The 113,924-nt window shown below is 66.3% G+C and carries 102 protein-coding genes, 3 rRNA genes and 1 pseudogene (2 of these 106 cut by a window edge); 60 read left to right on the top strand and 46 right to left on the bottom strand.

The window, feature by feature from the left end:
• From C3E79_RS11035 to C3E79_RS11015, 5 genes are all read left to right on the top strand, one after another.
• On the top strand, positions 1-512 hold the 3' portion of the coding sequence (locus C3E79_RS11035; RefSeq protein ID WP_108404945.1) for a hypothetical protein. Its footprint begins 199 nt before the window's first position; only the last 512 of its 711 coding nucleotides appear in the window; its start codon lies beyond the left edge, outside the window; the stop codon is at positions 510-512.
• A gap of 61 nt (positions 513-573) precedes the next feature.
• Entirely contained in the window at positions 574-2,010 is a 1,437-nt protein-coding gene (locus C3E79_RS11030; protein WP_108405187.1) for a DUF5129 domain-containing protein, read from the top strand.
• A 442-nt stretch (positions 2,011-2,452) separates the two neighbouring features.
• Positions 2,453-3,565, top strand: a complete 1,113-nt coding sequence (locus C3E79_RS11025) for an MFS transporter (RefSeq protein WP_108404944.1) — start codon at positions 2,453-2,455, stop codon at positions 3,563-3,565.
• A gap of 118 nt (positions 3,566-3,683) precedes the next feature.
• Complete coding sequence (locus C3E79_RS11020; protein WP_108404943.1) at positions 3,684-4,859, top strand: acetyl-CoA C-acyltransferase; 1,176 nt, start codon at positions 3,684-3,686, stop codon at positions 4,857-4,859.
• 883 nt (positions 4,860-5,742) lie between these two features.
• Positions 5,743-6,921: an acyl-CoA dehydrogenase family protein gene (locus C3E79_RS11015; RefSeq protein ID WP_235840663.1), complete on the top strand. Its 1,179-nt coding sequence runs from the start codon at positions 5,743-5,745 to the stop codon at positions 6,919-6,921.
• 6 nt (positions 6,922-6,927) lie between these two features.
• Here the strand turns inward: C3E79_RS11015 and C3E79_RS11495 are convergent, their stop codons facing one another.
• Positions 6,928-7,821 (bottom strand): hypothetical protein, encoded by an 894-nt coding sequence (locus C3E79_RS11495; RefSeq protein WP_179948291.1) that lies wholly within the window; start codon positions 7,819-7,821, stop codon positions 6,928-6,930.
• A gap of 620 nt (positions 7,822-8,441) precedes the next feature.
• Here C3E79_RS11495 and C3E79_RS11005 point away from each other — a divergent pair.
• The 8 genes from C3E79_RS11005 to C3E79_RS10965 all read left to right on the top strand — a co-directional run bounded on the left by C3E79_RS11005 (position 8,442) and on the right by C3E79_RS10965 (position 16,696).
• Positions 8,442-9,203 carry a CPBP family glutamic-type intramembrane protease gene (locus tag C3E79_RS11005; protein WP_146183398.1) on the top strand — a complete coding sequence of 254 codons (762 nt, stop codon included), beginning with the start codon at positions 8,442-8,444 and terminating at the stop codon, positions 9,201-9,203.
• Entirely contained in the window at positions 9,196-9,531 is a 336-nt protein-coding gene (locus C3E79_RS11000) for a hypothetical protein (RefSeq protein ID WP_108404940.1), read from the top strand. Before C3E79_RS11005 ends, C3E79_RS11000 begins: the two co-directional genes overlap by 8 nt.
• Positions 9,532-9,665: 134 nt before the next feature.
• Positions 9,666-11,072 (top strand): amino acid permease, encoded by a 1,407-nt coding sequence (locus C3E79_RS10995; RefSeq protein WP_179948290.1) that lies wholly within the window; start codon positions 9,666-9,668, stop codon positions 11,070-11,072.
• A 65-nt stretch (positions 11,073-11,137) separates the two neighbouring features.
• Positions 11,138-13,957 (top strand): leucine--tRNA ligase, encoded by a 2,820-nt coding sequence (gene leuS / locus C3E79_RS10985; RefSeq protein ID WP_108404938.1) that lies wholly within the window; start codon positions 11,138-11,140, stop codon positions 13,955-13,957.
• Positions 13,958-14,040: 83 nt separating this feature from the next.
• Positions 14,041-15,081 carry a hypothetical protein gene (locus tag C3E79_RS10980; RefSeq protein WP_108404937.1) on the top strand — a complete coding sequence of 347 codons (1,041 nt, stop codon included), beginning with the start codon at positions 14,041-14,043 and terminating at the stop codon, positions 15,079-15,081.
• A gap of 378 nt (positions 15,082-15,459) precedes the next feature.
• The gene (locus tag C3E79_RS10975) at positions 15,460-15,936 is read left to right on the top strand and encodes a VanZ family protein (RefSeq protein ID WP_159078265.1); all 477 of its coding nucleotides are present in this window, start codon (positions 15,460-15,462) and stop codon (positions 15,934-15,936) included.
• 56 nt (positions 15,937-15,992) lie between these two features.
• Positions 15,993-16,358: a YidH family protein gene (locus C3E79_RS10970; RefSeq protein ID WP_108404935.1), complete on the top strand. Its 366-nt coding sequence runs from the start codon at positions 15,993-15,995 to the stop codon at positions 16,356-16,358.
• Positions 16,359-16,366: 8 nt separating this feature from the next.
• Positions 16,367-16,696, top strand: a complete 330-nt coding sequence (locus tag C3E79_RS10965; RefSeq protein WP_235840664.1) for a DUF202 domain-containing protein — start codon at positions 16,367-16,369, stop codon at positions 16,694-16,696.
• Here C3E79_RS10965 and C3E79_RS10960 read toward each other — a convergent pair.
• Positions 16,682-18,019: an IS1096 element passenger TnpR family protein gene (locus C3E79_RS10960; protein WP_108404934.1), complete on the bottom strand. Its 1,338-nt coding sequence runs from the start codon at positions 18,017-18,019 to the stop codon at positions 16,682-16,684. The genes C3E79_RS10965 and C3E79_RS10960 overlap by 15 nt on opposite strands.
• Before the next feature lie 226 nt (positions 18,020-18,245).
• Here C3E79_RS10960 and C3E79_RS10955 point away from each other — a divergent pair, with 226 nt between their 5' ends.
• Positions 18,246-20,402: a LamG-like jellyroll fold domain-containing protein gene (locus tag C3E79_RS10955; protein ID WP_108404933.1), complete on the top strand. Its 2,157-nt coding sequence runs from the start codon at positions 18,246-18,248 to the stop codon at positions 20,400-20,402.
• A gap of 23 nt (positions 20,403-20,425) precedes the next feature.
• Here C3E79_RS10955 and C3E79_RS10950 read toward each other — a convergent pair whose 3' ends face one another.
• The 5 genes from C3E79_RS10950 to C3E79_RS10930 all read right to left on the bottom strand — a co-directional run bounded on the left by C3E79_RS10950 (position 20,426) and on the right by C3E79_RS10930 (position 24,723).
• Complete coding sequence (locus C3E79_RS10950) at positions 20,426-21,358, bottom strand: ribokinase (protein WP_108404932.1); 933 nt, start codon at positions 21,356-21,358, stop codon at positions 20,426-20,428.
• A 9-nt stretch (positions 21,359-21,367) separates the two neighbouring features.
• Positions 21,368-21,967 (bottom strand): response regulator, encoded by a 600-nt coding sequence (locus C3E79_RS10945; protein ID WP_108404931.1) that lies wholly within the window; start codon positions 21,965-21,967, stop codon positions 21,368-21,370.
• A gap of 10 nt (positions 21,968-21,977) precedes the next feature.
• Complete coding sequence (locus C3E79_RS10940) at positions 21,978-23,081, bottom strand: sensor histidine kinase (protein WP_235840665.1); 1,104 nt, start codon at positions 23,079-23,081, stop codon at positions 21,978-21,980.
• 126 nt (positions 23,082-23,207) lie between these two features.
• A complete protein-coding gene (locus C3E79_RS10935) occupies positions 23,208-24,299 on the bottom strand; it encodes a Fic family protein (RefSeq protein WP_108404929.1) in 1,092 nt (363 codons plus the stop codon).
• Positions 24,300-24,378: 79 nt separating this feature from the next.
• On the bottom strand, positions 24,379-24,723 hold the full coding sequence (locus C3E79_RS10930; protein WP_108404928.1) for a hypothetical protein: 345 nt from the start codon (positions 24,721-24,723) through the stop codon (positions 24,379-24,381).
• Positions 24,724-24,830: 107 nt separating this feature from the next.
• Between C3E79_RS10930 and C3E79_RS10925 the strand changes: the two genes are divergently transcribed.
• Positions 24,831-25,811, top strand: a complete 981-nt coding sequence (locus tag C3E79_RS10925) for an FtsX-like permease family protein (RefSeq protein WP_108405185.1) — start codon at positions 24,831-24,833, stop codon at positions 25,809-25,811.
• Positions 25,812-26,462, top strand: a complete 651-nt coding sequence (locus C3E79_RS10920; RefSeq protein ID WP_108404927.1) for an ABC transporter ATP-binding protein — start codon at positions 25,812-25,814, stop codon at positions 26,460-26,462.
• A 2-nt stretch (positions 26,463-26,464) separates the two neighbouring features.
• Here C3E79_RS10920 and C3E79_RS10915 read toward each other — a convergent pair whose 3' ends face one another.
• The 5 genes from C3E79_RS10915 to C3E79_RS10895 form a co-directional block, all read right to left on the bottom strand.
• Positions 26,465-27,439: an ABC transporter substrate-binding protein gene (locus C3E79_RS10915; protein ID WP_108404926.1), complete on the bottom strand. Its 975-nt coding sequence runs from the start codon at positions 27,437-27,439 to the stop codon at positions 26,465-26,467.
• A 36-nt stretch (positions 27,440-27,475) separates the two neighbouring features.
• Entirely contained in the window at positions 27,476-28,240 is a 765-nt protein-coding gene (locus C3E79_RS10910; RefSeq protein ID WP_108404925.1) for an ABC transporter ATP-binding protein, read from the bottom strand.
• Positions 28,241-28,251: 11 nt separating this feature from the next.
• On the bottom strand, positions 28,252-29,052 hold the full coding sequence (locus C3E79_RS10905; protein WP_108404924.1) for an ABC transporter permease: 801 nt from the start codon (positions 29,050-29,052) through the stop codon (positions 28,252-28,254).
• Positions 29,053-29,086: 34 nt separating this feature from the next.
• Positions 29,087-30,262 (bottom strand): LLM class flavin-dependent oxidoreductase, encoded by a 1,176-nt coding sequence (locus C3E79_RS10900; protein ID WP_108404923.1) that lies wholly within the window; start codon positions 30,260-30,262, stop codon positions 29,087-29,089.
• Between the two features lie 120 nt (positions 30,263-30,382).
• Positions 30,383-31,501, bottom strand: a complete 1,119-nt coding sequence (locus C3E79_RS10895; protein WP_108405184.1) for an MFS transporter — start codon at positions 31,499-31,501, stop codon at positions 30,383-30,385.
• Positions 31,502-31,724: 223 nt separating this feature from the next.
• Between C3E79_RS10895 and C3E79_RS10890 the strand changes: the two genes are divergently transcribed.
• Positions 31,725-32,672, top strand: a complete 948-nt coding sequence (locus tag C3E79_RS10890; RefSeq protein WP_108404922.1) for an Ldh family oxidoreductase — start codon at positions 31,725-31,727, stop codon at positions 32,670-32,672.
• On the opposite strand, the gene C3E79_RS10885 is transcribed toward C3E79_RS10890, so the two are convergent.
• Positions 32,669-34,135 carry a bifunctional ADP-dependent NAD(P)H-hydrate dehydratase/NAD(P)H-hydrate epimerase gene (locus C3E79_RS10885; RefSeq protein WP_108404921.1) on the bottom strand — a complete coding sequence of 489 codons (1,467 nt, stop codon included), beginning with the start codon at positions 34,133-34,135 and terminating at the stop codon, positions 32,669-32,671. The genes C3E79_RS10890 and C3E79_RS10885 overlap by 4 nt on opposite strands.
• Positions 34,136-34,188: 53 nt before the next feature.
• Here C3E79_RS10885 and C3E79_RS11715 point away from each other — a divergent pair, with 53 nt between their 5' ends.
• Positions 34,189-34,311 carry a hypothetical protein gene (locus tag C3E79_RS11715; protein WP_268876071.1) on the top strand — a complete coding sequence of 41 codons (123 nt, stop codon included), beginning with the start codon at positions 34,189-34,191 and terminating at the stop codon, positions 34,309-34,311.
• 50 nt (positions 34,312-34,361) lie between these two features.
• Here the strand turns inward: C3E79_RS11715 and C3E79_RS10880 are convergent, their stop codons facing one another.
• The 3 genes from C3E79_RS10880 to aceA form a co-directional block, all read right to left on the bottom strand.
• The gene (locus tag C3E79_RS10880) at positions 34,362-35,156 is read right to left on the bottom strand and encodes an Fpg/Nei family DNA glycosylase (protein WP_108404920.1); all 795 of its coding nucleotides are present in this window, start codon (positions 35,154-35,156) and stop codon (positions 34,362-34,364) included.
• 10 nt (positions 35,157-35,166) lie between these two features.
• Complete coding sequence (rraA, locus tag C3E79_RS10875) at positions 35,167-35,661, bottom strand: ribonuclease E activity regulator RraA (RefSeq protein WP_108404919.1); 495 nt, start codon at positions 35,659-35,661, stop codon at positions 35,167-35,169.
• A 107-nt stretch (positions 35,662-35,768) separates the two neighbouring features.
• Positions 35,769-37,064: an isocitrate lyase gene (gene aceA, locus C3E79_RS10870; protein WP_108404918.1), complete on the bottom strand. Its 1,296-nt coding sequence runs from the start codon at positions 37,062-37,064 to the stop codon at positions 35,769-35,771.
• 425 nt (positions 37,065-37,489) lie between these two features.
• Between aceA and C3E79_RS10865 the strand changes: the two genes are divergently transcribed.
• The 4 genes from C3E79_RS10865 (at position 37,490) to trhO (ending at position 43,187) form a co-directional block, all read left to right on the top strand.
• Positions 37,490-39,697: a malate synthase G gene (locus tag C3E79_RS10865; RefSeq protein WP_108404917.1), complete on the top strand. Its 2,208-nt coding sequence runs from the start codon at positions 37,490-37,492 to the stop codon at positions 39,695-39,697.
• Between the two features lie 113 nt (positions 39,698-39,810).
• Positions 39,811-41,304, top strand: a complete 1,494-nt coding sequence (locus C3E79_RS10860; protein WP_108404916.1) for a DUF1846 domain-containing protein — start codon at positions 39,811-39,813, stop codon at positions 41,302-41,304.
• Positions 41,305-41,382: 78 nt separating this feature from the next.
• On the top strand, positions 41,383-42,261 hold the full coding sequence (locus C3E79_RS10855) for a 3-hydroxyacyl-CoA dehydrogenase (protein WP_108404915.1): 879 nt from the start codon (positions 41,383-41,385) through the stop codon (positions 42,259-42,261).
• Between the two features lie 23 nt (positions 42,262-42,284).
• Positions 42,285-43,187: an oxygen-dependent tRNA uridine(34) hydroxylase TrhO gene (gene trhO / locus C3E79_RS10850; protein WP_108404914.1), complete on the top strand. Its 903-nt coding sequence runs from the start codon at positions 42,285-42,287 to the stop codon at positions 43,185-43,187.
• On the opposite strand, the gene C3E79_RS10845 is transcribed toward trhO, so the two are convergent.
• Genes C3E79_RS10845 through C3E79_RS10835 form a run of 3 tightly spaced genes read right to left on the bottom strand, consistent with a single transcriptional unit; the run spans position 43,184 to position 45,151 of the window.
• Positions 43,184-43,660, bottom strand: a complete 477-nt coding sequence (locus tag C3E79_RS10845; RefSeq protein WP_108404913.1) for a hypothetical protein — start codon at positions 43,658-43,660, stop codon at positions 43,184-43,186. The two genes, trhO and C3E79_RS10845, sit on opposite strands and share 4 nt — an antisense overlap.
• Before the next feature lie 11 nt (positions 43,661-43,671).
• Positions 43,672-44,610, bottom strand: coding sequence for a universal stress protein (locus tag C3E79_RS10840; RefSeq protein ID WP_108404912.1), 939 nt, complete (start codon positions 44,608-44,610; stop codon positions 43,672-43,674).
• 46 nt (positions 44,611-44,656) lie between these two features.
• The gene (locus C3E79_RS10835; RefSeq protein WP_108404911.1) at positions 44,657-45,151 is read right to left on the bottom strand and encodes a MarR family winged helix-turn-helix transcriptional regulator; all 495 of its coding nucleotides are present in this window, start codon (positions 45,149-45,151) and stop codon (positions 44,657-44,659) included.
• Positions 45,152-45,286: 135 nt separating this feature from the next.
• Between C3E79_RS10835 and C3E79_RS10830 the strand changes: the two genes are divergently transcribed.
• The 7 genes from C3E79_RS10830 to rplI all read left to right on the top strand — a co-directional run bounded on the left by C3E79_RS10830 (position 45,287) and on the right by rplI (position 51,321).
• On the top strand, positions 45,287-45,649 hold the full coding sequence (locus tag C3E79_RS10830) for a DUF5318 family protein (protein ID WP_108405183.1): 363 nt from the start codon (positions 45,287-45,289) through the stop codon (positions 45,647-45,649).
• A 194-nt stretch (positions 45,650-45,843) separates the two neighbouring features.
• Entirely contained in the window at positions 45,844-48,036 is a 2,193-nt protein-coding gene (locus tag C3E79_RS10825) for a transglycosylase domain-containing protein (protein WP_108404910.1), read from the top strand.
• Between the two features lie 145 nt (positions 48,037-48,181).
• Positions 48,182-49,534 carry a glycosyltransferase family 87 protein gene (locus tag C3E79_RS10820; RefSeq protein ID WP_108405182.1) on the top strand — a complete coding sequence of 451 codons (1,353 nt, stop codon included), beginning with the start codon at positions 48,182-48,184 and terminating at the stop codon, positions 49,532-49,534.
• Positions 49,531-49,728, top strand: coding sequence for a hypothetical protein (locus C3E79_RS10815; protein ID WP_108404909.1), 198 nt, complete (start codon positions 49,531-49,533; stop codon positions 49,726-49,728). The genes C3E79_RS10820 and C3E79_RS10815 overlap by 4 nt, the downstream gene beginning before the upstream one ends.
• A gap of 139 nt (positions 49,729-49,867) precedes the next feature.
• On the top strand, positions 49,868-50,155 hold the full coding sequence (rpsF, locus tag C3E79_RS10810) for a 30S ribosomal protein S6 (RefSeq protein ID WP_179948287.1): 288 nt from the start codon (positions 49,868-49,870) through the stop codon (positions 50,153-50,155).
• A gap of 54 nt (positions 50,156-50,209) precedes the next feature.
• Complete coding sequence (locus C3E79_RS10805) at positions 50,210-50,791, top strand: single-stranded DNA-binding protein (RefSeq protein ID WP_108404907.1); 582 nt, start codon at positions 50,210-50,212, stop codon at positions 50,789-50,791.
• Between the two features lie 77 nt (positions 50,792-50,868).
• Entirely contained in the window at positions 50,869-51,321 is a 453-nt protein-coding gene (rplI, locus tag C3E79_RS10800) for a 50S ribosomal protein L9 (RefSeq protein ID WP_108404906.1), read from the top strand.
• A 218-nt stretch (positions 51,322-51,539) separates the two neighbouring features.
• Here the strand turns inward: rplI and C3E79_RS10795 are convergent, their stop codons facing one another.
• Complete coding sequence (locus C3E79_RS10795; RefSeq protein ID WP_108404905.1) at positions 51,540-52,244, bottom strand: AAA family ATPase; 705 nt, start codon at positions 52,242-52,244, stop codon at positions 51,540-51,542.
• Positions 52,244-52,951 (bottom strand): AAA family ATPase, encoded by a 708-nt coding sequence (locus tag C3E79_RS10790; RefSeq protein ID WP_179948347.1) that lies wholly within the window; start codon positions 52,949-52,951, stop codon positions 52,244-52,246. Before C3E79_RS10790 ends, C3E79_RS10795 begins: the two co-directional genes overlap by 1 nt.
• Positions 52,952-53,388: 437 nt before the next feature.
• Here C3E79_RS10790 and dnaB point away from each other — a divergent pair, with 437 nt between their 5' ends.
• Positions 53,389-54,855: a replicative DNA helicase gene (gene dnaB / locus C3E79_RS10785; protein ID WP_108404904.1), complete on the top strand. Its 1,467-nt coding sequence runs from the start codon at positions 53,389-53,391 to the stop codon at positions 54,853-54,855.
• Here the strand turns inward: dnaB and C3E79_RS10780 are convergent.
• From C3E79_RS10780 to C3E79_RS10770, 3 genes are all read right to left on the bottom strand, one after another.
• On the bottom strand, positions 54,852-56,111 hold the full coding sequence (locus tag C3E79_RS10780) for an MFS transporter (protein ID WP_235840669.1): 1,260 nt from the start codon (positions 56,109-56,111) through the stop codon (positions 54,852-54,854). The two genes, dnaB and C3E79_RS10780, sit on opposite strands and share 4 nt — an antisense overlap.
• Positions 56,112-56,268: 157 nt before the next feature.
• On the bottom strand, positions 56,269-58,488 hold the full coding sequence (locus tag C3E79_RS10775; protein ID WP_108404902.1) for a heavy metal translocating P-type ATPase: 2,220 nt from the start codon (positions 58,486-58,488) through the stop codon (positions 56,269-56,271).
• Between the two features lie 36 nt (positions 58,489-58,524).
• Positions 58,525-58,725: a heavy-metal-associated domain-containing protein gene (locus C3E79_RS10770; RefSeq protein ID WP_108404901.1), complete on the bottom strand. Its 201-nt coding sequence runs from the start codon at positions 58,723-58,725 to the stop codon at positions 58,525-58,527.
• A gap of 236 nt (positions 58,726-58,961) precedes the next feature.
• Between C3E79_RS10770 and trxA the strand changes: the two genes are divergently transcribed.
• Together trxA and C3E79_RS10760 are read left to right on the top strand one after the other, a co-directional pair.
• A complete protein-coding gene (trxA, locus tag C3E79_RS10765) occupies positions 58,962-59,339 on the top strand; it encodes a thioredoxin (protein WP_108404900.1) in 378 nt (125 codons plus the stop codon).
• 131 nt (positions 59,340-59,470) lie between these two features.
• On the top strand, positions 59,471-60,268 hold the full coding sequence (locus C3E79_RS10760) for a PspA/IM30 family protein (protein WP_108404899.1): 798 nt from the start codon (positions 59,471-59,473) through the stop codon (positions 60,266-60,268).
• Between the two features lie 19 nt (positions 60,269-60,287).
• On the opposite strand, the gene C3E79_RS10755 is transcribed toward C3E79_RS10760, so the two are convergent.
• On the bottom strand, positions 60,288-61,556 hold the full coding sequence (locus C3E79_RS10755) for an NYN domain-containing protein (protein WP_108404898.1): 1,269 nt from the start codon (positions 61,554-61,556) through the stop codon (positions 60,288-60,290).
• A 220-nt stretch (positions 61,557-61,776) separates the two neighbouring features.
• Between C3E79_RS10755 and C3E79_RS10750 the strand changes: the two genes are divergently transcribed.
• The 6 genes from C3E79_RS10750 (at position 61,777) to rrf (ending at position 69,713) form a co-directional block, all read left to right on the top strand.
• Positions 61,777-62,151, top strand: coding sequence for a GntR family transcriptional regulator (locus C3E79_RS10750; protein WP_108404897.1), 375 nt, complete (start codon positions 61,777-61,779; stop codon positions 62,149-62,151).
• Complete coding sequence (locus tag C3E79_RS10745; RefSeq protein WP_108404896.1) at positions 62,148-62,981, top strand: ATP-binding cassette domain-containing protein; 834 nt, start codon at positions 62,148-62,150, stop codon at positions 62,979-62,981. The genes C3E79_RS10750 and C3E79_RS10745 overlap by 4 nt, the downstream gene beginning before the upstream one ends.
• 1 nt (position 62,982) lies before the next feature.
• On the top strand, positions 62,983-64,065 hold the full coding sequence (locus tag C3E79_RS10740; protein WP_108404895.1) for a hypothetical protein: 1,083 nt from the start codon (positions 62,983-62,985) through the stop codon (positions 64,063-64,065).
• Positions 64,066-64,575: 510 nt separating this feature from the next.
• Positions 64,576-66,095: ribosomal RNA gene (locus C3E79_RS10735) — 16S ribosomal RNA — on the top strand.
• A gap of 335 nt (positions 66,096-66,430) precedes the next feature.
• A 23S ribosomal RNA gene (locus C3E79_RS10730) occupies positions 66,431-69,510 on the top strand.
• A gap of 85 nt (positions 69,511-69,595) precedes the next feature.
• Positions 69,596-69,713, top strand: a 5S ribosomal RNA gene (rrf, locus tag C3E79_RS10725).
• Together the 16S, 23S and 5S rRNA genes form the textbook arrangement of a ribosomal RNA operon.
• Positions 69,714-69,764: 51 nt before the next feature.
• Here rrf and C3E79_RS10720 read toward each other — a convergent pair.
• Positions 69,765-70,736 carry a pseudouridine synthase gene (locus C3E79_RS10720; protein WP_108404894.1) on the bottom strand — a complete coding sequence of 324 codons (972 nt, stop codon included), beginning with the start codon at positions 70,734-70,736 and terminating at the stop codon, positions 69,765-69,767.
• A 21-nt stretch (positions 70,737-70,757) separates the two neighbouring features.
• Here C3E79_RS10720 and C3E79_RS11490 point away from each other — a divergent pair, with 21 nt between their 5' ends.
• The 4 genes from C3E79_RS11490 (at position 70,758) to C3E79_RS10705 (ending at position 73,125) form a co-directional block, all read left to right on the top strand.
• Entirely contained in the window at positions 70,758-70,904 is a 147-nt protein-coding gene (locus tag C3E79_RS11490) for a hypothetical protein (protein WP_179948286.1), read from the top strand.
• A 137-nt stretch (positions 70,905-71,041) separates the two neighbouring features.
• Complete coding sequence (locus C3E79_RS10715; protein ID WP_108404893.1) at positions 71,042-71,965, top strand: universal stress protein; 924 nt, start codon at positions 71,042-71,044, stop codon at positions 71,963-71,965.
• Positions 71,966-72,080: 115 nt separating this feature from the next.
• Positions 72,081-72,341 (top strand): GlsB/YeaQ/YmgE family stress response membrane protein, encoded by a 261-nt coding sequence (locus C3E79_RS10710; protein WP_108404892.1) that lies wholly within the window; start codon positions 72,081-72,083, stop codon positions 72,339-72,341.
• 151 nt (positions 72,342-72,492) lie between these two features.
• Positions 72,493-73,125: a TetR/AcrR family transcriptional regulator gene (locus C3E79_RS10705; protein ID WP_108404891.1), complete on the top strand. Its 633-nt coding sequence runs from the start codon at positions 72,493-72,495 to the stop codon at positions 73,123-73,125.
• Here C3E79_RS10705 and yidC read toward each other — a convergent pair.
• Positions 73,122-74,306, bottom strand: a complete 1,185-nt coding sequence (gene yidC / locus C3E79_RS10700; RefSeq protein WP_108404890.1) for a membrane protein insertase YidC — start codon at positions 74,304-74,306, stop codon at positions 73,122-73,124. The two genes, C3E79_RS10705 and yidC, sit on opposite strands and share 4 nt — an antisense overlap.
• Before the next feature lie 53 nt (positions 74,307-74,359).
• Here yidC and C3E79_RS10695 point away from each other — a divergent pair, with 53 nt between their 5' ends.
• Together C3E79_RS10695 and C3E79_RS11485 are read left to right on the top strand one after the other, a co-directional pair.
• The gene (locus C3E79_RS10695) at positions 74,360-75,160 is read left to right on the top strand and encodes a class E sortase (protein ID WP_108404889.1); all 801 of its coding nucleotides are present in this window, start codon (positions 74,360-74,362) and stop codon (positions 75,158-75,160) included.
• Positions 75,161-75,313: a hypothetical protein gene (locus C3E79_RS11485; protein WP_179948285.1), complete on the top strand. Its 153-nt coding sequence runs from the start codon at positions 75,161-75,163 to the stop codon at positions 75,311-75,313.
• Positions 75,314-75,344: 31 nt separating this feature from the next.
• Here C3E79_RS11485 and C3E79_RS10690 read toward each other — a convergent pair whose 3' ends face one another.
• Genes C3E79_RS10690 through C3E79_RS10680 form a run of 3 tightly spaced genes read right to left on the bottom strand, consistent with a single transcriptional unit; the run spans position 75,345 to position 77,892 of the window.
• Positions 75,345-76,319, bottom strand: a complete 975-nt coding sequence (locus tag C3E79_RS10690) for an SGNH/GDSL hydrolase family protein (protein WP_108404888.1) — start codon at positions 76,317-76,319, stop codon at positions 75,345-75,347.
• Positions 76,319-77,299: a TIGR00730 family Rossman fold protein gene (locus tag C3E79_RS11660; protein WP_108404887.1), complete on the bottom strand. Its 981-nt coding sequence runs from the start codon at positions 77,297-77,299 to the stop codon at positions 76,319-76,321. Before C3E79_RS11660 ends, C3E79_RS10690 begins: the two co-directional genes overlap by 1 nt.
• Positions 77,296-77,892, bottom strand: coding sequence for a DUF2020 domain-containing protein (locus tag C3E79_RS10680; protein WP_235840684.1), 597 nt, complete (start codon positions 77,890-77,892; stop codon positions 77,296-77,298). Before C3E79_RS10680 ends, C3E79_RS11660 begins: the two co-directional genes overlap by 4 nt.
• On the opposite strand from C3E79_RS10680, the gene C3E79_RS10675 reads away from it, so the two are divergent.
• Both C3E79_RS10675 and C3E79_RS10670 read left to right on the top strand, forming a co-directional pair.
• On the top strand, positions 77,891-79,150 hold the full coding sequence (locus C3E79_RS10675) for a sensor histidine kinase (protein ID WP_108404885.1): 1,260 nt from the start codon (positions 77,891-77,893) through the stop codon (positions 79,148-79,150). The genes C3E79_RS10680 and C3E79_RS10675 overlap by 2 nt on opposite strands.
• Positions 79,147-79,785, top strand: a complete 639-nt coding sequence (locus C3E79_RS10670) for a response regulator (protein ID WP_108404884.1) — start codon at positions 79,147-79,149, stop codon at positions 79,783-79,785. The genes C3E79_RS10675 and C3E79_RS10670 overlap by 4 nt, the downstream gene beginning before the upstream one ends.
• An 18-nt stretch (positions 79,786-79,803) precedes the next feature.
• Here the strand turns inward: C3E79_RS10670 and C3E79_RS10665 are convergent, their stop codons facing one another.
• Complete coding sequence (locus C3E79_RS10665) at positions 79,804-80,457, bottom strand: DUF6474 family protein (RefSeq protein ID WP_108404883.1); 654 nt, start codon at positions 80,455-80,457, stop codon at positions 79,804-79,806.
• Positions 80,458-80,514: 57 nt separating this feature from the next.
• On the opposite strand from C3E79_RS10665, the gene C3E79_RS10660 reads away from it, so the two are divergent.
• A complete protein-coding gene (locus tag C3E79_RS10660; RefSeq protein ID WP_108405180.1) occupies positions 80,515-82,011 on the top strand; it encodes a TM0106 family RecB-like putative nuclease in 1,497 nt (498 codons plus the stop codon).
• 4 nt (positions 82,012-82,015) lie between these two features.
• Here C3E79_RS10660 and C3E79_RS10655 read toward each other — a convergent pair whose 3' ends face one another.
• Positions 82,016-82,618, bottom strand: a complete 603-nt coding sequence (locus tag C3E79_RS10655) for a superoxide dismutase (protein WP_108404882.1) — start codon at positions 82,616-82,618, stop codon at positions 82,016-82,018.
• Positions 82,619-82,729: 111 nt separating this feature from the next.
• Between C3E79_RS10655 and msrA the strand changes: the two genes are divergently transcribed.
• Positions 82,730-83,371, top strand: a complete 642-nt coding sequence (msrA, locus tag C3E79_RS10650) for a peptide-methionine (S)-S-oxide reductase MsrA (protein WP_108404881.1) — start codon at positions 82,730-82,732, stop codon at positions 83,369-83,371.
• Here msrA and C3E79_RS10645 read toward each other — a convergent pair.
• Together C3E79_RS10645 and C3E79_RS10640 are read right to left on the bottom strand one after the other, a co-directional pair.
• Positions 83,368-83,685, bottom strand: a pseudogene (locus tag C3E79_RS10645) (alanine:cation symporter family protein); the annotation flags it as partial. The gene msrA and the pseudogene C3E79_RS10645 sit on opposite strands and share 4 nt — an antisense overlap.
• Before the next feature lie 178 nt (positions 83,686-83,863).
• Positions 83,864-85,798 (bottom strand): alpha/beta-hydrolase family protein, encoded by a 1,935-nt coding sequence (locus C3E79_RS10640; RefSeq protein ID WP_235840683.1) that lies wholly within the window; start codon positions 85,796-85,798, stop codon positions 83,864-83,866.
• Between the two features lie 101 nt (positions 85,799-85,899).
• Here C3E79_RS10640 and C3E79_RS10635 point away from each other — a divergent pair, with 101 nt between their 5' ends.
• Together C3E79_RS10635 and C3E79_RS10630 are read left to right on the top strand one after the other, a co-directional pair.
• Positions 85,900-86,685 (top strand): glycerophosphodiester phosphodiesterase family protein, encoded by a 786-nt coding sequence (locus C3E79_RS10635; protein ID WP_108404879.1) that lies wholly within the window; start codon positions 85,900-85,902, stop codon positions 86,683-86,685.
• 11 nt (positions 86,686-86,696) lie between these two features.
• On the top strand, positions 86,697-87,617 hold the full coding sequence (locus tag C3E79_RS10630; RefSeq protein WP_108404878.1) for a DUF5926 family protein: 921 nt from the start codon (positions 86,697-86,699) through the stop codon (positions 87,615-87,617).
• Positions 87,618-87,929: 312 nt separating this feature from the next.
• Here the strand turns inward: C3E79_RS10630 and hutI are convergent, their stop codons facing one another.
• From hutI to C3E79_RS10610, 4 genes are all read right to left on the bottom strand, one after another.
• Positions 87,930-89,114 carry an imidazolonepropionase gene (hutI, locus tag C3E79_RS10625; protein WP_108404877.1) on the bottom strand — a complete coding sequence of 395 codons (1,185 nt, stop codon included), beginning with the start codon at positions 89,112-89,114 and terminating at the stop codon, positions 87,930-87,932.
• Positions 89,115-89,124: 10 nt separating this feature from the next.
• Entirely contained in the window at positions 89,125-90,819 is a 1,695-nt protein-coding gene (locus tag C3E79_RS10620) for a urocanate hydratase (RefSeq protein WP_108404876.1), read from the bottom strand.
• A gap of 175 nt (positions 90,820-90,994) precedes the next feature.
• A complete protein-coding gene (gene hutH / locus C3E79_RS10615) occupies positions 90,995-92,548 on the bottom strand; it encodes a histidine ammonia-lyase (RefSeq protein WP_108404875.1) in 1,554 nt (517 codons plus the stop codon).
• A gap of 498 nt (positions 92,549-93,046) precedes the next feature.
• Positions 93,047-93,811: an IclR family transcriptional regulator gene (locus C3E79_RS10610; protein ID WP_108404874.1), complete on the bottom strand. Its 765-nt coding sequence runs from the start codon at positions 93,809-93,811 to the stop codon at positions 93,047-93,049.
• 79 nt (positions 93,812-93,890) lie between these two features.
• Here C3E79_RS10610 and C3E79_RS10605 point away from each other — a divergent pair, with 79 nt between their 5' ends.
• Together C3E79_RS10605 and hutG are read left to right on the top strand one after the other, a co-directional pair.
• Positions 93,891-95,315, top strand: coding sequence for an amino acid permease (locus C3E79_RS10605; protein ID WP_108404873.1), 1,425 nt, complete (start codon positions 93,891-93,893; stop codon positions 95,313-95,315).
• A gap of 10 nt (positions 95,316-95,325) precedes the next feature.
• Complete coding sequence (gene hutG / locus C3E79_RS10600; protein ID WP_108404872.1) at positions 95,326-96,267, top strand: formimidoylglutamase; 942 nt, start codon at positions 95,326-95,328, stop codon at positions 96,265-96,267.
• On the opposite strand, the gene C3E79_RS10595 is transcribed toward hutG, so the two are convergent.
• Positions 96,264-97,580 (bottom strand): YjiH family protein, encoded by a 1,317-nt coding sequence (locus tag C3E79_RS10595; RefSeq protein ID WP_108404871.1) that lies wholly within the window; start codon positions 97,578-97,580, stop codon positions 96,264-96,266. The genes hutG and C3E79_RS10595 overlap by 4 nt on opposite strands.
• A 273-nt stretch (positions 97,581-97,853) precedes the next feature.
• Here C3E79_RS10595 and C3E79_RS10590 point away from each other — a divergent pair, with 273 nt between their 5' ends.
• Positions 97,854-99,428: an alanine/glycine:cation symporter family protein gene (locus tag C3E79_RS10590; protein ID WP_108404870.1), complete on the top strand. Its 1,575-nt coding sequence runs from the start codon at positions 97,854-97,856 to the stop codon at positions 99,426-99,428.
• Between the two features lie 97 nt (positions 99,429-99,525).
• Here C3E79_RS10590 and C3E79_RS10585 read toward each other — a convergent pair whose 3' ends face one another.
• Entirely contained in the window at positions 99,526-100,797 is a 1,272-nt protein-coding gene (locus tag C3E79_RS10585; protein ID WP_108404869.1) for an LCP family protein, read from the bottom strand.
• Positions 100,798-100,807: 10 nt separating this feature from the next.
• Positions 100,808-101,527, bottom strand: coding sequence for a CPBP family intramembrane glutamic endopeptidase (locus tag C3E79_RS10580; RefSeq protein WP_108404868.1), 720 nt, complete (start codon positions 101,525-101,527; stop codon positions 100,808-100,810).
• 16 nt (positions 101,528-101,543) lie between these two features.
• On the opposite strand from C3E79_RS10580, the gene pheA reads away from it, so the two are divergent.
• A complete protein-coding gene (gene pheA / locus C3E79_RS10575) occupies positions 101,544-102,449 on the top strand; it encodes a prephenate dehydratase (RefSeq protein ID WP_108404867.1) in 906 nt (301 codons plus the stop codon).
• Complete coding sequence (locus C3E79_RS10570) at positions 102,450-103,049, top strand: histidine phosphatase family protein (protein WP_108404866.1); 600 nt, start codon at positions 102,450-102,452, stop codon at positions 103,047-103,049. It abuts the gene before it with no gap.
• Positions 103,050-103,064: 15 nt separating this feature from the next.
• Here the strand turns inward: C3E79_RS10570 and C3E79_RS10565 are convergent, their stop codons facing one another.
• Genes C3E79_RS10565 through C3E79_RS10555 form a run of 3 tightly spaced genes read right to left on the bottom strand, consistent with a single transcriptional unit; the run spans position 103,065 to position 105,224 of the window.
• Positions 103,065-103,409, bottom strand: a complete 345-nt coding sequence (locus C3E79_RS10565; RefSeq protein WP_108404865.1) for a metallopeptidase family protein — start codon at positions 103,407-103,409, stop codon at positions 103,065-103,067.
• 3 nt (positions 103,410-103,412) lie between these two features.
• Positions 103,413-104,477: a septum formation family protein gene (locus C3E79_RS10560; protein ID WP_235840682.1), complete on the bottom strand. Its 1,065-nt coding sequence runs from the start codon at positions 104,475-104,477 to the stop codon at positions 103,413-103,415.
• 15 nt (positions 104,478-104,492) lie between these two features.
• Positions 104,493-105,224, bottom strand: a complete 732-nt coding sequence (locus tag C3E79_RS10555; protein WP_108404864.1) for a GntR family transcriptional regulator — start codon at positions 105,222-105,224, stop codon at positions 104,493-104,495.
• 66 nt (positions 105,225-105,290) lie between these two features.
• Here C3E79_RS10555 and serS point away from each other — a divergent pair, with 66 nt between their 5' ends.
• The 3 genes from serS to C3E79_RS10540 are packed head-to-tail and all read left to right on the top strand — an operon-like array spanning position 105,291 to position 108,209.
• A complete protein-coding gene (gene serS / locus C3E79_RS10550) occupies positions 105,291-106,544 on the top strand; it encodes a serine--tRNA ligase (RefSeq protein WP_108404863.1) in 1,254 nt (417 codons plus the stop codon).
• Positions 106,545-106,547: 3 nt separating this feature from the next.
• Positions 106,548-107,381 (top strand): lysophospholipid acyltransferase family protein, encoded by an 834-nt coding sequence (locus C3E79_RS10545; RefSeq protein ID WP_108404862.1) that lies wholly within the window; start codon positions 106,548-106,550, stop codon positions 107,379-107,381.
• Between the two features lie 3 nt (positions 107,382-107,384).
• Positions 107,385-108,209, top strand: a complete 825-nt coding sequence (locus C3E79_RS10540) for an HAD family hydrolase (RefSeq protein ID WP_108404861.1) — start codon at positions 107,385-107,387, stop codon at positions 108,207-108,209.
• A gap of 6 nt (positions 108,210-108,215) precedes the next feature.
• Here C3E79_RS10540 and C3E79_RS10535 read toward each other — a convergent pair whose 3' ends face one another.
• The gene (locus C3E79_RS10535) at positions 108,216-108,923 is read right to left on the bottom strand and encodes a hypothetical protein (protein ID WP_146183411.1); all 708 of its coding nucleotides are present in this window, start codon (positions 108,921-108,923) and stop codon (positions 108,216-108,218) included.
• A gap of 361 nt (positions 108,924-109,284) precedes the next feature.
• Between C3E79_RS10535 and glpK the strand changes: the two genes are divergently transcribed.
• Positions 109,285-110,763, top strand: coding sequence for a glycerol kinase GlpK (glpK, locus tag C3E79_RS10530; RefSeq protein ID WP_108404859.1), 1,479 nt, complete (start codon positions 109,285-109,287; stop codon positions 110,761-110,763).
• A 4-nt stretch (positions 110,764-110,767) separates the two neighbouring features.
• Here glpK and C3E79_RS10525 read toward each other — a convergent pair whose 3' ends face one another.
• Positions 110,768-112,600, bottom strand: a complete 1,833-nt coding sequence (locus C3E79_RS10525) for an N-acetylmuramoyl-L-alanine amidase (protein WP_235840681.1) — start codon at positions 112,598-112,600, stop codon at positions 110,768-110,770.
• Between the two features lie 147 nt (positions 112,601-112,747).
• Between C3E79_RS10525 and glf the strand changes: the two genes are divergently transcribed.
• Positions 112,748-113,924 carry the 5' portion of a UDP-galactopyranose mutase gene (glf, locus tag C3E79_RS10520; RefSeq protein WP_108405178.1) on the top strand. The gene runs 2 nt beyond the window's last position, so 1,177 of the gene's 1,179 nt are visible here — the first part of the coding sequence; its start codon is at positions 112,748-112,750; its stop codon straddles the right edge of the window (only 1 of its three bases is visible, at position 113,924).

The following is a 113,924-nucleotide window of genomic DNA, read 5'->3' as shown; positions in this document are numbered from 1 at the left end:
AATCCATGGCGCTCTACGAGCTCAACGCGCTCGTCGACTTTGCCGGCCTCGACCGCGACGAGCGCATCGAGACGTTTTTCATGGACGATCCCTTCGTCACCCCGCGCTTCCCCTCGACGCTCGGCGGGCTCACCGACCTCGCGCTGCGCGACAGCGTTGGCCCGGACCCCCTCCGCCTCGTCACCGTCGCCTACCTGGGCACAGAGGCGGCGATCCCCCACGTGCACTCGCTTTTCGACGCCCTCTTGGCCCGCTCCCACGTCGTCGCCTACCAACCGGAGCTCGCTCTCCTGGAGGGCACCGAGCACGCCTCCCTCGTCGGCCCGCTATGGGTGCGCGACGCCACCTTGAACCTCATCGGCACCGGGGACCGGGTCTTCTCCCCCGGCAAGGAGGCCTGGGCAGGATGGTTCCTCACCGCCGATCCTCTCGAGGACGTGGAGGCACGGCTGCCGGAAATCATCGAGCCGGGCACCGTCGTTATTGGGCGGGCCGTGGCCGAGGCGTTTTAGTGCAACAATGTCACTACGTTCGTTCGTACCGTGCGCGCGCCCTATGCAGTATGTTGAGTACATGCCAACCTCGAAGCAGATAGGCGCAATCGCCATCCTCACTGCTGTTCTCGGCCTTGGCGGCGGTGCACTTGGAGCATCGTTCATCGACGTCCCCGCGCCTGAGTCCGTCGCTATCGAGACCGCCGGGGTACCCAACATTGTCGTAGACGACCCTCATGATCTGCTTGCGCCCGAAGACGAAGCGCGCATGATGCGCGATGCCGCGATGCTAGAGGCACCCGATACCGTCGAAGTGTTGCACTGGATGGTGTTCAACCAGTCGCACGAAAACCTGAACGACACCGTCGAGGAATACATGCGGGATCACTACCCCGATGACATTGGCCCCGATAAGTACGCGGACGGAGTGCTCATCGTCGCCGCCGGAACGCAACAGCGCAAGGTCGGGGTCTATGCCGGCGAGGATGTCGCGCATCAATTGAAGCTCCACGAAGACGAGAGGGCACCGTCTGTCGCCGAAGAGATGAAACGCGGAATGCGAGACAGCAACATTCCTGCGGCCATGTTTGCAGGGGCCCGCGCCGCGATGGATATAGATCTCGTTCGTGCCTACGTAGTCGACGATGCGGAGAGCGAACGTTTCGGGGCTGGAGTGGGTGCGGGGGTAGCGGCTGGGGGAGCTGCTGCGTTGGGCAGCTCGCTTGCCTTGGGGGCGCGAAATAGGCGTCGACAAGCGATCACGCGCGCGCGGCGAGACCACGAGCTGGTCACGCGCGAGTACGCCGCGTTGGGGCAGCGTCTCGGGGAGATCGACATTCGGGCAAACTCACTGACCAGCGCGTTTGCCGATGCCGAGATGCGCAAGCAGTGGGCCGAGGTCCGCGATCGTTTCCTCGCGCTTCATGACAAAGTCTCAGGCGCAGGTGGGATTGGCGCAATCGATGTTGGCGACGACAAGCAGGTCTGGGAGCGCCGCCTTGAGATTGATAACGCGGCAGAGGTTGTCCGCCACACCTCGAACGCGGAGGACAACATCAATCGCCTGTTCAAGATTGAAAACGGGGACCCCGCCGCCAGGCGCTCCGACCTCACCGCCTTACGCGAGGACATCATCAAGGCTCGGCTCGGAGTCAACGATGACGGGCTGAAGGACGAGCTCGAAGAGTTGGAAGCAAAAATCAACGAGCTCGACCACAACCCCTCTGCCCCTGGCTTCCTCGATGACTTTGTGCGCCTCCTTGGGGATTACCGCCTTGTTCTGGAGGCGGTGAAGGACAAGGAGTTCAGTGACGTCAAGGAGCACAACGCACTGACGCGACCGGCGCTCTACGACCGCGACTTCTTCTACTCCAACTATGTCCCGTTCGTCGTGCTCAACAGCTGGCACACCTCTAACGTGGAGGCGGCGCAGGCCGCGCAGTCCTCGTCTTCGTCGGGATTTAACTCCTCCTACAGTTCCGGGTTTTCCGGCGCGGGAGGGTCGAGTAGCTACTAGGAAGCGGTAATCGCAGGCGAGCGCTCGCTGACGCGGAAAGATCTGCACCGAGAGCCATCAGCAGTGGGTGCTTACAGGAGCGAGGATGCTGGATCTTGCGATTGGTATGCTGAAGGTGCACAGCTACCTCGCCGCACTAGCGAACCAGCTTCGACCGATGGCGCTCCGGCCGAGAGAGCCCGAGTGGTTCCCAAGTGGTCCCCCAAGTGGTCAAGGCGGCGCCGGATTCTGACCAAGAGGAGAGCGAATGCGCCTTCGCGAATCTTCATGAGCGCGAAGGACGCATTGGAAAAATCCAGTGAGATGACGTGTCCTTCACTGACCAGCTCTGATTACGTTTCGGTCCCGGTCCGTGATGCGGATTCAGATATAGCCCGTCTCGATGGTTGGTCGCCTACACCCCCGTCGAGCGCGGGCGAAAGCGCGGGATTATGGTCTCACTATGCTCCCTTCTCCCCCGCATCGGCTGCGCTACCTTTGCATTCTTGTCGGTGGGTTCCTTGGTCCCTTCGCCGGGCAGTCTCTGGCGGTTGTCCTTCCGGAGTTCGCCGCGGACTTCGGCATTACGTTGACACAGGCATCGTTGACAATGACGGCCTATACGTTCCCCTTCGCGGCAATGCTGCTGTTCTCAAGCTCCCTCACCCGGAATCTTTCTCCGGTGCTTGTTGCACGGGTCGCATTTGTGATCATCGCCGTGTGCGCTGTCATTCTCATCCTCTCACCGACGTGGTGGGTGTTCCTCGCCGCATACATCCTTGCCGCCCTGTGTAACGCTTTCACGCTGCCGTCCCTCCAGCTCATCTTGACACGTATCACCCCCGCTGAACGGCTCGGCGCAGCTCTGGGCAGTTACGCGGCCATGCAATCGTTCGGTCTGCTCTCGGCTCCGTTGTTTGCGGGCGCAGTCGTCTCCGTCGCCTCGTGGCGATGGATCTACCTCATTCTCGTGGCGGTTCCGCTCTTCATTGTTCTCATTGGCCTGCCGGATGCTCCCCCTTCGCGCACGCCGCGCGGTTCGTTCGCGGTGAGCTGGTCGTTCGTCAGGGGTTGCTTCACCCTGCTGGTCGTTGGACTGTGCACTATGGGCATGGGATTTGTACTGGCTCTCCACGTGGGCGAGCTTTTCGCCGCTTCTCCCCTTGCCCGGGGGTTCATCGTCATGGTCGGTGGGCTCTCTTCCTTTCTGTTCTCCAGCCGGGTGGGCGGGCTGGCCGACACGCGTGGCCCTCGTCCGCTGATTGTGGTGGCCCTTCTCATCGCGGCGTGCGGGCTGCTGGGAATCGGGTTGGCGTCCTCGATGGTGCTTGTCGCTGTTTTGTGGGGCATTGTCGTTACCGCGGGGCAGGGTGTTCAGGTCGGGGTGAACCTTGTGACTCTGCGGTCTTCTTCGGGTGCGCAGATCCTCTCGAGCGTCCAGGCGTTCCGGTTCTTCGGTAGCGCTCTCACGCCGGTGCTTATCCTCCCGCTGTATAGCGCTCACCACACACTTGGCTTCGGTGTCGCGGCGGGTGCGCTCGTGATGGCAGCGGGCCTAAACTGCCGGCCGCGTTGAGGTTGGGCAGCGATGTTTCACGTGAAACATTGGCCATTCGTTCATTCCCGCGAGTCGGACTCTGGAATAATGCGCATTCAGAAGCATCCCGTAGTCACCGACAGGAGTGAAGCCAGCAATGGACACCGCCTATATCCTCTCATCCGCGCGCACGGCAATCGGCTCGTTTATGGGCTCGCTTTCGGCTCATACGCCCACTGAGCTGGGAATCGCCACGGCCGAGGCGGCCATTGAGCGCGCAGGCGTTGACCCCGAGGTGATCGACACTGCCGTATACGGCAACGTCATCAACACCGAGACTAACGACGCCTACCTCGCCCGGGCCATCGCACTCGGCGCGGGGATGGGCGAGAGCTCTACGGCGAATAACATCAACCGGCTCTGCGGCTCGGGCGTCCAGTCCATTATCAGCGGAGCGCACATGATCCGCGAGGGCGATGCCGCCGTGGCGCTGGTCGGCGGCGCTGAGGTGATGAGCCGGGCGCCCTACTCGCTGCCCCGCATGCGCGCCGGTCAGAAGATGGGTGATGGACGCGTGGTCGACTGGCTCGGTATCCTTTCCGACCCATTCGGCAACGGCCACATGGGCAACACCGCGGAAGAAATCGCTCGACGGCAAGGTTACACCCGCGAGCAGGTTGACGAATACGCACTCGACTCCCACACCAAGGCGCTCGCGGCGATAAAAGCCGGTGCCTTCGATGAGCAAATCGTGCCTGTCGAGGTGCGTCGAGGCAAGGAGACGGTAAAATTTTGCGTCGACGAGCACCCGCGCGAGACCACCCTCGAGAAGCTCGGTTCGCTGCGCCCGGCCTTTCAAGAAGGGGGGTTGGTCACCGCGGGTAATGCCTCCGGCATTAACGACGGAGCGGCGTCCCTCGTCCTGGCCGGCGAAGGCGCCGTCGACGAACACGATCTATCCCCCGTCGCCCGCATCTTAGGCTGGGGAATTTCTGGCTGCGACCCGAGCGTGATGGGCCTTGGCCCGGTGGCCGCGGTGCCTAAGGCACTGGCGAAGGCCGGGGTCGATATTTCGGATATCGATCTCATCGAGTCGAACGAGGCGTTTGCGGCCCAGGCCATGGCGGTCTCCGACCAGCTCGGTTTCGACCCGGCCAAGACCAACATCCACGGCGGCGCGGTCGCGCTCGGTCACCCGGTGGGTGCGACAGGCGCGATCTTGACCACGAAGCTCCTCCACCAGCTGCACGACAATGACGTGCGCTACGGATTGGTCACTTTGTGTATCGGCGGAGGCCAGGGCATCGCACTAGTCATCGAGTCGCTTCGATAGCCCTACGCGTGGCGGCGTGCGCAACTCCACGATCATCGGCGGAGGCCAGTCCCGGATCCCCACCGTCCATCATCTGCGCAAGGCTGGCGCAAGCTCTGTAACATACGAGGAGCAGTTGACGTACGGTGGGCCGCGCGCAGTCCGCTTTATCGCTCCGCTCACGGGAATCGCTGCGTGGAGGGATGTTCCTGTGGGCCGTCAGGGGATGCGTTGACCACGTCGCGTACAACGGCGCGGTCTTCCGTGTGCACGCAGGGCTGCGGGGAGTAGAGCGCTTGCGACATAGTGATGGCAACCGGCACTCGGTCGACGCTCGGTGCGCTCCCGCGCACCGAGCCATTCTGGGTGTGAGCGTGTGGCGGTAGGCAGAGGTGCGAACTCGGGGCATTAGTCGCTGCCGAGCTCTAGGTGCTTGGTAAGGTCGCTCGGTTCGCCGGCCCGCCCGCACGTTCCACGACATCGATGGCTGGGTGCCCGAGCACCGTCACTGGCAGCGTGCGATGGCCGTATGGCACGGAGAGTCCGATCTGGGTGAGGATTCGAACCTCGGCGGAGTTCTTGTCCTGCCCCAGCAGCGATCTCGTCAGGGAAGTACGTGGGGTTACGTCCTTGCGTGTTATGGCGGTGTCGTGGGCTAGGGCACAGCGATGGTTACCGGGATGGACCTTAGCACTTAGCGAGCCGCGGGGGCGTTCTGTCGGCGGCCTTGAGTGTTTGTCACGAGCAGCGTAATGCCGGGCGCTGGGGTCCGAAGGTCAGCCGGACTGCACGGGCAACTTCGGAGACAGGTTAGATACCCCGTGCTACGGTGACCTTAGATTTCTTTGGAAGGGGTAGAGATTTGCCAACTCACACATCAGACTTGATCAACTTCGATAGCTTATTGAGCGATGATGAACTGCAATGGCGAGAGACGATCGGCGCTTTCGTCGTCGAGGAGGTCAAACCCTACGTCGGCCAGTGGTTCGAAGACCAGCACGTCCCCGTCGAGCTCATCCCTCGCTTCGGCGAGATGGGCATGATCGGCGCCCACCTCAAAGGCTACGGGTGTCCCGGCCGCTCCGCGGTGGACTACGGCCTGGCCATGATGGAGGTCGAGGCGGCCGATTCCGGCCTGCGGACCATCTTCTTCGTGCTTGGCTCGCTCGCCATGACTTCCATCCACGCCCACGGCACCGAGGAGCAGAAGAACCGCTACCTACCGAAGATGGCCGCCGGCGAGATCATGGGCGCGTTCGGCCTGACGGAGCCGACCGCGGGATCCGACCCGGCGTCGATGATCACGCGCGCGACCTACCGCAAGGGCCAGGGTTGGGAACTCAACGGCGAGAAGCGCTGGATCGGTCTGGCGCACCTGGCTGATGTCACCATCGTGTGGGCCAAGGTCTCCACCGAGGACCTCATCGCCGCGGGGTACGGAGATAACGTGCGCAAGGACCGGGAGGAAACGGTCGCCGGCTTTATCGTTCCGCGGGAGACCGAAGGCTTCGATCCGGTGCCGATCGATCACAAGCTCTCCATGCGTGTGTCCACGCAATCGCACATCACCATCACCAACGCGCTGGTGCCCGAGGACAGCATCCTCCCGGCCCGCTTCGGGCTCTCCGCCCCCCTGATGTGCCTGAACGAGGCGCGCTACGGCATCGGCTGGGGCGTGCTCGGCGCCGCGCGCGACAGCCTCGAGCAGGCCATCGCCTACGCAGGCGAGCGCACTCAGTTTGGCAAGCCGATCGCGTCTTTCCAGCTCACCCAGAAGAAGCTCGTCGACATGGCGGTCGCGCTCAACCAGGGGCAACTTCTCGCCCTGCACGTGGGCCGCGCCAAGGATGCAGGGACGCTCGACATCCCCATGATCTCGGTGGCGAAGCTGGCTAACTGCCGTACCGCTATCGACATCTGCCGCGAGGCGCGCACCGTGCTGGGCGGCAACGGCATCCGCCACGACTACTCCCCCATCCGCCACGCCGCTAACCTCGAGGGCGTGCGCACCTACGAGGGCACGGACGAGATGCACACCCTCATCCTTGGCCAGAAGATCACGGGGATCGGGGCGTTTAGCTAGGCAGGGTTAGAACCCCGCCCGCAGCGCGATGCCGTGGGCCTGGGCGGCCGCGGCATCAATCCCCGAGTGCGCCTGTGCTGCGGCCCCGGCCGCGGACTCACTGGAGCCGGGCACGCCGCCCCACGCACCGGCTGCGTTATCGACAGCGCTGTGCGCGCCCGATGCCGCCGCGTCAATAGCCTGGTGGATCGGGCTCGGCGCTGCCTGAGCGGGGCCCGGGAAAGCCGCGATCACGTCCGCGGTGAGCTGGGAGGCCGGCCCGAAGGTGTGGGCCGCGACGCTGAAATCGGTGCCGAAGGATGCGCTTGCGTGGAGCGAGGCGCGGTCGTCCGACCAGCCCCACTTAGTCCCGATTACGCCGGGCAAGACCGCGGTGCCGTAGTCCTGCCGGTAGCCATCAGCCGCGACGGGAGAGGCGCTGGCGAGCGCGGATAGGATCGGGTCGCCCAGGCCGTGGTCGCGCTTCCTCGCCTCCAAAAACGCCACGGCGTCGTAGGTTGAAGTCGTGCTGTTGCCCCAATGGTCGGCCGCGTGGGTATCCCCCAGCCCGTATTTCCGCGCCGTGAGCGCGATGGAATCGGGGTAGGCGGCGTAGAGCGAGGCGGCGATTGCATCGTCGGACGTTTGCAGCATCGTATATGCGCGCGCCTGGTCGGCGGGGGTGCCGTGGTCGAAGACGTAGTCGGCGATGTAGAGCTTGACCAGCGAGAGCCCGGGCCGAGACTCGTGTTCGTTGGCCGTGCCCACCCGGAAGCCGGTTGGGCTGTGCGCAAACGACATGCTCGTGCGCGGCGGCGTGGCGCCGATTGCCGTCGGCTCTGGGGCGGCACCCGCCGCGGGGGCGCACAGCGATAGAGCTGCGGCGGCGCAGGCCGGCGTGATGGCGGAAAGGAATCTCACAGGCGTCAACAATAGTGCGCGGCGGGCGAAAAATCTAAGCCGCACTTAGTAAAAGGCTCTGATACGAGGACATCTGACAGATAGGTCCACGATGAAGTGCGCGCGTGTCTTCGCGTATATGTGCCTTGAACTTTGGAAATGGCGGTGTGGCGGCGCCCCGTCGCACACATGGATGCACTTGCTGTGAGCCGCGAGAATTCCCCCACCCACGAAAGGAAGTGCCGTGGCTGACGTCAAAAACGCCTTTCAGATCGCCGACGAGGGCGTCGCGTCAATGAGGTCTACGAAGCAAGGACGTCTGGGGCAAGGTGGGCGCCGCGACCGGTAGCCCGAACGGCCTCTTGCAGGTCATGGATATCATTGCTATTTGCCCACGTTCTACGTCATCGGCTTCACGAAGGCCGAGGAAGAGGGCGCGGCGCAGTGGCAGAAGGGCTTCAACAAGCTGCTCAAGGAAGAGTAGTTGGATAATGGCAGCTTCGGTGCCGATTCCGGCGTCGGGTTCTTCGACTACTCTGACAAGTAAACCACACCCCGTAAGGTGGCACCTTTAGCGTGAAGGTGCCACCTTTGTGCTAGCCTCATCCTCACTGAACGACGCGACCGGAGGAGCGCCAGGCGTGACGCCGCTGAGCAGACTGAAACCAACCAGGGTCATGGGGTGGTGGGACCTCGCCGCGCTGACCGCTATTTTCTTCGGCCCGGCGATGGGGGCGTCGCTACGCAGCACGTGCGAGGTGGACAACGTAGTTGCGCCCACCGTGCCCGAGTTTTCCGCCGCCGCTAACTGGGGTGCCCTCCTCCACCAAGCACTCCTGGCCGCCGTCGCTGCCGCCTACCTGTGCGGGCGCCGCATCACGCTCACGCCCTGGAGCCTGCGCCCGAGCTGGAGGGGCGCTGCGCTCGGCATCGGCCTTTACGCCTTTATAGGGCTCGTCTTCGACCTCTCCTACTCGCTCTACGGCGGGCTTGTTGGTTTTCCAGAGGGCGCCGAGGACGCGGCCGAGCAGCCGGGCCCTGACGCCTCGCTGCTGGCCTATTCGGCGCTCAATAGCGTCTACGAGGAGGTTTTCTTCCTCGTCGTGTGCCTCTCCCTTCCAGGGCGCTGGCGCGCCCAGGCGGTGGCGTATTCGTTGGCGGTGCGCTTTGCCATCCACACCTACCAGGGGCTGCTCAACGCCGCGCTCATTGGGCTTGTCTCCGGCTCGCTTTTCCTCGCATTCACGCGGCTCGCGAGTTCCAAGACGGGCTTCGTCGGCCAGTGGATCTTCCCCGCCGTTGTCGCGCACGCGCTTGCCGACGTCTTCGGAGCCGGGCTGCTCAGCCTGCTCTTCCCCGCGGCACAACCCGCGGCCGAGAACTACCCTGGCGCCCATGAGTAGGCCCTACGAAATCGACCGGCAATGGCTAGAGGCAGTGGCATCGGATGAGGACGCGCGGGCGCGCGTGCGCCTGACCGCCACCGGCGCGCACGCGCGCGACGCCGTCATGCAGTGGCTCGAAGATCAACCTGTCGACGCCCTCGGGGTGCGCGGGCGCGGCGCCTGGATCGTCCAGGAGGTCTCCGCAGGGCAGGGCGAGGCGGTGGTGGACATCACCGCCGGCGGCGACGACCTCGCCGGCTCGCTCTCGGAGGCCACCGAGGAGGCCTACGCAGTGCTCAGCGCCCTCGGCTGCGAGCTCACGTGGGAGGAGCTCGGCCGGGAATAGGGCAGCACCGCCCGCAGCGCGGGTAGGCGGTGCGGTGCCCCGGCGAGGTGATTGGTAAAACTAAACTAATCGCGTCAGCTCGCCCTCGGGCATCAGCGAGAGCACCCGCCACCGGGTGCGGAAATGAGGAAACCATGGCCTCCGCGCGCCACCACACCCCTGTTCCCCGCGGCTCGAGCCCGCACGAGGCGGCGCCGCTACCTGCGCTCCACAGCGCGGAGCACTTAAGGCAGTCGCGCGAGGAATTCCACCTGGATAACCTCACGCCCGCGGATGTTGACCACATCCGGCTCAACCGTAGGGGCTCGGCGCCCAACGGCACTTTTTTGTCGTGGGTGATCACGCTGTTCGGCACCGCGGTCGGCGCGGGCATTCTCTTCCTCCCGCTCAACGCCGGCAGCTTCGGGTTCTGGCCGCTCGTCATCGCGACCGCCCTTATCGGACCGCTGGTGTTTTTCTCCCACCGCATGTACGCGCGCATCGTCAGCGCCTCGCCGGTGAAGGGCCTCGACGTGCTTCAGGTGGTCACCGCATTGTCGGGGCGCAAGCGGGGCGTGGTCACCGCGGTGATGTACTGGCTGGCCATCTACCCCACGGTGCTGATCTACGCGATCTCGATGACCAACACGATGGAGAGCTTCCTGGTCAACCAAATCGGCCTGGCCCAGGTCAACCGGGTTCTTTTGGCCATCGCGTGCGTGGGGTTGCTCACCGGCGCATTCGCCCTGGGCAAGAAGGCCACCTTGTGGTTTGCCAACATTCTCGTCTACCCGCTCATTGTGGCGCTGGCAGGCGTGTCGTTCTACCTCGTCCCCCGGTGGGACCTGGCAAGCTTCCGCTCCTATGAGTCGGCGACCCCGCTGTGGCAGTCCCTGCTATTGATTCTGCCGGTGCTCGTGTTCTCCTTCAGCCACATGGCGGCGGTCTCGCAATTCGCCCTCGACGTGCAAAAAGCGAAGAAGGGTGACGTCGCCGCCACCGAGAGGCAGGTCTCCCGCATCGAACTGATCACCACCGCGCTGCTCGTGGCGTTTACGATGTTCTTCGTCTGGTCCTGCACGCTCGCGCTCGGCGCGAAGGGGTTGGAGGAGGCCGCCGCCCAGAACCTGCCGGTGCTCAGCTACTTCGCCAACGTCACTAACACCCCGTTCATGGCGGTGATCACCCCGGTCGTCGCCATCTGCGCGATCGCCTCGTCCTTCTTCGGCCACCTCCTGGGCACGGAGGAGGGCACGACCTACCTGGTCCGCGTGATCGCCCCGAGGGCGACGCAGGGGGTCAGCGACCGCGTCTTGCGCTACGGGGTCATCGCGTTCGTCTTCGTCACCGGCGTTCTGGTTGCGGTGCTCAACCCGTCGATCCTCGATCTCATCTCCGTTATCGGCGGCATCTTTATGACGTTCCTGGTCTACCTGGTTCCGTTCCTGCTCTTCCGCAAGGCCAAGGCGTTCGCGCACTACGCTCACCGCCCCGACGCGCTCTTCGTCGGCTTCATGGGCGCGGTGATCATGGCTGTGTCGGTGTGGGAGATGTTCCGGTAGGACGCGCCCGCGGCCCGTCAAGCCCCGGGTACCGCCGAGGCACCCACCCACTACACTGTGTAGCCATGACTACTGAGGGACCCGCGCACCGCTACACCGCCGCCCTGGCGAACGAGATCGAGGCCAAGTGGCAGAGCTACTGGCGCGACAACGGCACCTTCAACGCGCCGAACCCGGTGGGTGACCTCGCTACGGGCGGGGAGCTGCCGGAAGATAAGCTCAACGTCCAGGACATGTTCCCCTACCCCTCCGGCGCAGGCCTGCACGTGGGCCACCCGCTGGGCTACATCGCCACGGACGTCTTCGCCCGCTACAACCGCATGCTGGGCAAGAACGTTTTGCATACGCTCGGCTACGACGCGTTCGGCCTGCCCGCCGAGCAGTACGCGATTCAGACCGGTACCCACCCGCGGACCACGACAGAGGCGAACATCGCCAACATGACCCGCCAGCTCGACTCACTCGGCCTGGGGCACGACCGCCGCCGCGCCGTGGCCACCACCGATCCGGAGTTCTACCGCTGGACGCAATGGATCTTCCTGCAGATTTACAACGCCTGGTTCGATGAGGAGCAGCAGAAGGCCCGCCCGATCGAGGACCTCGTGCGCGATTTGATCACGGGCGCGCGCACCACCAAGGACGGCCGCAACTTCCGGGACCTGACCACCGCGGAAAAGCACGCTGCGATCGATGAGTTCCGCCTCGTCTACCTCTCCGACTCCATGGTCAACTGGTGCCCGGGTCTGGGCACTGTGCTGGCCAACGAGGAGGTCACCGCTGAGGGCCGCTCGGAGCGGGGCAACTACCCGGTCTTCCGCAAGCGGTTGCGCCAGTGGATGATGCGGATCACCGCCTACTCCGATCGCCTGCTCGACGACCTCGACCTGCTCGATTGGCCCGAGAAGGTCAAGTCCATGCAGCGCAACTGGATCGGCCGCTCCCGCGGTGCCCAGGTGAAGTTCGCCTCCGACGCCGGCGACATCGAGGTCTTCACCACCCGCCCCGACACCCTTTTCGGCGCGAGCTACGTCGTGCTTGCACCCGAGCACGAGCTTGTCGACGCCCTGACAGCCCCCGCCTACACAGAAGACGTCAACCCCGCCTGGACCAACGGCCAGGACACCCCGGCCGAGGCGGTGGCCGCCTACAAGCGGACGATCGCCGCGAAGTCGGACGTGGAGCGCCAGGAAAACAAGGAAAAGACCGGCGTCTTCCTCGGTTCCTTCGCCGTAAACCCCGTCAACGGCGAGAAGGTCCCGGTCTTCATCGCCGACTACGTGCTCACCGGCTACGGCACCGGCGCGATCATGGCCGTGCCGGCTCACGACGAGCGCGACTACGAGTTCGCCAGCGTGTTCAACCTTCCCATCGTGCCCGTGCTCGACTCCGACGTGAGCGAGGCGGCGTTTACGGGCGACGCCCCGCACGTCAACTCCGCCAACGACGCCGGGCTGGACCTCGACGGTAAGGGCAAGGAGGAGGCTATCGAGGCGTCGATAAGCTGGCTCGTCGCCCACGGCTACGGCGAGGAAAAAATCCAGTACAAGCTGCGCGATTGGCTGTTTGCGCGCCAGCGCTACTGGGGCGAGCCCTTCCCCATCGTCTACGACGAGAACGGTCAGGCGCACTCCCTGCCCGAGGACATGCTGCCCGTGGAGCTGCCGCAGGTGGAGGACTACAACCCGGTCTCCTTCAACCCCGACGACGCCGACTCCGAGCCCGCTCCCCCGCTGGCGAAGGCGAGAGACTGGGTGGAGGTCACCCTTGACCTCGGGGAGGGCGAGAAGACCTACTACCGCGACACCAACGTGATGCCGCAGTGGGCCGGTTCCTCCTGGTACCAGCTGCGCTACATCGACCCGACGAACTCGCAGGAGTTCTGCGCGCTGGACAACGAGCGCTACTGGACGGGCCCGCGCGGCGAGAACGACCCGGGCGGGGTGGATCTCTACGTCGGCGGCGTCGAGCACGCCGTGCTCCACCTGCTCTACGCGCGATTCTGGCACAAGGTGCTCTTCGACCTCGGCTTTGTCACCTCCCGCGAGCCCTACCGGCGCCTGTTTAACCAGGGCTACATCCAGGCCTACGCGTATACCGATTCCCGCGGCGTCTACGTCCCGGCCGCCGAGGTGGAAGAGCGCGACGGAAAGTTCCTCTACCAGGGACAAGAGGTCAACCGCGAGTACGGCAAGATGGGCAAGTCGCTCAAGAACGCCGTTGCCCCGGATGAGATCTGCCGTGACTTCGGCGCCGACACCCTGCGCGTCTACGAGATGTCGATGGGCCCGCTGGACACCTCGCGCCCCTGGGCGACCAAGGACGTCGTCGGCGCCCACCGCTTCCTGCAGCGCCTGTGGCGCCTCGTGGTCGACGAGGCCACCGGCGCGCTGCGCGTCGAGGACGCCGAGCTGACCGCCGAGGATGCCAAGGCCCTGCATCGCACCATTGCCGGCGTGCGCGAGGACTACGACAACCTGCGCGATAACACCGTGGTGGCCAAGCTCATCGAGTACGTCAACTACCTGACCAAGACCTACGACGGCCCGGTGCCGCGCGCCGCCGTCGTCCCGCTGGTCCAGATGGTCTCCCCGCTCGCCCCGCACATCGCTGAGGAGCTGTGGGAGCGGCTCGGAGGCGGCACCACGATCACGTTCGAGCCGTTCCCCACCTTCGACGAGGCGCTGCTTGTCGACGACACCGTCGAGGTCCCCGTCCAGATCAACGGCAAGGTCAAGGCCCGCATCGACGTTCCCACTGACGCCGACAAGGACGCCGTCGAGGCACTCGCCCTCGCCGATCCCAGGGTCGCCGAACTGATCGAGGGCAAAACCGTGGTCAAGACCATCGTCGTGCCGGGCCGTATGGTCAACCTGGTGGTGAAGTAGCCGCTGGTTCGGGACCGCGTGCCCGCCGGACCTCCCTGGTAGCCTCAGAAGAGAAAGGTCACTACTAGGAAAGGTTTCCACTAATGTCGACTCCCTATTCGGGCGGGCAGGATCCCCAAGGCGGCGCCGAAGGCTACCAACCTCACGAGCCGGGCGGCTACGGCACCCCGGCCGCCGGGTCGGCCTCGTATACCGGCTACAACGGCTACGGTGGCGACGGAGGCTACGGCGACTACAACGCCTACGATGTGAACTACGCGGCGGCCGGACACGGCGCCACTCAATATCACGGGACCTCCCTCGTTGATGGCACCTACGGCGACGGCTACGAGCCGCACCGGGTCAACGACCCGCAGGCCAACGGCTGGTACCATGCTAAGGGCACAGGAAAGATCGACGTGATGCAGGCATGGGCCTTCGGCTTTAAGCAGACCTTTGCCAATTGGAAGGTGTGGGTGCCTGTGGGACTCATCTTTGCCCTCCTGCCGGCGGCGCTAGGCCTCTTCGTTACCCCGCTTGCCGGGTTCGTGCAGTTTGCCTTTCTCTTCGCCTACCCTGTCGTTTATTCCTTGGCGCTTCTGCAGACGCTCAACCGCAACTGGAAGTTCGACGGGGTGAACTCCCCCACCTACGGCACCACGCTGGGGATGATCATTCTCGTCGGCCTGATCTACGGGTTTGCCATCCTGATCCCTATCTTCGGCTCCCTCCCGTTCTTCGCGGTGAACCTCGCGGACACCCTGCAGGGGCTCGACCCGGCGCAGATCGAATCTGACCCGACGGTGCTCATGCCTCTCGCCGGGGCCATCCTCGGGATCCTCGGCATCGCGCTCGTCGTGAGTTTCCTGCTCGCCCCGCTGTTTGTCTTCCAGGTATGGTACGCGGCCGATAACGCCGATACCTTCGGCGGATCGTTCTCCCAGGGCTTTAGGGCCGGTGCCCGCAACTACGGCCAGCTGCTGCTGTTCTACCTCCTCTACGGGGTGATGATGTTTGTCTCCCTGTTCACCCTCGGGATTGCCACGGTGATCCTCATGCCGGCCTATACGCTCGCGCTCGCGTTTGCCTACCGGCAGGCCTCCGGCGGCCCGGTGCCTGTGGAGCCCCAGGCCGTGGGCGCCTAGGCCTAGGACCGCCTATATCGCGGCGACGGAGAGCCCGGCAGTCTACCCCGCGGTGCCAAGGGCCGCGGCCGTGTGAGCGTCGAAGCGGGAGGGCACGGGGGGTGGCCTTGGAGGCGTCGATACCGGGGACTATGTCGGGTTCCCGCAGGATGCCGCTGCCTTCCATGGCCATGGCGTCTTCGTCATTGACCGACGAGTGGGTCACATCGATGAAGGTATCGCCCTCCCCTGCGTAGTCTTCGCGGGCGTCCACGAGCTCGGGGCCCGATTCCGTGACAAGTGCGTCTTATCCATATCCCCACCTTAGGTGGACGCTTCGCAGCCAAGGTCGATACGCTAGGCGCCATGCCTGCGACATCCCGAAGTCCCCTGCACGCAGTGCCGCCGCTACAGCGCGCGATTGCGTGGGCGCTCGTCATCGCGGTGATCGGTTACTTCACCCTGGGCAAGGCTCACTTCAGCGTCGAGGGGTTATGGGACGTCTCCGTCCACCAACGCCGTGTGCTACGGCTCGTGCCCCTCGACGAATTCCGCGCACCCTCAACCTGGTACGGCCCCTGGCTGAACTTCTTCGGCAACGTCGCGCTCTTTCTGCCCGTCGGTTTCCTGCTCGGCAGCGCGGAGCGGGGCGCGGTGATCGGCCTGATCCTCAGCGTGTGCATCGAGGCGGCGCAGTGGATCTTCGCCTCGGGCTACACGGATATTGACGACGTCATCTTCAACACCGCCGGCGCCGCCCTGGGCGGGTGGCTGGCCGCGGCGCTCTCCTCGCGCAACAACGCCCTGGGCGTGTGGGTCATCTCCGCCGGGGCGGCGGTGCTCAGCCTGATATTCCTCGCCTCCATCGTGCGCTAGCAACCGCCGCGCGCGCCGGGATCGTGGGGCGCGGAGGCGCTAGACTTAGGGGCATCATGAGCGCAGGACGCGGACGGTTCACGCGGGCGGTGTTCCCCGACGGGGAGGAACCCGACCCGCGCTTTACGCTGGCCAATGAGCGCACGTTTCTCGCCTGGACACGCACCGCGCTTGCGTTTTTCGCCGCCGGCGTCGCCCTCGAGGCGCTCAAGATCCCCGGTATCCCGCCGGGCCGGAGCACCGCTGCGGCAGCCGTGGTCATTGTCCTCGCGATGGCGATCTCGCTGGGCTCGGCCCTTCGCTGGGTGCGCGTCGAGCGGGCGCTTAGGCACGGCAGGCCCCTGCCCGCCCCGGCAATCGTCCCGGTTCTCGGGGTGGGCATCTTTATCGCCTGCGCGGTCGTGCTCATGGGTGTGCTGTGAAGGGTGCTGTGAAAGACGAGGCGATTACGGTCGTCGACCCCGGGCTGCAACCCGAGCGCACCGCGATGAGCTGGACGCGCACGGCGCTGGCCATGCAGGCCTGCGCCCTCGTGCTCGTGCGCTGGTCGGATACCCACCCGGGGATTGTCAAGGCGGCGATCTTCTTGCTCAGCGCCAGCGCCCTGTGGCTCATCGTGGGCAACCGGCAGGTCTACCGGAACCGGGCGGCTTGGATGGCCGCCGGGGCTAGGCCGGAGCCTGACGTCTGCGGCGTCGCGCTGACAACCGCGATGCTCCTGGTCCTCGGCGGCGCCGAGCTAGCGCTACTGCTGGCTTAGCTCGAGCGCCCGCTCGATGAACCGGAACCCTCCCGTGGTAAGCCGCAGCGCGCCCGTGTAGGCGAACGGGCCGAGCACCGCAAGAGCCGCGAGCAGGGCACACGCCGCGTCGAGGTCGTCGGGGACGCGCTGCGGGCCGGAGGCAATCATCCCGTTCTCCCGGGCGACCCAGCGCACCACCGTGTGCCACTCTTGGGCGCCGAGGGCGCGCTCCAGCCCGCGGTGCAGCGGCTCGTAGAGGTTGCCAAACGGGACGAGTCCGTAGACGGCCTGGTCACCGAGCTGGGTGAGGGCCACATGGTCGGCGCTGACGCGGATGAGGCCGGCGTGGGTGAGAAGCGTGCGGGTGGCCAAAACCTGCGGGTGGGACGCCTCGCGGGGGCGCTGGGCCGTGGTGTCGATGCCCAAGATCGCCCCGAGCTCCTTGACGGCCCGGGAGGGTAAGTACCCGCTGGCGGTGAGCTTGACGGGCTCTTGGAACAGCGACAAGGCGGCGAAGATGGTCTCTTCGACCGGATCGTGGCTGCCCGACGGGGCCCCGTCCGCGGGAGACTCGAGGGGCGGCTGCGGGGCGAGGTCGCCGAGCTTTTCTTCGAAAAACGCCGCCATGGCCGAGATGAGCGCGGGGTTGTGCTCGGGGTTGGGGTCGATCGCGATGATGTCCTGGAGGTCCGGGCGGGAGTCGAGGAAGTTCTCGAAATCCGCGGCGAACTCCGGGGCGAGGGGGTCTGCCTCCATCGTGGCTGCGGAGTCGATCATCAAATCCTCGGCCACGAAACTAATGCGCTCGGCCACGGTGACCTGGTCGGCCTGGGTGAGCCGCTGGAGGAGGCGCTCCGGGCTCATGACCGGCAAAAAGCTCAGCAAAAGCGGGGCGACCTCCATGTTCGGGTCCAGGCCGGCGGCGATGCGGCGGGCCTCGGTGTGGAACTTGGTCATCAGCGCCGGGCCGTTGCACGCTTCGACGACGTCGGGCCCGTGGGCGTCGATAAGCAGCGGCGTCGGGCCGTCGAGCCGTGACGTGCCGAGGACCTCGACGTGGATGTTCCAATTCGCCGACGGATCGTAGACGTAGGTCATGGGCTCCATCCGCGCCACGGTAATGTCCGCCTCGGAGAACTCATCGGCGCTCGGGTGGGTGGCGATGACGTGCGAACGCCCCTCCCCCGCCGCCATGTAGACGTGGCTCTCGCCGCCCGAGAAGCCGAACGCGGCATCGATGACGTGCGCGAGCATCCCAAGGTCCATCGAATCATCGACGTTGACCACGCGGGAGATGGCGGGCTCGGCCCCCTCGACGGCCATGAGCAGCGAAACAATCATGGTTCATAAGGATACTTCCTCGGCAGAAAAGCGCCCGGTGAGAAAGCGGCGAGGCTGTCCAATGAGGTGTACATCGCGCCGGGCGCATCGGGAAGGTAGACGAAAGTGGAGTCGCCGAGGCGTGGCCTGCTTTTCACGCAGTTTTTACCTCGCCGACACGTCCGCCTCCTAAGGTCACCGTCGGTACCGCCCACTCCCCCAACGCCCACAAGGAAGCACCCGTCCCATGCGAAAGACCCTCTCCGCCGCGATCATTGCGGCACTCATCGGCCCCCATCTCATCGCCTCTGCCCCGGCCCACGCCGAGGAGCTCGGCTCCCGGTTCACCCTGGGGGTGATGCCGGATACGCAGTTCTATTCCCGCTACGGCACCGCTGCCGCGGGCGATATATTTGGCAGCCGCTACGGGTCTAACCCGTTCGACGAGCAGGCACAGTTTCTTGTCGATTCCCGGGACGAGCTCAACACCGAGTTTGTCACCCACCTTGGAGACGTCGTGGACGAGGCGGATGACCGCGAGAGCTGGGAGATCGCATCAGCGGCGATGGAGAAGCTCGACCGGGCCGGGGTGGATTACTCCATCCTGCCGGGCAACCACGACTACCACGTCTTCGACGACGGCGCCTCAGCGTTTGCGACGTACTTCCCGGCCTCTCGCGCGGCGGCGCACGAGACCTTCGGCGGGCGCTTCCAGGCCCCGGGCGTCTACGAGGACGACGCGAACCAGCCGGTCGACTCCGAGTACCACATATTCGACGCAGAGGGCCAGAAATACCTGGTGCTCGCCCTAGGGTGGCGCGCCGGGGACGAGACGCTGGAGTGGGCGCAAGAGATTATCGACGCCCACCCCAACCTCCCGGTCATTCTCACCGCGCACGAGATCTCCAACATCGACGGCGAGGGAAAGGTCTTCTACAGCGAGGACTACGGAAGGCACCTTTTCGATTCGTTCATCCGCCGCAACGACCAGATCTTCCTCACCATCTCGGGCCACCACCACGGGGCCGGCTACCACCTGAGCACGAACGATGCGGGCCACCAGGTGATCAACATCCTGCAGGATTACCAGATGTCCTACCTCGGCGGCAACGGGCTGATGGGCATGCTGCAGTTCGACCTCAGCGGAAACACCCTCGACATGACGGCGTTTTCCCCGTGGGTGAAGGGGAAAGAACACTCGGCCCTCACCCACTTCGACAGCCTCCTGCCGGCGGGGCCTGGCGACTCCTATTCAGTGCCGATCAATTACGCCGAGCGCTTCGCGGGCTTCGATCCCGAGTGGAAACCCGGCGAGGAAGACGACCCCGACTACACGGCCCGGCTGACATCCACCCTCGAGCAGGGCTACGCACCGTTCGAGATCACCCCGGGCGAGCGCCCGACCTCCCCCACCGACTACCCCGCCGTCGAGGGCACCGCGGTGCACTGGCGCCCGGGCCAGGCGACGTTCAACGGCAGGCGCCTTGCCGACGGCGACGCGGTCCCGGCGGGTTCCATCGTCCCCGACGTTGCGGGCGGCCAGGACTTCACCCGGGCCCGGCTCAGGATCGGCACGCGCGAGGATTCCATCACCTATAGCACCGACCACCACGAGCTCTCTTCCGATGAGGGATCTCTGCGGTGGGACAAGCCGACCAGCAAGATCGCCGTGTCCTACTTCGAGACCGCCGCCGGGGCACCGATCAACTCCGAGACCTTCCCCAACGGCTACACCATCGAGGCCTTTGTGAAGCTCGATGAGAACTTCAACGGCGACGACAACGGCTGGTCAAACGCCCTGATCCGCAACGCCTCGGGCGAGGATCTCGGCACCGATGATGGCGACCCGATCCAGATGCTCGGAATCTCCAACCTGCGCGAGCTGCGCTGGTGGGCGCTGGGCAACAACAAGCAAGGCCATTCCAACTGGAGCCACGAAGTTCCCAAGGGCGAGTGGATGCACGTCGCCGTGGTCAACGACCCGGCCGACGCCTCGGTGACCATGTACGTCGATGGTGCCCCGATCCTGCGCGACGGATACGGCCCCGTGGGCCTCGCGGGCGAGGGCTTCACCTGGCTGCTGGGCACCTCCGCCTGGGAGGGGCACACGGTAGACGGCTGGTACGGCAACATCGGCGAGATCCGGATGGTCGACCACCCGATCGGACCCGATCAGTGGCTCACCGCGCGCAGCGGAGAAGGCGCTCCTACACCGGCCCCGGAGGCTGGCTCCTCCCAGGTGGGCAGCAGCCTCGCCGCCTTCGGTGGCGGCGTGCTCGTCGGCCTGCTCGCCGCGCTCGGTGCCGCAGCGGCCCTGGCGGCGCGCCTCGGCGGTGCGCTCGAAGCCGCGCTCGGCCCGGTGATCGACCACATCACCGGCCAGATCCGCGCGCTGCAGCGGTAGGGTCCCTGCCCGCCGGCCGCGAGCTACGACGGCAGCTCGTCGCGCAGCGAGGGGTAGGACACCTGCGCGCCGCGCCGGGTCGCGGCAAAGGCTCCCACCCGCGCGGCGAAGACGGCGGCGTCGACAAGCGCATCGCCCTCCGCGAGGCGAAAAACGAGCGCGCCGACGAACGCGTCGCCCGCCCCCGTGGAATCCACGGCCTCGACCACCGGCGTGGGAATGGCCTCGATGCGCCCCTGCGTGCCGATAACGCAGCCGCGCGCGCCGCGGGTGACCACCACGGAGGAGAACCCGGCCCTAAGCAGCGCCCGCGCGGCATTCTCCTCAGTATCGGGAGTATCGGGTGCCAGGCGCGCGCCGAGCTGGGCACCGAGCTGGGCACCGAGCTGGGCGAGGACGAGGCCCGCCTCGTGCTCGTTGACCACGAGCGGATCGGCGCGCAAGAGCATCTCCCGCGGGACCTCGACGACCGGGGCGAGGTTGACCACGACGCGGCCCGTTGCCGCCCGCACCGCGGCGGCGAAGCCCTCGGCGGGGATCTCGCCCTGCAGCAGCAGGATGTCAGCCCGCTCGATCGCCTCGCTATGTGCCGCGACGACGTCGGCGCCCACGCTCGCGTTCGCGCCGGGCACGACGATGATGGTGTTCTCCCCGTCCGCCGAGACCGTAATCACCGCCAGCCCGGTCGGGCCGGCGACCTCCTTGACCGCCGAGAGCTCGACGCCGGAGGTGCGCAGGTGCTCGAGCGCGGGCGCGGCGTAGGCGTCTGTGCCCACGGCGCCGATCAGGGTGACCTCTGCGCCGAGCTTCGCCGCGGCGACCGCCTGGTTCGCGCCCTTTCCCCCGGCTGATACCTCCCCACCAGCGCCGATGAGGGTCTCCCCCGGCGCTGGGTGCCGCGTGACGGTAACCGAGAGGTCTGCATTGATGGAACCAACGACGGTGATACAGGGCATGTCCCTAGCCTAGATAATCCGGCGCTGCCGGGCCGCCTCGACTGCCGCGGTGCGGTTATCCACCCCGAGCTTGGCGTAGATGTGGATGAGGTGCGTCTTCACGGTGGCCTCCGAAATGTAGGCGCGGCGCGCGATCTCGCGGTTCGATGCGCCCGTTTGTAGCGCTTTGAGGATCTCGATTTCGCGTGGTGAGAGCGCCTGTTCGGGGTTGGAGATGCGCTCTGCAAGCACGCCGGCGACCTGTGGCGAGAGAACCCTCTGCCCGGCGGCGGCGCTCAGTATCGCCGCGTGGAGCTCTGCCTCGGGGGCGTCTTTGAGCAGGTAGCCAAGCGCGCCCGCCTCCATCGCCGCGACGACGTCGGCCTGGGTGTCGTAGGTGGTCAAGATGAGCACGGGCGGCCCGCCCGCGGCGCGTAGGCGGCGGGTGACCTCGATGCCGCCAGCGCCCGGCATCTGAATGTCCGAGACCACAACGTCCACCCCCGCGGGAACCTCCGCGTTGCCGGTCGCTGCCTCCGCAATGACCTCGATGTCACCGAAGGAATCGAGCACGGCGCGCAGGCCGGCGCGGACGACGGGGTGGTCGTCTATGAGCATGACGTTGATCATTGAGAGCTCCTTATACGGGGATCGTCGCGGCGAGCACGTTGCCCTCCACGGTCAGTGCGCCACCGGCCTCCTCGACGCGGGCGCGCAGGCCTGTGAGGCCGAAGCCTTCGCGCGTGCCGATGCCCACCCCGTCGTCGTAGACGTCGATGGTGGCCTGGTCTCCGAGGACGTCCACGGTGATCACTGCCTCGGTGGCGTGGGCGTGGCGCACGATGTTGCTGAGGGCCTCGCGCACGACGCGCTCGGCGACGTCTGCCGCCGGGCCCGGGAGATCGGCGGCGTTGACGGTGACTCGGAGGGGTGTGCCGAGGGCGCGTTGGCGCTGCTCCGCGGAGCGGGCGAGGGCGTCGATACGCTGGGTGAGAGGCTCGTGCGCACCGCTGACCCCGGCGACGATGCGGCGGGCCTGCGTGAGGTTGTCGGCCGCCGTGTGCCGGATGATGTCGAGGGTCTCGCGCGCGTCCCCCGGCCGATCTAGCTGCTTGTCCAGCGCCCTGCCCAGCAAAACGATGGAGCTGAGCCCCTGTGCGATCGTGTCGTGGACCTCGCGCGAGAGCCGGGCTCGCTCGGCTGCCACCCCGGCGGCGCGCTCCGCGGCGGCGAGCTCCAGTTGGGCCGCCTCCAAATCGGCCGCGAGCTGCTTATAGTGCTCGGCCTCCCGGCGCAGGGCGGTATAGGAGTGGAAGATCAGCACCGCGATGCCGGTGCCGATGGTAGGCCCGACGAGACCGCCGACGCCGCTCGCGGGGCCGGTGATGCTCAGCGTGAAGCAGAGGATGAGCGCCGCTGCGAGGAGCGAGGCGGGCACGGGAAGGAGGTAACTGGCGAGGATAACCAGCGGGAACTCCAGCCACGCAAACGACGGGGAGGCCAGCGTCATGAATACCCATAGCGCGGTGATGCCGACTAGCCACGCGATGGCGTGCGCGGGCGAGTACCTGCCGCCCCGGTTGTGGTAGACGGTGCCAGCGAGGTAGAGCAGCGCGAAGGACGCGGCGAGGAGGAGGGCGACGATCTTGCCTCCGGCGTTGACCATGCCTACCGCCAGGAGCACAGCGACGAGGACGTGGAGGCTGATGCGGAGGAACCGCAGGATTCGGGTGGTGTTGCTCACGGGAGTCAAGGGTAGGTCGCCCGCCGGCCCCGCGCCCGGTGTGGGCGGGGACATGTACGGTGGATCGACACGTCCGGCCGATATGTCGATTTTCCGCGCCGAAATCGACACGTCCGGCGTGGCGCGTCAGCGTCGCGTCAATACGCCGAGCGCCGCGGTGTTGGCAAACACCTTGCTCCGCCCCACCTTGTACTCCGCCAGGATGCCGGCCCCGGCCAGCTGATTGAGCCAGGCCGACGCGGTCTGCCGCTGCGCCAATCCCGCGTCGACGACGTCCGCGATGCGCACGTACGGCTTGAGAAACAACAGGTGGGCGAGGTCGGCCCCCGCCGAGATTCCGAGGGCGCGGATCGCCTCGTTCGCCTCCTCCTGGAGGCGGCGCAGGTCATCGATGAGCTGCGTGGTCGACTCCGCAGACGACTGCACTCCGCGTACCATGAAGCGGACCCACGCTTCCCAATCCCCCCGCGCCGTGACCCCGCGCAGCAGCGCGTAGTACTCCGACTTGTTGTCCACGATATAGCCGGACAGGTAGAGCACCGGTAGCCGGAGCACGCCGAGCTGAATGAGCAGCAGGATGTTGAGGATGCGTCCCGTCCGCCCGTTGCCGTCGTAGAAGGGGTGGATCGCCTCGAATTGGTAGTGCGTCACGGCCATGAGGACGAGGGGATCGAGGCCGTGGGGCGAATAGATGAACCTCTCCCACGCGGAGAGGTGACGCTCGATGACCTGCTGTCCCTCGGGCGGCGTGTAGATGCGCTCTTTCGAGCGCGGGTCGCCGATGACTGTCCCAGTGGTTGAGCGGATCTGCGCTGACTGGCCGGATAGGATGCTGCACATCTGCACAGCGGTCTTCTCCGATACCGGCCGCGAGTCGAGCGAGCTTACCCCGGTGTAGAGGGCCGACTTGTATCTCAGCGCTTCTTTCGTTGCCGGCGAGGGGGTGGGATCGACCTCCCACTCCGCCTTGAACAACTCGTCGTTGGTGGTGACGATGTTCTCGATCTCTGTCGACGCCTGCGCCTCGCGCAGCGGGATCGTCGAGGTGATGATCTCAGGGTTCGGGATGAGGTCGCAGGCGGTGTTCAAGGCCGCCAGCGCGGCCCGCGCCTCGATGACATCCTTGAGCACCGCCGCAGTCTCCACGTCCACAGGCGGAGGTAGGGGCGGTAGATCGTTGTAGGGAGTGTCCGGAGCAAATCCCTCGGAGTTGTTCATGTCCACACGATAGACACGTCCGGCCGATGTGTCGATTTTCCGCGCCAAAATCGACACGTTCGGCGTGGGCGGAGGGCCATCACGGCATGTGCCGAACCGCGGCATGGGCCTTTCGCACCGCGGCCACGAGCGCAACCGCCGCCAGGGAAAGGGACGTCACGAAAATCCAGCCATATACGGACTCACCGGCAAAGAGGCATGCTATCGCGGCAACGAATAGTGGAACGCTCACCGCCTTGGTATAGCCCGACGCAGCGTAATGGCCTTCAACCCACTTCTGCTTGTCGAAGTACGACAGGCCGAGCGAGGCGGCACAAAAGGTGCCCGGCCGCAGGGTCCCTCGCTCCGCCCTGACCCCGGTCCACCACCAATACCAGGCTGCGGCGAAAAAACTCAGCGCGAGGATGACGTTCACAACTGTCATATCACCATATTCGCATGATGAAACCGGCGGATCCACCGATCGGTTGATGTGCGTTTCATCCGCCTAGCCGATGTGGAAACCTGCTGCTTAGGGCCATGCTTGAAGCCATGTTCGTAGCAATGAGAGAAATCAGAGGCGCCCGGGGCCGCTTCGGCCTGATCGCCGGCGTCGTCGCGCTGATCACGCTCCTCGTGGTCATGCTCACCGGGCTCACCGCCGGGCTGGGCAAGCAAAACACATCCGCGCTCGAGGCGCTTCGTCCCGCATCCGTCACGTTCGCCGATGGGGACGATCCGTCCTACGCCACCTCGCGCATTGCGCGTGGCGACGTCCCCGTGGGCGCAATCCCTCTGGGTACCGGCCAGACGATGCTCACCGCGGCCGACGGAACGGAGATCTCCACTGCCGTTCTCGGCCTACCCCGGGGCACGGCCCTGCCCACCGGCCACACCATGGGCGATACAGCGGTCGCCTCGCAAGGGCTCGGGGTCGCGGTGGGGGAGAGTGTCGAGGTCGGCGGGGCGTCGATACGCGTGGGCGAGATCGCAGACGACCTGTACTACTCGCACTCTCCGGTCCTCTGGGTGCCCACCGAGGTGTGGCAGGCGGCGATGCACACAGACGCGGCGGGCACCGTGCTACTTCGCGCGGACGATGCCGGCATTGCCCTGAAGAAGTCCTTCAACGCCCTGCCCGCCTACGGGTCCGAGCGGGGTTCGCTCCTGCTGATCCAAGGCTTCCTCTACGCCATTGCGGCGTTGGTCACGGTCGCCTTCCTCACGGTGTGGACGCTGCAGCGCACGCGTGATTTGTCGATCTTGCGGGCGCTGGGGGCGTCGACGCGCTACCTGCGTAAAGACGCCCTCGGGCAGGCCGCTCTCATCCTTTGCGCCGGGGTGCTCGCGGGTGCGGCGGCCGCGAGCCTGCTCGGTCTTGCGGCCGCCCAGGTCGCGCCGTTTTCGCTCGGCCCCGTCACCGTCTGGGGGCCGCCGCTGGTGTTGTGGCTGCTCGGCATGGTCGGCGCATGGCTGGCCACTCGCTCCATTACCACGATTGATCCGCAGCAAGCACTAGGAGGTATCGCGTAGATGCTCACCATGGAAAACGTCACTGTGACCTTCCCGGATGGGGAGCGGCGCCTCACCGCGCTCGACAACGTATCCATTCATGCCGAGCCGGGGCGCCTCACGTTCATCGTCGGGGAGTCTGGTTCAGGGAAGTCCACGCTGCTCTCTGCTGCGGCCGGCCTGATCGCTCCCGATGCGGGGGACGTGCGCGTCGGGGGAGAGCGCGTCTCGGATGAAGTAAGGCTCAATAAAATTGGGATGATTTTTCAGCAGGCCAACCTCATCAAGGCGCTCAACGTGCGCGATCAGCTTTTGGTCACCGACCACATGCGAGGCCGCGCACCGCGGAAGCAGCGCGCCGAAGAGCTCCTCGCCTCCGTCGGCCTCAACGGCCTGGGAGAGCGGAGGATGGAGCAGCTCTCGGGCGGGCAGCGCCAGCGCGTCGGCATCGCGCGAGCGCTCATGGGGGAGCCGTCGCTTTTGCTTGCCGACGAACCCACGGCCGCCCTCGATTCCACCCGCAGCCGGGAGATCATCACCCTGCTGCGCTCGCTGGTCGAAGGCAAGGACGTCGCCTGCGCGATTGTCACGCACGACCGCGGGCTGATCGGCCCGGGCGACCGCGTCGTGGAGGTGCGCGATGGCCGCGTTGGAACCGCGGCAAACCACTGAGACTACTTCTCGAAGCGGCGGTCCACGATAGTTGAGAAATCAAATGCTTTGATGAGGTTGTCGCTGGCAAAGGCGTCGATAAGCTCATTTTGCTTGCCATTGACGTCGTCGTCGAGGGCAATGGGCAGGCGCAAGGAACGGGTGTGGAGCTTCGCGGCTTGGGGGTCGAACCCAGAGGCCTGGGCGTAGGCCTGCGCCCATTCCTCCGGGTGCGCGGAACCCCATTCGTAGGCCTCGCTCACACGGGCGAGGAAGTCCGCCAGGGCGGCCTCTTTCTGCCGGTCCGCAAGGGCCTTGTCGCTGGCGACACCGAAGTTGTAGCTCCCCGTCACACCCGTTGCCCGCGCGACGGGCTTCGCCCCCTGGATCTCGGCGAGAGAAGAGAAGGGGTCCCATACAGCCCAGGCGTCGACCTGACCGTTTTCAAACGCCCCCTTCGCATCGGCGGGCTGCAGGAAGTTCAACTCCACGTCGCTCGTGCTAAGCCCCTCCTTTTTCAGCTGCATGAGAACGTGGCCGTGGGCGCTGGATCCGCGTGCTACGGCAATCTTTTTGCCCTTGAGGTCGGCAACGGAGGCCACGGGAGAGCCAGCAGGCACGAGGATCGCCTCGCCGACGCCGTTGTCTCCATAGGCGGAGACCACCTTCGTTTTCGTCGGCCCGCCGATGACCGGCGGGGTGTTTCCGGTGATGGCGAAGTCTATCTGCCCCGCGTTGAGGGCCTCGATCTGGGGCGGCCCGGAGGTAAAGGAGGACCATTCGATCGTGTACGGGGAATCCTCAAGCCTCCCGGCGGCGCGGAGAATTTCTTCGGTTCCGGCAACTTGGTCTCCCACCTTGAGGGTGACCTTTGACAGGTCGACCTCCTGCGGCGACGTGCCGCTGGCTGCCCCGTCCCCGGGGGCCGAGGAGCACGCGCCGAGGCCGAGCGCGAGGGCCGCAACGACGGCAGTGAGGATGGTTGTTGAACGTGACATGGCGGGATGCTTCTTTCTGTCAATAGCGGGGAGTGTTTATGCGGGGGAGGTAGCCTCGAGCCACTGAAGGAGCTGGGCGGTCAGCGCGCCGAAGCGGGGATCGTTGCGTCGATCCTCCTTGGGCCCGGGGATGTCGACTCCTAGCCGGTGGGTGATCTCCCCGCCGTCGAGGAGGATGACGGTATCGGCCAGCGCCACTGCTTCCGCGACGTCGTGGGTGACAATCAGGGCACCGAGGTTGCGGCGCTCCACGACGCGCAGCAGGAGGTTTTGGGCGGTGATCCTGGTCAGGGCGTCGAGGGCGCCGAAGGGTTCGTCGAGAAGCAACAAGTCCGGCTCGGAGACGAGGGCGCGGGCGAGCGAGACGCGCTGGGCCTGGCCGCCGCTGAGAGTGAGCGGCCAAGCCTCGTCTGCCTCACCCAGGTGCACCTCGCCCAGCAAGGTGCGCGCCCGGCTGCGAGCTTCGGACAAGGGCACTGCGCTGTGGTTGAGGCCGAGTGCGACGTTGTCCACCACGGTTTTCCACGGCAAGAGGCGCGGCTCTTGGAAGGCAACGGAGGTGCGCTCGGGCAGGTCGACCTCGCCGGCGTCGGGCGCGGTGAGCCCGGCGAGCACGCGCAGGATCGTCGACTTGCCGGAGCCGGAGCGGCCGATGAGGGCAACGACGCCGCCGCGCGGGATGTGGAGGGAGACAGAGCGGAGAACCTGCTTGGCTCCGTAGAACTTCTGTAGCCCTGAGACGCTGGCAACCGCGGTGAGATCGGGCCGGGCCGCAGGGGGAGCTGAAAGCGTTGAAGTCATGGTGGCGTCCTTTATCGGGTGAGGGTGTCGGGGCGGTAACGGAAGGTGTGGCTCTCCCAGGCGCGGATGAGCGCCTCGGAGATCAGGCCGAGCGCGGCGTAGACGATGAGGCCGAAGATGACGAGGTCGGTGCGGTAGAAATCGCGTGCGTTGTTGATCAAAAACCCAAGGCCTTGCCGCGCGTTGACCTGTTCGGCGACGATGAGGGAGAGCCAGGCCGAGGCGTTGGCCTGCCGCAGCCCCACGAAGAGCTGGGGGGCGGCGGAGGGGAAGACGATGTAGCGCAGGCGCTGGGGCAAGGTAAACCCCATGACCGCGCCGGCCTCGAGGAGCTTCGGGTCTACCTGGCGGAACCCGCTCGCGGTGTTGAGGTAGAGCGGGAAGACAACGCCGAGGGCGATGAGCAGGACCTTGGGCAGCTCGCCGATGCCGAACCAGATGATAAACAGAGGCACGAGCCCGAGGTGGGGCACCGCGCGGACCGCCTGGAGAAGCGGGTCGAGGACGGTATCGGCCACGCGCGAGGTGCCGGTGAGGAAGCCGAGGCTGATTCCTAGGAGCGCGCCGAGGAAGAACCCGGCGACCACGCGGCGGCCGGAGACCGCCAACGAGGTGGCGAGCTCGCCGTTGGTGAGGACTTCCCACCCGGCTGTGGCGACGTCGCTAGGCGGCGGCAGGATCTGCGGAGAGATGAGGCCGGACATGGAGCCGAGTTGCCACGCGAGGAGGACGGCGATGGGGGAGATGAGCCGGGCGGGCACGCGCACGGTGCGGCGGGTGCGGGTAGGCGGAGGGGAGATCACTGCGGTCATGGGGTGTGTTCCTTCTCTTGTCTGGGGGCACGCGCTAATCGACGGCCCGAAGCGGGCGTCCCGGAGTACTCGTCGCACGGGCAATTGGGGCGGGGCGGTTCGCCACCGCGACGCCGCGGCGCACAAGCTCGGGCACGACGCCCTCGCCGAAGTGGTAGGTCTCTTCGAGGTTGGGGTAGCCGGAGAGGATGAAGTGCTCCAGCCCGCACGCCGCGTATTCCTCGATGCGGTCGGCCACCTCGGCGTGCGAGCCGACCAGCGCCGTTCCGGCGCCGCCTCGCACCAGACCGATCCCGGCCCACAGGTTGGGGGAGACCTCGAAGTCGCGTGCCCGCGAGGACGATCCGAACGCCTTGCCGCGGTCGTGCAGCTGCGCCATGCGGCGCTGCCCTTCAGAGGCAGAGGTGGCCAAACCCGCCTGAGCCTTGGCCACCTGGTCGGGGGAGATGTTTTCGATGAGCTTCTCCGCCACGGACCATGCCTCCTCCGAGGTGTCGCGGCTGATCACGTGGAGGCGGATGCCGTGGGAGAGCTCGCGGCCGGCGCGGTGGGCGAGGGAGTTGATCCACGCGATCTTCTCGCTTACCTGGGCCGGCGGCTCCCCCCAGGTGAGGTAGGTGTCGGCGAACCGGGCCGCGACCTCGCCGGCGGCGGGGGAGGAGCCGCCGAAGAAGACCCGGGGGACGACCTCCGGGGGATTTGAGAGGCGGGCGTTGTTCACACGCAGGTAGGTCCCCTCGAACTCGACGGTCTCTCCCCGCCAGAGCGCGGTGACGATGTGGAGGAACTCGGCGGTGCGTGCGTAGCGCTGCTGCTTGGTCAGGTAGTCGCCGTAGGCGCGCTGCTCAGCGTCCTCGCCGCCGGTGACGATGTTGACGTTGAGGCGGTTGTTCGACAGGCGCTGGAAGGTTGCGGCCATCTGGGCGGAGAGCGTCGGGCCGATCTGGCCGGGACGGAACGCGATGAGGAACTTGAGCGTGGTGGTGGCGTCGATAAGCGAGGCGTCCGTGAGCCACGAGTCCTCGCACTCCGCGCCGGTCGGGGTGAGGACGGAGTCGAAGCCGTTTTCCTCGGCCGCGAGGGCGATTTGCGCGAGGTAGCTGCGCGTGATGGGGCGCGAGCTGCCCGATGTGGCCGCGCCGTGCCCGCCACCGACGATGGTACGGGCATCCCCGGCGGTCGGCAGGAACCAGTGGAATGTGAGTGCCATGGCGCCACTATGGCAGACAGAGCGGTACGGTCACAATCGTTTGTTTCACGGTGAATTTATTGAGCTCCGGCTACGGTGTGGCCTTTGTATAGACCGATCGGTCTGCGTGGGCGGGGTCTGCTAGCGCAGGATCGGGCGCGACCACAGCGCCATCACGAGCCCGGCCGCCGACGCTAAGAGCGCCGTTAACGCCAGCGTCCCCGCGAGCACCCCGCCGTCGACCGCGAGGGCACCGAGCGCGGAACCCGAGGCGATGCCCACCTGGAAGGTGACCACGTAGATCGCGGAGGCGCGGTCCTGGTTCGGCCCGCCCGCGAAGAGGAAGATGGTGGTGGCCACCGTGGGCAGGGCACCGGCGGCCAGGCCCAACACGGAGATCATCGCCACCGTCGACGCCGTGGCGGCGGGGCCGTGAATGCTCAGGGCGAAAAGCCCCAGCGAGGACGCGAGCACCATGAGGATCGTCGGCACGACGTTGAGACGGATCATGCGCCGGTCAACGCGGCGGCCCGCCCATAGCACGCCGGGGATGCCGATGAGCCCGTAGAGCGCCAGCCCGAAGGGCACCCAGGCCGGTCCCGACGTCGTATTCACGATGAGCCCTAAGTAGGTATACGTGGTAAACAGCGCCGTTACCGCTAGGCCGAGGAAGAGAATTAACGACGGGATCGCCGAGCGCGTCTGCTTGGCCGCGGCCTGCTCGGGAAGGATCGCCGGCATCGCGGGCAGCGTGGCCATGAGCACCAGGAATGAGACCACGACAAGCGCCCCGAGCGCCCACGTGGCGCCGCGCCACCCGATGAGCCCGCCGATGAAGGTCACCGCGGGCGAGCCGAGCACGAGCGCCATCGTCGAGCCGAGAGAGACCACCGCGACCGCCTGGCCTGTATGCCCCTCCCCGCCGAGGCGTGCCGCCATCGGGTTGACCAGCGACCAGAACAGCCCGTGTGTGAGCGCGGCGATGACGCGGGCGATAACGAGTACCGCGTAGGTGGGAGCGACGGCCTGCAGCACGACGCCTGCCAGCAGGAACACGAGAGTGGCCATGTAGAGCGGCTTGCGGTCGATGCGGCGGGTGTAGTGCATCGCCGGGATGGTGATGAGCGCGACGATGCCCGCGTAGACCGTCATGAGTAGCCCGATGCTGCCCTCGGTCACGCCTAAATCGCGTGCCATGGGGGCAATGAGCCCCACGGCGAAGACTTCGAAGGTGACATAGACGAACGCCGCGAACCCCATCGCGGCCAAGGGCACGATATTTCTCACCGGTTCACGGTAACTCACCTGCGGCGCGCCTGCTTGACGACGCCCCCTCGCCGCCCCAGCCAGGAGCGCTGCCACCGTCGCGGCTTGAACCTCGCGGGTGCCAAATCCCGTGTTGCGTGGTAGAGATGTGGCACTTTCCCCAGTTCGCTGAGCCGCCCCTCCCACAATCTGGCACTCACCACCTACGGTGGATGCCATGAAGCTCGACATAGACACAGTCCGCACCACCTTCCGCGATGCCTTCCTCGCCCACGGCATGAGTAGGGCCCAGGCAGAGTCCCCCGCCGGGGTGTTCCTCGACGCCGAGCTGGCGGGCAAGCCGAGCCACGGGGCCTACCATCTGCTCGGCTACTTAGACGCGCTCGACGAGGGGCGGATCAACGGCGACGCCGACCCGAAGGCGAAAGTGCGCGGCGCGGTGTTGTCGATCGACGCCGATGAAGGGCTCGCCCAGTATGCCCTGGAGCACCACCTCGACGCCTTGGTCGACCTCGCCCACGCCCAGGGCGTGGCGGTGGCCGCGGTGGGAAACACCTACACCACCGGCGAGCTCGGGTGGTACCCGCGGCTCTTCTCCCGCCACGGGCTCGTGAGCCTGACCGCGACAAACTCGCCCGCCCTGGTCGCGCTCTCCGCGACGGGCGAGCGCGTGGTGGGAACCAACCCGATGGCCTTCGGCGTGCCCGGGGCCATGGTGATCGACCAGGCGGTCACGCCCGAGGCGTTCCTCAAGGTGCGCCAGCGCGCCGAGCGCGGAGAGGCTATCCCCGAGGGCTGGGCCGTGGACGGCGAGGGGCGCCCCACCACCGACGCCGCCGTTGCGGTGGAGGAGGGCGCGATGCTCCCCAACGGGGGAAGGCGCGGCGGAAACCTGGCGCTCATCCTCGAGACTCTGGCGATGCTGGCAGGAGGGGAGTCCTCCCTCGCCGCCGCGGGCAAGGGGAAGGCATCTCCCTCTGTTGGCCTATTCTGCCTGGTGATGGACCCGTCGTTTTTCGGTGAAGGCAGCCTGGAGCGACTCGTCGGGCACCTGGAGCTGCTCCGCGAGCGATACGAGGTCTACATCCCCGGCCGCGGCCACGTGGAGCCGGGCGAACTCGACATTGATGATGGGACGTGGAGCGAGGTCCTCGCCGCGCTTTAGCTCAGCTTTGCCGTCGCCGCACGCACGTGCTTGGCGATCTCGCTCGCCGAGGTCTGGGCCTCGCCCCACGGAGTATCCGCGGCCAGCTTCGCCGCCATCGCGTGCACGCGTATCGACGCCCCAACTCCCGCCTCCCCGTCCCGCGCCACGCGGGCACCCATGATCCCGGCCAGCACGTCTCCCGAGCCCGGGGTGGCGGCCCAGGAGTTCCCGGCATCGACGATCTCTGTTGCGCCGGAAGGCTCGGCGACGATGGTGGCCCGGCCCTTGCGCACCACCGTGCACTTCAGGTGTGCGGCCATGGCGAGCGCCTCGGAGCAGCGATCGCTTTCCTTCAGGCCGAATGCGTCCCGCAGCCTCTGAAACTCCCCGTCGTGGGGGGTCACAATAGTAGGGTGCGTCCTTTTTACTAGGGAAGTCTGCAGGTCAACGTGGTGTTCGAGGAGGGTCAGCCCGTCGGCGTCGATAAGCACTGGCACGTCCTGGCCCAGCACCCACCCCAGCTCGCGGCGCGCTGCCTCGTCGGTGCCCGCGCCGGGCCCGAACACCCACGCCTGCACGCGGCCGGCCGTATCGATACTGTCCGTGGCCACGACCTCCGGATGCGCGCGGACGACCTCGAGGGCCTGCGGGCCCGCGTAGCGCACCATCGCCGGGGTAGCGGCGACGGCGCCCGCGACACAGAGAATCGCCGCGCCGGGGTAGGCCCCGCTGCCCGCCCGGATACCGACAACCCCGCCGGTGTACTTGTCGTCGTAGAAGCCCGGCTCGCTAGAACCCAGGCGCGGGGCGCCGAGCTGAGAGATCCCCGCGGGCCACTCGTGCTGGGGGCCGGTCGCCCGGGAGATGGACGTGCCGTCGTGCCTGGACAGCTCCGCGGCCAGGCTGCGGCCCCCGACGCCGATGTCCGCGAGTAATTGCACCCCGCACTCTGGCGCGAGCCCGTGCGCGAGGCGCCACCCGCCGAAGGTCACAGTGACGTTGGCTGTGATGTGGTTTTCGCCCCGCTCGCCTGTATCCGCGCTGATCCCGCTGGGAACGTCGACGGCGAGGACGGTGCAGCCCCGGCACGCGGCCTGGAACTCTGGCGGGAGGTCGCCTGACCCGCCGATGCCCAAGACGCCGTCGACGACCAGGCGATAGTCACCCTCGGGACGCTCGACGACGCGGCCCCCCGCGTTGGCGAACGCCTCCAAGGCGCGGGGGTGAGCCGCATCGAATACGGGCCACGCATCGACATCGCGCCCGGACATTGCCAACTCCGCACCCGCGTAGAGAGCATCACCGCCGTTGCCGCCCTTGCCCACCAGCAGCAGGATCCGGCCCTCCGGCGCGAGGTGGCCGGCCACATCGAAGACCGCGTGCGCTGCCTGTTGCATCAGCTCGTCCGGGTGCGACTGGGTCTCGAGCAGGGGGCGCTCCGCGGCGCGGATCTGGTCAGCGGTGTAGGCCAGGGTGTTCATAGGACCCACTGTAGGTCTGCGGACCACGAGGCGTTTGACTTATGGTCAAGGTCATGAGTGTTGGTATTACCGAAATCTTTCTGATTGCGGGCGGGATCGTCGGGGGATTGCTCGTCCCGGCGCTACTCGCGGTGATCGCGGTGCTGATGTACAAGATCTACAAGCAGGGGCGGTAGTGAGGTTTAGCTGCTAGGCCTCAACACCTCCGCCCGCCCCGGTCCCGCGCTCACCCCTGGCAACCCGGGCACCAGAACAGGTTGCGCCCCTCAACTTTGCGCACCGCGACCGGCGTGCCGCACACAAAGCAGGGCTCGCCGGCGCGGCGGTAGACGTAGACCTCGCCGCCGTGGTCGTCCTTGCGGGGCGGGCGCCCCATCGCCTCCGGGGTGTGCTGCTCACGCACGGTGTCGATGCGGCCGTGCTCGAACCCGTAGCGCATGAGAAGAACCAGGTCATCCCATAAAACGAAAAACTCCTCGCGCGAGAGCTCGCGGCCGGGCAGGAACGGGGAAACGCCCTGCCGGAAGAGCGCTTCGGCGCGGTAGATGTTGCCCACCCCGGCGAAGAGCTTCTGGTCCATCATGAGCGAGCCTATCGCGCGTGTCGACGCCTGGACGCGCGAAAACAGGGCGTCCGGCGAGGCGTCCTCCCGCAGCGGGTCCTCTCCCGTGCGATCGAGGATGCCTTGCATCTCGGCGGGGGAGACGTAGCGGCAAAATTGCGGGCCGCGCAGGTTGGCGGCCGTTTCGCCGGCGACGAGGCGCAGCCGGATCTGCCCCCAGACGTCCTCGGCTGGCTCGAAGCGCAGTGAACCGATAAGGCCCAGGTGGATGTAGACGATCTCGCCGCCCGAGAAGGTTAAGAACAAATGCTTGCCGTGGGCTTCGGCGAGGGCGAGGGAGGAGGCGTCGATAAGCGTGGCGTCGAAGCGGCCCTGCGGGGAGGAAATAGCCAGCGGCCCGCCGCGAAACCTCTCGTTGAGGTGCGCGGCGAGCCGGTGGATGACGTGGCCTTCGGGCATTCGCCCTACTTTACTGGTCTATGGGCTCGGCGGTGACGACGACGCCGTCCGCATCCGCGTAGAGAAAGTGCCCCGGGTGGAACACGACGCCTCCGAAGGAGACCTGGACGTTGACCTCGCCGGCGCCGTCCTTGTTGGACTTGCGGGGGTTGGTGCCAAGAGCCTTGCAGCCGAACGGCATCTTCGCCACCTCAGCGGAGTCACGGATCGCGCCGTTGATGACCACCCCGGCCCAGCCGTTGTCCACCCCGGCCTGGGCTATCATGTCGCCCATGAGCGCGGTGTGCAGGCCGCCGTGTCCGTCGACGACGAGGACGCGGCCGTTGCCGGGGGAGTTCAGCGTCTTTTTCACCAGGCCGTTGTCCTGGAAGCACTTGATGGTGACAATCTCGCCGCAGAACTCGGTGTGGCCACCGTAGTTGGTGAACTGGGTATCGCAGCTAGCCAGCTGTTCCTGGTCGCCGTAGAGGTCGGCGATGTCTGCTGTTGCCATGGGCGAAGTCATGACGGGGGTCTCCTTTTGCAGGGAAGGGGGGTATCGGGGGGACGCGTGAAGGGGAAGCCCTCGGCAGGCTTCCCCTTCACATGGTGGTGCGAACTAGCGCAGGACCCTTAGAACTGGGACTCCTCGGTGGAGCCCTTCAGGGCTGCGGTGGAGGTGTTCGGGTCAACCGTGGTGGCGATGTTGTCGAAGTAGCCGGCGCCGACCTCGCGCTGGTGCTTCACGGCGGTGAAGCCGCGCTCCTCGGCGGCCGCGAACTCGCGGTTCTGCAGGTCGACGAAGGCGGTCATGCCCTCGCGAGCGTAGCCGTGGGCCAGGTCGAACATGCCGTAGTTGAGGGCGTGGAAGCCGGCCAGGGTGATGAACTGGAAGGCGAAGCCCATTGCGCCGAGTTCCTTCTGGAACTTCGCGATCTCCTCCGGGGAGAGGTGCTTGGACCAGTTGAAGGACGGGGAGCAGTTGTAGGCCAGGAGCTGGTCCGGGAACTCGGACTTGACGCCCTCGGCGAACTTCTTGGCCAGCTCGAGGTCCGGGGTGCCGGTCTCCATCCAGATCAGGTCAGCGTAGGGAGCGTAAGACTTCGCACGTGCAATGCAGGGCTCGATGCCGTTCTTGACGTAGTAGTAGCCCTCGGCGGACTTCTCGCCGGTGAGGAACTGCTGGTCGCGCTCGTCGACGTCGGAGGTGATCAGGGTGGCGGCCTCGGCGTCGGTGCGGGCGATGATGACCGTCGGGGTGTTGGCAACGTCGGCAGCCAGGCGAGCCGAGGTCAGGGTGCGGATGTGCTGCTGGGTCGGGATGAGGACCTTGCCGCCGAGGTGGCCGCACTTCTTCTCGGAGGCCAGCTGGTCCTCCCAGTGCGTGCCGGCGGCGCCGGCGTTGATCATGGCCTTCTGCAGCTCGTAGACGTTGAGAGCGCCGCCGAAGCCGGCCTCGCCGTCGGCGACGATCGGGACGAGCCAGTTGTCGATGGAGTCGTCGCCCTCGACGCGGGCGATCTCGTCGGCGCGCAGCAGCGCGTTGTTGATGCGGCGGACAACGTTAGGAACGGAGTTGGCCGGGTAGAGGGACTGGTCCGGGTAGGTGTGGCCCGCCAGGTTGGCGTCGCCGGCGACCTGCCAGCCGGAGAGGTAGACGGCCTTGAGGCCACCGCGGACCTGCTGGACCGCCTGGTTACCGGTCAGGGCGCCGAGGGCGTGGATGTACTCGCCGTTGCCCTGGTTGACGCCCTCCCACAGGATCTCGGCGCCGCGGCGTGCAAGAGTGTGCTCCTCAACGACAGTGCCCTGCAGCTTCTCAACCTGCTCGGCGGTGTAGTCGCGCTGAACGTTAGCCCAGCGGGGGTTTTCGTCCCAGTCCTTCTGGATCTCTGCTGCGGTGCGTGCCTTGCCTGTGTTGGTGGTCATGCTATCCCCTTTCGATGGGAAATTGTGTGGCTCGTTGCTAATCACACCGGTTGTGAAGTGAGACACTTCAACGGGTGATGTTGCTTCCAGTATTGCCACGGGGGTGATCTGCGTCAACATCTTCGCCCTGTTAGGTTTCGTACGGGGGGACGGCCCAGTTTTGCGAAGTTTGCAAAGATATCCCCCGGCCTTGAGCGGCCGCCGCGGCGCTTTGTGCCAGTTAGGCGCGCATTTATGAGGGTGCGTGCGCGGAGCTCCGCGGGGGGTAGGAACCGGTGAAACATCCGCGTTTGCCGCGGCCAAGTCAAAAAGGTCGGGGGTAGTGCTCCCGCCCCACCGCTCCTGCCCCGTGACTTCCGTGACTCGTCTCACTAACCTCGGTGAGCAAGCCCGAAGTAACACACGCTGAAAGGAAGCGCCCTACTATGACTACTTCACAACCAGCAGGCCTGGAGGATCGAGCCGAGCGCGTTGCAGTCGCTGGCCTCCAGGTGGCCAAGCCCCTCTATAACTTCGTCGTCGAATCCCTCCTGCCCGAAATCGGCGTGGACGCCGAGACGTTCTGGGCCGAGGCGGCCAGCTTCTTCGCGGATCTCACGCCGAAGAACAAGGCCCTCCTGGGGCGCCGCGAGGACCTTCAGCGCAAGCTCGACGAGTACTACCGGGCCAACCCCGGCCGGCCCGAGCCCGCCGAGCACGAGTCCTTCCTGCGCCAGATCGGCTACCTCGTGGACCAGCCGCGCGAGACCGAGATCCGCACCACCAACGTCGATCCGGAGTTCGCCGAGGTCGCGGGGCCGCAGCTCGTCGTGCCGATTACGAACGCGCGCTTTGCCATCAACGCCGCCAACGCGCGCTTCGGCTCGCTTTACGACGCCCTCTACGGCACCGATGTCATCCCCACCGACGGCGGGGCCGAGCCCGGTAAGGGCTACAACCCCGTGCGCGGGGACAAGGTCATCGCCTGGGCGCGTACCTTCCTCGACCAGGCCGCGCCGCTTGATGGCGCGAGCCACGCGGACGTCGAGAAGTACTCTGTGGACTCCGGCTCCTTCCGTGCCACCGTGGGCGGTGCAGACTACGCACTCAAAGACCCCGAGCTCTATGTCGGCTACCAGGGTGAGATCGTGGACCCGACCGCGATCGTGCTGCGCCACAACGGGCTGCACATCCTCATTCAGATCGACCCGGAGCACCCCGTGGGCAAGGGCGACAAGGCCCACGTCAAGGACCTGCTCATCGAGTCCGCGGTGAGCTCGATCATGGACTTCGAAGACTCCGCCGCCGCCGTCGACGGCACGGACAAGGCTGCGGCGTACGCTACGTGGCTTGGGCTCAACAAGGGCGATATCTCCGAGACCGTGACCAAGGGCGAGAAGTCCTTCGAGCGCGTCCAGGCCGACGACCTGCTCTACACGGGCAAGGACGGCGGCGAGGTGCGCCTGCACGGCCGCGCCATGATGCTGTGCCGTAACGTGGGCCACCTCATGACCACCCCGGCGATCCTCGTCGACGGCGAAGAGGTCCCCGAGGGCCTGCTTGACGCGCTGATCACCGTCGCCGCCGCCATCCCGGGCCTGCGCGAGGACAACCCGCACCGCAACTCGCGCACCGGTTCGATGTACATCGTCAAACCGAAGCAGCACGGCCCGGATGAGGTCGCGTTCACCAACGAGATCTTCGACCGCGTGGAGAAGATCTTCGGTCTGCCGCAATACACCGTCAAGGTCGGCGTGATGGATGAGGAGCGCCGCACGACCGTCAACCTCGACGCCTGCATCGACGCAGCCGCGGACCGCCTCGTGTTCATCAACACCGGCTTCCTCGACCGCACCGGCGACGAGATTCACACATCCATGTACGCCGGGCCCTTCCTGCGCAAGGCGGACCTGCAGACCGCGGCGTGGAAGCAGGCCTACGAGAACAACAACGTCGACGCCGGCATCGAGCACGGGCTGCCCGGCCGCGCCCAGATTGGTAAGGGCATGTGGGCCGAGACCGAGCACATGGCCGCGATGGTGGAGAAGAAGGTTGGCCAGCCGAAGGAGGGCGCAAACACCGCGTGGGTGCCTTCCCCGACCGGCGCGACGCTCCACGCCGTGCACTACCACCAGGTCGATGTCGTGGCTACGCAGGACGAGCTGCGTGCGGCGGGTCGCCGCGATAGCCTCGCCGACATCCTCACGGTGCCTGTGGCCGAGGGGGATATCTGGTCGGAGGAGGAAAAGCGCGAGGAGGTTGACAACAACTGCCAGTCGATCTTGGGCTACGTCATCCGCTGGGTTGAGCAGGGCGTCGGCTGCTCCAAGGTGCCCGACATCCACGACGTCGACCTCATGGAGGACCGCGCCACCCTGCGCATCTCCTCGCAGATCCTCGCCAACTGGCTCGTCCACGGCATCGTCAGCGAGGAGCAGGTCGTGGAATCCCTCGAGCGCATGGCCAAGGTCGTGGACAAGCAGAACGAGGGCGACCCGGCGTACCGCCCGATGGCCGCGGACTACGAGGCGTCCATCGGCTTCCAGGCCGCCAAGGATCTCATCTTGAACGGCACGACCTCGCCGTCCGGCTACACCGAGCCGATCCTGCACGCTCGTCGCCGCGAGTTCAAGCAGGTCAACGGCCTGGCATAGCCCTGGCCGCGGCGCCCCACCCCGCCGGGGAAACCTCACCTCCGGGGAGGGGGCGCGTGCGCGCGCTAGAGTGGAGAAGCGTTATTTCTCGTTCGAGACAGAAGGGCTCCCGGGTGCCGTACACACGAGGCTTTGACCGCCAGAAGTACATCGAGATGCAGTCGGAGCACATCAGTGCGCGCCGCGCGGGCATCGGCGGCAAGCTCTACCTGGAGATGGGCGGCAAGCTTTTCGACGACCACCATGCCGCCCGGGTCCTCCCCGGCTTCACCCCCGACAACAAGATTGCCATGCTCGAGCGCATTAAAGATGAGGTCGAGATCATGGTGTGTGTCAGCGCCCAGGACATCCTGCGCCAGAAGATCCGCGCGGATCTCGGCATCACGTACGAAGACGACGTGCTTCGCCTTGTCGACGTCTTCCGTGAGCGCGGGTTTATGGTTGACCATGTCGTCGTCACGCAGCTCGAGCCTGGAAACGCCCCGGCGGAAGCGTTCGTCGAGCGCCTCGAACGCCTCGGCCTGAAGGTCTCGCGCCACCGCGTCATCCCCGGCTACCCCAACGAGACCGCGCGCATCGTCTCCGAGGAAGGGTTCGGCCTCAACGACTACGCCGAGACCACGCGCGACCTCATCGTCATGACGGCCCCGGGGCCCGGTTCCGGCAAGCTAGCCACCTGCCTGTCCCAGATCTACCACGAGCACAAGCGCGGCATCCCCGCAGGTTACGCGAAGTTCGAGACCTTCCCCATCTGGAACCTGCCGCTGTCACACCCGGTGAACCTCGCCTACGAGGCCGCCACCGCCGACCTCGACGACATCAACGTCATCGACCAGTACCACCTCGACGCCTACGGCGAGAAGGTCTCCAGCTACAACCGCGATGTCGAGGTCTTCCCGCTGCTGAAGTCTCTGCTCAAGGAGGTCACGGGCGAGGAGCCATACCAGTCGCCGACCGACATGGGGGTCAACATGGCCGGCTACTGCATCTCCGACGACGCGGCCTGCCGCCACGCCGCGCAGCAGGAGATCATCCGCCGCTACCTCAAGGAGCTCGTCGACGAGCGCCGCAGCGACCGCGACTCCACCTTCTCCGACCGCATCTCCAACGTCATGCGCAAGGCGGACCTCACCGTCTCCATGCGCAGCGTCCTCGCCCCGGCCCTGGAGGTCGAGGCGGCCACGGGCCAGCCGGGCGCCGCGCTTGAGCTGCCGGACGGGCGCATTGTCACGGGTAAGACCTCCGACCTGTTGGGGCCCTCGGCTGCCGTGCTGCTCAACGCGCTCAAGGCGCTGGCGCGCATTCCTGACGACGTCCACCTGCTCCTGCCGAGCTCCATCGAGCCTATCCAGTCCCTCAAGACCACCTACCTCGGGTCGGCCAACCCCCGCCTGCACACCGATGAGGTGCTCATCGCGTTGTCGTCCTCGGCGGCGAACAACCCCATCGCGGCGCGCGCCCTCGAGCAGCTGCCCGCACTGCGCGGCTGTGACGCGCACACGACGACGATCCTCGGCAATGTAGACGAGACCATCTTCCGCAACCTCGGTGTGCTGGTGACCTCGGAGCCGAAGTACTGGAAGAAGTCGCTCTACCACAAGAAGTAGGCCGGGCCCCGGCCGCACGTCAGTTTTTAGCGGCAGTTTTGGCCGCGCGCGAGCGCACGCGAACGTATGCTATCTGGCATGGAGATCAACAAGGTAGCCGTGCTTGGCGCGGGCGTGTTGGGTTCGCAGATCGCACTGGTGACTGCGATCCGGGGGTTCGAGGTGGTGTCCTGGGACATCAGCGAGGAGGCTGTCGAGGCCGCCTCGCAACGCTATGACAAGTTCGGCCACCGGATTGCGGCCGAGGTAGACGATATTGATGAGCGCGCGGTGGCCGAGGGCCGCAGCCGCCTATCGTTGACCACGGATCTCGCCGCGGCTGTCCGCGACGCCGACCTGGTGATCGAGGCCGTGCCGGAGAACCTCGCCATCAAGCGGGAGGTATGGGCCAAGGTCGGCGCGGCGGCCCCAGCACGCGCGATCTTTGCGACGAATACCTCGACCCTCCTGCCGAGCGATTTCGCCGAGGCGACCGGGCGAGCGGAGCAGTTCTTGGCGCTGCACTTTGCCAACCTCATCTGGAAGAACAACACCGCTGAGGTTATGCCGCATAAGGGCACGGATCCGGCCTATGTCGATATCCTCGGCGAGTTCGCGGAGCGCATCGGGATGGTTCCCATCAAGCTGAAGAAGGAACAGCCAGGCTACGTTCTCAACACACTCCTCGTGCCTTTCCTTGAGGCGGGCATGTACCTCGTCGGCAGCGATATAGCAGAGCCCGCGGACGTCGACCTCGACTGGCGCAACTCCACCGGATCACCGATGGGGCCGTTCGAGACGATCGACATGATCGGCCTGCGCACCGTCAAGGCCGTCCGCGAGACCCGCCCGAATGATGCCGAGTGGTATAAGAACTTCGGCGCTCTCGTCGACAGCATGATCGAGAAGGGTCACGTTGGTCAAGAGGCCGGCCAGGGCTTCTTCACCTACGACGATGACGGGAACATCGTCGGCTAGGCCGTGAACTACAATCACGGGGCATGACCAGCAAGATCCTGCTCTACTACAAGTTCCAGCCCATCGCTGAGCCAGAGGCGGTCCGCCTCTGGCAGCGGGACTTGTGCGAGGGCCTGGGCCTACGCGGGCGCATTATCGTCTCCCCCGACGGCATCAACGGCACCGTCGGGGGAGCGCTTGCATCCTGCAAAACCTACGTGCGCAAGACTCGCGAGTACTTCCGCGGCATGGAGTTTAAGTGGTCCGAGGGCTCGGCGGAGGACTTTCCCAAGCTGAGCGTGAAAGCCCGCGACGAAATCGTCTCCTTCGGCGTGCCGGGCGAGCTGAAGGTCGATGAGCACGGTGTCGTCGGCGGTGGGGTGCACCTCAGCCCCGAGGGTGTGCACGAGCTCGTGCGCGATCGCGGAGAAGACGTCGTCTTCTTCGACGGGCGCAACGCCCGCGAGGCGGAAATCGGGCGGTTTAGGCATGCTGTCGTTCCCGAGGTGGAGACCACCCACGATTTCGTCGCCGAGCTGGACTCCGGCAAGTACGACTGGATGAAAGACAAGCCCGTGGTGTCCTACTGCACGGGCGGGATCCGTTGCGAGGTGCTCACCAGCCTGATGCGCAACCGGGGTTTCACCGAGGTCTACCAAATAGACGGGGGGATCGTGCGCTACGGGGAGAAGTACGGCAACTCCGGGCTGTGGGAAGGATCCCTCTACGTCTTCGACGGGCGCATGCACACAGAGTTCGGCGCCCCAAACGACCCCAATTTCGTGCAGCTTGGGCACTGCGTGCACTGTGGGGGCGCGACCAACGACTTCTACAACTGCGCCAACGAGCCCCAGTGCCGCGCCCAGTACCTCAGCTGCGCGGCGTGCCGGGAGGGCAACCCCTACTGCGGGCGGTGCACGGAGGCCCGGGCGCCCGGCGCGAGCTAGGAGGCGCCGTCGAGCGCGATGATGCCGATGGTCACGGTGAGCCACCACATCGTAAAAGGCACGATGGGCAGCCAGAACACGCCCATCCACGGGACCCAACGCTCGTAGCGGTTGAGCTTGCGCACCATAATGACCGCGCACCCTAACAGGCCGGCGATGGGAGGAAGCGATGCGAGTGCCGCCCACCACGTCCGCGCGCCGGGCGTGCACAGCCAGGTGGCCTCCCCGGCGTCGCAAAGCGGACCACCCCGCAGCCGGAACAACAGGCCGAGGGCGAACCCGACGAGCAGGGTAGAGGCCACCGTGGCCGCGGCGTATGTGATCGCCTGCCGCGTCGAGGCGGCGTTGCGCCGCTGGAGCTCCACGGGGTCGGGCCCGGCCGCGAGGTCGTCGAGCGTTTCCGGCTGCGGGGGCAGGCGGTTGTAGCGGTCCACGGAGGCGTGGGGGAGGTTCTCCGGGTGGCTGGTGCTCATACCGCCCGATCCTAGGCCGTCGGCAGCGGCACGATCAGCGTCGGCGCGGGGCAGTAGCGGAGGAACTCAGAGGTAAGGGGGCCGCTAAAGACGCGCTTGAGTTGGTTTTTCGGACGAAACGCGAGGCATGCGAGATCGCCCTTTTTCCACTTCACGGAGTTCACGGCGTGCTTCCAACCGCGGCCCGAGGCGACATCGAGCTCGACGTCGAGGTCCTCGGCGGTCCCGGCCGAAGCCTCGAACACGAGGTCACGCGCGAGGTCAAGCTGGCCGAGGGCTTCTTCGAACCATGCGGCGGTGTCCTTCGGGTTGTTGATGTTGGCGTCGAAGTCCGACCCCGTCAGGCACTCCGGCAGCACGGCCAGCAGACGCAGCGGCACCCCGATCCTGGCCGCGAGGCGCCCGGCCTCGGCGAGCCCGGTGGCGTGCGCGAAGCCGTCGCGGTCTAAGAAGACATAGGTCACGCGGGTGACGCCCTTCTTGGAGAGCTTGGGGCCGCGCGGGGCGATCACAAGGGGCCGCGCCGTGGCGTCGATAAGCATGCCCTTGGATTTATAGGCCTCGTGGTCGACGAAGATCATGCCCGCGTCGAAATCGTCGACGGCCTCAACGAGCGAGTGGGCGCCGCTTAACGACGCCACAATGCGCGCCCCGGTGCCCGCCACCTGGGCACCGGGGAGATATCCCTGCAGTGAGTCCTCGGCCTGTGCGATAAGCGCCTCCGCTTCCCGCCGGAGCTTCTTCGCCTTTTTGCCCCCGCCCGAGGCGGCGGATTTCCACGCCGACGGGGCGGCCGCGACCGCCTGGACGGTGACGGGGAGGGATTTCCCCAGCCACCCGGCGACCTCACAGGCGGCGTCGCTGTGCTCTTTCCAGATGGCGATGGCCCTCAGTGGGCTGTCGCCGTCGACAGCCCACGCCAAGTCCGGAGAGTAGTGCGAAAGTGACATGCGGGTTACCTGTGGTTGAAGTAAAGGTAACCCTCATCATAGGGGCTTAGTGAGCGGAATCCGAATTCCGGTCGTTGACGTAGTGGTCGGCCAACGTGTTGATGATGTCGGCCGCCTCGTCGAAGCGGCGCAGCTCTTCCTCCGGCAGCGTGCCGAGCATCTCGGCGAGGTACTTCGTGCGCTCCTCGCCCACGCGCAGCAGCTCGGCCTCGCCCTGCGTGGTGAGCTGCACGCTCACCCCGCGCCGGTCGGCGTCGTCGCGCACGCGGGTGACAAGCCCGCGCTTCTCCAGCTGGTTGACGGTGTTCGAGGCGGTGGGCATGCGCACCCCCTCGGCCTCGGCGAGGCGGTTGATGCGGCACGGCCCGTCGTGTTTCAGGCGGGTCATGATGGAGAGCTGCGGGCCGGTGAGATCGGATTGGTGCGCCGTGCGGAAGTACATTACGTACAGGCTCGTCGCGGCCGGACGAATGCGCTGCGCGATAGCGTAAGGGTCGGGGGCGGGTGGCGCGGCGGGATCAGTGGGCTCGTTATGGTCCATTCGTTCCTCAGGGTTCTTGCGTCGTTGTGTGCTCCGACTTTACGGAGTGAAAACTAACTCTCACGAAGTCTAGCACCAGCGCGACCGGCCGCGGACCCTGTTTGCGCCGGGGGTGAACCGGGTAGCATGTCGCCCGTGTTCGACTACAGCCACGAGATATCCCACGAGTGGCAGCGCCGCACCACCCTGAAGCGATTCCGCGCCGGCCTCGTGCGCCGCGAGGCCATCTGCGACGCGGACTTCCTCCTGTGCGCCGCGGCGCGCTACCACGGCACGGACGCGGCGCGCCCGTGCCCCGTGTGCGAAGAAACCATGCGCAATGTCTTGTGGATCTACGGCGAAGACCTCGGCCGGAGGTCGGGGACGGCGCGCAGCGAGGCCGAGATCGACGATATCGTCCACGAGGTCGGCCCGGTGAGCGTCCACACGGTGGAGGTGTGCCTGAATTGCCGGTGGAACTACCTCCTCAAGGAAGTCACAGCAGCACCAGTAGTGTGATTTGGTGGCCGAGGAAGTATCCTGTCCCCTAGCAAATTGTCCAGTTTGTACGATCCTTGGCCCCGCCTGAGCAGTGGGCGGGGCCAAGGTTCGGTGGCGTAACGATGGCGTAGGGAAAGCACGTGTCAAAAACAGTTGATGTCGCAGGCGGATCGGGAGCCTCCAAGCCCAACAGGACCGCAGGGAGCAGCCAGGTGGCGCGAGGCGCCCGGAAAAGCTCCCGCGTGCGGCAGTGGATCTTGGCCATCGTGTTGTTTATCGCCCTCCTTGCGGCGATCCCCGCGGCGTGGTTCGTCTGGCAGTACACGCGGGCGGAGATTCCGCAGCCGGGAGAGATCCAGACCGCGCAAATCTCCAACATCTACTTCTCCGACGGTGCCACCGAGCTGGCCCGCACGGTGCCCGCCGAGGGTAACCGCGTGCAAATCCCGCTCGAGGACGTGCCCGAGGGTGCCCAAAACGCCGTGATCGCCGCGGAGGACAGAGACTTCTGGACCAACTCCGGCTTCTCTTTCACTGGCTTCGCACGCGCCGCGATCGGCCAGCTCACCGGCAACCCATCGGCCGGCGGCGGCTCGACGATTACCCAGCAATACGTCAAGAACGCGTTGGTGGGCAACGAGCACTCCTACGAGCGCAAGGCCAAGGAGCTGGTCTATTCCATCAAGATGACCAATCAGTGGAAGAAGGAGGATATCCTCTCCGCCTACCTCAACACGGTCTACTTCGGGCGTAACGCCTACGGCATCGAGGCCGCCTCCCACGCCTTCTTCGACAAACCGGCCTCTCAGCTCACCGTGGAGGAGGCCGGCGTGCTTGCCGCTTCGATTCAGCTGCCAAGCCAGCTCGATCCGTGGAACAACCGGGAGGGCGCCGAAGCGCGCTGGAATTACGTCATGGACGGCCTCGTGGAGATGGGGGAGATGGCGCCGCAGGAGCGCGCCGGGCTGATCTACCCCGAGACCCGTGACCCCGCGACCTATTCGGCCTACACCGAGGCGACCGGCGCCAACGGCCTGATCAAAAACAAGGTCATGGAGGAGCTCCAGACCATCGGCATCACCGAAGATGACGTGACCAACCGCGGCCTGCAGATCACCACCACCATCGATCCCGCCCTCCAGGCGGAGGCGGAGGAGGTCTCGCGCAACCGGCTCGCCAGCCTGCAAGAGGACGCGCGCGCGGCCGTTGTTTCCATCGAGCCGGGCACGGGCGCGGTGCGCGCCTACTACGGCGGAGACGACCCGAGCGGCTGGGACTACGCCGGGGCGGGCCTGCAGACGGGCTCGACGTTTAAGATTTTCGCGCTCGCCGCTGCGCTCCAGCAGGGTATCCCGCTTACCGCGACGTTCGATTCCTCCCCGGTGACCCTGCCCGGCGGGATCACGGTGACGAACTGGGACGGTGGCGGCGGCGGAATGCTCACCATGCAGGACGCGACGCGCACCTCGTCCAACACAGCCTTCATGCGCATCCAGGACGAGCTGGACAACACCACCCAGGACACCGCCGACATGGCGCACGCGCTGGGCGTCGCCCGGTCCATCCCGGGCATCCCGGTGACCCTGCGCGAAAACGGCGGGCAGCCCTACGAGGGCATCGTCTTGGGCCAATACCAATCCCGCGTGCTCGACATGGCCACCGCTGTGGCGACGCTGGCCAACCGGGGCTCGCACCACCCCACCTACTTCGTCGAGCGGGTCGTAGATGCGCGCGGCGAGGTGCTCTTCCAAATGGACAACACCTATGCCGAGCGCGCCGTCTCCCAGCAGGTCGCGGATAACGTCTTGCAGGCCATGCAGACGGTCGTGGGCTATTCGAACGCTTACCTCGCCGGGGGCCGGCCCGCCGCAGCCAAGACCGGCACCGCCCAGCTGGGCGATACCGGCAACAACAAGGACGCGTGGATGGTCGGGGCAACCCCGCAGCTCTCGACCGCCGTATGGGTAGGCACCGCTGACAACACGACGGCGATCTTCAACGAGTGGGGCGGGAATATGTACGGCTCCAACACCCCGGCGCGGATTTGGAAGGACGTGATGGACTTCGGCCACGAGGGCAAGGAGGTCGAGCCCTTCCCCGAAGCGACGCCGGTCTACTGGGGCATTAACCCCTATGGTGGGGGAACCAGCCTGGGCGGCTCCCAGTACTCCGGCAGCTACTCCGGTTACTCGAACGGCTACGGCACGGGCACTGGGAACGGCACCGGCACCGGGAACGGCACCGGCACCGGGGAGGGCACCGGCACGCAGGGCGCAAACCCGCAGCCCGCCCCCGCGCCTGGCCCCGCTCAGGCTCCCGCCCCCGCGCCGGCGCCCGCTCCGGCTCCGGCCCCGCCGCCGGTTCCGGATCCGGTGCAGGACTTCCTCAACGGCATCCTCGGGTAGGCAGTCGGACGTGTCGCACGGAGTGGAGAGCCCGGCCCGGCCGATCGTGGGCTCGCGCGGGGTGTGGCCGGCGGCGCGTGGGCGCGTCCAGCCTGGGAAGACGGAGCCGCTGGCGCGCGGGTTCGTGGAATTCCTCGGCGGCCCGATGGGGCGCTTCGCCCCGCTCGGTCGGGCGGCGTGGTGGTCGCCCCTGCGGGCCCTGCTTGCAGTCTCGTGGGTCTTTCTGGGCTTCGCGGCGCTGGCGAAGGCGAACTGCGCGCTAGGTCGCCCCGATGACTCCGGCGTGCTGCGCCTGAACTGGGATGGCAACCGGCAGTACACCTCCTTTTGCTACAACGACATCGTCCCGCTCTACGGCGGCCGCGGGCTCGACCGCCCCGGCTTCGTCTACGACTTCTCGTGGGTCGAGGGCGATCTCACCCGGTACATGGAATACCCGGTGCTCGCCGGGATTTTCCAGAACATCATGGGTGCCATCGCGCGCAATACCTACGCCGTGGCCGATCGCATCCTTCCCGATGTCGGGTGGTATTTCTTCCTCACCGCTCTCGTTATGTCCGTGCTGTGGGTGGCCACGATTCGGATGGTTGCAGAGCTGGCGGGAAACCGCGTGTGGGACACCGTGCTCGTGGCGGCCTCCCCGCTGGTTATCATGCACGCGTTTACCAACTGGGACATCCCCTCGATCTTCCTTGCCGTCTCGGCTCTGCTCGCCGCCCGAAACCGGCGGTTCTGGTTGGCCGGGGCCCTCATCGGGTTAGGCACCGCGTTTAAGCTGTGGCCGTTGTTCGCCCTGGGCGCCTACCTCACGCTCGCGATCCGCACGCGCCGCTTCGCGCCCTTTGCCCGGATGGCTGCCGCCGCGGCGGCGACATGGGTGGTGGTCAACGCGCCGGTCTACCTGCGCAACCCCGATGCGTGGGGGGAGTTCCAGCGGCTCAACACGGAGCGCACGTGGGAGTGGACCACCATCTACGCCGTCGCATCGCGGGCGTTCGGCTGGTCCGGCTTCGACGCCGCCGGGGCCACGCCGACGATCCTCAACACGGTGACCCTTCTGCTCTTCGCCGCCGGGTGCGTGACCACCGCCGCGATCGGCTTAGCCGCCCCGCGGCAGCCCCGGGTCGCCGAGATCTTCTTCCTCACCGTCGGGTTTTTCCTGCTGTTCAACAAGGTCTGGAGCCCGCAGTACTCCCTCTGGCTCGTCATCCCCGCGGTGCTGGCGCTGCCGCGGTGGAGGCTTCTCGCCGCGTGGATGAGCGTGGACGCGCTCGTCTGGCCGATCCTCATGTGGCACATGCTCGGGGTGGACAACAAGGGGCTGCCCGGGGAGTTCCTCAACCTGGTCGTGATCGCGCGCGACGCGCTCATCGTCGCCATGATGGTGCTCGTCGTGCGGCAGATGCTCGGGCGCGAGAGGGACAAGGTGCGCGAGGCCCACGCCGGGTGCGACCCGCTGCTCACCCGCCCTGAGGATTGGGAGGTGGCCGCCAGGTGAGCGGGGCAACCGTGTGGGCGATCGCCTCGATCGTGGTGGGTTTCGCCCTGATCGCGGCGAGTTTTCTCGCGGCGAGCGCGGCGCGCCGCCCGAGGCTCGCGCTGGGCTTCGGCATCGCCGCCTTCCTCTTCGTCACCGTCATCCCCACCGTCCTCGCGGTCTTCGTCGCTGCGCCGAACCCGGCCGCGGGGTAGGGGAGGCGTCGTTACGCATTTTGCCCTGTCACCAGCGTGTTGTAGGCTAGCGGGGTTGCTTGACGCAACGACCCTCCTGCCATCGCCAACCCCGGCGGTGGCCGAAACCATAGACAGACCATAGGAGGTGATGAGGTCCGTGCGTCACTACGAAGTCATGATCATTCTCGATCCGCAGCAGGAAGAACGCACCGTTGCCCCGTCCCTGGATAAGTTCCTGGAAATCGTCCGCAAGGACAACGGCACGGTGGAGAAGGTTGACGTGTGGGGTAAGCGCCGTCTTGCCTACCCGATCAACAAGAAGGAAGAGGGCATCTACGCCGTCATCGATCTCGATTGCGCCGCAGACACGGTCGCCGAGCTCGATCGCGTGCTCAACCTCAACGAGGGTGTCTTGCGCACCAAGGTTCTGCGCACCGACAAGTAAGAGCGGATAGGCTCGTTACCAGCTAACGGTCACATCTCGAAAGGTCCAAGGAACATGGCACAGGGAGACACCACCATCACCGTCGTCGGCAACCTCGTTGCCGACCCCGAACTGCGTTTTACCCCCAACGGCGCCGCCGTGGCGAACTTCCGCGTCGCCTCAACGCCGCGCACCTTCAACCGCGAGACCAACCAGTTCGAAGACGGCGATGCGCTGTTTTTGACCTGCAACGTCTGGCGGCAGGCGGCGGAGAACGTCGCGGAATCCCTGACCAAGGGCATGCGCGTGATTGTCACCGGCCGCCTGAAGCAGCGTTCCTACCAAACCCGCGAGGGGGAAAACCGCACCGTTTTCGAGGTGGAGGTCGACGAGGTCGGCCCCTCCCTGCGGTATGCCACCGCGAACGTCACCCGCACGCCGCGTGAGGGTGGCTCCGGCGGTTACGGCGGCGGCAACCAGGGCCAGGGTGCAGCGCCCAGTAACCGGGGCGGCTTTGGCGGCGGAAACTCTGGCGGTTTCCCCGGCGCCAACTCGGGCCAGCAGGGCCAGGGCGGCCAGCAGCCGCAGAACGATCCCTGGAATTCCGCGCCCCCGGCAGGCGGGTTCGGCGGGATGGACGACGAGCCACCGTTCTAAAGACTCCCAAGGCGCTATCCCTAGCGCTCCCCCCCACTACGTCCAACTTCAGTTCAACACTAGGAAGGTTAGGATTCATGAAGCTGATCCTCACCGCTGCCGTTGACAACCTTGGCGAGCCCGGCGACATCGTCGAAGTCAAGGATGGCTACGGCCGCAACCTCCTGCTCCCGCGCGGGCTCGCCATCGTGGCCACCCGCGGCGCAGAGAAGCAGATCGAAAACATCAAGCGTGCCCAGGCCGAGCGCCAGGTCCGCGACCTCGACCACGCCCGCGAGCTGCGCGACCAGCTTGACCAGCTCACTGGCGTCGAGGTGAAGGTCCGCACCGCATCCAACGGCAAGCTCTTCGGCTCCGTGCAGGCGGGCGACATCGCCGACGCGGTCAAGGCCGCCGGCGGCCCGACCCTGGACAAGCGCCGCATCAATGTGCCGAAGGGTCTCGTGACCAAGACCGGTGGCTACCAGGTCAAGGTGAACCTCCACGACGCCGTGGAGGGCAAGGTGAACTTCAAGGTCGTCGGCGCGTAACTCGCCGCTTGACGACGACCGCGTGAACAGCCGCGGTCCAGCGACAACAGCATCCCGGTGATGGGCCCCACTTGTGAGGAGTGGGGCCCATCACCTTTTCCTGCGGCGGCCCCGGCGCTGTGCAAAGGTTGCGCCATGGCCTCGAACTTCAACAACACTCCCGCCGCGTCCTTCATCTCCGGTGCGTGGCTGGTCTCGCGCGGCACTGCCACAAACCGCTAGGGGCGGGTGACGTCGATCATGAACTCGGCGACCGCTACCGGGTCGTCGAGGAAATCGCGCATGGCCCGAAAGGCCGTCGTCTCCTCCAGGCCCATCCCGCAGGTCATGGCCTCACGCGTGATCTCAATGATGTGGGCCTCCGGCAGGCCCAGGAGGATTGGCGAGTGGGTTGCCATGATGATTTGCGCGCCGTCGCGGGCGAGCCGGTGCAGGATCGCCATCAGCGCCATTTGGCTTACGGCGGAGAGCCCGGATTCGGGTTCGTCGAGGATGTAGAGCCCGTCGGAGACGAAGGTGTCGACGATGGCGAGGACGGATTCGCCATGGGAGCGGTGGTGGAGGTTTCCCGCGAGCAGCTCGTGGGCGCCGAGGCTGGTTGCCTGGGCAAAGTGGGCGTCGGCACGCAAGAAGTAGCCCTGCTTCGCGCGCGGCGTTTCGGCGACGAAGGCAGCCTCGTATAGCGCGTCGGGGGCTCCGGCCCTAGACACGCCCCACGTGCCACCGGCGGTGCTAAAGCCGTAGCCTCTGGCGATTGCCTCAATCAGCGTTGATTTCCCAACCCCGTTGTCCCCGGTGAAGATGGTGGCCGGGTGGGAAAGGTCGATCTCCCCGCGCTCGAGTAGGTGGGAGACGGCCGCGACGTCGAAAACCCACGGTTCCGCCCGGGGGTTCTCCTGCGCGCGCAGCGCCCTGATATACATCACGGCGCGGTAAGGTACCGGACCGTGCCGGCGGGATCGGAGATGAACTCGGAAAAGCCCTCCACCGGGTCGCAGTCCGCGAAGGCGACCGGGCGGATCCCGTCGTCGTCGACGTGGAGCAGCTGGGCCCCGGGGATGCCGGCCAGAATCGGCGAGTGGGTTGCCATGATCACCTGTGCGCCGGCGTCGGCGAGGTGCCAGAGCGTGCCCAGGAGCTCGAGCTGCGCGAAGGAGGACAGGCCGTCCTCGGGCTCGTCGAGGAAGAGCAAGCAGGCGGGGGAAAAGCGGCGCCCGATGAGGCGACGGAGGCCTTCGCCGTGGCTGAGCTGGTGGAGCGAGCCGAGCTGGGGATCGGTGATGCTCTCGTAGTAGTCGGCCAGCGCAGCGTAGGTCTCCCCGCGGAGAAAGAACACGTCTCGCGGGTTGTGCGAGCGGGTGAGGGTGAGGCTGCGCCACAGCGAGGAGACCGACAGTGGTGCGGTTTCGAACCGCGCGTTGCGCGAGCCCCCTTCGGGGTTGGCGTGGCTGGCCACGGCGAGGGCCTCGACGAGCGTGGACTTGCCGGCGCCGTTGCCGCCAGTAAAGATCGTCACCGGCGCGGTAAGGCGCAGCGGGCTGCGGGCGAGCGAGCGCACGGCAGGCAGGTCGGCGAGGTAGCCGGTTGGCTCCTCGGCGAGGCGGGCCTGGTCAATAAACACGGCCCACATGCTACCCCGCGGTGCGTTGAGGGGGGATAAGGTTTTCATCACCTGTGGGAACGGTTGTGGATAAGCCCTTGCTTGGCGACGTCTCCCCCGCGCCGCAGCGGCTTTACTAGCGCCCGCGGGGGCCGGAGTCAAACCGGCTGGTAGCCGATTTATTCACCGCCCCTGCGCCCGGGCCGACCGTGAATATAACAGCGTCTAGCTGGGTGTATGTGCTGACCGCGCGGGCCGCGCAGGGGGGTTATCCACACGTTGTCCACAGCACGGGCGGGTGCGGTGGGTACAACGCGTCGCGCTTTGACAGGGTTGTCCACAGCCCCTGTGGATAGCCTTTCGGCCGATGCCTCCACGGCGGGGCCGCGGGGCTAGAATCGTCAGCGCAACGCCGGCCGGAGGAGGCCGGGCAGCGCCCAGTGCGGGCAGAGACGGGAGGGTGTGCGATGGCAGGTGGAAACGAGGCCGCGAGCTTCGACGACGCGGAAGACTACCCCCTGCCGCCGGAACCCCTCGATGACTTCGGGGGTGGCCGCGGCGCAGGGGGGAGCACGCGGTCGAACGTCAACGGCGCGCGGGGAGACCTTCGGGAGTACCGCACGCCGCCCCACGACGAGCGGGCGGAGCGCGGCGTGATCGGCGCGATGCTGCTGAGCCCGGACACGGTCATCGACGTCATCGACCAGCTCGATGACGGCGATTTCTACTACCCCGCGCACCAGAGGATCTTCCGCGCGATCATCGAGCTGTACTCCGATGGCTCCCATATTGACGTCCTGATCGTCGCGGGCAGGCTCGACCGCCTTGGCCAGCTCGAGTCGGTAGGCGGGGCGCCCTACCTGCACACGCTGATCTCGGAGGTGCCGACGGCGGCGAACGCCCGCTACTACGCCCAGATCGTCAGCGAGAAGTCGCTCATGCGCAAGCTTGTCAACGCAGGAACCAACGTCGTCCAGCTTGGCTACGAGGGCGAGGACGGCATGGAGGTCGAGGCGCTCGTCGACCTCGCCCAGCAAGAGATTCTCAAGGTAGACAAGAAGCGCGCCTCGGATGACTACCGGGTGCTCTCGGATCTGCTCAAGCCCACTATCGATGAGCTCACCGCGATAGCCAGCGGGGGCGCGCTCGAGCAGGGTGTGCCGACGGGCTTTATCGACCTCGACAACCTCACGAACGGCCTGCACGCCGGGCAGATGATCATCATCGCGGCGCGCCCTGGCGTGGGTAAGTCGACACTGGCGCTGGATTTCATGCGGTCGTGTTCGATCAACCACGGGAAGACCTCCGTGATCTTCTCCCTGGAGATGAGCGCCTCGGAGATCATCATGCGCATGCTCTCCGCGGAGACGGAGATCAAGCTCTCGGCGATGCGCGCCGGGCAGATGGAGGAGGCGGACTGGGAAAAGCTCACCTCGCGTCTCACGGAGATCCAGGACGCGCCGCTTTTTATCGACGACTCCCCGAACCTGACGATGATGGAGATTCGTACAAAGGCGCGCAAGATCAAGCAACAGCACGGCCTCGACCTCATCGTGCTCGATTACCTGCAGCTTATGAGCTCGGGGCGCAAGGTCGAATCTCGCCAGCAGGAGGTCTCCGAGTTCTCGCGCCAGCTCAAGCTGCTTGCAAAGGAGCTCGAGGTCCCGGTGATCGCGATTTCCCAGCTCAACCGTGGCCCCGAGGCGCGCACGGATAAGAAGCCGCAGCTAGCTGACCTCCGCGAGTCCGGTTCGCTCGAGCAGGATGCGGACATGGTGTTCTTGCTCTACCGCCCGGATTCGCAGGATCGCGACGACGAACGCGCCGGGGAAGCCGACATCATCGTGGCCAAGCACCGCGGCGGGCCGATCGACACCATTCCGGTGGCCCACCAGCTGCACTACTCGCGCTTCGTCAACATGGCCCGCGGCTAGTCCAGCGCCTTGCCTTTCTGCTCGGGCAGCGCCAGCGCCGCGGCGCAGGCCAGGGCGAAGGCGGCGGCGAAGACCCCGAACACGGCGACCTGGCCGCCGAAGGCGAGCACGGGCGGAACGATGAGCGGGGCGATGATGGAGCCGATCCGCCCGAAGGTGGCCCCGGCGCCCGTGCCGGTGGCCCTGACGTGCGTCGGGTAGAGCTCGGGGCCGATGGCGTAGAGCGCGCCCCACGCCCCGAGGTTGAAAAACGATAGCAGGCATCCGGCCGCGATGATCTGCCACTCGGCCGCGGACAACCCGTAGGCCACCGCCCCTAAGGCGGAGCCGGCGAGGAACACAAAGAGCGTCCTGCGGCGCCCCCACGGCTCGATGAGCCACGCCGCCGCCGCGTAGCCCGGCAGCTGCGCGAGGGTGATGATGAGGGTGAAGGTGAAGGACTTCACCAAGGTATAGCCCTGGGAGACGAGCAGCGAGGGGATCCAGATGAAGGCGCCGTAGTAGGCGAGGGAGACGCAGAACCACACGGCCCAAAACGCCAGCGTGCGCTGCCTCAGCGCCCGTCCCCAGATGCCTCCTTCGGTGTGCTCGGGCGCGGCCTCCGGCCCGGTCGGGGTATTCCCGCGCTCGCCGCCGAGGGCGTTACCGGCCGCGGCTTCGAAGGAGGCGACGATCGCCTCGGCTTCGTCGTGGCGGCCCTTGGATTCGAGGAAGCGCACGGATTCGGGCAGCCCGAGGCGCACGACGATGGCGTAGACGGCGGGGACGGCGCCGAGTACGAGTCCCCAGCGCCAGCCAGCGTCGCTCTGGGCGACGATGAAGGTGCCGATGGCGGCGGCGGCGATCCAACCGAGCGCCCAGAAGGCCTCGAGGATCACGACCATGCGCCCCCGGACACGCCGCGGAGAGAACTCGCTGACCAGCGTCGAGGCGACGGGAAGCTCCCCGCCGAGGCCGAGGCCGACGATGAAGCGGAAGACCATGAGCGCCCCGACCGAGGTCGCCAGCGCGGAAGCGCCCGTGGCAACGCCGTAGATGAGCAGGGTGGCGGCGAAGACCTGGCGGCGCCCGATCCGGTCGGCGAGCAGCCCGCTTAGCGACGCCCCGATGGCCATCCCGATAAAGCCCACCGAGGCGATCCAGGAGGTCGTCGACTTATCCAGCTCCCAGTGCACGGCGAGCGCGGCGATGATGAAAGAGACCAGGCCGATGTCCATGGCGTCGAGCGCCCAGCCGATCCCTGAGCCGATAAGCAGGCGGCGGTGCTTGGATGTGACCGGGAGTGCGTCGAGCCGCTGCGTGCGGGTCGGCGCGGCCGCGGCGGCACCGACTGCCTGCGGAGTGTGAGGAAGGTGAGAATTCGATGTCACAGTGCGAAATGCTACACCCGCTCGGCCGCGCGGCAGGAGCATTTTATGCGGGGCGAAAGCCCCTCAGGCGCAGCGAGTTTGCGACGACGAAGACCGAGGAAAAGGCCATGGCCGCGCCCGCCAGCATCGGGTTGAGCAGCCCGAGCGCGGCGATGGGGATGAGCACGACGTTATAGGCGAAGGCCCAAAACAGGTTGCCCTTGATCGTGCGCAGAGTGCGGCGGGAGAGGCTGATCGCGTCGGCGACGGAGGTGATTGATTCGCCCATGAGCGTGATGTCGGAGGCCTCGATTGCCGCGTCCGCGCCCGTGCGCACCGCGATGCCGAGGTCGGCGGCGGCGAGCGCGGCGGCGTCGTTGACGCCGTCGCCGATCATCGCGACGCGCCTCCCCTCGCCTTGCAGGAGCTCGATCGCTTCGACCTTGCCCGCGGGCAGGACGCCGGCGGTGACGTCGGGGGCGTCGATGCCCACCGCAGCCGCCACGGCGCTCGCCGCGCCGGGGTTGTCTCCGGTGAGCAGGTAGGGGCGCAGGCCCAGGCCGCGCAACCTCTCCACCGCCTCTGCGGAGCTGGCTTTGAGCGTATCGCTCACGGTGATGATCCCGGCGAGTGCCCCATCGACGCCGACGGCGACGGGCGTGGAGCCGGATTCTTCGGCGGCCTTGTATGCTGCCTCGAGCTCTCCGAGGCCGGCGGCGGCCTTGCGCGGCCGGCCCACCGTGACCTCGCGGTTGTCCACGCGCGCGGTGACGCCGAGGCCGGCGGTGCTGGAAAACTCGCTCGCCTCGGGGTGGGAGGGTGCGGCGCTGACAATCGCGCGGGCGATGGGGTGCTCCGAGCCGGACTCCGCGGCTGCGGCCACGGCGAGGACCTCGTCGCGGTCCCAGCCGGGCGCGGGGTGGATGTCTGCTACCCGCATCTCGCCGGTGGTCAGGGTGCCCGTTTTATCCAGCACCACGGTGTCGACCTGGCGGGTCGATTCGAGCACCTCAGGGCCCTTGATAAGGAGCCCGAGCTGCGCGCCCCGGCCGGTGCCGACGAGGATGGCCATCGGGGTGGCAAGCCCGAGCGCGCACGGGCAGGCGATGATGAGCACGGCCACCGCCGCGCGGAAGGACGCTTCGGCGCCGTTGCCGGCGAGGAGGTGGCCGGCGAGGGAGACGAGGGAGACGGCGATGACCACGGGGACGAAGACCCTGGTGATGCGGTCCACGAGCCTCTCGACGGGTGCCTTGCCCGCCTGGGCTTGGGTGACGAGGCGAGCGATCTGGCTAAGCACCGTGTCCTCGCCGACGCGGGTGGCGCGCACGACAAGGCGACCGGAGGTGTTGAGCGTCGCGCCGGTGACCTGGGACCCCGGCGCCACCTCCACGGGGACGGTCTCGCCGGTGAGCATCGAGGCGTCGACCGCCGAGGTTCCCGCGCAGACCTCGCCGTCGGTGGCGATCTTCTCGCCGGGGCGGACGACGAACTGGTCGCCGACCGCGAGGCGGGCCGCGGGGATGCGGGCTTCTGTGCCGTCTCTGAGCAGCGTTGCTTCTTTGGCCCCGAGGTCGATGAGTTCGCGCAGCGCCTTGGAGGATTCCCCCTTTGCGCGGTGTTCAAACCAGCGCCCGGTGAGGAGAAGGGTGATGACCACGCAGACGGTCTCGAGGTAGATCGGCTCTCCCGGGGGGCCGAGGAAGAGGGCCCAGAGGGACCACAGGTAGGCGGCCGTGGTGCCGAGGCTGATGAGCGTGTCCATGGTGGCTGCCCCGTGGCGCAGGTTTTGCAGCGCGGCGGTGTGGAAGGTCGCCCCGCCGGCGAAGTACACCAGGGTAGCGGCGGCGAGCGCGGCCCACTGCCAGTTGGGGAAGTGCAGGGCGTGGATCATGGACACCGCGGCGACGGGTACCGTGATCGCGGCGCACCATGCGGCGGTGCGGCCGAGGTGCGCGGTGGCGCGCTCCCGGGCGTCGTCAAGCGGGCTCGACTCGCGCGGCTCGCGTGACGACGCCGCGTGGCCCGCCCCGGAGAGCACAAACGCGTCGTAGCCGGCGCCGCGGACGGTCTCGATGAGCCGCGCGGTCTCGGTGAGCTCCGGATCGAAGTCGATCGAGGCTGTCTCGGTGGAGAAGTTCACCGTCGCGCGCACGTGGTCGAGCTTGTTGAGCTTGCGTTCGATGCGCGAGGAGCACGACGTACACGTCATGCCTGTGATCCCAAGCTCGACGTGCGCGATATTCGTGGGTCCGGCGGGCCCGGGTACGGTCGGGGAAGTCATGGCGCCAGTATACCCCATGGGGGTATGGAGCGGCCCTTAGGTGAGGCGGTATCCGGCCTCGTGGACGGCCTTTTCCACTTCCTCCGCGCTGAAGCCTTCGCCGGTGACCTCGAGGCGACCCGTGGTGTGGTCCACCGCAACGTCCTCGACTCCGGCGATGGCCCCGACCTCTTCGGCGACGCTGGCCTCGCAGTGGGTACACGTCATGCCCTCGACGCTAAATTGGCGCACTGCCATGGGGATGTCCTTTCCGCTGTGTTGTGCTGTGTTTTTGGGACTCTCTACAGTCCCCGTGAGCTGCGGCGAGCTTCGCTTCGCCACCGCCATACTAGACGCCGGCGACGGTCCCCGGACGGGCCAGGGAATAGGGGTGCGGGCGGGTTGGTTGGAACAAGACGAGTACCGGGCGTGGGGCCGACCTACGCCCGGGCGTGACAATCGTTTACGACAAGATACCCGGGGAGTTTTTCTCAATGGCAACCATCAACGTCACTGAAGACACGTTTGAGAGCACCGTCACCGCCGAGGGCACCGTTATTGTTGACGCATGGGCGCAGTGGTGCGGGCCCTGCAAGGCCTTCGCTCCGACGTTTGAAAAGGCGTCCGAGGAGCACCCGGACGTCACGTTTGCCAAGCTCGACACCGAGGAAAACCCGCAGGTCTCCGCCGCGCTCGAGATCCAGGCCATCCCGACGCTGATGGCGTTTCGCGATGGCATCATGGTCTTCCGCCAGTCCGGTGCCATGCCGCCCGCCGCGTTCGAGGATGTGATCGGCCAGATCAAGGCGCTCGACATGGACGATGTGCGCCGCCAGCTCGCAGAGCAAAACGCAGAGCAAAACGGTGAATAAGGCACGCCCCGCACCGACATCGGGATCCCGCGCCGCCTCCCCCGGCCTAGCCACATCCGGGGGGAGGCGGCGCGGGATTTTTCAGTAAGCTCGGCCTCAGTCACACCCCCGATGAAAGGACTTTATACGCCATGGCGAACCCGTTTACCAAGGGCTGGAAATACCTCATGCAGTCTTTCGACTCCAAGATTGAGGAAAACGCCGACCCGAAGGTGCAGATCCAGCAGGCCGTTGCCGGTGCCAAGCAGCGGCACGCCGAGCTTAGCCAGCAGGCCGCCACCATCATCGGCAACCGCAATCAGCTGCGGATGAAGCTCGATCGCCTGTTGGCGTCTCAGGAGGACCTGCAGGACAAGGCCCGCACCGCGCTCCAGGCGGCCGACGCCGCGAGCGCCGAGAATGATGCGGAGAAGGCGCAGCAGTTCAACTCCACCGCCGAGGTCATCGCCTCCCAGCTTGTCTCCGTCGAGCAGGAGCTCGAGCAGACGAAGCAGGCCCTGGCCTCGGCCGAGCAGGCGGCGGAACAGGCGAGCCAGAAGCAGAAGGAATCCGAGGCCAAGCTCCACGAGCAGCTCGGCCAGGTCAACGAGCTAGAGTCGCAGCTCGACCAGGCGAAGATGCAGGAGCAGACCGCGGCGACGATGGATACCCTCAACCAGTTCGGCGGTAGCGACGACGTGCCCACCCTCGATGGGGTGCGCGATAAGATCGAACGCCGCTACGCCCACGCCCTCGGCGCCCAGGAGCTGGCGAAGGGTTCCATGACGGACCGGATCTCCGAGATCGAGTCCGCTGGTACCGACGTCGCCGCATCGAGCCGGCTCGCGGAGATCCGCGCCTCGATGGGCAAGGCCGCCCCAGCCGGTGAGCTCACCGAAGCCCCCGAGGCTCCCGAGGCCGACGCGCCAACGGCGGCCGAGGAGAAATAGGCCCCGAGGGGGAGCCTGCCTAGCGCCGGTGGATGTTGATGAGCACCCCGCGAATGCCCGAGTGAAAACCGTCGCGTAGGTTCACGCGCTGACTCTCGCTGAGCGTGTATTCGTGGAGGGTCTCGCAAGCGAACTGCAGCAGCGGCCGGTCGATCTCCGGCGGCAACCCGCCGCCGGAGAGCATGTGGGCCTTATCGCGCTGCTCGGTGGAGGCGGCGTTGTCGTACCACCACGTCGCGTACTGCTGGCCGACGTCAAACGGCGTTTGGAACCCGGCCGAGGTCCAGACCTCTTCGGGCAGCGGCACGTAGCGCGAGCGCAGCTTGCGCCGCGGCGCCATCATCGACGGCTTCGGGGCCGGCTTGGTATCGGCCAGGTCGAGCGGCGACGGTGCCCCGCGGTGACGTCCCCCGGCCTTGTTGGCGACGTTGGTCGCCTCCACCTCGGCCTCCGAAGGCTCGTCGCACTGGTCATCTCGCTGCCCCTCCGCCTGACCCCTTGCGTGGTCCTTGCGGCCGGCCGCCTGGGGCTGGGCGGGCTGGCCTGCGGGTGCGGGCTCGCTCGGCCCCGCCTCGTGGCCCTTCTCGGGCTGGCCCGAGGGGCTATCTGCGGCGGGGTCCGATTCCTCCTGTGCCTGGAGCGGTTCGCTGCCGAGCCCGGGAACCGTCGTGGGCCCCTGGTCGCCATCGAGCGGCTCTGCGTCCCCGATCGGGCGCTCGCGGAAGACGGGCGGGAAAGGGCCCTCCAGGACCTGGAGCTGCATCGCGTCAGCGAAGTCCTCGCGCGGGTCGAGGATTGTCGTGGTGTCGCAGGCGTGGCGCAGCGCGGAGGACATCGAATCCCAGCCGAAGCCGTAGAGGTGGACGAGGATGCCGCGGTTGCTTGCCTCTTCGACCCCGGGGATCATGTCGGCGTCTCCGGAGACGAGGACGAAGTCGGTGAACTGCCCGCGCGTGGCGTTGACGACGAGGTCCGCAACGAGGCGCGTGTCCACCCCTTTCTGGGTGCGGCGCTCACCCCACTCGATGAGCTGCCCGGTGCGTAGCTGCACACCGTCGCAGGTGCGCAGTGCCCGCTGGTAGCGGTGGGGGCCCGAGTCGGGGATCCCGTCGTACCAGTACTGGCGGTGGATGGGTTGGTGGAGTTGGTGGGTGATCATGGCCCCGAGGGATGCGACGACCTCGGGGAGGTCAATTTCTAACTGTGCGCGGGCCCCAATCTCCCACGAGTTGTAGAAACTCGCGAGCAGGTATGAGGTATCGACGAACACGAGTGTGCGTTCAAGCATGGCTCCTAAATTCCGATTCTGTGGTTCTAATTTTCGTTTACACCAACCAGTCTGCCTTATCACCGCCCCATCAGTCACGCTCGGGGGCGTTGACCTGGGGAGGAAGCGATTGGCGTCCGGTTCTCTCCCTACAACGCATGGCGTTGACCATTCGTTCCCCCGGTTGTATGGTTAGTTACACGGCTAACTAACCAACTAGCCGCCAGACGAAAGGGGAGGCATGAACGCAGACGTCGAGCCGCTGTTCATCCAGGTCTCGCGCTTCATCCAGGACCTCATCGTGGATGGTTCGCTTCGGCCCGGACAGCGCGCTCCATCGACCAACGAGCTCGCCGCCTTCCACGAGATCAACCCGGCGACCGCGCGCAAGGGCCTCGCATTGCTTGTCGACGCCGGGGTGTTGGAGAAGCGCCGCGGGGTGGGCATGTTCGTCACCGAAAACGCCAGGGAGACCATCGTGGGCGAGCGCCGCCGCAACTTCGCCGGCGAATGTGTCGCCCCGATGATCGACGAAGCGGTGCGCCTCGGCTTTAGCCGCCAGGCGCTCCACGACCTGATCAACCGAGTCGCAGAAAGCAGGGGAATGTACCAATGATCACAGCCAGAAACCTCACGAAGAGCTACCGGAAGAAAGACGTGCTCACAGGCGTCGATCTCGACCTTGAGGCGGGCGGGATCCACGGTTTGCTCGGGCGCAACGGCGTGGGTAAGTCGACGCTGCTGGGGATCATCGGCGGGCAGATCAAGGCGTCGTCAGGCGAGCTGCGCGTCTTCGGTGAACAACCGTGGGATAACGCCCGCGTCATGGACGCCGTGGCGTTGACCGGCGTGGATACCCCCTACCCCGGGGCGTGGAGCGGGGCGGCGATCCTGGAAGCGGCGGGGTTGCGTTATCCGCGCTGGGACGAAGACGGCGCGCGCAGCCTCGTCGACGACTTCGCTCTCACCGGCGCGCTCGAGACCCGCTATTCCTTCATGTCGCGCGGGCAAAAGGCGATGATCGGCATCGTCGTCGGGCTCGCTTCCTGCGCGCCGCTGACGCTTCTCGACGAACCCTACGTCGGCCTTGATACCCACAACCGCCGAGTATTCTACGAGCACCTGCTGGCCATGGGCGAGTCCGGCCGGACGTTCATCGTGGCCACGCACCACGTCCACGAATCGGCGAAGGTGCTCGATTCCTTCCTGATCTTGGGCCGCGACGGCCGAATCGCGCGCCACTGCAACGCCGCCGACGTGGCCGACGAATACGTCGTCCTCTCAGCGCCCGCCCTACCCCGCATCGACGAAGCGCTCGACCTGCGCGGCTCGGCGGGGCTCCAGCGCGCGCTCGTGCCCCGCAGCGCCGCCGCGGGCGTGGGTGTGGTGCGCAAGGACACCGCCGATCTTGACGACGTCATCGGCGCCATGCTGGAGGCGAGCTAGAATGACCCACCTTTCCTCGTCTTGGCGGCTGTGGAAGCTGCAGTTTCTCTCGGGCGGAGCTCCGCGGGCTATCTACCGCGTCCTCACGTTGTGCGGCGGCACCCTGCTAGCGGCGATCTTCCCTGTCGTCTTCCCGGTGTGGGGGCCCGCTGTGGCTGCATTCATCGCGGTCCCGATGCTGATCCAGGCCATCGCTCCCACCGAGGGTGAGTACCGTGCCTTCGGCATGAATGCGAGTCGAACGGTGTCCCACCGCGCGCTCACGGTGGTACCCGTGGCGCTACTCGTGGCCGGCTACCTCCTCCTCGGCCACGGCATACCTGGCTTGGCGGGCGCCGGCGTGGCGCTAGCGATGGGGGTGGTGCTCATCGTGAGCGAGCTGACCTCGCTCACGCGCCCGGCGTATGCCCGGGCGGCTACCCGGCTCGGCGGGAGCCACGGCGGCTTCGCGTGGCGGGTGCTCGGGCGACGAGCCTTGATCGTGGTGGCGGCAACCGGAGCGGCGAGCGCCGTCGTGGAGGCACTCGCTTATACGGTTCCATGGGAGTGGGCAAAAGCCGGGATGCACGCTGTCGTACCTTTTGTCTTCTGGATGGGGCTAGCTGGCGTGCTCGCAAACGGCAGGATTGCCTGGGCGTCGTTCGGGCTCACCCGCCGAGCGATGCTTCGCGTCGTGGCGACGACAGCCGTGACCGCCAGCCTGCTCATGGCCGCCATCTTCGGCGCTGGCCTCGCAGCGCTCTCTCTCCTCGGTTGGCTACCCGCCGAAGTCACTGCGATGTTCGTTCTCCGCGTCACGGCTCTTAGCACGTTGATCGGCCTTGGCGTCTCGCTCGTGACGGCCCTGGCTGGGGGAGAGGCTATGTGGCTGGGTATCGCGCTGGGGATCTTCGCAGCAAACCCGATGCGCGACGCCCTCGCGGGCGAGCTGGCGGTGTCGGCATACGCGTGGTTTTCCGGTGGCTTTGCGCTCCTGTGTGCCGTCATCGTCGCAGCCCTTACCTGGGCGGAGCTCACCGGTCGTCGCACACCGTGGGCGCGCACGGGAAGCGACTACTTCGGCTCAAAGCCCAGCACCGCTTAAAGGCCCCTTATCCGGGCTTGAAACCCTTTGTGTGCTGGGGATTTGTGTTGGTGTGGTGGGGTGTGTAGGTTTATCTGAGTCAGCGAGACCGACAGCGCCCCGCTCACTGGTTGTGGGTGTGTGGCGGGTAGGAAAACGATCGCTGGAAGCTGCTGGTGTGTGGGCCCGTGTTGTGGCTTGTGTGCTGGTGTGCGTGTGTTGTGTGAGAACTCGATAGTGTGCCAATGTACTTTTTTGTTTTGTGTGTGCGTGGTTGATTGTTGGTTGCGTGCTGTGGCTGCGTGCTCATGCTTTGTGTGTGGGTTGTGGTGTGTGCTGGTGGTGGTGTCGTGAACTTTTGATGGCGATGCTGCTTGTGGCTGCACTTGTGTGTGGTTGTGGTGCGTGGTTGATTGTTGGCTGCGTGAATGGAAAGATTGTTTGGCCTTCCCTGTGATGTTGTTGTTGTTGTGGGGTTGGTTTTTGGTTGGGGTTGGGCTTTTCACGGCCTGATGTTTCTGCTGAAATGTTTTTGTGGAGAGTTTGATCCTGGCTCAGGATGAACGCTGGCGGCGTGCTTAACACATGCAAGTCGAACGGAAAGGCCACAGCTTGCTGTGGTACTCGAGTGGCGAACGGGTGAGTAACACGTGGGTGATCTGCCCTGTACTTCGGGATAAGCTTGGGAAACTGGGTCTAATACCGGATATGACCACTTTTTGGATGGGGTGGTGGAAAGCTTTTGCGGTATGGGATGAGCTCGCGGCCTATCAGCTTGTTGGTGGGGTAATGGCCTACCAAGGCGTCGACGGGTAGCCGGCCTGAGAGGGTGTACGGCCACATTGGGACTGAGATACGGCCCAGACTCCTACGGGAGGCAGCAGTGGGGAATATTGCACAATGGGCGCAAGCCTGATGCAGCGACGCCGCGTGGGGGATGACGGCCTTCGGGTTGTAAACTCCTTTCGCTAGGGACGAAGCGTATGTGACGGTACCTGGAGAAGAAGCACCGGCTAACTACGTGCCAGCAGCCGCGGTAATACGTAGGGTGCGAGCGTTGTCCGGAATTACTGGGCGTAAAGAGCTCGTAGGTGGTTTGTCGCGTCGTTTGTGTAAGTCCATGGCTTAACTGTGGGACTGCAGGCGATACGGGCATAACTTGAGTGCTGTAGGGGAGACTGGAATTCCTGGTGTAGCGGTGAAATGCGCAGATATCAGGAGGAACACCGATGGCGAAGGCAGGTCTCTGGGCAGTAACTGACGCTGAGGAGCGAAAGCATGGGTAGCGAACAGGATTAGATACCCTGGTAGTCCATGCCGTAAACGGTGGGCGCTAGGTGTGAGTCCCTTCCACGGGGTTTGTGCCGTAGCTAACGCATTAAGCGCCCCGCCTGGGGAGTACGGCCGCAAGGCTAAAACTCAAAGGAATTGACGGGGGCCCGCACAAGCGGCGGAGCATGTGGATTAATTCGATGCAACGCGAAGAACCTTACCTGGGCTTGACATACACTGGATCGCCGCAGAGATGTGGTTTCCCTTGTGGCTGGTGTACAGGTGGTGCATGGTTGTCGTCAGCTCGTGTCGTGAGATGTTGGGTTAAGTCCCGCAACGAGCGCAACCCTTGTCTTATGTTGCCAGCACGTGATGGTGGGGACTCATGAGAGACTGCCGGGGTTAACTCGGAGGAAGGTGGGGATGACGTCAAATCATCATGCCCCTTATGTCCAGGGCTTCACACATGCTACAATGGCCGGTACAGCGCGTGTGCGACACTGTGAGGTGGGGCTAATCGCTGAAAGCCGGTCGTAGTTCGGATTGGGGTCTGCAACTCGACCCCATGAAGTCGGAGTCGCTAGTAATCGCAGATCAGCAATGCTGCGGTGAATACGTTCCCGGGCCTTGTACACACCGCCCGTCACGTCATGAAAGTTGGTAACACCCGAAGCCAGTGGCCTAAACGTGTTAGGGAGCTGTCGAAGGTGGGATCGGCGATTGGGACGAAGTCGTAACAAGGTAGCCGTACCGGAAGGTGCGGCTGGATCACCTCCTTTCTAAGGAGTTTGTTTTTTGTGTCATCTGCTGGCCCTGTGGGTTGGTGGGTGTGTGGTGGTTGAGTGGCCGTGTGTGTTGCTGCCACCTTTTTTGAAAAAAATTCCAGGTGGATGCGCATCACCCCCCTGTTTTAGTGTGGGGGTTGTGGTTGTGGTGTGTGGCTGATGGTTGGTTGCGTGCATGCAGGACTTGGTTGTGAAGGCGTTGGCATGCTGTTGGGTGTCTGGGGCAGCACGTGGTGTTGTTTCTGTGTGAGCCTTCCCTCGTGTGTGGGGGTGGGTGTGGTGTGTGAGAACTGTATAGTGGACGCGAGCATCTTTATTCTTGTGTTTTTTTGTGTGTTTTTTAAGGCGTACGGTGGATGCCTTGGCATGCTGAGCCGATGAAGGACGTGGAGGGCTGCGTTAAGCCTCGGGGAGTTGCCGATTGAGCGTTGATCCGAGGATGTCCGAATGGGGAAACCTGGCACCAGTTGTGTGGTGTGACCCGCAGGTGAATTCATAGCTTGTGTGGGGGTGACGCGGGGAAGTGAAACATCTCAGTACCCGTAGGAGAAGAAAATAATAATGATTCTGCTAGTAGCGGCGAGCGAACGTGGATGAGGCTAAACCATGTGCGTGTGATACCTGGCAGGGGTTGCGTGTGTGGGGTTGTGGGATATGACTGTCTGGGGGCTGCTGACCTTGGGCGTGGTGGTGTTGCGTGAGCGGAAGTCACTTGGGATGGTGCGCCGTAGTGGGTGAGAGCCCCTGTACGTGAACGCGTGATGCTGCTTCGTGTGTTGTGTCCCGAGTAGCAGCGGGCTCGTGGAATCTGTTGTGAATCTGCCGGGACCACCCGGTAAGCCTAAATACTCAGTGTGACCGATAGTGGATAGTACCGTGAGGGAATGGTGAAAAGTACCCCGGGAGGGGAGTGAAATAGTTCCTGAAACCGTGCGCTGTCAATCCGTCAGAGCACCTCGTGTGTGTGATGGCGTGCCTTTTGAAGAATGAGCCTGCGAGTCAGCGGCATGTCGCGAGGTTAACCCGTTGTGTGGGGTAGTCGTAGCGAAAGCGAATCCGAAGAGGGTGGTGTAGTGGCATGTCCTGGACCCGAAGCGGGGTGATCTACCCATGGCCAGTGTGAAGCAGCTGTAAGAGGTTGTGGAGGCGCGAACCCACTTAGGTTGAAAACTGAGGGGATGAGTTGTGGGTAGGGGTGAAAGGCCAATCAAACTCCGTGATAGCTGGTTCTCCCCGAAATGCATTTAGGTGCAGCGTTATAGCAGCTTGCCGGAGGTAGAGCTACTGGTTGGTTGAGCGGGACTATCATCTTAGCAATGTCAGCCAAACTCCGAATGCCGGTGAAGTGGTCTATAGCAGTGAGACTGTGGGGGATAAGCTTCATAGTCGAGAGGGAAACAGCCCAGATCGCCGGTTAAGGCCCCTAAGGGTGTACTAAGTGGAAAAGGATGTGGGATCGCGAAGACAGCCAGGAGGTTGGCTTAGAAGCAGCCATCCTTGAAAGAGTGCGTAATAGCTCACTGGTCGAGTGGTTCCGCGCCGACAATGTAGTGGGGCTCAAGTACACCGCCGAAGCCGCGGCATAGTGTTCTATGGGTAGGGGAGCGTCGTGCATGGGGTGAAGCAGTACCGTGAGGGGTTGTGGACTGTGTGCGAGTGAGAATGCAGGCATGAGTAACGAGTGGTAAGTGAGAATCTTATCCGCCGGATGACTAAGGGTTCCTGGGTCAAGTTCGTCTTCCCAGGGTGAGTCGGGTCCTAAGGCGAGGCCGACAGGCGTAGTCGATGGTCAACGGGTTGATATTCCCGTACCCGTGTGTAGGCGCCCAAGTGTGACGCGGTGATACTAACCGTGCCGCATCACTGTCTTATGCCCCCATCTTTGGTGGGGGTTGTCGGTGGTGTGGTGTGGGGCCTGAATCGTTGTAGCACAGTGATGGGGTGACGCAGTGAGGTAGCTTAGCCGCTTAGTGGATTGTGGTGTAAGCGTGTGGCACGATTGTGTGTGAAATGCATGCGATCACTATGTGTGAGGCGTGATGCGTAGCCCCGTTGGGGGTGAAGTAAGTGATCCTGGACTGTCGAGAAAAGCCTCTAGCGAGTCTATATACGGCCCGTACCCGAAACCGACACAGGTAGTCAGGTAGAGAATACTAAGGCGGTCGGGTGAACTGTGGTTAAGGAACTCGGCAAATTACCCCCGTAACTTCGGGAGAAGGGGGACCATTGCTGGTTGCTGCCCTGTGCGGGTGGTTGCTGGTGGTGGTCGCAGAGAATAGAGGGGAGCGACTGTTTATCAAAAACACAGGTCCGTGCGAAGACGTGATGTTGATGTATACGGACTGACGCCTGCCCGGTGCTGGAAGGTTAAGAGGACCTGTTAGGGGTGTATGCCCCGAAGCGGAGAATTTAAGCCCCAGTAAACGGCGGTGGTAACTATAACCATCCTAAGGTAGCGAAATTCCTTGTCGGGTAAGTTCCGACCTGCACGAATGGCGTAACGACTCCCCTGCTGTCTCAACCACAGGCCCGGTGAAATTGCAGTACGAGTAAAGATGCTCGTTTCGCGCGGCAGGACGAAAAGACCCCGGGACCTTCACTATAGCTTGGTATTGGTCTTCGCTGCGGTTTGTGTAGGATAGGTGGGAGACTGTGAAACCGTCACGCTAGTGGTGGTGGAGTCGTTGTTGAAATACCACTCTGACCGTTGTGGAGGCCTCAACCTTGGCCCATGATCTGGGTTGGGGACAGTGCCTGGTGGGTAGTTTAACTGGGGCGGTTGCCTCCCAAAGAGTAACGGAGGCGCCCAAAGGTTCCCTCAGCCTGGTTGGCAATCAGGTCTTTAGAGTGTAAGTGCACAAGGGAGCTTGACTGTGAGACGAACATGTCGAGCAGGGACGAAAGTCGGGACTAGTGATCCGGCACCAACGTGTGGAAGTGGTGTCGCTCAACGGATAAAAGGTACCCCGGGGATAACAGGCTGATCTTCCCCAAGAGTCCATATCGACGGGATGGTTTGGCACCTCGATGTCGGCTCGTCGCATCCTGGGGCTGGAGTAGGTCCCAAGGGTTGGGCTGTTCGCCCATTAAAGCGGCACGCGAGCTGGGTTCAGAACGTCGTGAGACAGTTCGGTCTCTATCCGCCGCGCGCGCAGAAACTTGAAAAAGGCTGTCCCTAGTACGAGAGGACCGGGACGGACGTACCTCTGGTGTGCCAGTTGTTCCGCCAGGAGCATGGCTGGTTGGCTACGTACGGGAGGGATAACCGCTGAAAGCATCTAAGCGGGAAGCCTGTTTTAAGATGAGGTTTCGCTCGAGGTTCCCCACAGACGATGGGGTTGATAGGCCAGATCTGGAAGACAGGCAACTGTCGGAGGTGACTGGTACTAATACACCAATACACACAAAAACCCCCACAACAAAAGGGGTGCACGCGTCCACTATGCAGTATCTGACACACCACAACAACACCATATTGTGACCCCACAAAGTGTGTCGGTGGTTGATGGCGGCGGGGAAACGCCCGGACCCATTCCGAACCCGGAAGCTAAGCCCGCCCGCGCTGATGGTACTGCCCCCGGGAGGGGGTGGGAGAGTAAGTTACCGCCGACCCAACAACTTCACACCACAAAAACGGCCCACCACCACGGCGGGCCGTTTCTGCTATCCCCACAACCCGCACGCGTCCAACCCAAAACACCGCCCACGACCGGTCAACGGATCCGTGAACTCGAGCACGACCGCGGCCAGACGCATCGGCACACGAAAATCCTCCACACCCCCCGACACCGCGGTGGGGTAGAGCGGATCACCCACAATCGGCACCCCAGCCGCACACATCTGTACCCGCAACTGATGCGTACGACCCGTCACAGGCTCGAGAACATAACACGCAAGAGGCTCAACAACCCCGTGCACCGCCTGCAGCGAGGGCGCGTCAATGGGTGCTCGTGCGAGCACGTGGGTCTCCGCGTTGGCGGGCAGCCCTTCCTGCAAGGTTGCGACCAGCTCGCCGGGCTGTTTGTCAATGTGGTGCGTCCACACCGTTGGCGTGGGCACGGGGGCGTCGCGCGCTATGGCGACGTAGCGCTTGCGCACTTCGCGCCGCGCGAAAAGCTCTTGGTAGGCTCCTCTGTGTTCCGCTCGTTTGGTCAACAGCAGGAGGCCGGCTGTCATTCGGTCGAGGCGATGCGCGGGAGTGAGCTCCTCGTTGCCGGTGGCCCGGCGCAGGCGCACGGTGGCGGACTCGGTGATGTGCGCTGCGCGCGGCATCGTCGCCAAGAAATGGGGCTTGTTCACCACGAGGATGTAGTCGTCTTCGAATACCGTCTCGATGTCGAAGGGGACGGGGCGCTCGGGCGCGGGATGGCGGTAGAAGAACACGTCCGTGCCCGGCTCGATGAGATCGTCGGGGCGGAGCGGGGTGCCGTCGCGAAGCACGACCTCGCCCGCGTCGAAGCGCTGCATGACGGCGTGTGCGTCGTCGTCCGGGTGGCGGTAGCGCTGTTCTGTAATAACCCGTGCGATGAAGTCGAAGGCGGTGACGGCACGATCGCCCGGTAGCCGCGCCCTGCTCGCGCCGAGCCCGTCGCGCGGGGGTAGAGGGCGTGGCTTCGTGGACTTCTTTCTACGCATAGTGTGCGCTAAGTTTATCGCATGGATTTCAACGCACTTCTCGCCCCTGTCGTGGCATTTTCTTCCGAGGGCATCGGCAAAGTCTTGTTCGACGTGCTCCAGGTCATCTATGGCCTGCTCTATCCAGCGAACGCGGAGCCTGCTCGCCCGATCGAGATCCCGCGGTAGTTGTGCCATAACCGCCGGAAACTGACGCTCGTGGGCGCTAGAATAAAAGGTGTAGACACCCGCTCCGGCAGGGCGGCGCCGCGAGATTAGCGGGGCGCAATCTCCGGGGCACGAGAACAACCGAAAGGGCGTTTCCGATGACGAACCCCACGACGCACCCGCACAACGAAATCACCGTCGACAGTGTCATTGTCGCAGTCGACGGCTCCCCCGCGTCCGACAACGCCGTCCGGTGGGCGGCAAACACCGCCGCTAAGCGCGATATCCCGCTACGCCTCGCGGCCAGCTACACCATCCCGCAATTCCTCTACGCCGAGGGCATCGTGCCGCCGAAGGAGCTCTTGGATGACCTGCAGCGCGACACGATGGAAAAGATCGACGCCGCGCGCGAGCTCGCGCTCGGAATCGCGCCGGACATCGAAATCGGTCACACGGTCGTCGAGGGCTCCCCGATTGACATGCTCCTTGAATTCTCCCAGGACGCGAGCATGATCGTCATGGGTTCCCGGGGCCTTGGCGGACTCTCCGGCATGGTCTTAGGCTCTGTCTCAAGCGCGGTCGTCTCCCACGCGTCGTGCCCGGTCGTGGTGGTGCGCGAAGATAACAACGTCACGGAGGAGACCAAATACGGCCCGGTCGTGGTCGGCATCGATGGGTCTGGTGTATCACAGCGCGCCGCGGAGGTTGCGTTCGCGGAAGCGAGTGCTCGCGGCGCGGAGCTCATCGCCGTGCACACATGGATGGACGCCCCAATCCAAGGCCCGGGGGCAGGATACGCCATCACAGAAGATTACTGGTACGCGATGCAGCAGGGGCAGGAGGACAAGCTCAACAAGTACCTCGCCGAGCTCGAGGAGCGCTACAGCGAGGTCAAGGTGCGCAAGGTCATCACCCGCGACCGCCCCGTGCGGGCGTTGGCGGAGGCCGCGAAGGGAGCGCAGCTGCTCATCACGGGCTCCCACGGACGCGGCGGTTTCAAGGGCATGCTGCTCGGTTCGACCTCGCGCGCGCTGCTCCAATCCGCGCCCTGTCCGATGATGGTCGTGAGGCCGAACCGCTAGGAGCTTAGCCTCCGTGACCGGGCAACGTGGCGAATAACCCGCAAAGCATGGATAATTGAGGGGCGAGTGAAAAGCAACATAACGGCACTATATCGACTCTGAAAGGACAATTGACATGAAGTGGGGATTTATCGGCTGGATCGTGCTCGGCGGCCTGGCAGGCTGGATCGCATCCAAGATTAAGGGACGCGACGCACAGATGGGCATCGGGCTCAACATCATCGTGGGTATCATCGGCGGCCTCCTCGGCGGCTGGATCCTCGGGCTGTTCCTGGATGACCCGATGAGCAATATCTTCATGAGCTTTATTACCTGCCTCATCGGCGCGGTCGTCTTGCTCACCATCGTGAACCTGTTCACCGGGTCGCGCCGCTAAGCGCGCCTACCGCCACAACCCCTTGTGCCTCCGGCACGGGGGGTTTCGTGTGCTTTGGGGCAGAGAGTGGTACGGACGTACCGGTTTGTCTATATTGAGATGTGAGCACGCGGCCACCCGGACATCGAAGCGAAGAAAAGGGGCGTAGAACGTGACAACGGAACCTGCGGGCAAGAAAAAGGCGACTGCGCGGCGGCGCAATCGCCCGAGCCCGCGGCAGCGGCTTCTCGACGCCGCAACAAAGCTCTTTATCGAGGAAGGGATAAGGGTCATCGGCATTGACCGGATCCTGCGCGAAGCGGACGTTGCTAAGGCATCGCTCTACTCCCTGCTCGGCTCCAAGGACAACCTCGTCATCGCCTACCTCGAGAGGCTCGATGAGGAATACCGCCAGCGTTGGCTCGACCGCACCGCCGGGAGCCGCGAAGAAGACGACAAGATCCTCGCCTTTTTCGACATGGCGATCGAGGAGGAACCGGCGAAGGGCTTCCGCGGCTCGCCGTTTCTCAACGCCGCAAACGAATACCCCCGCCCGGAGACCGATTCCGAGCGGCGCATCGTGGCTACGGCGACAGCCCACAGGCAGTGGATCCACGACACAATGACGCAGCTTTTGACGAAGAAGAACGGCTACGCCTCCGATGCGGAGGCCGACCAGCTGCTCATCTTCCTCGAAGGGGGCCTCTCCGGGGCGCGATTCCTGCGCGACGTCGGCCCTTTGCAGACCGGGCGCGAGCTGGCCACCCAGCTCCTCGGCGCACCCCCGATCGACTACTCCATCTAGGCCTCCTCGCCGCCGCGCTCCTCCGGCTCAGGTTCCGGCTCCTTCTCCTGTTGCTGCGCGCGGGCCTTCTCGCTCGCCTTGCGGCGCGCTTCTTCGCGGCGCAGCTGGTTCGACTCCCGCACCGCGGCGCGCCGCTGCGCGGCGATCCGCTTCTTCTCCGCCTTCTCCTCAGCGCGGGCCGCCCCGGCCGCGGCCTTTTCGGCGGCCAGGTCCCGTCGAACGCTAGCGATGGTCCAGGGCTTGACCAAGGCGCCAGCGCGCCTGCGACGCCGCGAGCGCTTCCACTCGTGCCTACTCCGCCGCTTGGACATCTCTGCCTCCTTCGCCTGGCGCATGTGCTCGCGGTGGTGGTCCTCGAGGGGGAAGGCGCGCACCGTGAGCACCCACAGGGTGATGTTTTGTACGATCGTCCAGAAGTTGCCGCTGACCCAGTAGAGCAGAAGGGCGACGGGCACGAGCCCGGTCAGGCCAGCGAGCGTGATGCCGGCCGGCACAATTGGCACCAGGCACCAGACAAAGCAGTAGACCCGCTGGGAGGCAGGGTTGCCCCACTCCAGGGTCGAGCGCATGCGGATCTGCGAGATGACCAGGTTGAGGGTGGTAAAGAACGCGGCGGCGATGAGCATCGGGATGGCGAGCCCTGAGACGTCGCCACGCGTCGTGCCCAAATGGGCGAACTGCTCGGCGTTCATTGACATATACGCAGGCAGCGGGACGCCAGCAAACGTCGACGCCCGGAAGGACTCCACCTCGGCGGGGGCGAGGACGCCAAGGGCACGGCCGGAGGACGACTCCGGTACCGCCATCCACAGCAAGAGGCGGTAGAGCCCGAGGAAGAACGGCAGCTGGATGAGCACCGGCATGCAGCCGGCGAAGGGATTGTACTGGTAGCGCTCGTGCAGCTCCTTGGTCGCCTGCTCCTTGCCACGCACGGCCTCCACCGTCGTCCCCTGGCCGTAGCGGCTCTCGATCTCGGCCAGGTGGGGGCGCATGAGCACCAGCAGGCGGCTCGTCTTATAGGAGTACCACTGCAGGGGCGCGATGAGCCCGCGCACGGTGACCACGAGCAGGACCACGGAGGCGACCCAGGAATGGGAACTCTCCACCGATAACACATCGGCGAGCAGCCAGTGCCAGAACTTCATCACCGCTGATACGGGATACACGAAGAGCTCAATCATGGACGGGAAAACCACCTATCTGGACAACCAGGGACGTGGGTTAATGTTAGGCCATGCCCCCAACACCGCCGCGCCCCGCCGGACGCGCACCGCGCCGCGCAAGCGCCAGCCAGGTCGCCGGAGAGCTCTTGCTCACCGCAGGGATAGTGCTGCTTCTCTTCGCATTCTACGAGGCGTTTTGGACCAACCTCGCGTCCGGGAAGCTGCAGGACAACGCCCAACACTCCCTCGAATCCACTTGGGTAAATCCGCGCACAGTGAAAACCCCGCAGCTCGGAGACGTGCTCGCGCGGATGTACATCCCCGCCTTCGGGGCGGACTACCAATTCGCCATCATCGAAGGGGTCGGAGAGGAGGACCTGCGCGCCGGGCCCGGCCGCTACCCCGACACGCAGCTTCCGGGGCGGCCGGGAAACTTCGCCGTGGCCGGCCACCGCGTGGGCAAGGGCGCGCCGTTTAATGACCTCGGCAAGCTCAACGCCTGCGACGCCATAGTGGTGGAAACGCAGACGCACTGGCTCACCTACCGCGTCCTGCCCATGACGACCGACCCGCAGCAACGCGCCGGGGAGGCGAGCCGGTGCATGGGCACCCGCCTCGCCCCGCGGGTTGCGGCGGGGGACTACTCCGGCGTGCTGGGCCGCCACATCACCACGCCTAACGACGTGAGCGTGCTCAACCCGGTCCCGGGAACGGCCCGGGTCGAGGTGGCGCCCGGGGCCGAGGCCCTGCTTACCCTCACCACTTGCCACCCTCAGTTCTCCAACGCTGAGCGTATGATCATCCACGCCGTGATGGTGGAGGCGGTGGACAAGGCGGCCGGCCCGCCGGCCGCGATGAAGGAGGTGAGTTAGGTGTACCACGCCTTGTGGCGCATGCTGCCGGGACCAACCCCGGTCAAGGTGCTGTGCGCAATTGCGCTCGCCGTGGCGGTGTTCTTCCTCCTGATGGAGGTCGTCTTTCCCTGGGTCTCCACGCAGATGCCGTACAACGACGTCGTGATTTAACGCCGTGATGTAGCGCCGTGATGGAGCGCCGCTAGCCCTCGATGACCGACTCGATGGTCTTCGCCATCTCGCGCTGCCCCCGCGGAGTCGGGTGCGCGGGGTAGGAGTTGGTGTCCTTGCCGTCGACGGCGACCCACCGCTGGCGCGCCGACGCGCACGTGCTGTGCTTCTCCACCTCCTCCGGGAGGACGAAGATCGCCCCGTTGGCCTCGGCCGTTTGCTTCACTATGTTGTTGATCGCCGCGGTGAGCCAGAGGCCCCACTCGACACCGTCGCGCCCGATGACCTTGGTCACATCACACTCCTGCTCGAGAGAGATCAGCGGCACGTAGCCGGTCACCACGACGATCGCACCCGGGGCTTTCTTCTTGATCTCGGAGTGCACCTTCGACAGCTTGATAGGAAGCTCCGCGAGGCGCTGCGCGGTGGGCGCCGCGTACTCCGCAGAACAATCGCGGTCCTCCCCGGCGAGCATGGCGCCAAGGCACCGGGCGATGCCCGCGAAGTCCATGTCGTTTCCGCCCAGCGAGAGTGTGACCAGGTCAGCGTCACTGCGCAGCTTGTTGAGCTGAGGCTCAATAGTGAGGTCCTCGTCTTCGACGATGCGCGGGCCGGCGATGTTCTCTGTGGTGGAGCCTTGGCAGCTGGCGTCGACAAACTCGACGGAGCGGCCGAGCCTGCGGGCGAGCTCGTGCGGGTAGTTGTCCTTCGACTGGGCGCAAAAGCTCGAGTCGGCCTCCTCTCCCGAGGCCGAGCCCATCGAGGCGTACGAGTCGCCCAAGGCGACGTAGACATCGATGGAGCTCGGCTCCAGGGCCTGCGAGACGCGCATCTCTGTCGCCTCCACCTCGGTGGGGTTGGCTGCCGGGGTCGGGGTGACACCGAGCGGCGGGGCGACCGAGGAGTAGGTGGAGACGTTGTCAATAGGCTGCGTTTGGCATCCAGAAAGCAGGAACACCGAGGCGGCAAGCACGGTAGCGCCGAGTGCGGCGCGCGCACGGCGCATCACATCCACCTCGGGATGGGGGGAACCCAGCTGCGGAGCCCATCGATCAGCGCGTCGGCGTCGTCGGAAAGCACGAGCGAGGCGCGGTCGGCCGGGCGGATAAAACCTTGAGCGACCATGTGGTCGATCATAGCAACGAAGGGGGCCCAAAACTCGACACCGAGCAGGCCAATGGGAGCGCTGTGATAGCCGAGCTGCTGCGTGGTCCACTGGTCGAAGAGCTCATCGAGCGTGCCGGTGCCGCCGGGCAGGGCGATGGTGGCGCAGCTCAACTCGGCCATGCGCTGCTTGCGTTGCGCCATGGTCTCGACCATCTCGAGCTGGTAGAGGCCCTCGTAGCGCAGCTCGTGGTTGGCCAGGTGATTGGTCAGCACTCCGACCGCGCGGCCGCCGGCCGAAGTCGTCGCCTCCGCCACGCGCCCCATCACGCCGAGGCGGGAGCCGCCGTAGACGAGCGTGATCCCGCGCCGGGCGAGGGCTGCACCGAGGTCGTCTGCCAACCGCAGGTTTGCCGGGTTGCTGCCGGTGTTCGCCCCGGCGAAAACCGCGATGGCAGAGATTTCACGCTCGCGCAGTGCGGGAAAGACCTCGTGCTCGAGCAGCGGGGCGAGCGGGCGGGAGCCTGGATCGAGTGGGTCTATCCAGGCCACCTCGTCGATCTCCGCGCTGGCGACGGGGTCGACGTAGGCGTTCGTACCACTTTGCCTGCGGATAAAGACGGTGGCGGTGACCTGAAACCCCGGTTCGTTGGAGGCCTCAGCGGTAAATACGCCGAGGTAGCCAAGCTCGTCGGGGGTGAGAGTGAGACGCACTTCCTCTTCCGTCTCGCGCACGGCGGCCGCGGCCGCGGATTCGCCTCCTTCCGGTTTTCCGCCGGGGAGCTGAAAGCGGGGGCTTCCCACCTTGCGCACGCACAGGACGCGGCCGGCGTCGTCGCGGATGACGAGGGCGGCCACTCGGATGGGGGCAGGCAGTGTCATAGCCCCAGGGTAGCGATGACGCGCTCGGCCACAACCTGAGCCTTCACGGACTCGTTTTGATTGGTAAAAACGGTCACCGCCACCGGTCCCTTGGCCACGGAATAGGCGGCACCGGCGCGGCCGGGCACGGCCCCGCCGCCGTGCCGTCCGCCGTTCCAGCCCGGCGGGTCATCGGCCGGCTCGGTGTGTTCGATCGGGGTTGCCCAGTCGACGACGGCCATTGCCTCCTGCGGCGAGGCCATGTGCCGTACGAGGACGGTGAGCTGGGGTTGCTCCGCGTAGGACCAGAACTCGCAGGCCGGTGTTTCGAATCGATCGTCGACCGCCACGCCGGTGACCTTCTGGCCGTTGGCCTCCGCCACCCACTGCGAATCCAGGTACGGGCACGTCGCGTTCTCTTCCCGCGGCGCGGCGGGCAGCTCGGTGAGGCCAAGACCCGCATCGCCAGGCACCGCCGCGGGCGCACCGCTTGTGTCCGTCTCGGCGGAGCACCCGGTGGCCGCGGCCGCTGACATGGCGGCAGCGATGATGGCTGTACTGAGCCGCGATGGTGTGGGCCGGGGACGCATTCCGCTCGGTAGTGTAGTGCGCATGGGCACCACGGTAGCGGGGCGGACGGGCACGGGGGGAACTGGCAACGCCACCGGTAATAAGGCCCTTGATACGGGCATCACGGTGCTCTCGGTCTCCTTGCTCGTCATTTCGCTGGCCGCGCTCGTGCGGATGCCGCTGAACTCCGCGCTGCTCCACATCGTCTTGGTCAGCCTGTTTTCGTTCTTGCTGTTCTACGGCATTGTGGAGATGCCGAAGTGGGGCAGGGTCGGGCAGGCGAGCTGGCTGATGTGCTTGACCGGGCTGTGGATTGCGGAGATGATGGTTACTCCGCTGGCGATCTATTGGGTCTTCATCCTCTTCTTCGTCTACCTCCGCACGTTTAACGACTGGCGCGGCGTGGTGTGGGTGGCGCTCGGCCTTGCCATCGCGGTGGGCGCGCAGATCCCGACCGGGCTGACGGTGGGCGGGGTGGTTGGCCCGGTGCTCTCCGCGCTGGTGGTCATGGCGACAAACTACGCGTTTAGCACGATCGACCGGGTGAGCAAGGAGCGCGAGGCGCTTATCGACGAACTCTTGGCCGCCCGCCAGCAGCTCGCCGCCACGGAGCGCGAGGCGGGCGTGGCGCAGGAGCGCGAGCGCCTCGCGCACGAGATCCACGACACGGTCGCGCAGGGGCTCTCGAGCATTCAGATGCTGCTTCACGCCGCCGACCGCGACTTAGATGCCACGGGCTTGAGCCCCGCCGAGTTGGCCCCGGTGAAGGCACGGATGGACACCGCGCGCCGGGCGGCGGCCAATAACCTCGCGGAGACGAGGGCGATGATCGCGGCGCTGACCCCTGCGCCGCTGACGGAGGCGTCGCTCTTGCACGCGCTCGAGCGCGTCGCCCGCGATTTTTCCCAGGCCTCCGGCATCGCGATCGAGGTTTCATCGGACGGGGCGCCGCGGGTGATGCCCATGCGGTGCGAGGCCGGGGTGCTGCGCATCGCCCAGGGCGCGGTATCTAACGCGGTGAAGCACTCGGGGGCCTCAAAGATCCGCGTGACGCTGACCTACGCCCCGGCAGAGGTGCGCCTCGACGTGGTGGATAACGGGCGCGGGTTCGACCCCGAGTCGCTGGCGGAGGCGCCGACGGGGCTGGGCCACGTCGGGCTGGCGGCGATGCGCTCGCGTGCCGAGGAGCTCGGCGGCGAGCTTGTGGTGGAGTCGGGCCCCGGCGGGCCGACCGCGGTGTCCGTCGCTCTACCGGGTACGCTCGGCGCAGATGATTCGCAGGTAAAGGAGGCTGGAGTATGATCCGCGTGCTGCTGGCGGACGATCACCAGATCGTTCGCCTCGGGCTCCGCGCCGTGCTGGAGGAGGCCGAAGACATCCTGGTCGTTGGCGAGGTGGCGACCGCCGAGGCTGCGATCGCCACCGCGCAGGCCGGGGGGATCGACGTCATCCTCATGGACCTGCGTTTTGGCGCGGGCGCCGAGGGGGCGCGGGTGACCAGCGGCGCGGAGGCCACCGCGCAGATCCGCGCCACGATGGCGAGGCCGCCCCACGTGTTGGTGGTGACAAACTACGACACCGACGCCGATATCCTCGGCGCGATCGAGGCCGGTGCCGTGGGCTACCTGCTGAAGGATTCGGCGCCAGGCGAGCTCGTCGCCGCCGTGCGCTCCGCGGCCCGCGGCGATGCGGCGCTCTCCCCCGTGGTGCGCACCCGGTTGGAGAGCCGCGACCGGGCACCGAGGCTGGCGCTGACCCCGCGGGAGCTCGAGGTGCTCGCGCTCGTCGCCGCGGGCGCGTCGAACCGGGAGATCGGCCACGACCTCATGCTCTCGGAGGCGACGGTGAAGTCCCACCTCGTGCACATCTACGACAAGCTGGGTGTTCGCTCGCGGACCTCGGCGGTGGCGGCGGCACGCGAGCAGGGGTTGCTCTAGGACCCCCGGAGTGGCGTCCTAGCGGGCGGAGCGCTGTTGAACCTCCGCGGCCACCTCTTCGAGCTCGCGCTCGATGGAGGAGTGGGCGAGGCGCTGCTGCTCCGGGGCGAGGCGCTCGGCGTTGCGGACCGCCTGGTCGAGCTCATCGAGGCGGACGTTAACGTCGCGGTTGAAACTGGCGGAGAGCGAGGGGCTTTGCTTCGAGTTCGCGGCCTTGTCGGTGGTCTCGCGCAGCGCTTCGATGCGCGCCTTGAGCTCCGCGCCGCGGCCGGAGTGCCGCGAGAGGTCCTGGGTGGTAAGGCCGTGGCCCTGGGCGCTGGACTCGATGCGCTTTTGCTGCGCGGTGGTCAGGGCCTTGTAGGCCAGCGGGAGGAGGATCGGGATGAGCACGCGGGCCGCGCCGACGAAGTTTTGGGCCTTCTTCTTCGTCAGCCCGGACTTCTCGATGCGCTTCAGGTGGGCCTCCGCGAGCTGCTTTTCGTGCTTGCGCTTGCGCTTAAGCCCCTTCTTTTCCTCCTTGAGCAGGCGCTTTTCTGCCTTGTCGAGGAGCTTCGCGGTGCGCTGCTCGGCCTTCGCTTCATTCTTTGCCAGCTGCCGGGCGCGCACCTCGGCGGCCTTAATCTCGGCCTTCGTCCTCGCGCGGTTCTTGCGGATCGTCTCAATGATTCCCATGCGGTATACCCTACCTGCGTCAGCGCCGATAAGATGGGGGACGCTGTGAGCGAGATCATGACTTCTACGGCGGGATCCGGCGACGCCGCCTCGCCCTTCCTTATCCGCGCGGCGGACCTGGTGGGCTGCCGATTCCGGCTGCGGCAGCGCTTCGACCACCCCGACTACCCGGCGCCGCCCGACGCGGTGGCCCGCCAGGAGCAGGTCGAGGCGGGCCGGGAGGCGGTGCTGCGCGCGCTGCCGGCGCCCGGAGCGGGGTTCGCGCGGGTCGACATCGCTCCGGGCCGCGACCCCGAGCAGGCGGAACGCGCAACGCGGGAGGCGATGGGCACGGGCGCGCACGTGATCACGGGCGGCGTCCTCACCGGCCGGGTCGGCGGGGTCGATGTCGTCTCGGAGGTCGATATCCTCGTGCGTGTGGGGCGGGGGCGCTACGCGCCGGTGATGGTGTCTAACCATCGGGTGGCCAGGGCGTCGACAAGCGGGAGTGCCCGCTTCGTGCCCACGAGCCGCCTCGGGCGTGGGGCGCCTGTGGAGACGGGGGCGAGGCTGCGCCACCACACGGTCGACGGCTACCGCCTCGCGCTCGCGCACCTGCTGCTCGGGGAGCTCGCCGATGGCCGCGCCGGGCTCGTCGGGCAGGACCGCACCCGCGCCTACGTCCTCGAGCCCGCCCGTTTCGTCCCCGCGCTGCTCTCCGCGCTGCGCGTGCCGGTCCCGGAGGAGCCGCGGCGCGTCAAACAGTGCGCGTCGTGCCGCTTCTGGCCGCTGTGCGAGCCGCGGTTGTGCGAGCTCGATGAGATCTCGCTGGTGCTGCCCGGCGGGAGGGCCGACGGGCTACGCCAGCGCGGCATTGACACGGTGCAGTCGCTTATCGACGCCCACGTGGGCGAGCCCTCCGACCTCGCGCGCGCCTGGCGCGCGGGCATCCCCGTGCTCAAGCGCACCGGGGCGCCGAGTAGGGTGCCGCGCGCCGACGTCGAGATCGACATCGACATGGAGGCCTACCTCGACCAGGGCGCCTACCTGTGGGGCGCGTACGACGGCGAGGTCTACCGTGCTTTCGTGACCTGGCAGGAGGTCGGCGGCGCCGCCGAGGAAGCAAACTTCGCCGCCTTCTGGGAATGGCTCATGAGCACGCGGTCGCGCGCCCGCGCGGAAGGGAGGACGTTTGCCGCGTACTGCTACGCCGCCGGTGGGGAAAACTACTGGATGAAGTCCTCCGCGAGGCGCTTCGGCGGCGTCGATGAAGACGAGGTGGCGGCGTTTATCGCCTCGGAGGAGTGGGTCGATGTCTTCGCCTATGTCAGGCGCGAACTCGTGGGCACCGACGGGCTCGGGCTCAAGGTCCTCGGCCCGGTCGTCGGGTACGAGTGGGACGACGACGGCATCGACGGGGAGCGCTCGGTGGCGCTGCGGCGCGCGGCCCGCCTCGGAGATGAGGAGGCGCGCGAGCAGCTGCTGCGCTACAACGAGGGCGATTGCAAAGCAACGCGCGCCGTACGGCAATTCCTTGCCGCCGGCGCGCCGGGCGTGCCCCTCATCGGGGCGTGATCACTTACTTGGACGCGGAAGCGAAGCGCTCGTTGACATCGTCCCAGTTGACAACGTTCCACCACGCCTTGACGTAGTCCGCCTTGACGTTCTTGTACTGCAGGTAGAACGCGTGCTCCCACATATCGAGCATGAGCAGCGGGGTGAAGTCAACGGAGATGTTGCCCTGCTGATCGGTGAGCTGCTCAATGATGAGGCGGCCGGCGATGTGGTCGTAGCCAAGCACCGCCCAGCCGGAGCCCTGCAGGCCGTTAGCAATGCCCTCGAAGTGGGCCTGGAACTTCTCGAAGGAACCGAAGTCGCGGTCGATCGCCTCGGCGATCGCGCCGGTGGGAGCGCCGCCGGCGTTCGGTGCCATGTTCTTCCAGAAGATGGAGTGGTTGGTGTGGCCACCCAGGTTAAATGCGAGGTTCTTGGTCAACGCCCGCAGCGTGTCGGGGTTGGCCTCGCCGTTACGCTCCGCCTCAAGCGCCTCGAGTGCGGCGTTGGCACCCTTGACGTAGTTGGCGTGGTGCTTGGAGTGGTGCAGCTCCATGATCTCGGCCGAGATGTAGGGCTCGAGCGCATCGTAAGCGTAGGGCAGGTCGGGAAGCTCGTAGACAGCCATGATCCTTAAAATTTCCTTTCGGTTGCTTTTAGCGACAGTGCCCCATGATAGGGAAACTTCCGCGCACGTGTGGCGGGGAACACCTTCGGTGCCCCGGGCGTTGGTAGGGGTATGGGATTCCTTTTTGGCACAACGCCCGAGCTTGTCGACGCCTCACGTGCCCTCCCGGGCCGGCCCGAGCCCGTGCTGGCTCACCCCCGCCCGCACGCGGTGCTCGGCACCCCTATTACGGGGCCGTGGCGTGACGGGCAGGGGCGCGTCCTCGTTGGGCTTGGGTGCTTCTGGGGCGTCGAGAAGCTGTACTGGCAGATGGAGGGCGTTGAGTCAACCTCGGTGGGCTACGGCGGGGGAATCACGCCGAACCCGACGTACCGCGAGGTGTGCACGGGGATGACGAACCACGTCGAGCTCGTCGAGGTGGTCTACGACCCCGCGAGGATCACGCTCAAGGAGCTCGTCAAAGCCGGCCTTGAGGCCCACGACCCTACCCAGGGCTTCCGCCAGGGCAACGACGTGGGCACCCAGTACCGCTCCGCCTTCTACACCGACAGCGAGGACGACGCTGAGCTCGTCCGCGGTTGGGTGGCGGCCTACGGCGAGCAGCTTGCGGGCGCGGGGCTGGGCCCGATCACGACCGAGGTGCGCGCCGGGGTGGACTACTACCTCGCCGAAGACGAGCACCAGCAGTACCTGCACAAGGTGCCGGGCGGCTACTGTCCGCACCACTCCACGGGCATCGCCTGCGGGATTTAGCGGGCCGCCTCCGGGGAGACCCAGGTGCCGGCCTCGACCATGGAGGTTTTGCGCTCGACCCAGAAGTCCGCGCCGCGGATGCCCAAGGCCTCCGGGTCGAACTGCGGGTCGAGGCCGGCCTTTTTCTGCCTGCGGTAGTCCCGCAGGCATTTCAGGGCAGGGGCCTGGATGACCAGGATGGCGAGGATGTTCAGCCAGGCGGTGGTGCCCACGCCGATGTCGCCGAGCGCCCACGCCGTGCCCGGCGTTGTGGTGGCGCCGACGTAGACGGAGACGATGACGAGGATGCGCAGGACCCAGATGATCGCGCGGCGGGCGGCGGGGGCGGCCCGGGAGACTGCCTGGATTCATATCATTCAAGCGAATGAACGTTATTCATACTAGGCGATTACCTACCGAGTGACAGAAAAAGGCGTAAAAAGCGTCCCCGGCACCACTCGGTGCTGGGGAGGGGCGTGCAACGGCCGCCGAGCAGCCTAGAAGCCGAGCAACCTAATAGCTGGGCCGCTTTCGCTTGCTGCCCGCGTGGCGCAGCTTCGTGGCGTCCTGGTGAATCCACTGGCTGATGCGGCGGAGCTCCTCGGCGTCAAGGTCGATGCCGAGCACGCCCGCCCAGTACGCCACGGCCTCGTCGTGGTAGTTGTGCCCGTGGGGGGAGACGTAGTCCTGGGAGGCGAGCTGGTCCACCCCGACCTGCCAGAACGTGATAAACGGCGCCCACCGCATGGTCGCCGGTACGTCGAGGCGCTGGGCTTTAGGGGCGGGCACCCCGCGCGAACCCGGCTCCTTGAGCCAATCGGGCGCTCGGTAGGCCAGCGCCCAATCCCACCACACCACCGGGTCGGAGGCGTGCTGGGCGAAAACCGCACGCGGCGCTTCCCACTCGTTCGCGTAGGGCCGGCCCGCGAAGTCGTGGAGGAGGTGGTCTGGGTGCGCGCAGAACCGGATGTTGCGCCCGCCATCGACAACGGGCAGGCGCTGCGGGCTGCCCTCGTCGCGCGCCGCCGTTAGCTCTCTGTGGTTGCGCGCGAAGCCTGGCACCCCTGTAACCACCCCGCCGCCCACGCGGCGGAGAAAGTCTTCGACGTTGTCGAACGCGTCCGAGACGCCGTAGGCGCCGAGCGATTCCCCCGCGATATAGAGGGTGGGGCGCTCCTGCTCGGGGATCTCATCGAGGCGGTCGCTAATGGCCTCGATGAGGAGGCGGGAGGAGCGCACGGGGGACTCCCTGTCGGCGAGGTAGGAAAATGCCGAGGGAAGGTAGGAATACTGCATGGCCACGATCGCGGTATCGCCCCCGCCGACGAACTCGAAGCCCGAGGTGAGGAAGTCGTTGATCCAGCCCGTGCCCGCCGCGGACATCACCGCGATGCGGCGGCGCGCCCAGGCGTGGGTGCGGTCCATCTCCCTCAGTGCGGCGTCCACCATCTCTTCGTAGGCGTCCTCAACGTCGCGGTCGCGGCCGAGCCCGATGAAGATACGGATGGGCTCCTTGGCGTCGCGCCCCGTGACCTCTTCGATGTCGCGCTTGCGCGGCCCCCCGGCGACGACCGCGCGTCCCTGGCGCCCCATCTTGTCCCAGGACTCCTCGGAGGCGGGGGAGCCGGAGCGTTCCGGCTCGTGCGGGCGGTCCGCGCCGGGGAGGAATTGACGGTCGAGCTCCTCGGCGCGCTTGTAGGCGCGGGAGAGGAAGCGGCGGATGACCAGGCGGTCCGTGAATATGCTGACGCCCGCCCCGGCGGCGATGATGGCCAGCGGCCACGAGGTCACGGGCGGCAGGCGGCGGCCAAAGACCTCGGCCGCCGTATCGACGACTGCCTGGAGCGCCTCGCCGAGCGCCAAGAGCGTGCCGTAGCCCAGTGTGCCCAGCGCGACGCCGATCACGGCGTTGGACTGCTTGTTGCGCGCTTGGCCGTCGACCATCTCCACCTGCGCGGCGTGGCGGCGGGTGGACTGCACGAATGCCGCGACGGTGGCCGCGCTCATTGCCCAGTGCAAGGCGGTGTTTGCCCCCTCCGCCACGCGCTCGGCTCGATCGTTCTTGCCCGCCGGGCTGGAGCGGATGATCCTGGCGAGGGTTTGGTTGGTCAGGCTCCCCGCGAGGTGGCCTGCCCCCTGGCAGATGGCGACGTTGGCGGCCACTGCCCACCAGCTGTGCGGCATGAGCGAGGGCGAGATGGCCCCCCAGGTCGCCGCCTCCGCCCCGAGCACCCCGGCGCCGTAGTTGCTGGGCAGGCGGCGCAGCCCCCGCAGGCGCAGCCCCGGCGTGAGGTCGGCCCACACCTCGACGGCGAACAGTGGCCCGGCGAGGATGCCTAGGCGTCGAAACGAATTGCGCTTCTTCGCCTCCGCGATCGCCTGGTCGATGGGCGGGGCCTCTTGGATGCGTTCGCGCAGGGCGGATATCAGGGAAAAGCGCATAGCCATACCCTGCATTGTGACAAAAAGAACGGCGGACCGCAGTGCGAGCGTGGCCCGGGTCGTCGCTCCGGTCGCGGAGGTCGCGGAGCGGTTGTAGGTTGTAGGGCGTGACCATCCTGGCGAGCAATTCCAACGATCACCTGCAAGATCCCCTCATCGTTGCGCACCGCGGGGCGTCCGGGCTCTACCCGGAGCTGACCTTCCAGGCGTTCAACGAGGCGCTGAAGATGCCCATCCACGGAATCGAGTGCGACGTTCGCCTCACCCGCGACGGCGAGCTCATCGTGTTCCACGACCCGATCCTGAGCCGCACAACCAATGGGCGTGGGCGTGTCTCCGCGACGGATTACGCTGACCTGCGCACGCTCAACGCCGGGACGAAGGACAACCCGCAGCGGATCATGCGGCTCGCCGAGCTGCTCGAGCTCATGCAGGATTACCCGGACAAGCACATCTACATCGAGACCAAGCACCCCACCCGCTACGGCCCGGAGGTCGACGAGCAGACCCTGCGCGTTTTGCACTACGCGGGCCTGCGCGAATCGGAGCGCGTACACCTTATCTCTTTTTCCCACCGTGCGATGCGCTACTTCACTGAGTTCGCGCCCGAGTTGGAGACCTTCTACCTTTTCCGGCTGCGCGAGAAGAAGTGGAACAGGGGCAATCACATGCTCTCGCGGCCTTATGGCGTAGGCCCGGCGCTGTCTCACCTGCAGGCGAAGCGGGAGCTGCTGGGGTTCCGTGGGCTGAGGACCTACACGTGGACCGTCAACCTGCCGAAGCAGATGCTGTGGTGCCGCGACAACGGTGTCGACGTTTTCGCCACTGACTTGCCGCAGCTGGCGATGGAGACGTTTGCGAAGCACCCAGTGGCCACCACCATGGTCGGGTAGCATAGGCCCCCATGGCCAAGAAGAACCGCAAGAGAGCTGACACCGCGGACCTGCCCGAGGGGATGAGTCGCCGCCAGGCCAAACTTGCCGCCCGCGCCGCCGAGCGCGCGGCCCTGCAGAAGGATCCCCGCCCGTTCGCCGGGCTCGCCGCGGAGGCGGACCTCATCGCGCTGCAGGAGTTCGTTCCCTCCGCCGTGGCACGGCTCGAGGTTGCCGGCGAGCCCGTTAACATTGTGACGGTCCTGCCCGGGGCGGGCGCTGCGTTGCGACGCTCCGAGGAAGACGGCGCCGAGCGCTTCGTCGCCCTCCAGGTCGCATCCCGCACCCACAACCCGGGCCGCGATCTCGCTTACGCGCTGCACTGGGTGCTCTCGGCAGAGCCGGGGGAGACGCTCCAATCCACGGCCGCCGACGGCACCCAGCCCGAGCTGGGCTCGCTTATCGACGCCTCCGCCACCCTCCAGATCACCGAGCACGACGATTTTTCCTGGTGGTTCCCGCAAGGCGCTGCCATCCCCGCCGAGGTGCGCCAAGCTCTTGCGAATGCGAACGACGCGGTCATCCCCTCGACGCAGATCAAGGCCGACGTTCCCGGTTCCATCTGGTGGGTCAACCCCGGCGGCGGCAAGGGGCACATCCGCTGGGTGCGCACCGACGATAACGAAAACCGAATCCTCGCGGCGCTCGCCCGCATCGCCGCGCGCGGCGAGCTCAGCGTCGGGGAGGGCAGCAAGTTCGCCGGGGTGTTTCGCACCCACGGTGTCGCGGTGCCGGTGTGGGACGTCGATCCGGCCGTCGATGCGGCCTCCTACGCCGGTGCGCTCCAGGAGCTGGAGACGAAGATCGCTGCCGAGTACGACAATGACGCCCAGCTCAGCGCCGATGAGCGCAAGCAGCTCGACAACATCAAGTCGCGGCAGGTGACGATTTAGGGGGGGGGCTTGCGTCACCCGCTGTTCCCCCACCTTTTCCGCCGAGAGCACCGCATGTTCATGCGCGCTGCCCAACTTTGCGCGCATCGCACATAAGACGGTGGCGATTCCCGCGGTGAATGACGCACCGGGCCCCGTTTCTCCCGCCGCGTCCAGGGGACGCAGGACAAAACCCAACTTCAGGGAGGTGGGGCTCGCCGCCGCGCTCATCGCCCCGGACCTCAGGGCAGCACGATTTACCTGCGGCCCGCCACCGGAGGCGCGCTGTGCTTCCACCCCGGGACCGAGATCAACTACGACTACCTCTGACCCCTAAGCCGCGTACACCTTCTTGCCCGCCACCCAGGTCTGCCACGTCAGCGGCATCCCGGGGCGATAGGCCAGGTCGATGGCGCTGGCGGTGTCGAGCACGTGCAGGTCCGCTGCCGCGCCGGGCACCAGCGTGCCCTTGGCGGGGCGGCCTTGCGGGTCCTTGCCCTCACCCACGTCATGGCGGCGCAGGGCTTTGGCTCCTCCGGTGGTTGCGGCGGCGATCGCTTCGTCGAGGGAGAGGTGCTGCTGCAGCACCGCGGTGGTGACGCAGAAGTTCATCGCCGAGGTGTACGAGGTGCCGGGGTTGAGGTTGGAAGCGATGGCGACGGTCACGCCGGCGTCGATAAGCGTGCGTGCCGGCGCGAGCTTCTCGCGGGTCGACAGGTCGCAGGCGGGCAATACCGTGGCCACCGTCTCCGAGCCGGCGAGCAGCTCGATGTCGGACTCGGTGAGGTGGTTGACGTGGTCGACGCTGGCCGCCCCGAGCTCTACGGCCAGGCGCACGCCCGGGCCCTCGCCGAGCTGGTTGCCGTGCACGCGCAGGCCCAAGCCCGCGCTGCGTCCGGCCTCGAGCACGCGGCGCGACTGCTCCTCTGTGAACGCGCCGCGCTCGCAGAACACGTCGATCCACTGCACGTGATCGCGCACGGCCTCGAGCATGGGGCCTGTGACCTCGTCGACGTAGGCCTCCGGGTCGGCACCTGGCGGGACGAGGTGCGCGCCGAGGAAGGTGACGTCGCCGACGTGGCGCGCGGCCACCTTCGCGGCCTCCGCTTCGGATGTGACGTCCAGGCCGTAGCCGGTTTTCGTCTCAAAGCTGGTGGTTCCGCCCGCGTGGCCTGCGGCGACGCGCTCGGCCACCAGGGCGTCGAGACGCGCCGTGCTGGCCGTGCGGGTCGCCTCCATGGTCACCGCGATCCCGCCGGCGGCGTAGGACTTTCCCGCCATGCGCGCCTCGAACTCGTCTGCGCGGTTGCCGTCGAAGACCATGTGGGTGTGCGAGTCCACCCAGCCGGGCAGCACCGCGCGCCCGCCGAGGTCAACGGTCTCCTCGGCGGGCGGGGCTTGGTCAGCGGGCCCGACCCACTCGATCACCCCGTCGCGGGCAACCAGCGCGGCGTTTGTGATCGTGCCCAGGGTAGAGACGGTGCGAAGTTCCGAGATCCCGGTAAACAAAGTAGCCATGCCGGAAACCCTAGTCGCGGGCCTGGAATTTCATCGGGATGCGCACGCCGCGCTCCTCGGCCACCTCGTGGGCGCGGGTATAGCCGGCGTCCACGTGGCGGATCACGCCCATGCCCGGGTCGTTGGTCAGCACGGCCTTGAGCTTCGCCTCGGCGAGCTCGGTGCCGTCGGCCACCGTGACCTGGCCGGTGTGGATGGAGCGGCCCATGCCGACGCCGCCGCCGTGGTGGATGGACACCCAGGTCGCGCCGCCGGCCACGGCCGTCATGGCGTTGAGCAGCGGCCAGTCCGCCACGGCGTCGGTGCCATCCAGCATCGCCTCCGTCTCGCGGTAGGGCGAGGCCACGGAGCCGGAATCGAGGTGGTCGCGGCCGATGACGATGGGGGCCTTGACCTTGCCCTCCTTGACGAGGTTGTTAAAGATCACCCCGGCCTTGGCGCGCTCGCCGTAGCCGAGCCAGCAGATGCGGGCGGGCAGGCCCTCGAACTCGACGTACTCTTCGGCGGCATCGAGCCACTGGTGCAGGTGCTCGTTGTCGGGGAAGGCCTCCTTGATGGCCTGGTCGGTGACCTTGATGTCCTCCGGGTCGCCGGAGAGCGCCACCCAGCGGAAGGGGCCGAGGCCCTCGCAGAACAGCGGGCGGATATAGGCAGGCACGAAGCCGGGGAACTCGAAGGCGCGGGTGTAGCCGGCCTTGCGGGCCTCGTCGCGGATCGAGTTGCCGTAGTCGAACACCTCGCAGCCTTCGTCCTGAAACTCCACCATCGCCTGGACCTGGGTGGCCATCGCCTCGCGTGCCTTCTTGGTAAAGGTGGTGGGATCGGCGGCGGCCTCGGCGTGCCAGTCAGCGAACGCGATCTCGGAGGGCAGGTAGCTCAACGGGTCGTGCGCGGAGGTTTGGTCGGTGACAATGTCCACGGTGAGCTCGCCGGCGCGGTGGCGGCGCAGGATCTCGGGGAAGACCTCGGCGGCGTTGCCGACGTAGCCCACCGACAGCGCCTGTTTGGTCTCCTTCGCCTCGGTGACCAGGCGGATCGCCTCATCCAAATCGGTGGTGACGCGATCGAGGTAGCGCTTTTCCTGGCGGCGGCGCAGGCGGGACTCGTCGACGTCGACAATAAGGCAGGCCCCGCCGTTGAGGGTGACGGACAGAGGCTGCGCCCCGCCCATGCCGCCGCAGCCGCCAGTCAGCGTCAGCGTGCCGGCGAGCGTGCCGCCGAAACGCTTCTTGGCCACGGCGTAGAAGGTCTCGAAGGTTCCCTGCAGGATGCCCTGGGTGGCGATGTAGATCCAGGACCCGGCCGTCATCTGGCCGTACATCATCAGCCCCTCGTCTTCGAGTGCACGGAAGTGCTCCCAGGTGGCCCAGTCGCCGACGAGGTTGGAGTTAGCGATGAGCACGCGCGGGGCCCACTCGTTGGTCTTGAACACGCCGACGGGCTTGCCGGACTGCACCAGTAGGGTCTCGTCGGATTCAAGCTCGCGCAGCGTATCGACGATCGCGTCGAACGCCTCCCAGCTCCGCGCGGCGCGCCCGGTCCCGCCGTAGACGACGAGCGTGTCGGGGTGCTCGGCGACCTCCGGGTCGAGGTTGTTGTGCAGCATGCGCAAGGGCGCCTCTGTCTGCCAGGACTTCGCGGAGATCTCGGTGCCGCGGGGTGCGCGGACCTCGCGCGCGCCCTCGGACCAGTTCTTTTCTGCCATGTGGCCTCCTTCCGGGTTCGGTGCTGCGCCTGCGCGGCTCGGGCCGGTTTCCCGGGGCTGTCCCCTCCGCCGCGTCGGCGCTGTGACACATCTCATGTCTGGCGTTGACCGTAGCGGGCGGGGCGCGTGCGGTTGATGGAGAAAACCGGGCGGGTGTCTCGTATATGAGACTTTGCTAGCGCAGCTCGCCCACCGCTGCCTCGACGGCCTCGACGTAGCTGCCGTCCTTGACCAGGGCGACGGAGTGCTCGATCTCGGGGGAGAGATAGCGGTCGGTGCCCGGGCCGTCGACACGCTCGCGCAGAACGTCGATCGCCGCCTTGGTGCCCGGGGCGGGGGCGGCGCCGCGCATGTCGATCGCGCGCGCCGCGGTGAGGATCTCGATGGCCAGAACCCGCTGCAACCCGTCGACGCTGCGGCGCAGCTTGCGCGCCGCCGACCAGCCGAGCGAGACGTGGTCTTCCTGCATCGCCGAGGACGGGATCGAGTCCGCCGAGGCCGGGTTCGCGTTGCGCTTGAGCTCGCTGACGATGCCGGCCTGCGTGTACTGCGCGATCATGTGTCCGGAATCCACGCCGGGGTCGTCGGCAAGGAAGGCGTTGAGCCCGCGGTTGCGCGCGGTGTCCAGGAAGCGGTCCGTGCGGCGCTCGCTTATCGACGCCAGATCGGCGACCACAATGGCCAAAAAGTCCAGCGCGTAGGCCACGGGCGCGCCGTGGAAGTTACCGTTGGAGCTGACCCGGCCGTCGAGCGCCACGACGGGGTTGTCCACGGCCGACGCGAGCTCGCGGCCCGCCACCAGCTCGGCGTGCGCGATAGTGTCGCGGAACCCGCCGGCGACCTGTGGCGCGCAGCGCACCGAGTAGGCGTCCTGGACCTGCTTCTGCTTGAACTCCGTAGCCGCGGCGTCAAGGATCTCCGAGCCGTGGGCCACCGCGCGGATGTTGGCGGCGGCGTCGGCCTGGCCCGGGTGCGGGCGCAACTTTTGCAGGTCATCGGCGAAGACGGTGAGCGTGCCGGTCAGCCCCTCCACGGTCATGGCGGTGGCGATGTCGGCCACCTTGGCGGCCTCCCGCAGGTCCGTGATGGCCAGGCAGAGCTGGCCGAGCATGCCGTCGGTGCCGTTGATCAGCGCCAGGCCCTCCTTCTCCTTCAGCGCGAGCGGCTCGATGGAGGCGTCGCCAAGCGCCTGCGCCGCGGGGACGATCTCCCCGCCGTTGACGCGCACCTCGCCCTCGCCGAGCAGGGCCAGGGCGCAGTGGGCGAGAGGTGCGAGGTCGCCGGAGCAGCCGAGCGAGCCGTACTCGCGCACGACCGGGGTGATGTGCGCGTTGAGCACGGCGGCGTAGGTTTCCACGACCACCGGGCGTACGCCGGTGCGCCCGGTGCACAGGGTGGACAGGCGCAGCAGCATCAGCGCGCGGATCACCTCCTGCTCCACCTCCGGGCCGGAGCCGGCGGCGTGGGAGCGCACGAGGGAAAGCTGCAGCTGAGCGCGCATCGCCTCGGGGATGTGTCGGCGTGCCAGTGCGCCGAAGCCGGTGGAGATGCCGTAGACGGGGGTCGGGTCGTTGGCCAGCTCCTCGATGCGGTCGCGGGTGGCGGCGACCTCCTCGAGAGCGGCCGGGTCGATCTCGACGGAGGCGCCGTAGCGGGCGACGGCAACGACCTCATCGATGGTGAGCGCGCCGATGCCGACGGTGACGGTGGAGGGGTACGTGGTGGTCATGGCTGTCCTTTGCGTTTGTAGGAATGCGTGCGTGAACCGGCCCTACGCGGGGCCGGAGTTGTTCAAACGCGCGACAGCCAGACGCGACGGGGATAAGTGTAGCCGGTGGGTGGGGTGGGGCGCTAGGGGGGGGTTAGGCCTGCAACGAAGCTAAAGTCGATTCCAATTTATCCAACACCTTGGAGGTCGGAAGGCGCTCCAGAAATGATCGCAGGTCCCGGTCGAGCATGGAGCCGAGGTCTAGGCAGGATTGATGGCATTCGCGTGGAGTTAGCCGGGTTTCAGTGCCGGTTATTGGAACGCCCTTCGGGGCCAAGGACTCGTGGTGGGCGATTCTGTTTCGTATCTGTCTCACCGGGAAAACCTTCGTATATACCCATTGGCGGGTGAGCCCTTGGTTCTCGAAATCAGGGTCCTGTTGGCGGGCGAGATTTCGAGCTCCAGGGAAGACAAGTTACCCGTTCAGCGGACTGGCTGCGGAGGGTTTTTCTATGGGGCTTAGGAGAGGTGTGTGCGAACGGGTGTGCCAGCCCCACCAAAAAACTTCCCCGCCACCCGTCGCGCAGCGGCCGACAGGCGGCCCACCACCTCTGCGCGTTGGTCATCGTCCCTGGACCCGGCAGGAAACGTCGCTGCGAGCGCGGCAGCGGGGCGTCCCAAGTGGTCGAGCACGGCCACGGCCACCGTCTCCTGGCCGCGCGAGACCTCTTCGCGCTCCTCGTCCCACCCGCGTTGACGCGCCGCTATAAGGCGGTCCTTCCCCTCCCGGTATGCGCGCTGCTCGCCCGAGGCGGAGAACACGGCCTTGACCTCCGCCTCGGGCAGGTGCGCGACCATGATCCGCCCCGAGGCGGTGGACAAAGCGGGAAGGCGCACTCCGACCTCGGTGACCAGGGAGACCGCCTTGGGGGCGCGGGCCTCGTGGAGGTAGACGACCTCGGAGCCGGCCATGCGCGAGAGGTGTGTAGACCCTCCGACAAACACCGCGATGGCCTTTAAGTCTTTTGCGGCCAGGCGCACCAGGGGTTGCTGGGTGGTATACGCCGCGGACATCCGGTAGGCGGCCAGGCCCAGACCGTAGGTGCCGGGGTTGGAGAGGTGCACCACGAAACCGGAGGCCTCCAGCTCGCGCAGCAGGTGGTAGGTGGAGGAGCGGGGAAGATCCAATTCGCGTTGGATGCGGGCGGCGGATAAGGGGGCGTCGCTCAGCGAAAGCAGCGTGAGGATGCGCAGCGCGTTGCGGGCAGCGGGTACTTGGGGCATACGACGAGTCTCGCATGTGAGACAGGGCAAAGAAAGACAAATCACAGTAAGAGGAAAACGTGTCTTAGACTTCCCAGCCATGACAACGATTCAGCCCAGTGGCACCCCGGTCCACACCGAGGGACGCGGCCTGACCTCGCGCCACCTCCACTTCATCGCGCTCGGTTCCGCCATCGGCACCGGGTTGTTCTACGGCTCCGCCGGCGCCATCCAGGCCGCCGGCCCGTCGGTCCTGCTGGTCTACCTGCTCGGCGGCGCCGTGGTGTACTTCGTGCTGCGCGCGCTCGGCGAGATGGCCGTGCGCCACCCCGTGCGCGGCTCGTTCGCGGAATACACCCGAGCCCACCTGGGTGGAGCGGCGGGCTTCCTCACCGGGTGGATGTTCGCCTTCGAAATGGTGATTGTGGCCATGGCGGACCTCACCGCCATTGGCATCTACATGGGCTTTTGGTTCCCGGACGTCTCGCGCTGGGTGTGGATTGTCGTGGCGCTATTGATCGTCGGCGCAGCGAATGTGGCGTCGACACGCGTGTTCGGCGAGCTGGAGTTCTGGTTCACCATCGTCAAGGTCGGCGCGGTGGTGGCGATGATCGCCGCGGGCGCGGCCGTGCTCATTTTCGGGTTGTCCAACGCGGAGACTACGGGCCCGGCCAACCTCATCAATGAGGGCGGGTTCTTCCCCAACGGTATCTCCGGCATGGCGGCATCCTTCATCCTCGTGCTCTTCGCCTTCGGCGGCACCGAGATCATCGGCGTGGCCGGCACCGAGGCCGATGAACCATCGCGCGCGATCCCGAAGGCGATTAACACCGTGCCCGCGCGCATCCTGCTGTTCTACGTGCTCGCGATTCTGATCATCTTGATGATCAACCCCTGGCACACCATCACCGGCGAGGAATCGCCGTTCGTGCAGATCTTCACTGCGCTCGGCGTGAACTGGGCCGCCGCCCTACTTAATGTCATCGTGATCACCGCAGCCCTGTCAGCCATCAACGCCGACATCTTCGGCGCCGGCCGCGTGCTCACAGGGCTAGCCAACCAGCGCCTCGCCCCGCAGGTGATGTCTAAGACGGTGCGCGGTGTGCCGGTGATGACTACGGTGATCCTGCTGGCCGTGCTGATCGTCGGGGTGGTGCTCAACGCCGTCATCCCCGAGTCCGTCTTCGCGCTGATCGCCGCGCTGGCCACCTTCGCCACCATCTTCGTCTGGGCAATGATCCTGCTCGCCCACCTGGCCTCCCGGCGCCGCATGACCCCGTCCGAGGCGGCGGAGCTTGAATACCGCGTCCCGTTTTGGCCGGTGGGGCAGTACTTCGCCCTGGCGTTCATCCTCTTCACCTTCGGCGTGATGGCGTGGCAGCCGGACTTCCGCACCCCTCTGGCCGTGGGTGTGGTCTTCAGCGTCGCCTGCATCGCCATGTACTACGCCACCGGCCGCCACAAGGTCGAGGGTGTGAACAACCCCGTGCCCGGTGGGTACGCGCCCGCGCGCGATGGCGCATAGTCTAGGGCGCATGAACACCGTTACCGCGCCGCTGTACGTCCCCGCCGGAAAGTGGAGCGGGCGTGACGACGGCCCCGGGCCCGAGCACGCCCGCTGGCACAGCGTGATCTCCTCTGAAGCGCCCGCCGGCGGTGTCGCGCTGATCGGGTTTGCCTCCGACGAGGGTGTGCTGCGCAACGGCGGGCGCCAGGGCGCTGCCGCCGGGCCCGAGGCGCTGCGCACCGCGCTCGGTAGCCTGGCCATCCACGACGACGCCCCGCGCATCGACGCCGGCACCGTGACCACCCAGGGCGACGACCTTGAGGGCGCCCAGGCGGAGCTCAGTACGCGCGTGACAGAGCTGGCCTCCGCCGGACACCTGGTCGTCGTCCTCGGCGGCGGCCACGAGACCTCGTTCGCCTCCCACCGCGGGGCGCGCGAGGCGCTGGGCGATATGAGCGTGATCAACTTCGACGCCCACTTCGACCTGCGCGAGGCAGACCGGCCCACCTCCGGCACGCCGTTTCGGCAGATCGCCCGGCTTGCCGGCGACGCCTTCAACTACTCGGTGCTCGGCATCTCCCGGCCCAACAACACCAAGGTGCTCTTCGACGCCGCCGCAACTCTCGGGGTGCGCACGGTGTTAGACACCGAGCTGGAGGCGCTGAGCCTCAGCGAGTGCGCCCACCTCGCCCTCGACAGCGTTGAGGGCCAGCGCCCGATCCACTTGAGCATCGACCTCGACGTCCTGCCCGCCTACGTCGCCCCGGGCGTGTCCGCCCCCGCGGGCCTGGGCGTGGCGCTGGAGAAGATTCGCGCGATGGCCGTCGCCGTCGCCGGCACCGGGCGCCTCGGCCTTGTCGACGTCGTCGAGCTCAACCCCGCCTTCGACATCGATGGCCGCACGGCAAAAACCGCGGCGCGGCTTATCGACGACATCGTGGCCGCGCACCTGGCGGCGGGCGGTAGCTAGACAATCAAGTGCGCGACCGGGACCGTGATAAGCACGGTAAGCAGGACTCGGATAAACCAGATAGTGATCATCTGGACGATATTGAGTGGGATATCAGTGGCTAGCACCGCCGGTACCATGGCTGAAAAGAAGAAGATTTGGCTGACGCAGACCACAGCGATGGTGAATTTCAGCACCATATCGCTGGAATCGGCCATCAGCGTTGCAGGTAAAAACATCTCCGCCAAACCTGCCGCGAGTGCCCCGGACGTCTCCCAGGGGGTGGGCAGGCCGAGCGCCCACACCACGGGGTAAAAGACGGCTCCGAGGATGCTAAACGCCGGGGTGTAGGTGGCTACCGTAAGGCCGATGACGCCTACGGCCATGATTCCCGGCAGGATTTGGATGACCATGGTTAGTCCGTCACGGAAGTTGTTCCAGACGACCGTGCGCAACGGGTCGGCCTTGCTCAGCTCGGCCATCGCCTCGTCCCATGCGGCGCGGGTCCTGTTGCCGGTGATCGTCTTTTCGGGCTTCGGTTCGCTTCCCGGGTAGTAGTCGGCGGAGATTCGCGACAGGGGTGGAACCCGCACCGTGATTGCGGTGACAACAAACGTGATTACAAAGGTGGCAAGGAAGTACGTGGTCCAGTGATCCATCAGGTCCAAGGTGCGCGCGACAATCACCATGAAGGTGGCGGAGACGGTGGAAAACCCGGAGGCGACAATCGCGGCCTCTCGGCCCGTGTAGCTGCCCGACCTGTACATGCGGTCGGTGATTAAGAGCCCGAGGGAGTAGGAACCGAGGAAGGACGCCACGGCGTCGACCGCCGACTTTCCGGGGGTGTGAAATACGGGCCGCATGATCGGCTGGACAAGAACGCCGATGAACTCCATGAGGCCGAAACCCACGAGTAGGCCCAGGAAGACTGCGCCGACGGGAATGAGCAGGCCAATGGGAATGACGAGCTTCTCCAGCACGAAGGGGCCGATCTGAGGGTTGAACAGGAAGGCTGGGCCCCGCCCGATAACCAGCATCGCGGAAATGATCACCGCCAGGGCGCTGAGGAAGGCGAAGACAGTGCGTGTGGTGTCCTCCTTCCACCGCCCGGTAGCAAATTGGTACAGCGCGCCCGCGGTGACTGCGGCGAGGGCGAGAAACCGTGCGCCCTCGCCGAGCGCGGCCGTAATCCACCTCACGATGTGATCGAGCAAGATCGTGCTGGTTCCGCCCAGGGTGAAGGGGACGAAGAACGCGACAACACCGACGGCGCTGTAGACAAAGAGGCGCCACCTGTGTCGAGGTGCGCGGGTGTCGGGAGATCGGTGGTCCATGGGGGGGGGCACAGCTCCTTTCGCCGGGGATTAACTCGAAGCTAAGAGGATGCAGGCCTGCCGGGGAGCTGGTTTACCGGGCTGGTGTCTCAGATGCCAGATCGTCCCAGTTGCCGGAAAAAATTCCCCAAAACTGCCTTTCAACCGACAGGTAAGGGTCTAGGATGATCCGCAACGTTCACTTCGGGCGTTGTAAAGGCAGGGAGTCCTTCGCCGGTGCTGAGGCCGCCGGGCGGGGGATCCCTTCGGCATTCCCGGGAGGGAGACACCCCAATGGATGGGATAATTGAAACACTCAACGGCCTGATCTGGTCGAACTGGCTCGTGTACCTGTGCCTCGGTGCGGGCGCGTACTTCACTATCGTCACGCTGTTCCTGCAGATCCGCTGCATTCCCGACATGATCAAGCAGATCTCGCAGGGGGAGAAGTCCGAATCTGGCATCTCCTCGTTCCAATCGCTGATGATCTCACTTGCCGGCCGCGTCGGTGTGGGCAACATTGCAGGTGTTGCCACTGCCATCGCGTTCGGCGGCCCTGGTGCGGTGTTCTGGATGTGGCTCGTCGCCCTGATGGGCTCCGCGACCTCCTTCGTGGAATGTACGCTCGCCCAGATCTACAAGGAGAAAGATCGCGACACCGGTGAGTACCGTGGCGGGCCGGCATTCTACATCGAAAAAGCAGGCGCGCACACCAAGGCGCGCTCCTTCGCCCTGGTCTACGCCGTGATCTTCGCCATCTGCATGATCCTGGCCACCTCCTACTTCCTGCCCGGCATCCAGGCCAATGGTGTGGCCGCGGCCGTCGAGAACGCGTGGACGGTGCCGACCTGGATCTCCGGGATTGCCATGGTGGTGCTACTCGGCATCATCGTCATCGGTGGCGTGAAGCGCATCGCCACCTTCGCCTCGCTGGTTGTGCCCGTCATGGCGGTCATCTACATCCTGGCCGCCCTGTGGATTCTGTTCTCCAACGCGAGCCAGATCCCCGAGGTCTTCGGCCTCATTTTCCGCTCCGCGTTCGACCGCGAGGCGATGTTTAGCGGCATGCTCGGTGCCGCAATCCTCTGGGGCGTCAAGCGCGGCATCTACTCCAACGAAGCCGGCCAGGGCACAGGACCGCAGTCCGCGGCCGCGGCCGAGGTCTCCCACCCGGCCAAGCAGGGCTTCGTGCAGGCCTTTGCCGTCTACGTCGATACGCTGTTCGTGTGCTCGGCAACGGCGTTCATCATCATCTCCACCGACATGTACAAGGTTTTCGAGGGCCAATCCGAGGACGGTGCGGTGCGCTACGCGGGTTCGCTTCCCGACGGCATCGACGTCGGCCCGGGATTCGTCCAGGAAGGCATGAACACGGTTGCACCGGGAATCGGCCCCTCGTTTGTTGCCCTCGCAATCATGTTTTTCGCTTTCACCACGGTGCTGGCCTACTACTACCTCGCCGAGGTTAACTTCGCCTACCTCAACCGATGGGTCCACAGCGACGTGGCGCGCCGCGCGATCATCTGGGTGCTGCGCTTGCTCATCCTCATCTCGGTTTACATCGGCGCAACCACCACCCCGGGTACCGCCTGGGCGCTTGGTGATATCGGTGTCGGCGCCACCGCGTGGTTGAACATCCTCGCCATCCTGGTCATCCAGGGACCGGCACTGAAATGCCTGTGGGATTACCGCCGCCAGAAAAAGGCCGGCCTCGACCCGCAGTTCGACCCGGAGGCCTTGGGTATCAAGGGCGCAGACTACTGGGTGGAGCGCAAGCGCGAAATGATCGCAGCCGGCACCTGGCAGCAGCAGGCTGCAGGTGACGCAGAGACGGGCCGCTCCGGTGGCTCGACGGTGGTCACCTCCTAGCCAGCGCCGACCAAAAAACCGCATGGGAAGACCTCAGCGATATTTCGGGAGCGCTTCAGGGCTCCTAACCCCACTGAGGTCTTCGAGGTAGGTGTGGCTAGCGCAGGGAGGAAAACAGCGCCTCGGCGGCGGCATCGTCCCACAGGATGACGCTTCCGACCTCGGTGTCGGTAAATCCTCCGAGCGGCACGGTCTCCGTCGCGATCCCGCCGCGCATCGCCAGCGCCACCCGGGCGAGGTCCCAGATGTGGTCGCCGGTGTTGACCGTAAACATCTTCGGCAGCGCGAGCGCCAGAGGGATCGAGCGCAGCGGGTTGAGCAGCACGCGTGGCGACGTCACCGCGCTCACAATTGCGGAGAGGAACTCGCGCTGGCGCCCGACGCGATCGAGGTCGCCTTGGGCGGTGGCGCGCGTGCGCACGTAGCCCAGGCCGGTCGCCCCGTCCATCTTCTGGCAACCAGGCTCGACGGACAGGTTCGCCAGTGGGTCCTGGATCGGCTCGGTGACGCAGATGTCCACCCCGCCGATCGCGTCGACGACGCCGGCGAGGCCGCCCATGCCGATCTCGGCGTAGCGGTCCACGCGCAGCCCGGTGTTCTGTTCGACCGTCGCGGCGAGCAGCTTCGGCCCGCCGTAGGCGAAGGATGCGTTGATCTTGTCCATCCCGTACCCGGGGATCTCCACGTAGGAGTCGCGCGGGATGGAGATCAGCGTGGCCTTGCCCGATCGCGGCAGGTGCAGCAGCATGATGGTGTCGGTGCGACCCACCCCGAGGTCGCCACCGGTGCCGTAGCGGGCGATGTCTTCCTCGCTCAAACCCTGGCGCGAGTCGGAGCCGACCAGCAGCCAGTTCGTTCCGGCGGTGTTGGCGATCCGCTCGTCGGGCAGGGCGTCGACGCGGGCGAGTCGGGCGTCGATAAGCACGAGCGCGGCGACGGCGATTGCGAGCAGCAGCGCGATGAGGGAAAAGCAGCCGGGCGCTCTGCGGCGCCTGCGCGGGCGCGGGGGCGCAGGCGGGCGCGGGGCGGTGCGCACCCGCGAGCGCGAGACCTGGAGCGGTGCCGGCGCCGGCTCGGGTTGGCGCGGGGGCAGCTGGGGCGGGCGCCGCGGCACGTAGCTCGGCTGCTCCACGCGGGTGTGCTCGTAGCGCCGGGTCGGCTCCGCTGGGCGCTGCGCGGGGTACTGCGTCGGGCGCTGCGCGGGGTACTGCGTTGGGCGCTGCGTTGGGCGCTGTGCCGGGGGCTGTGTGCCGGTCACGCGGCGGCGCACCGGGCGGCCGTAGCGGTCGACGATGGGTTTTCCGTCCTTGCCTAGCACGTAATCCCCCAGGTTGTCCCTGGGGTCGTTCGAGTGAGGAGAGGTCGGCATGGGAAGCAGTCTAGCCCGGCTTTATTCCCAACCAGGAAAGGTCTAAGGCAAGGTAGCCGAGATATGCCACGGCGTCGATAAGGAAGTGCGCGAGGATGAGCGGCCATATCTTGCCCGTGCGGTGGAAGAAGGAGGCGAAGACCACCCCCATGACGATGTTGCCGAAACCCGCAGATACCCCCTGGTAGAGGTGGTAGCTGCCGCGCAGGACCGCCGAGGACGCGATCGCCGCCGCCGGGTGCCACCCCAGCTGCCGGAGCCTTACGACAAACCAGGTAACGACGACCGTCTCCTCCGCAAAGGCGTTCGCGAACGACCAGATGAGCAGCGTGGGCACCTGCGTGGTTTCGGTGGCGGGCACGACCTCCTTTGACCAGCCCATGTGCACCGCCGTGACGTAGAGGGCGAGCCCGGGGATCCCGATGAGCGCGGCCAGGCCCGCGCCCCACAGCCAGTCGCGACCCCGGGGGTGCGGCAGGCGCTCGCCGAGGAGGTAGAGGGCGAGCGCTCCCCAGGAGAGAAGCGAGGCCGCCGAGCAGACCTGCAGCGCGAGGTCGAGCCAGCTAATAGTTGACGCGGTGCCGTTGAGGGTGACCTTTTGGAGGTTGAGGGCAGGGGCGGCCACGTAGGCGTCGATAAGCTTGAGGATGGAGCGTACCCCGGACAGGCCGAAGGTGACGGCGAGGACGATGAGGATCTCCAGGCGGATCCGCGCCGGGCGCGTTGACATGCAGTAACTTTAAGGCATGAACCGCATCGCTTTCCTGGGGCCGCACGGAACGTTTACCGAAGAAGCAGTGTGGGCATTCGGGCTCGACGATGCCGAGCTCATCCCCGCCGACTCGCCGTCCGCTGCGCTTCGGATGGTGCGCGCGGGCGAGGCGGACCGGGCGGTGGTGGCCATCGAGAACTCCGTCGACGGCGCGGTGACCTCGACTGCCGACGCGCTCATCGAAGACCACGGGGTGCAGATCTACGGCGAGACCGAGCTCGAAATCTCGTTTTCCATCATGACGCGCCCGGGCGAGCGGCTCGAAGACTCCGAGACCTTTGCCACCCACCCGGTCGGCTACCAGCAGGTGAAAAACTGGGTGGCCGCACACGCGCCACGGGCGGAGTTCCGCGCGGCATCCTCGAACGCGGCTGCCGCCGAGATGGTCGCCCGGGGGCAGGCCGATGCCGCCGCCGCGCCCGCGCGCGCCGCCGAGCTCTACGGGCTTACGGTCCACGCGCGCGGGGTGGCCGACCGGCAGGCGGCGCGCACCCGCTTCGTGCTCGTCGGCCCGCGCGGGGTGCCCACCGCGCGCACGGGCACAGACCGCACGTTCGTCGCCTTCCAACTTCCCAATGAGCCGGGCACCCTCGTCGGCGCGCTCCAGGAGTTCGCCTACCGCGGCGTCGACTTAAGCCGCATCGAATCGAGGCCGACCGGGCAAGCGCACAGCACGTACAATTTCTTCGTGGAGCTCGTCGGCCACATCGAGGACACCCCCGTCGCGGAGGCGCTGCGCAGCCTCTACCTGCGCGCGAGCGAAATTACCTATCTGGGGTCGTGGCCCCGCGTCGACGAGCCTGGCGGCAAGCCGATGATCGACGCCGCACGGCTCGGCGCGGCGCAGGACTGGGTCCAACGGGCACGGGAAGGCAAGTAGATGCTGATTTTGCTCAGGCACGGGCAAACCACCTCCAACGTCGGGCGCTACCTGGATACGGCGCTGCCCGGCGCGGAGCTCACCGACCTTGGCCGCAGCCAGGCAGCGGCCGCCGGCGAGGAGATCATGTCTGCCTATCGCCCCGCGCGGGTGGTGACCTCCCAGGCGCTAAGGGCCCGCCAGACCGGGCGGATCGCCTTCGGCGCGCACTTCGCGGACATCCCCGCCCTGCCGGGGCTCCACGAGGTTCAGGCGGGCCGCTTTGAGATGCACAACACGCTCGAGGCCCACGCCGCCTACCACGGCGCGTTTGCCGGATTCTACCGGCGCGATCTCGCCGCGCTTATCGACGGCGGGGACTCCCTCGCCGTCTTCCTCAACCGCTACCGCTCCTCCCTGGAGCCCTACGTAAGCGAGGCCGGCGACACAGTCGCCGTCTCCCACGGCGGGGCGATCAGGGCGTTCGCGGCCAACGCCTGCGATGTCGACCCCGAGTTCGCCCAGGCGGCCTACCTGCCCAACTGCCACTACCTGGTCATCGACCCGGTGGGCGAGTTCGGCTCGTGGCGGGTGGTGAAGTGGGGCGAGCACGCACTGTGAGGCAGGGGCGGCCGGCTAGCCCCACCCGAGGGCGTGAAGGCCTTCTTCGTCGATGCCGAAATAGTGCCCGACCTCGTGGAAGACGGTGATCCTCACCTGCTCGCGCAGCTCCTCGACGCTGCCGCAAACCGCCTCGTGGGCGTCTTTGTAGATAAAGATTGCCTCCGGCAGGTAGCCGGTGTGGTTGGCGTGCTGCTCGGTGCGCGGCACGCCCTCGAACAACCCCAGCATCGTCGGGTCGTCCGGGTTGAAGTCGCGGGCTAGGACCACGAGGTTATCCATCGCGCGGGCGAAGGACTCGGGCAGCTCGTCGAGGGCGTCGTTAATGATCTCCTCGAACTCCTCCGGGGTGGCGAGCATGACCTACTGCGCCGGGGCTGGGGCAGGCGCCGGGGCGGGGGCCGGAGCGCTGGCGGATTCGCGCAAGGGGCGGCGCTCGGGGCGCTCGGGGGGCGGGTTGCCGTCGATACGCAAGCCCCCGCGTCCGTCTTTCGCCGAGCCCGTGAGGCTGGCGAACTGGCCGTTATTGGCGTAGACGAGCGCGCAGTTGACGCTCTTGCTTCCGCCCTCCCAGGCGGCGGGGGAGTGCGTCGTCCAAAACGGCTGCAGAGCGATCTGGTAGAGGTTTTCCTCCCCGCCGAGGTAGTCGTGGGCGGCGGTCGTGCAGACATCCCCGAGGTGCTTGTCCTGCTCCTCCACGCTCGGCGTGTGGTCGGGGAAGACCTCGGCGAGGGGGACGATCGAGGTCACCTCGAGGTGGTGCGGCTGCGCGCAATCGACGACGCTCAGCGTGTTCGCCGCGTCGGTCGAGGCGCACTGCCCCAGATCGAGCACGCGCGCCTGGTCCTGCTCCGCGACGCGGCCCGTCGTGAGCACCGGGGTGCCGGTCGAGTCGGTAACCTGCAGGCCGCAGAGCATCGTGCGGTCCCCGCGCGCCCACGCCTCGGCCGGGGGCAGGATGGAGGCGATGGAGTAGCGCCCGTTGGGGTCGAAGACGCCCGAGAGGTAATTCACGGTCGCCGCGCCGCAGAGCTCCTCGCGCAGCTGCGCCTGCCTCGTCTGGCTCGGCATGGCGGCGTCCTCGCCGAACTCGGAGGTGGGAAACGCCGCGAGGTCCTCGCGGGTGGAGACCTCGAAGCGGTGCTCCTGGTCGCAGGAGGTCTGCTCGAACGCCTTCACCGCCCCGTCCGGCCCGACCTGCCAGGTCAAGCACGCCGATTCGTCGGCGGTGGTAAAAGGTGACACGCGGGTCGAGGCGCTAGGCTGCGCCGCGCTCGTCGAGCCCGAACTGGCGCTTGCCGCACTGCCCCCCGCGGCAGGGCCCTGCGGCGCCGTGCGATCGGAGACGGCAGCGTAGGACCCGGCCGCCACGGCACCCGCCACGACGGCGACGAGGATAGAGCGCAGGCCTGCTGATGTCGAAACCATGCGATCTATTGTGCCTCATAGGGGCCGCGGGGCGGTCCTGGCCACCCGCGTGGTCAGGTGGTAGCGGTCGCTGCGGTAGAGCGATGAGCACAGCTCGACGCGGCGATCCCCGCTGCGCGCGAAGCGCACGATGTGGAGCAGGGCCTCGCCCGTATCGACGTCCAAGAGCTTCGCGTTGGCCTCGGTGGCGCTCACCGCGGTCACCGTCTGGTCGGCCTCGGTGATCCCGAGACCGTAGTCCTCCTCGAGCAACGAATAGACGGATTTGTAGACGTCATTTTCCAAAAGGTCGGGCACCAGGGTGCTGTTGTACCAGGCGTCGTCAATCGCGTAAGGCTCGCCGTCTCCCAGCCTCAGCCGACGCAGGTGGATGTGGGTGGTGGCGGGGTCGGTGGCGAAAAACCGCGAGACGCACTCGGGTGGCACCGCCCTCCCAGAGAGCAGGATCCGCGAGCTCGCGGCGACCTTTTGTGCCTTCATCTCGTCCGAAAACGACGCAAGGTGCAGCCGGCTCACCAGCGGGCTCGGCGCAACGAAGGTGCCCTTGCCGCGCACGCGACGCAGGCGGCCGGCCGCCACGAGGTCCCCGATCGCGCGGCGCACGGTGATGCGGCTGACCCCGTACTTCTCCTCTAGAGCGCGCTCACCCGGCAGGGGGTCGCCGGGCTGGAGCTCGGAGTCGCAGGCTGCCTCTAAGATGGCGCGCAGCTGCGCGTGCTTGGGCACGGGGCCTTCCACGATCTGCATGCCCCCAGCCTAGCGCCGTGGTTATGACCAGAAAAGAGGGTGGGATTCACGCTAAGATGGCTCAGCGTGATTGATCTTAAGTTCCTGCGTGAAAACCCCGACCTCGCGCGCGAGTCCCAGCGGGCCCGCGGGGAGGACCCCGCCCTAGTGGACCAGCTCCTCGAGGCAGACGAGGCGCGCCGCGCCGCCATCCACGTCGCCGACGAGCTGCGCAGCGAGCAGAAGGCCTTCGGCAAAAAGATCGGGCAGGCCGCACCGGAGGACCGCCCGGCACTGCTCGAGGGTTCGAACGCGCTCAAGGCCCGGGTGAAAGAGGCCGAGGCGGCGCAGGAGAAGGCCGTCGAGGCCGTGGAGAAGCTCCAGTACCGCATGGCCAACGTCATCGAGGGCGCCCCGGCGGGAGGCGAGGAGGACTTCGTCGTCCTCGAGCACGTCGGTGAGGTCCCCGAGTTCGATTTCGAGGTGCGCGACCACCTCGACCTCGGAGAAGGCCTCGGGATCATCGACGTCAAGCGCGGGACGAAGGTCGGCGGCGCGCGCTTTTACTACCTCGTCGGTGACGGCGCCTGGATGCAGCTGGGCATGCTCATGCTCGCTGCCCAGAAAGCGCGTGAGGAGGGCTTTAAAGTTGTCATCCCGCCGGTGCTCGTGCGCCCCGAGATCATGGCCGGCACAGGCTTCCTCGACGCCCACGACGAGGAGATCTACTACCTCGAGCGCGACGAGATGTACCTGGTGGGCACCTCCGAGGTCGCGTTGGCCGGCTACCACTCCGGGGAGATCATCGACCTGAGCGACGGTCCGCTGCTCTACGCCGGGTGGTCCTCCTGCTTCCGTCGTGAAGCAGGCTCCTACGGCAAAGACACCAAGGGGATCCTGCGCGTCCACCAGTTCGACAAGCTTGAGATGTTCGTCTACTGCAAGCCAGAAGACGCGGAGGAGATGCACCGCAAGCTCCTCGGGCTCGAGCGCGAGATGCTCTCCGCCGTCGAGGTGCCCTACCGCGTCATCGACGTCGCGGCCGGCGATCTTGGCTCGTCTGCGGCCCGCAAGTTCGACACTGAGGCCTGGGTGCCGTCCCAGAACACCTACCGGGAGCTCACCTCCACCTCGAACTGCACCACGTTCCAGGCGCGCCGACTCGGCGTGCGCTACCGCGACGCCGAGGGCAAGACGCAGACCGCGGCGACGCTGAACGGAACGCTGGCGACGACGCGCTGGCTCGTTGCTATCCTAGAAAACAACCAGCGCGCGGACGGCTCCGTGGTCGTGCCCGAGGCGCTTCGTCCGTGGGTCGGTAAAGAGATTCTGGAGCCCTAAACCATGAAGAAGATTGACAAGCTGTTCGAGGTGGAAAGCGGCTACGCTCAACCCGCGAACCACCCGGAGGCGAAGGGGGACCCCTTCTACCACCGCTTAATCGGCGTGATCAAGGCGGTCTTCCGTGCCCAAGGCACGACCGCGGTCCTCCACGGCCTCGAAAACCTTCCCACCACCGGCGGGGCCATCATCGCCGCGAACCACACTGGCTGGTTCGACTTCATCTTCTGTGGAACCGGACCGCACGTCCACGGGCAGCGCCTCGTGCGTTTCATGGCCAAAAAAGAGGTGTTTTCCGCCCCCGTGATCGGTGCGATGATGCGCGCGATGCACCACGTCCCGGTTGACCGCGCGTCAGGCGCGGACAGCATCGAATCGGCCGTGGACTGGATAGAGAAGGGCAGCTTCGTGGGGATCTTCCCCGAAGGTACAATTTCGCGCGCCTTCGAGCTCGCCGACTTCAAAACCGGGGCCGCCCGCATTGCCCAGCGCTCCGGGGGTCCGCTCATCCCGTGCGCGATCTGGGGCTCCCAGCGGATCTGGACCAAGGATCTCCCACGCCGCCTGGGCCGCACGCACACCCCGGTGATTATCAGCTACGGCCCGCCGGTGCCGCTGGAGGGCACGCCCGAGGAGGTCACGGCCCGACTCAAAGACGCTGTTCAACAGCTCCTCGATGACGCCCGCGCCGAGTACGACGACCGCTTCGGGCCCTTCCCCGATGGCGAGCGCTGGCGGCCGGCCTCGATGGGCGGCAGCGCGCCCACGCTTGACGAGGCGGAGGAGATCTACCGCGAGGAAAAGGCCGCCCGGGCCGCTAAGAAGCAGAAAAAATAAGCCGTGGGCGCCACCACCCCCCGACTCATCGTGAGCGATATTGACGGGACCTTTATCAACAGCAACGGCAGGGTGAGCCCGCGGCTGCGGGCCGCCGTCATGCGTGCTGTCCGCTCCGGGGTGCACTTCGGCTTGGCCACCGGCAGGCCCCACCGATGGCTCATGCCGGTGCTCGACCAGCTGCCTATCTCCCCGGTGTGCGTCTGCGCGAACGGCGCGGTGGTCTACGACCCGTCGAGCGATACGGTGCTCCACTCCTTCGAGCTCTCGCCGGATGACATGCGCTCCATCACAGCCACCGTCGACGAGGTCTTCGCCGCGCGCGGCTTGTCCTGCGGCTACGGTGTCGAACGCGTCGGGCAGTCCGCCCTCGACCCGGAAAACGAGGTGTTCTTAGTTACCTCCGGGTTTCACCCCGATGCATGGGACCCGTGCTTCGGGCTTGCAACTGTCGCGGAGCTTATCTCTGAACCCGCGGCGAAACTCCTCGTGCGCTGCCCGGAGCTCAGCTCGGCGGAGATGTTCGACCTCGTCGCGCCGCGTATCGACGCCCAAGTGACCTACTCCATGGACGAAGGGCTCATCGAGTTCTCCCGCCCGGGAATTAACAAGGCCTCCGGGGTGTCCATCCTTGCCGAGCGCTACGGCGTCTCCGCCGCCGAAACCGTGTGCTTCGGCGATATGCCCAACGACTGCGAGATGCTCGCCTGGGCGGGCCACGGCGTGGCGATGGGCAACGCGAAACCCCTGGTCAAAGACGCCGCCGACGCGATCACGCTCACCAACGACGACGACGGCGTGGCCGCGATACTCGAGCGCTGGTTCTAGCCGGGCTTAAGCGACCCGCGGCGCCGGGAACCGGGCGATCAGGCCCGCTATCGTGCGCACATACTCCCCCGAGACCACCTCCTTCCACCCAAACCTGCAGATCACCATGCCCACGTTCTGTAGCTGCTTCTCGCGCCACCGCTCGTCCGCGGTGAGCGCGGTGGGGGCGCCGAATTTCCCGGAGAGCTTCGATTTCCCGTCGAACTCGATGCCGACGAAGCCGTTGAGCATGGCGTCGATACGCGCGCGCCTCGGCTCGCCCCACTCCGAACGGATCGTGCGCTCGACCTGAGACTCCACGGACGTGACCCGATCGAGCGCGCCCGACGCGATCGCCCGCACGATCCCATCGCGCCCCAAGGTCTCCAACGGGCTCTCGGACGTCCCCGCGGAATACCCCACCAGCTCCCGAAACCCCACGATCCCCTTAGACCTGGGCAACCCCTCTGCCCGCGCGAGCAGGTCTTCCGCCGTGAACCCGTGCAGGTGGCGAGCGGACTCAATCGCCACCAGCGCGTCGAGGCGACCGTAGTAGCGGTACGTGTCAAACAGCGCTCGGATACCGATGGTGACGGCGATGCCTCCGATGTCCACTATCTCCTCCGGCCCGAGCTTCCCGCTGCGATACACCCTGCCGTGCGCTACCGCACCGAACGCCCTCGCGTTCCCGCGCAGCGCGAGGTCCACCTGGGTCACCCACTCCAGCGTCTTCACACCATGCAACCGAAGCGCCGCAGGTCCCGTGACCACAGAGGTCCGGCAACGCTTGGCGACCTCCCTAATAAATTCCAACTCTTCCCCCCGGTGTCATGCCACGAATTGTGCCCTGTCCGGTCCTTCCCCGCCGGGGATGCGCGCGCCGCCTGTGGATAAGTGCGACTGTGTGGATAACTCGCGCAGATTTCGCCCGGTGCGGGGGTTGCGTGGTAATGCGTGCGGTCCGGGTGTGGGGTGGTGCTGGCTTTGTGGGGGGGGCGGGAGTGGTGTGCTGGTTGTTGTGGTCTAGTAGCGATACCGTGGCCACCCCAGCACCAGCACCCCCGCAGCCATCCAGCCCCGCCACTACACTGTCCCCATGCCATACATCGCCGCGATTGACCAGGGCACGACGACGACGCGATTTATCCTCACGGATCTAGAGGGCAAGGTGGTTGCCCACGCGCAGTACGAGCACGAGCAGATCATGCCGCGCCAGGGGTGGGTGGAGCATGACCCGGTGGAAATCTGGCGCAATACGCGCCGGGCGGCGGGGGAGGCGATGGCAAGCCAGGACATCACCGAGGAGGACATTGTTGCGCTCGGGGTAACCAATCAGCGGGAGACCGCCGTGGTGTGGGAGCGGGAGACGGGCAAGCCGGTCTACAACGCGATCGTCTGGCAGGATGCCCGCACGAACCACGATGGGGATCCGACGGCGTTCCAGGGCAAGACCGGTTTGCTGCACAATTCTTACCCGGCTGGCCCGAAGTGGGCGTGGATTCTGGACAACGTGCCGGGCGCGCGGCAGCGGGCGGAGGAGGGGGAGTTGCTTGCCGGGACGATCGATACGTGGCTGATCTGGAACCTCACCGGCGGCGCGCGGGGGGACGACGGGCACGAGGCAGTGCACGTGACGGATGTGACGAACGCGAGCCGGACGTTGCTGATGGACCTAGAGACACTGCAGTGGGACGACGAGCTGTGCCGTGAGGTGGGGGTGCCGAGGGGGATGCTGCCGGAGATTCGGGCGTCGATAAGCGAGTTCGGCGTGGTGCGCCGCCGCGGCACGCTCTCGGGGGTGCCCATCACGGGGGTGCTCGGAGACCAGCAGGCGGCGCTGTTCGGGCAGGGGTGCCTCGATCGCGGGGACGCGAAGATGACCTACGGCACGGGGTTGTTCATGCTGCTCAATACGGGTGGGACACCGCAGCGCAGCGAGCACGGGATGCTTACGACTGTGGCCTACCAAATTGAGGGCGAGGCGCCGGTCTACGCGCTGGAAGGCTCGGTCGCGGTGGGGGGTTCGCTCATACAGTGGCTGCGGGATCAGCTGGGGGTGCTCGGTAGCGCGGCGGAGAGCGAGATCTTGGCGGCGCAGGTCGATAACAGCGCGGGTGTGGTCATTGTCCCTGCGTTTTCTGGCTTGTTCGCGCCGCGCTGGCGCACGGATGCGCGCGGGGTGATCACCGGGCTGACGCGGTATACGGATCGGCGCCACATCGCCCGGGCCGCGCTGGAGGCGACGTGTTTTCAGACGTGCGAGGTCGTGCGCGCGATGGAGCGCGATGCCGGCACGGGCATCGAGGAGCTGCGTGTCGACGGCGGGATGACCGACAACAAGCTGCTCATGCAGCTCCAGGCCGATCTTCTCGACGCCCGCGTGACCCGCCCCGCCAACATCGAGACGACGGTGATGGGCGCGGCCTCGGCGGCAGGTATCGGCGCCGGGCTCATTGAGGCCCCGCTCCCTCTGGGCACGACGTTGACCTGGCACAGCACAATGGCCGGCCCCGAGAGGGACCGGCTCATTGCGCGGTGGGACGATGCCGTGGAGCGCTCCTTGGGGCTCGGCTGAAGCGCTAGCTCACGGCGATGTCGATAGACTTGCTCGACGGACTGTAGGTGATCGAGCCGCCCTCGAAGTCGACCTTGACCTGGTCTTCGGTCGGGTTGTACTGCTGGGAGGTCGGCAGGCCCAGCGGGCCGGCGTCGAGGCCTTGCTGGAGCCAGGCGTTGGCGATTTCGCCTACGAGGGTGAAGATCTCGCCTTGGCCCTTTTGCACGCCGATCCCGCCCGAGTAGAAGGCGTAGTTGTTGCCGCCGATGCCGGTCGCCGCGCCCTGAAGCGGGCCCAAGAGCGGTTCTAGCTGCTTCCACGCATCGCTGGATTCTTGCCCGCCTACGAACTGGAGGATCTTACCCACGTGCGGGGTGAGGGTCGATAGCGTGAGGCCGGGGATCAGTTCAATGCCGGCGACCTTCTTCACGCCCTCGGCCAGCGCCCCGGAGTTGGCGAGGTAGAGGATGACCACCCCGGCGATCGTGCCGGCTGCCGTGGCGATGGCGGTGGGATCGCCCTGGGCGAGCTTGGTCAGGTCGAGGTTCTTCAGCGGCCCGGAGCTGAGGTTATTCACGGTGGTGGTCAGCCCGTCCGGGGAGGTTATGGAACCGAGGACCGGCGAGGAGGGCGAGGGTGCCTTGCCGCCGCGCACCTGGGCGGCCTTCGCCGCCGCGGCAGTGCGGATGGTGCCCATCTGGTTGTAGAGGTACTGGCCGGGGCAGGTGTTGTAGTGGAAGTCGCGGTGGGCGTTGATAGTGGGGAACGTTCCGGTCTGGCCGGCGCCGAAGCGACTGCCGGCAAAGTTGCCGGAGGCGGTGAGCTGCGTCTGTCCCAGCGGGTCGACCCCGGCCTGGGCGGCCTTCCAGCCGATGATCTCGCCCATGGCCTTAATGCCCGACGCGCTGGGCTGGGCAGTTTCGTAGTTACCCAGCATGGAAATTCCCCACGTGTTGTCGTTGAAGGAGCCGACGTGCGCGCCCATCGGGCCGCGGTCGAGGCCACCAGCGCGGCCCTCGTAGATGTTGCCGTACTTGTCCACCAGGGCGTTGTAGCCGATGTCTCCCCAGCCCATGCCCTGGTGGTAGGCCTGGATGCCGCGGACGATGCCGGGCGCTTCGGCCGCGGAGTAGTTGTTGGAGCCGGCGGTGTGGTGGACGGTGATCGCCTTCGTCGGCTCGGTGTAGTACGGCGACTGACCCGCCGCCCGCGCACCCCACGCGGCGCGGGTGACCACCTTCGGCATGCCGTAGGCGTAGGACTCTGCCACGGGGGAGATGTCGCCTTCCGCGGTGCCTTCGCCGCCGTCGAGGAAGACCGCCTCGATGTCGTTGGCGGTGGTGGGGGCGTCGGAGGCGGGGCGGCCGTCCTCGAGCAGGTCGACGTTTCCGGTGGAGACCTGGATGCGGGTGGTCTCTTCGACGTAGATTGGCTCGGTGCCGCGCTTGACGGAGGGGTCGGCGACGGCGGAGTCGGCGCCGTCCATTTGGTACCACTCGGACCAGGTGCCGTCGGCACGCTGAGCGCGCACGTAGGCAACGATGTCGCGCTCGCCGTCCCAGGTCAGGCCGACCAGGGAGAAGGGGGTCTCGCGGGTGAATTCCTTGACCACCCGGTGTTCGAGCTGCTCGCCGCCCTGCGTCATCACCGCGGCGTCGTCGACCGGGACGTTGGCGCCGGTGGCAAAGGACGCGCTGGAGACGTCGACGGAGAGGGGATCACCCCCGACGGATCGGACGTGGACGATCTGGCTGCCGCCGAAGGCGGCGGTCGCGACGAGGGCCACCGACATCAGGGCGGCCAGGACCGGGTTCTTCCCCGGCGTGGGCCGGGTGAGGCGTCGACGTTGTTGCACGGTAAGGCTCCTGTTGCGTGTGTGAATAGAGTTAATCCGTGTGCATTGTAAGGCATGGTGAAGTCTAAAGGGAGTATTGAGACTCAGGGTGTGTCCGGTGTGTCGCGCGGTCGGGCGTCGAGAAGCGAATGTGCGAAAATGGGCGCCATGACTTACGACCTCATCGTTGTTGGATCGGGATTCTTCGGCCTCACGGTGGCCGAGCAGGCCGCGAGCGAGCTGGGCAAGCGCGTCCTCGTCATCGAAAAGCGCGGCCACATCGGCGGCAACGCCTACTCGGAGCGCGACCCCGAGACCGGCATCGAGGTGCACACCTACGGCGCACACCTCTTCCACACATCCAACGAGCGGGTCTGGGAGTACGTCAACAGGTTCACCGACTTTACCGACTACCAGCACCGCGTCTTCGCCATGCACGACGGCACGGCCTACCAGTTCCCGATGGGCCTGGGGTTGATCAACCAGTTCTTCGGCCGCTACTACACCCCGGACGAGGCGCGCGCGCTGATTGAGCAGCAGCGCGAGGGCCGAGACCCCGACGAGGCCACCAACCTGGAAGAGCGCGGGATCGCGCTTATTGGCAAGCCGCTTTACGACGCCTTTGTCAAGCACTACACCGCCAAGCAGTGGCAGACCGACCCCACCGAGCTGCCGCCGGAGATCATCTCGCGGCTGCCCGTGCGCTACACGTTTAACAACCGCTACTTCAACGACACCCACGAGGGCCTGCCCGTCGACGGCTACGCCGCGTGGCTGGAGAAGATGGCCGACCACGAGCTCATCGACGTGCGCCTGGGCACCGACTACTTCGACGTGCGCGATCAGTATCAGGGCATCCCCACCGTCTACACCGGCCCGCTGGACCGCTACTTCGACTACTCGGAGGGCAGGCTCGGCTGGCGCACCCTCGACTTCGAGCGCGAGGTGCTTGCCACCGGCGACTTCCAGGGCACCCCGGTGATGAACTACAACGACGCGGACGTGCCGTACACCCGCATCCACGAGTTCCGCCACTTCCACCCCGAGCGCAGCGAGTACCCGGCCGACAAGACCGTCATTGTCAAGGAGTACTCCCGCTTCGCCGGCGAAGACGACGAGGTCTACTACCCCATCAACACGCCCGAGGACCGCGAGAAGCTCAAGGCTTATCGACGCCTCGCCGCCGCCGAATCCAGGGACAAGGGCGTGCTCTTCGGCGGGCGCCTGGGCACCTACCAATACCTGGACATGCACATGGCCATCGGTGCGGCGCTGTCACTCTTTGACAACCACCTGCGCCCGCACTTCGAGGACGGCGAGCCGCTGGAGCAGGCGAGGGGGCACT

It is taken from the genome of Corynebacterium liangguodongii, assembly GCF_003070865.1.
Classification (GTDB): Bacteria; Actinomycetota; Actinomycetes; order Mycobacteriales; family Mycobacteriaceae; genus Corynebacterium; species Corynebacterium liangguodongii.
Note: the sequence above shows the minus strand (reverse complement) of the source record. Positions and strands in the feature narration are given on the sequence as shown.

Bases quoted from the DNA above. Each gene is read 5' to 3' on its own strand.
- C3E79_RS10710 (WP_108404892.1), top strand. From the start codon at position 72,081: ATGAAGTGGGGATTTATCGGCTGGATCGTGCTCGGCGGCCTGGCAGGC.
- C3E79_RS10675 (WP_108404885.1), top strand. From the start codon at position 77,891: ATGGGCACCACGGTAGCGGGGCGGACGGGCACGGGGGGAACTGGCAAC.
- C3E79_RS10930 (WP_108404928.1), bottom strand. From the start codon at position 24,723: ATGACAGTTGTGAACGTCATCCTCGCGCTGAGTTTTTTCGCCGCAGCC.
- aceA (WP_108404918.1), bottom strand. From the start codon at position 37,064: ATGACCACCAACACAGGCAAGGCACGCACCGCAGCAGAGATCCAGAAG.
- C3E79_RS10795 (WP_108404905.1), bottom strand. From the start codon at position 52,244: ATGTATATCAGGGCGCTGCGCGCGCAGGAGAACCCCCGGGCGGAACCG.
- C3E79_RS10820 (WP_108405182.1), top strand. From the start codon at position 48,182: ATGGGGCGCTTCGCCCCGCTCGGTCGGGCGGCGTGGTGGTCGCCCCTG.
- C3E79_RS10885 (WP_108404921.1), bottom strand. From the start codon at position 34,135: ATGAACACCCTGGCCTACACCGCTGACCAGATCCGCGCCGCGGAGCGC.
- C3E79_RS10835 (WP_108404911.1), bottom strand. From the start codon at position 45,151: ATGGACCATAACGAGCCCACTGATCCCGCCGCGCCACCCGCCCCCGAC.
- C3E79_RS10695 (WP_108404889.1), top strand. From the start codon at position 74,360: ATGCCCCCAACACCGCCGCGCCCCGCCGGACGCGCACCGCGCCGCGCA.
- C3E79_RS10790 (WP_179948347.1), bottom strand. From the start codon at position 52,951: ATGTGGGCCGTGTTTATTGACCAGGCCCGCCTCGCCGAGGAGCCAACC.
- C3E79_RS10715 (WP_108404893.1), top strand. From the start codon at position 71,042: ATGACGAACCCCACGACGCACCCGCACAACGAAATCACCGTCGACAGT.
- C3E79_RS10915 (WP_108404926.1), bottom strand. From the start codon at position 27,439: ATGTCACGTTCAACAACCATCCTCACTGCCGTCGTTGCGGCCCTCGCG.
- C3E79_RS10865 (WP_108404917.1), top strand. From the start codon at position 37,490: ATGACTACTTCACAACCAGCAGGCCTGGAGGATCGAGCCGAGCGCGTT.
- C3E79_RS11000 (WP_108404940.1), top strand. From the start codon at position 9,196: ATGAGTAGGCCCTACGAAATCGACCGGCAATGGCTAGAGGCAGTGGCA.
- C3E79_RS10760 (WP_108404899.1), top strand. From the start codon at position 59,471: ATGGCGAACCCGTTTACCAAGGGCTGGAAATACCTCATGCAGTCTTTC.
- C3E79_RS10720 (WP_108404894.1), bottom strand. From the start codon at position 70,736: ATGCGTAGAAAGAAGTCCACGAAGCCACGCCCTCTACCCCCGCGCGAC.
- hutH (WP_108404875.1), bottom strand. From the start codon at position 92,548: ATGACCACCACGTACCCCTCCACCGTCACCGTCGGCATCGGCGCGCTC.
- C3E79_RS10770 (WP_108404901.1), bottom strand. From the start codon at position 58,725: ATGGCAGTGCGCCAATTTAGCGTCGAGGGCATGACGTGTACCCACTGC.
- C3E79_RS10570 (WP_108404866.1), top strand. From the start codon at position 102,450: ATGCTGATTTTGCTCAGGCACGGGCAAACCACCTCCAACGTCGGGCGC.
- C3E79_RS10750 (WP_108404897.1), top strand. From the start codon at position 61,777: ATGAACGCAGACGTCGAGCCGCTGTTCATCCAGGTCTCGCGCTTCATC.
- rraA (WP_108404919.1), bottom strand. From the start codon at position 35,661: ATGACTTCGCCCATGGCAACAGCAGACATCGCCGACCTCTACGGCGAC.
- glpK (WP_108404859.1), top strand. From the start codon at position 109,285: ATGCCATACATCGCCGCGATTGACCAGGGCACGACGACGACGCGATTT.
- C3E79_RS10740 (WP_108404895.1), top strand. From the start codon at position 62,983: ATGACCCACCTTTCCTCGTCTTGGCGGCTGTGGAAGCTGCAGTTTCTC.
- C3E79_RS10660 (WP_108405180.1), top strand. From the start codon at position 80,515: ATGACTTCTACGGCGGGATCCGGCGACGCCGCCTCGCCCTTCCTTATC.
- C3E79_RS11490 (WP_179948286.1), top strand. From the start codon at position 70,758: ATGGATTTCAACGCACTTCTCGCCCCTGTCGTGGCATTTTCTTCCGAG.
- C3E79_RS10960 (WP_108404934.1), bottom strand. From the start codon at position 18,019: ATGATTGTTTCGCTGCTCATGGCCGTCGAGGGGGCCGAGCCCGCCATC.
- C3E79_RS11715 (WP_268876071.1), top strand. From the start codon at position 34,189: ATGAGTGTTGGTATTACCGAAATCTTTCTGATTGCGGGCGGGATCGTC.
- C3E79_RS10580 (WP_108404868.1), bottom strand. From the start codon at position 101,527: ATGTCAACGCGCCCGGCGCGGATCCGCCTGGAGATCCTCATCGTCCTC.
- C3E79_RS10565 (WP_108404865.1), bottom strand. From the start codon at position 103,409: ATGCTCGCCACCCCGGAGGAGTTCGAGGAGATCATTAACGACGCCCTC.
- C3E79_RS10640 (WP_235840683.1), bottom strand. From the start codon at position 85,798: ATGGCTATGCGCTTTTCCCTGATATCCGCCCTGCGCGAACGCATCCAA.
- C3E79_RS10970 (WP_108404935.1), top strand. From the start codon at position 15,993: ATGAGCGCAGGACGCGGACGGTTCACGCGGGCGGTGTTCCCCGACGGG.
- C3E79_RS10585 (WP_108404869.1), bottom strand. From the start codon at position 100,797: ATGCCGACCTCTCCTCACTCGAACGACCCCAGGGACAACCTGGGGGAT.
- C3E79_RS10920 (WP_108404927.1), top strand. From the start codon at position 25,812: ATGCTCACCATGGAAAACGTCACTGTGACCTTCCCGGATGGGGAGCGG.
- C3E79_RS10950 (WP_108404932.1), bottom strand. From the start codon at position 21,358: ATGCCCTGTATCACCGTCGTTGGTTCCATCAATGCAGACCTCTCGGTT.
- C3E79_RS10595 (WP_108404871.1), bottom strand. From the start codon at position 97,580: ATGGACCACCGATCTCCCGACACCCGCGCACCTCGACACAGGTGGCGC.
- C3E79_RS10620 (WP_108404876.1), bottom strand. From the start codon at position 90,819: ATGGCAGAAAAGAACTGGTCCGAGGGCGCGCGCGAGGTCCGCGCACCC.
- C3E79_RS11660 (WP_108404887.1), bottom strand. From the start codon at position 77,299: ATGACACTGCCTGCCCCCATCCGAGTGGCCGCCCTCGTCATCCGCGAC.
- C3E79_RS11020 (WP_108404943.1), top strand. From the start codon at position 3,684: ATGGACACCGCCTATATCCTCTCATCCGCGCGCACGGCAATCGGCTCG.
- msrA (WP_108404881.1), top strand. From the start codon at position 82,730: ATGGGATTCCTTTTTGGCACAACGCCCGAGCTTGTCGACGCCTCACGT.
- C3E79_RS10610 (WP_108404874.1), bottom strand. From the start codon at position 93,811: ATGCCCCAAGTACCCGCTGCCCGCAACGCGCTGCGCATCCTCACGCTG.
- C3E79_RS10935 (WP_108404929.1), bottom strand. From the start codon at position 24,299: ATGAACAACTCCGAGGGATTTGCTCCGGACACTCCCTACAACGATCTA.
- C3E79_RS10890 (WP_108404922.1), top strand. From the start codon at position 31,725: ATGAAGCTCGACATAGACACAGTCCGCACCACCTTCCGCGATGCCTTC.
- C3E79_RS10925 (WP_108405185.1), top strand. From the start codon at position 24,831: ATGTTCGTAGCAATGAGAGAAATCAGAGGCGCCCGGGGCCGCTTCGGC.
- rplI (WP_108404906.1), top strand. From the start codon at position 50,869: ATGAAGCTGATCCTCACCGCTGCCGTTGACAACCTTGGCGAGCCCGGC.
- C3E79_RS11030 (WP_108405187.1), top strand. From the start codon at position 574: ATGCCAACCTCGAAGCAGATAGGCGCAATCGCCATCCTCACTGCTGTT.
- pheA (WP_108404867.1), top strand. From the start codon at position 101,544: ATGAACCGCATCGCTTTCCTGGGGCCGCACGGAACGTTTACCGAAGAA.
- C3E79_RS10845 (WP_108404913.1), bottom strand. From the start codon at position 43,660: ATGAGCACCAGCCACCCGGAGAACCTCCCCCACGCCTCCGTGGACCGC.
- C3E79_RS10670 (WP_108404884.1), top strand. From the start codon at position 79,147: ATGATCCGCGTGCTGCTGGCGGACGATCACCAGATCGTTCGCCTCGGG.
- C3E79_RS10895 (WP_108405184.1), bottom strand. From the start codon at position 31,501: ATGGGGTTCGCGGCGTTCGTCTATGTCACCTTCGAAGTCTTCGCCGTG.
- hutI (WP_108404877.1), bottom strand. From the start codon at position 89,114: ATGGCTACTTTGTTTACCGGGATCTCGGAACTTCGCACCGTCTCTACC.
- C3E79_RS10805 (WP_108404907.1), top strand. From the start codon at position 50,210: ATGGCACAGGGAGACACCACCATCACCGTCGTCGGCAACCTCGTTGCC.
- C3E79_RS10980 (WP_108404937.1), top strand. From the start codon at position 14,041: ATGTCGACTCCCTATTCGGGCGGGCAGGATCCCCAAGGCGGCGCCGAA.
- C3E79_RS10900 (WP_108404923.1), bottom strand. From the start codon at position 30,262: ATGGCACTCACATTCCACTGGTTCCTGCCGACCGCCGGGGATGCCCGT.
- C3E79_RS10680 (WP_235840684.1), bottom strand. From the start codon at position 77,892: ATGCGCACTACACTACCGAGCGGAATGCGTCCCCGGCCCACACCATCG.
- C3E79_RS10665 (WP_108404883.1), bottom strand. From the start codon at position 80,457: ATGGGAATCATTGAGACGATCCGCAAGAACCGCGCGAGGACGAAGGCC.
- C3E79_RS10560 (WP_235840682.1), bottom strand. From the start codon at position 104,477: ATGGTTTCGACATCAGCAGGCCTGCGCTCTATCCTCGTCGCCGTCGTG.
- trhO (WP_108404914.1), top strand. From the start codon at position 42,285: ATGACCAGCAAGATCCTGCTCTACTACAAGTTCCAGCCCATCGCTGAG.
- C3E79_RS10910 (WP_108404925.1), bottom strand. From the start codon at position 28,240: ATGACTTCAACGCTTTCAGCTCCCCCTGCGGCCCGGCCCGATCTCACC.
- C3E79_RS10945 (WP_108404931.1), bottom strand. From the start codon at position 21,967: ATGATCAACGTCATGCTCATAGACGACCACCCCGTCGTCCGCGCCGGC.
- C3E79_RS10555 (WP_108404864.1), bottom strand. From the start codon at position 105,224: ATGCAGATCGTGGAAGGCCCCGTGCCCAAGCACGCGCAGCTGCGCGCC.
- yidC (WP_108404890.1), bottom strand. From the start codon at position 74,306: ATGATTGAGCTCTTCGTGTATCCCGTATCAGCGGTGATGAAGTTCTGG.
- C3E79_RS10880 (WP_108404920.1), bottom strand. From the start codon at position 35,156: ATGCCCGAAGGCCACGTCATCCACCGGCTCGCCGCGCACCTCAACGAG.
- hutG (WP_108404872.1), top strand. From the start codon at position 95,326: ATGAACACCGTTACCGCGCCGCTGTACGTCCCCGCCGGAAAGTGGAGC.
- C3E79_RS11025 (WP_108404944.1), top strand. From the start codon at position 2,453: ATGCTCCCTTCTCCCCCGCATCGGCTGCGCTACCTTTGCATTCTTGTC.
- C3E79_RS10755 (WP_108404898.1), bottom strand. From the start codon at position 61,556: ATGCTTGAACGCACACTCGTGTTCGTCGATACCTCATACCTGCTCGCG.
- dnaB (WP_108404904.1), top strand. From the start codon at position 53,389: ATGGCAGGTGGAAACGAGGCCGCGAGCTTCGACGACGCGGAAGACTAC.
- leuS (WP_108404938.1), top strand. From the start codon at position 11,138: ATGACTACTGAGGGACCCGCGCACCGCTACACCGCCGCCCTGGCGAAC.
- C3E79_RS10955 (WP_108404933.1), top strand. From the start codon at position 18,246: ATGCGAAAGACCCTCTCCGCCGCGATCATTGCGGCACTCATCGGCCCC.
- C3E79_RS10995 (WP_179948290.1), top strand. From the start codon at position 9,666: ATGGCCTCCGCGCGCCACCACACCCCTGTTCCCCGCGGCTCGAGCCCG.
- C3E79_RS10840 (WP_108404912.1), bottom strand. From the start codon at position 44,610: ATGTCACTTTCGCACTACTCTCCGGACTTGGCGTGGGCTGTCGACGGC.
- C3E79_RS10630 (WP_108404878.1), top strand. From the start codon at position 86,697: ATGGCCAAGAAGAACCGCAAGAGAGCTGACACCGCGGACCTGCCCGAG.
- C3E79_RS10545 (WP_108404862.1), top strand. From the start codon at position 106,548: ATGAAGAAGATTGACAAGCTGTTCGAGGTGGAAAGCGGCTACGCTCAA.
- trxA (WP_108404900.1), top strand. From the start codon at position 58,962: ATGGCAACCATCAACGTCACTGAAGACACGTTTGAGAGCACCGTCACC.
- C3E79_RS10905 (WP_108404924.1), bottom strand. From the start codon at position 29,052: ATGACCGCAGTGATCTCCCCTCCGCCTACCCGCACCCGCCGCACCGTG.
- C3E79_RS10605 (WP_108404873.1), top strand. From the start codon at position 93,891: ATGACAACGATTCAGCCCAGTGGCACCCCGGTCCACACCGAGGGACGC.
- C3E79_RS10590 (WP_108404870.1), top strand. From the start codon at position 97,854: ATGGATGGGATAATTGAAACACTCAACGGCCTGATCTGGTCGAACTGG.
- C3E79_RS10855 (WP_108404915.1), top strand. From the start codon at position 41,383: ATGGAGATCAACAAGGTAGCCGTGCTTGGCGCGGGCGTGTTGGGTTCG.
- C3E79_RS10745 (WP_108404896.1), top strand. From the start codon at position 62,148: ATGATCACAGCCAGAAACCTCACGAAGAGCTACCGGAAGAAAGACGTG.
- C3E79_RS10655 (WP_108404882.1), bottom strand. From the start codon at position 82,618: ATGGCTGTCTACGAGCTTCCCGACCTGCCCTACGCTTACGATGCGCTC.
- C3E79_RS10690 (WP_108404888.1), bottom strand. From the start codon at position 76,319: ATGCGCCGTGCGCGCGCCGCACTCGGCGCTACCGTGCTTGCCGCCTCG.
- C3E79_RS10775 (WP_108404902.1), bottom strand. From the start codon at position 58,488: ATGACTTCCCCGACCGTACCCGGGCCCGCCGGACCCACGAATATCGCG.